This window comes from Thioclava pacifica DSM 10166 (assembly GCF_000714535.1).
Lineage (GTDB): Bacteria > Pseudomonadota > Alphaproteobacteria > Rhodobacterales > Rhodobacteraceae > Thioclava > Thioclava pacifica.
The window spans coordinates 1-112,206 of sequence record NZ_AUND01000023.1 but is presented as its reverse complement, the minus strand read 5'-3'; the positions used below and the strand labels follow the sequence as shown (position 1 = coordinate 112,206).

The window sequence follows — 112,206 nt, the reverse complement described above, 5'->3', positions numbered from 1 at the left end:
ATCCGAACGTGCTGGCCTTCGACACGTCCGGGCCGTGGATCGCTGCGGCCCTGCTGTGTGGCGGGGTTCTGCGCGGACAAAGCTTCGCCGAGACAACGCGTGGTCAGACCGAGGGGCTGATGCCCCAACTCGAGGCGCTGCTGGACGGGCATGGGCTGGGATTTCGCGACCTCGACCTGATCGGCGTCGGCATCGGTCCGGGCAATTTCACCGGCATTCGGATATCGGTCTCGGCGGCGCGCGGGCTTGCGCTGTCTCTGGGCGTGCCCGCGATCGGCGTCTCGATGTTCGAGGTGATGCGCGATCCGACCGGCCCCGGCGCTCATGCGCAGGAGCTGGTCAGCATCGAGGCGCCCCGCGGTCAGGCCTATGTGCAGCATTTCCGCTATGGCGTGCCGCAAGCCGCGCCTGAGCTGATCGACCCCGAGGCTCCGCCCGAAGCGCTTCGCCTGCCCGTGAACATGCGCGTCACCGGCTGGCAAGCTGAGGCGATCGCGCGCCCCTTTGGAGCCGAGGCGGAACCAAGGCTGATCGAGGATATCGCGCCCCGCATCGCCCGCTTGGCGCAGTGGCGACACGATACGCTACGCGAGGCTCCGGAGCGTCCCGCGCCACTTTACCTCCGGCCCGCCGATGCCGCGCCACCCTCCGACCCTCCGCCGAAGATCCTCGACTGATGCAGCGCGAAGCCCTTGCCGCCCTGCACCGGGCCTGTTTCACCACCCCCCGCCCATGGAGCGAGGAGGAATTCTCAGCCTTGCTCAAAAACCCGGGCGTTTTCCTCCTCGAGGAGACGCATGGCTTTCTGCTCGGACGGGTGATCGCGGGTGAGGCGGAACTTCTGACCCTGGCCGTGGCTCCCGGAGCCCGCCGCCACGGTGTCGGGCGCCGCCTCGTCGAAGGCTTTGCCGATGCCGCACGCGCGCGTGAGGCGGTCAGCGCCTTTCTCGAGGTCGCTGCGGACAACACTCCCGCGCGCGCACTTTACGCGGCGACCGGCTGGACGGAATCGGGGCGCCGCAAGGCCTATTACCGCACCCCAGACGGCAGCCGGATCGACGCGCTCGTTCTCAATCTGCCTCTTGATCAACACCCCGGCTGACCATTCAATCAAAATTTCGGGCGGACCCTGCGTCAAACCGATTTTGCCGCTTGACCCCCCCGGCAAGCTCTGCCCAAATCCGTAGGTCTGCGGGTGGCTTCACCCGCCAATAGGCTTATTCAAAAAGCCCCAATGACCGGGAGTGATCCATGACTTTCTTCAAACAGTTTCTCGGCGCAGCCGCTACGCTTGCACTGACCGCAGGCGCCGCGATGGCCGAACCGGCGCTGATCTACGACCTTGGCGGCAAGTTCGACAAGAGCTTCAACGAAGCCGCCTATAATGGCGCCAAGAAATGGGCCGAGGAGACGGGCGGTTCGTACAAGGAACTGGAAATGCAGTCGGAAGCCCAGCGCGAGCAGGCGCTGCGCAAGCTCGCCGAGTCGGGCGCAAACCCGATCGTCATGACCGGCTTCGCCTTTGGTGACACGCTCAACACCGTCGCCCCCGATTACCCCGACACCAAGTTCGCGATCATCGACATGGTCGTCGACCAGCCCAACGTCGAGTCGATCGTCTTCACGGAGGAGCAGGGCTCCTACCTCGTCGGCCTGATGGCTGGCATGGCCTCGAAGACCGGCACCGTTGGCTTCGTCGGCGGCATGGACATCCCGCTGATCCGCAAATTCGCCTGCGGCTACGTCCAGGGTGTCAAAGCAGCCAACCCCGACGCGAAAGTGATCCAGAACATGACCGGCACCACCCCGGCGGCCTGGAACGACCCGGTGAAGGGCGGCGAGATCGCCAAGGCCCAGATCAGCCAGGGCGCGGACGTGATCTATGCGGCCGCCGGCGGCACCGGCATCGGCGTTCTGCAAGCGGCGGCCGATGGCGGCATCCTGTCGATCGGCGTGGACAGCAACCAGAACTATCTGCACCCGGGTCAGGTTCTGACCTCGATGCTCAAGCGCGTCGACAACGCCGTCTATGACGCCTTCAAGGCGGGCGCCGATCTCAAGCCGGGCATCAAGGTCATGAGCCTTGCCGATGACGGTGTGGGCGTGGCGCTCGACGACAACAACAAAGCGCTGGTGACCCCGGAGATGCTGACGGCGGTCGACCAGGCCAAGGCCGACATCATCTCGGGCAAGGTCACGGTGCATGACTACATGTCGGACGACAGCTGCCCGGTGCAGTAATGGTCGGCGCACAGGCAAATGAGGCGGGGCGGCAGGCAACTGCCGCCCTTGCCACTCAGGCCCCCGCGATCGAGCTCAAGGGCATCTCGAAAGCCTTCGGCACGGTTCAGGCCAACAAGGACATTTCGATCCGGGTCATGCCCGGCACGATCCATGGCATCATCGGCGAGAACGGCGCGGGCAAATCCACCCTGATGTCGATCCTCTACGGCTTCTACAAGGCCGATGCGGGCGAGATCTGGATCAAGGGCCAACGCACCCAGATCCCCGATAGCCAGGCCGCGATCTCGGCCGGTATCGGCATGGTGTTCCAGCATTTCAAACTGGTGCAGAATTTCACCGTGCTGGAAAACATCATCCTTGGCGCCGAGGACGGAGCCCTCCTGCGCCCTTCGCTTGCCAAGGCCCGCAAGGAACTCAAGCGCCTCGCTGAGGAATATGAGCTCAATGTCGATCCCGACGAACTGATCGAAGAACTGTCGGTCGGCCACCAGCAGCGCGTGGAGATCCTCAAGGCGCTCTACCGTCAGGCCGACATCCTGATCCTCGACGAGCCTACGGGCGTGCTGACGCCCGCCGAGGCCGACCACCTGTTCCGGATCCTCGACAACCTCCGCAAGGAGGGCAAGACGATCATCCTGATCACCCACAAGCTGCGCGAGATCATGGAGATCACCGATACCGTCAGCGTAATGCGGCGTGGCCAGATGACGGCGACGGTCAAGACGGCCGAGACCTCCCCCGAACAGCTCGCCGAGCTGATGGTGGGCCGCAAGGTGCTGCTCAACGTCACCAAGGCGCCCGCGCAGCCCGGCAAGACCGTGCTGGAGGTTGAGAAGCTTCGCGTGGTCGACGAGGATGGCATCGAGCGCCTCAAGGGCATCGACCTGAACATCCGAGCCGGCGAGATCCTTGGCATCGCGGGCGTGGCGGGCAACGGCCAGTCGGAATTGCTCGAAGTGCTGGGCGGTTTCGCCAAGGCTACCGGCACGATCCGCGTCAACGGCGAAGAGATCGACCTCACCGGCAAGCATTCCGACGGCCAGTCGCGCCGCCGCCGGGGCATCTCGCATGTCCCCGAGGATCGCCATCACCTTGGCCTGATCCTCGATTTCGCCGCATGGGAAAACATGATCTTTGGCTATCACAACGATGCCGCCTATCAGAAGAATGCTTTCGTGATGGATAATGCCGGGATCGTGCAGCACACGCAGGAAGCGATGGAACGCTTCGACGTGCGCCCACCGATCCCGACCTTGCCTGCGAAAAGCTTCTCGGGCGGCAACCAGCAAAAGATCGTGCTGGCGCGCGAGATCGAACGGAACCCGACGCTTCTGCTCGTGGGCCAACCCACCCGTGGCGTCGATATCGGCGCAATCGAATTCATCCATAAACGCATCGTCGAGCTACGCGATCAGGGCGCGGCGATCCTGCTGGTCTCGGTCGAGCTCGACGAGATCCGCTCGCTCGCTGACCGGGTCGCGGTGATGTTCGACGGCCGGATCATGGGGCATGGCCCGGTCGAGAGCGCCACCCAGACCGGCATGGGCTGCCTGATGGCGGGCCTTGGCGGGGATGATGTGCGTGGAATGGACGGCTGGACGATCTCCGACGAAGCCGCACCGGAGGAGACCGCCTGATGGAAAAGACACCGAAATGGGTCGATGTGGCCCTGATCCCCGTCCTCAACCTCCTGATCGCCTTCGTCATTTCCGGCATCGTTGTCCTGCTGATCGGGGAAGATCCGATCAAGGCGATCAAGGTCATGGTCTCGGGCGCGCTCGGCTCGCCCTATGGCTGGGGCTACACGCTCTATTACGCTACCAATTTCATCTTCACCGGGCTCGCGGTCGCCGTCGCCTATCACGCCAGCCAATTCAATATCGGCGGCGAGGGACAGGCGACGCTGGGCGGGCTCGGCGTGGCGCTCGTGCTGCTGGCCTTCCCCTGGCCGCATTGGTCGATCGCACTGATCGCCGCGATGATCGGCGGGGCACTTTTCGGCGCCGCCTGGGCCGCGGTGCCCGCCTATCTGCAAGCCAAGCGCGGCAGCCATATCGTGATCACCACGATCATGTTCAACTTCATCGGCGCCTCGCTTCTCAATTACATGCTGGTCAACGTGTTGCGCCCGCGCGGCGCAATGGACCCGGCGACGGCCCGGTTTGCCAAGGAAACCTATCTACCGACCTTCCACGATCTGCCGCTGATCGGGCAGTTCTTCTCGAAATCGGTCCCTGCGAATGTCTCCTTCTTCATCGCGCTTCTGGCCTGCTGGCTGGTCTGGATCCTGATCTGGCGAACCAAGCTCGGCTTCGAGATCCGTGCCTTCGGACGCTCGGAAACGGCCGCGCGCTATGCCGGGATTTCGCCGGTGAAGGTGATCATGGTGGCGATGCTGATCTCGGGCGGGCTCGCGGGACTTATGGCGATCAACAACGTGATGGGTCAGGGCCACCGCCTCGTGCTGAACTCGGTCGAGGGGGCGGGCTTCATCGGCATCGCAGTCGCGCTGATGGGACGTAACCACCCGGTCGGCGTGTTCCTTGCGGCGATCCTCTTCGGCTTCCTTTACCAAGGCGGCGGCGAGCTGGCGCTGGAAACGACGATCCCGCGCGAGCTGATCACCGTGATCCAGGCGCTTGTGATCCTCTTCACCGGAGCGTTCGACAACATGCTCCGCGCGCCGATCGAGCATTTCTTCGTCGCCCGCGCCAACGCCCAGAAGGAGGCCTGAGATGGATTTCGCAACGATCATCGAAATTCTCGATAGCGCCGTACGCCTGGGCACGCCGCTGCTACTGGCCTGCCTGGCGGGCCTGTTCTCGGAACGCGCGGGCATCTTCGACATCGGGCTCGAGGGCAAGATGCTGATGGCAGCCTTCTTCTCCGGCGCCGTTGCGGCTGTCACGGGCAACGCATGGCTCGGGCTGCTTGCAGGTATCGGCGGCTCGATGAGCCTCGCGATGGTGCACGGGCTCGCCTCGATCACCTTCCGTGGGAATCAACTGATCTCGGGCGTGGCAGTGAACTTCCTCGCTTCGGGCTTCACGGTGCTGATCGCGCAAAGCTGGTTCCAGCAGGGCGGACGCACGCCGCAGCTTTCGGGCAATGGCCGGTTCGAGCCGATCACCCTGCCCGGCGCCGAGGCGGTGAAGGATGTGCCCGTGATCGGGCAGATCTATTCCAACCTGATCTCGGGCCATTCGATCCTCGTCTATGTCGCCTTTGCGATGGTGCCACTGACATGGTGGGTGCTGTTCCGCACGCGCTTCGGCCTGCGCCTGCGCGCGGTGGGCGAGAACCCGGAATCGGTCGACACCGCCGGGGTCTCGGTGATCCGCCTGCGCTACACCGCCGTTGCAATCACCGGCGCGCTCGCGGGGCTCGCGGGCACCTATCTCGCGACCGGCCTCGCGGCGGGCTTCGTGAAAGAGATGACGGCAGGGCGCGGTTATATCGCGCTGGCGGCGCTGATCTTCGCGAAATGGCGCCCGGTTCCGGCGCTCGGCGCGACGATGCTGTTTGGCCTGCTGGAGGCGATCTCGAACCGCTATCCGAATATCGATCTGGGCGTTGTGAACCTGCCGATCCAGTTCATGCAGGCGGTGCCCTATATTCTTACCGTGGTCATCCTTGCCGGGTTCATCGGCAAGGCGATCCCGCCGCGCGCCGGAGGACAGCCCTATGTCAAAGAGCGCTGAGCTTGCCGCCCTGATCCGCGAACGTGCGGGCAGCGAGGCCCCGCGTCTCGGTCTGATCCTTGGTTCCGGCCTCGGCCATCTGGCCGAGGAGGTCGAGGGCACAGCGATCCCCTACTCGGATCTGCCGGGCTTCCCGCATGCGGGGGTCTCGGGCCACAATCCGAAACTGGTGATCGGCACGCTTGAAGGCGTCCGTGTCGCGGTCTTCGGTGGCCGGGTCCATTACTACGAGCACGGCAACCCCGCCGAGATGCGCCTGCCGCTGGAGATCCTGAAGGAGTTGGGCTGCGAGAGCCTTCTGCTGACCAACGCGGCAGGTTCCCTGCGCGAGGACATCCAGCCGGGCGGGCTGATGATGCTGAACGACCATATCAACTTCTCGGGGAACAATCCGCTGATCGGCGAACCCTCGGACGCGCGCTTCGTGCCGCTGACCGAGGCACATGATCCGGAAATCCGCGCAGGCCTGAAAGCCGCGGCGCAAGCCGAGGGGATCGCGCTGCCCGAAGGCGTCTATTGCTGGTTCTCCGGCCCCTGCTTCGAGACCCCGGCCGAGATCCGCGCCGCGAAGATCTTCGGGGCCGACGCGGTGGGCATGTCGACCGTTCCGGAAGTGATCCTCGCTCGCTTTCTCGGGTTACGCGTGGCGGCGGTCTCGGTGATCACCAATATGGGGGCGGGCATGGCAGACGAGAACATCAGCCACGAGCAGACCAAAGCGATCGCCCCGATGGGCGCGGCCAAGCTCGAAAGGGTGCTCCGACGATATCTGCAACAGTTGTGACCTCGCGCGCATGCGCGGGGTTTGACTCCGAAGGCCCTTGCGGGCAAAGACGTTGCAACCTCCTCAGCCGGTGCGGCCCATGCAGATCTACCTGCCCATCGCCGAAGTCTCGGTCAACATGTTCACCCTGCTGGGGCTTGGCGGCATCGTCGGGCTGCTCTCGGGGCTCTTCGGCGTGGGCGGCGGCTTCCTGATCACACCCTTGCTGTTCTTCATCGGTATCCCGCCCTCGGTGGCGGTGGCGACCGGCGCGAACCAGGTGGTCGCGTCGTCGGTCTCGGGCGTGCTGGCGCAACTCAAGCGTAAGGCGGTCGATATCCCGATGGGGCTGGTGCTGCTGGTGGGCGGTATCCTTGGCTCGGCAGGCGGTATCTGGGTGTTCAACCTGCTCACCCAGCTTGGCCAGATCGACCTCGCGGTGCAGCTTTGCTACGTCGTTTTCCTTGGGCTTATTGGCCTGCTGATGCTGCAAGAGGCGGTGCGCACCCTGCAAAAGCAGAGAAGAGGCACCGGCGTGCGCAAGAAGCGCGTGCAGCACACCTGGGTCCACAAACTGCCGTTCAAGTTCAAGTTCCGCGCCTCGGGTCTTTATATCTCGGTGATCCCTCCGCTTCTGGTCGGCATCGCGGTTGGCGTGCTCGCCGCGATCATGGGTGTGGGCGGCGGCTTCATCATGGTTCCGGCCATGATCTACCTTCTGAACATGCCGACCAAGGTCGTGATCGGAACTTCGCTGTTCCAGATCCTCTTCGTGTCGGCCTTCACGACCTTGATGCATGCGATCACGAACCAGACGGTCGACGTGATGCTCGCGCTCCTGCTGATCGTCGGCGGGGTTGTCGGCGCGCAGATCGGCTCGCGACTCGGCGCCCGGCTCAAGGCCGAGCAGTTGCGCATCCTGCTGGCGCTTTTGGTGATCATCGTTGCGGCCAAGCTCGGGCTCGACCTGATCTTGCGCCCGCATGACCTGTTCTCGATTACGACGGGAGGGGAAGGATGATCCGCGCCACGCTCCTCTCGCTCGCACTTGCCCTGACGTCCCTGCCCGCCATGGCGCAGGAGGCGACGACGCCCGACGCCACAGCGACCAAAGCCCCGCCCGAGCAGATCGTAGCCGGGCTCAGCCGCGACAATATCGGCATCACCACCTCCTTTGACGGCTCACAGATTCTGATTTACGGCGCGGTCAAACGTGAAGCCCCCGAACCGACCGATGAGAAACTCGCGGTGATCGTGACCCTGGAAGGCCCGCTGGGCCCCGTGACGATCCGCAAGAAATCGCGCGAATTCGGCATCTGGGTGAATACGGCCTCGGTAGGCGTCGCTGCGGCGCCGAGTTATTACGCCGTCGCGACCTCCGGCCCGATCGAAGAGATTCTCGATCCGCGCGTCGACACCCAGCAACGCATTTCGATCCCGCTCGCGATGCGCGCCTTCTCCGGGCCGATCGAGGTGGAGGACAGCAAGCCCTTCACCGAAGCCCTGCTGCGCATCCGTGAACGTCAGGGGCTTTACGAGATGGAAACGGGCGGTGTTCATATCGTCGACAACACGCTCTTCCGCGCCGATTTCGAACTGCCCGCAAACCTCACCGAGGGCGATTACAAGACCCGCATCTTCCTGCTGCGCGACGGCAAACTGGTCGACCAGTACCAATCCGCAATCGAGGTGCGCAAGATCGGCCTGGAACGCTGGCTCTACACACTCGCGCATCAGAAAGCAGCGCTTTACGGGCTGCTGTCGCTCGCGCTCGCCGTGTTTGCCGGCTGGGCGGCCGCCGCGATCTTCCGCTTCGTGCGTTAACCGCGTCCGACGAAGGGCATCCCGCTCGCCATCACAGTCATGTTGAGCACATTGGCCTCGAGCGGCAGCGCGGCCATATGCAGGACCGAGCGCGCCACATCACCCACATCCATCGTCGGCTCGGCGGTCTTCGTCGCCGCCGCATCCATGTTTGCCAACAACCCCGTGCGCGCATTGCCGACATCGATCTGCCCGCAGGCGATATCGAATTCGCGCCCGTCGAGCGCGATCTGCTTCGTCATCCCGTTGATCGCATGTTTGGTGGTCGTATAGGCGAGCGATTTCGCGCGCGGCACCTGCCCCGAGATCGAGCCATTGTTGATGATCCGCCCCCCGCGCGGGCTCTGCCCCCGCATCTGCCCGAAAGCGGCGCGGGCACAGAGGAACATCCCCGTCAGGTTCACTGCGATACAGGCGTCCCAATCGGCCATCTGCACCTCGTCGGGCAGGGCAGCCGGCGGGAACATCCCGGCATTGTTGAAGAGCACGTCGATCCGCCCGAACCGCGCCACCACCTGCGCGAAGGCCCGGCCCACCGCCGCCTCGTCGCTCACATCACAGGCCACGGCCAGCCCATCGCCCTGCGCCGCAACCTCGGCGAGCTTGTCCTCAGACCGCGCCAGACAGGCCACTTGCCACCCACTGGCCAGGGCCTGCTCGGCCACGGCCCGCCCGATCCCGGCACTCGCCCCGGTCACCACCATCACGCCCATAGACTTCCTCCCTTCGATTTGGCCCCAAATATCCCCACCGGGGTCTGCCTCAGCTCACTCCTGCGGCTCGGCCTGCAATTCCAGCTTCCCGCCCCCACGCGGCAGATCGTCGATAGACAGGGGCACCGAAGGCCGCGCCAGCCGCGCCCGCACCACCCACAAAAGCCGATGCTGCGCCCGGGTGATGGCCACGTAAGCGAGCCGCTTCCACAGGGGAATGCCCGCCTCGACCCGCCCTGCCCTATAGGCCGCGTAAATATCCGGCGCGAAGACCTGCACATCCTCCCATTGAGACCCTTGCGCCTTGTGGATCGTCACCGCCGCGCCATGCAGGAAGGTCGCCCCCATCCGGGCAGCAAAGGGGATGAACGGCTCTTCCTCATCCGGCATCTCGATCTTCACGATCGAGGCCGCCGAGAGCCGCGGGTCCTCCGCCCCCATCACATGCAGCCGCGAGAAACCGGGCTTCTTGCCGGGGCCGAGATAGATCACCTGCGCGCCCTTGATCAGCCCGCGCGCCTCCAGGTCGATCCGTTTCTTGCGATGCTTCACCGGCAGTTCGATCCCGTCACAGATCAGCGGCTCGCCCGGCAGCATCATGTCGGCGGGTGCGGAATGGGCGGCCCGGAAGGCATGGATCAGCCGGATCCGCGTCGCGTTGCGCCAGACCAGCACCGGCGAGCGCGCCATCAGATCGCTCTCCACCCGCTCCGCCCAGACGACGCGGTCGTCCTTGGCCGCGGCCTTCTCGATCTCGCGCTCGAACTGCTCGAAGGTCAGGCTGTCGTCGCCCAGCATATGCGCAAGATCGAGGATCGGGTTGTCCTCGGCCTGCCGGTGGATGCGATGCAGGATATGTTTGCGGCTGTCGGGCAGCCGCTCGAAGACCATTTCGCCCGATTGGTTCACCGGGGCGAGCTGTGCCGGATCGCCAAATAGCACCAGCGTCGGGAAGATCTCACGCAGATCGTCGAATTGCCGCTCGTCGAGCATCGAGGCCTCGTCGACAAATCCGATATCGAGCGGGTCTTCGCGCCGCTTCCAGCCATTGATGAAATCCGAGCCCCGCAGCCCTGCCGAAGCCAGCGCCGCCGGGATCGACTTGTGCAGATCGTAGAAAGCCTTGGCCCGGTCGAGCGCCTCCTCGGTCAGGCCCATCTCGCTGAGAAGATCGGGCTTGGGGCGCTCTCCCTGCCCGGTCAGCCATTCCGCGAGCCGCTCGTATTCCGGGTCGTAAACGGGCGTGTACAGAATGCGGTGGATCGTCGTCGCCGGCACCCCGCGCGAACGCAACACGCTCGCCGCCTTGTTCGTTGGTGCGAGGATCGCGAGCGTGCGCCGCTCCTTGCGCCGCTTGCCCTCGAAATCACCCGAAACCAGATCGACGCCCGCCGCCTCGAGCGCCTTGTAAAGCTCGGCCAGCAACAGCGTCTTGCCCGAGCCCGCCTTGCCGATCACCGAGAGCACACGATTGCCGCCACCCTCGGGCCGCAAATTGCCTTCGAGAATATCGACCCCGGCCGCCTCCAAAGCGGCGGCGACGGCATCCCAGGCCTCGGCCTGGTCATCGGAAAACTGGATCGCGGGGGTGGTCATGGCGCGACCTTACCCGCGCGCTATGGCGGGCGGAAGGGCGAAAGGCCGAAGCATCGCGCGGCTTGCCGCTTCGGGAGCCTCCGGCGGGGATATTTGCAGCAGTTGGAAAACAAGGTCTGTTTCCAACTGCCCGAAATATCCCACGGGGGTCCGGGGGTGTGAAACCCCCGGCCGCGCTCAGGCCGCCTTTCCCGCCGGGGTCGCGAGTGCCACGATATCCATCATGATCCGGTTCAGCTCGAAATCCTTGGGCGTGTAGACGCGGGCCACGCCGAAGCCCAAGAGCTTCTTCGCGTCCTCGTCGGGGATGATCCCGCCCACGACGACCGGGACATGATCGAGGCTGGCCCCACGCATCCGCTCCATCAGCTCCTCGATCAGCGGGATGTGCGAGCCCGAAAGAATCGAGAGACCCACCACATGCGCCTCGTCCTCGATCGCTTTCGCGACGATCTGTTCGGGCGTCAGGCGGATACCATCATAGGTGATATCCATACCGCAATCGCGGGCGCGGAAGGCGATCTGTTCGGCCCCGTTCGAATGGCCGTCGAGGCCCGGCTTGCCGACGAGGAATTTCAGGCGGCGGCCGAGCTGGGTGCTGACCGCATCCACGGCTTCACGAATATCTTCGAGCCCCGCGGTCTGGTTCGAGGGCGAACGCGAGACGCCGGTCGGGCCGCGATATTCGCCGTGAACGGCGCGCATGACACCCGCCCATTCGCCGGTCGTCGCACCGGCTTTCGCAGCGGCGATCGAGGCCTCCATGATGTTCTTGCCCGCTTTCGCATCCGACTTGAGCTGCGAAAGCGCGGCCTGAACGGCGGCCTCGTCACGCTCGGCGCGCCAGGCGTTCAGGCGGTTGATCTGCTCCTGCTCCACCGCCGGATCGACGACCATGATGCCGCCATCGCCCGCGGTCAGCGGCGAGGGCTCGCCCTGCTGCCAGCGGTTCACGCCGACGACGATGGTTTCCTCGGCCTCGATGCGGTTGATCCGCGCGGCATTCGATTCCACCAGGCGCGATTTCATGTAGTCGATCGCGGCGATCGCCCCGCCCATCCCATCAAGCGTTTCCAGCTCGGCGCGCGCGCCGTCCTTCAGCGCCTCGACCTTCGCGGTCACGGCTGGGTTGCCATCGAAGAGATCGCCATATTCCAGAAGATCGGTCTCATAGGCCATGATCTGCTGCATCCGAAGCGACCATTGCTGATCCCAGGGGCGCGGCAGGCCGAGCGCCTCGTTCCAGGCGGGCAGCTGCACCGCACGGGCACGGGCGTTCTTCGACAGGGTCACCGCCAGCATCTCGATCAGGATGCGGTAGACGTTGTTTTCGGGCTGCTGCTCGGTCAGGCCGAGCGAATTCACCTGCACGCCATAGCGGAAGCGGCGGAATTTCTCGTCCTCGATGCCGTAGCGCTCACGGGTGATCTCGTCCCAGAGCTCGGTGAAGGCGCGCATCTTGCACATCTCGGTGACGAAGCGGATGCCCGCGTTCACGAAGAAGGAGATCCGCCCCACCATCGCCGGGAACTGATCGGCGGGCACCTTGCCCTTGAGATCGTCGAGCACCGCGATCGCGGTCGCCAGCGCGAAGGCCAGTTCCTGCTCGGGCGTCGCCCCCGCCTCTTGCAGGTGATAGGAACACACGTTCATCGGGTTCCATTTCGGCAGATGCTCACGCGTATAGGCCGCGACATCGGTGATCATCGCGAGCGAGGGCTTGGGCGGGCAGATATAGGTGCCGCGGCTGAGATACTCTTTCACCAGATCGTTCTGCACCGTGCCTTGCAGCTTGGAGATATCCGCGCCCTGTTCCTCGGCCACGGCGATATAAAGCGACAGCAGCCAGGGCGCGGTCGCGTTGATCGTCATCGAGGTGTTCATCTGCTCGAGCGGAATCTGATCGAACAGCGCGCGCATGTCGCCGAGATGGCAGACGGGCACGCCAACCTTGCCCACTTCGCCACGCGACAGGATGTGATCGCTGTCATAGCCGGTCTGGGTCGGCAGATCGAAGGCCACCGAAAGACCGGTCTGCCCTTTCGAGAGGTTGGTGCGATAGAGCTCGTTCGATTTCTTCGCCGTGGAATGGCCTGCATAGGTGCGGAAGAGCCAGGGCTTGTCCTTGGCGGGCATCGTGTCGGTCATGGCGGCCTCCATCGGCTTGCGAATCTCGTTTGCGCAATATTGTTGCGCGCTGACACGGTTTAAATTGAAGTTTGTGATCCTGTCAATTCGCTGCGATGCGGCAATTGGTCGGAAATTCCCTCCTGCCGCAGCGTTGCGATATACGGTAGAGCCTCGCTGTGGAACGGCGTCGGGATGACACCCTTGGGAGTGCGCGACATGATGTATGGTTTGAATTCTGGCGTGATCGCTGTTGTTTTGCTCATTTCCATGGTGCTTGCCATGATCTTGGGCCGTACGTGGAGCGGCGCGCGGCGCCACGCCCACAGTGACGAGAGCAAGGCTCAGACGCTGGCGGTGCAAGGCTCACTGCTCGCGATTCTCGGCCTGCTTCTGGGTTTCACATTCTCTCTGGCGCTTGGGCGGTTCGACGCACGCAGCCAGGCGGTCGTCGACGAGGCCAATGCGATTGGCACAGCATGGCTGCGGGTTCAGCTTCTGCCTGAAGACGTTCAGCCCGAGGCTCGCAATCTTCTTATCCAATATGCACGTCTGCGCGCGCAGGCGGGCGAGGTGCCAGCCTCGAACGTCAAACGCCGCGCCGGGCTGGTGACGCTGGCCGAGACGACCTTCGATCAGCTTTGGACGCTTTCGGCCAAAACGGCGCGTGATGCGGGCGGGCCGGTGGCGCTGTCCTTCACCTCCTCGCTCAACGACATGATTGACCAGCTCTCGGCGCGCGACGCCGCGATCGAGCGCCATGTGCCCGAGCCGGTTCTGTTTCTCCTCTATGGCACCTTCATCATTCTCGGGCTGGTTCTGGGCATCGGCTCGGGCGAAAGCGGGGTGAAGCCGGGCCTGCCGATCTACGCGATGCTGGTTCTGATCGTCGCGCTTGTCTTCATCATCATCGATCTGGACCGGCCGAGGCGTGGGATCATCGCGGTCGATCAAGCGCCGATTCGAAAGCTCGCCGACAGCATGGGCGAGCCCGGCTGAGGTACGCGTTGCGCCGCGGCGGAGCAGGAAATTACGCTGCGTCGCAGCGGCTGAGACCAATGCAACAGGCCGCAAGCCCAGATGAGCGGGTTAGATTGGGGCAGAGATCGCGGGAGAGCGGTTTGAAACTGCCGATCACCCCGCCCCGGAGATGGCTCTCTCCCGCCCTTAGAGACTTCGCGAGCAGACCGCGGGCGGTTCCAATCCTGCCGCGACACGGCGTTGGCGCATCGTCGTCGAGACGGCCGTGGACGTAACGAAACTTGGTCACCAGGCCGAAAAATCTGGATCTGGCAGGGAAAAGAAAGCGCGCCACCGCGCGAGCGCGCCCGTCTCCGAAGCCGCACGCCTGCCACGTCCACCGGCACTCCTTGTGCGACGCGAAGCCAAAGACGGTCGCGCTCTCGAAGCTCGCAAGGATATGAGAGGGACGCGCCCGCACCCCGAAATCGGCGGAGACATAATATTTCAAAATTAGACGTAACGCCTATTGCAAAGTTGCGCGGGCCTGCGTAACTCTCCTGTCCAACCCGCCCCGATTCTGCGGCGCGGCGAGATTTGAACAGGAGAGAGCCATGGCCCTTGATCAGGAAACCGGGATCGCGCCCTACGACGCGCCGGAGAAGGACCTTTACGAGATCGGCGAGATGCCGCCCCTCGGCTATGTCCCGAAGAAAATGTACGCTTGGGCGATCCGTCGCGAGCGCCACGGCGAACCCGAACAGTCGTTCCAGCAGGAAGTTGTCGACACCTGGGAGATCGACAGCCACGAAGTGCTCGTCCTCGTGATGGCCGCAGGCGTGAACTATAACGGCGTCTGGGCCGGTCTCGGCGTTCCGATCTCGCCCTTCGACGGCCACAAGCAGCCCTATCACATCGCCGGTTCGGATGCCGCGGGCATCGTGTGGAAGGTGGGCGACAAGGTTAAGCGCTGGAAAGTCGGCGACGAGGTGGTGATCCACTGCAACCAGGACGATGGCGACGACGAGGAGTGCAACGGCGGCGACCCGATGTTCTCGCCCAGCCAGCGCATCTGGGGCTATGAGACCCATGACGGCTCGTTCTCGCAATTCACCCGTGTGCAGGCGCAGCAGCTCATGCCGCGTCCCAAGCACCTGACCTGGGAAGAGAGCGCTTGCTACACGCTGACGCTGGCCACCGCCTACCGGATGCTGTTCGGCCACCACCCGCACGAGCTCAAGCCCGGCCAGAATGTGCTGGTCTGGGGTGCCTCGGGCGGCCTTGGCTCCTACGCAATCCAGCTGGCAAACACTGCCGGTGCCAACGCGATCGGCGTGATCTCGGACGAGAGCAAGCGTCAGTTCGTGATGGATCAGGGCGCCAAGGGCGTGATCAATCGCAAGGACTTCAAATGCTGGGGTCAGCTGCCGACCGTCAACACGCCCGAATATAACGCGTGGCTGAAAGAAGCGCGCAAGTTCGGCAAGGCGATCTGGGACATCACCGGCAAGGGCGTGAACGTGGACATGGTCTTCGAACACCCCGGCGAGGCGACTTTCCCGGTCTCGACCCTGATCGTGAAGAAGGGCGGGATCGTGGTGATCTGCGCAGGCACCTCGGGCTTCAACTGCACCTTCGACGTGCGCTACATGTGGATGCACCAGAAGCGCCTTCAGGGCTCGCACTTCGCGAACCTCAAGCAGGCGTCGTCGGCCAACAAGCTGATGATCGAGCGCCGTCTGGACCCCTGCATGTCCGAAGTCTTCCCGTGGGATCAGATCCCGCAGGCGCATACCAAGATGCTGCGCAACGAACACAAGCCCGGCAACATGGCCGTGCTGGTGCAGGCCCCGAAAACCGGGCTGCGCACCTTCGAGGACGCACTGGAGGCTGGCCCCAAGGCGTAATGATGCGCCTGGTCTTCAGAGTGAAACCCGCGCTCGGGAGGGCGCGGGTTCTTTCATTCTGAGCCCGCTTTCGCGTTCAGCCAGCCGTCCCGAGGAATTTCACGGGGCGGGGAAGCTCAGCGTCACGGACAGGCCGGGGTGATTGTCGCCAAGGTTCAGCTCAGTCTCGTGCAGCCCAGCCACCGCCTGTACCAGCGCCAGCCCCAGCCCGTTGCCCGGCGTGGTGCGGGACCGCTCCAGCCGATAGAGCCGCCGCAGCACCTTCGCGCGTTCCTGCTCGGGAATACCCGGCCCATGATCGCGCACGACGAGATTCACGCGCCCTGCACGCCGCGCCAACTCGACCCGGATCTGCGGCTCGGGCCCGGCATGGCGGATCGCGTTCTCGATCAGGTTCGACAGCATCTGGCCGAGCAGCCCACGGTCGCCTTGAACGGTGAAGTCTCCATCCGGGCGGGACAGGCTGAGCGTGCCGCCCGCCTCCTCCGCCGATGCCTCGTAAAGTTCCGTGATGTCGCTGGCCAACGCCCCCAGTTCGACAGAGGAAAACCGTGATTTCGGGCTGCCCCCCTCGATCTGCGCGATGCGCAGGAGCGAGTGAAAAACCGCGACCGCGCCCTCTGCTTCGATGCCCGCGCGCTCGGCCAGCTCGCGTGCCTCGCCCTCGGGCAAGCTGTCGCGCAGCTCCGACAGCAGGACCGATATCCGCTGCATCGGCGTTTTCAGATCGTGGGCGATATCAGCCGAGACCTGCCGCAGCGCCGCGACCGTCGCTTCCTGCGTCTCGGCCATGACGTTCAGCCGTGCACCGATCCGCGCGAGGTCATCCCCGCGCGCCGATTTCACCCCATCCTCGGGCACCCGTGCCTCAAGCCGCCCCTCGGTCAGCTGATCGAGCGTCTCTTCGATCGCGCTCACCCGTCTGCGCGCCCGCATCCCCGCCCAGGCGCCATAGGCGGCTGAGATGAGAAGCGAGGGAACAAACGAAAAGACGAGGATCGCGAGAAAAGTCGAGGTCAGTTCGGCAATCGGCGCGCGGCTTTCTCCGATCACAAGCAGACCACCCGCGAGCGGCATGGTCAGGGTGAAATAGCCATGTTTCGAGAGCGGCTCGAAATCGGGGTGGCGCGAGACAACCCATTGGTCGCCTTGGTGAACCACCCGAACATTGCCGACTTGCCGCCCGTCGGGCAGCACGAAGGCGATGGCGCGCTCGGACGGGTCGGAGGCGCGTGCCTCGGCCGAGACGATCACCGAGAGCGTCTCGGGATTGGCGGCAACCTGAAACACCGCCGTCTGCTGCTTCAGATCGGCCTGGATCGCATCCTCCGTCGAGGTGCGCAGCGCCACATAGGCAAAGCCCAGCGTGACCAGCAGGATCGCGAAGACGATCCCCATCAGTCCGAGCGCCTGCCGCAGCGGCGTCGAGGCGAGGATCGCCGCGCGGTTGAGCCGACCCGTCATCAGCCCTCAATCCGGTAGCCCGCGCCGCGCACGGTATGGATGAGGTCACGCTCGAACGGCTTGTCGATCTTGTTTCTGAGCCGCGAGATGTGGGTCTCGACGACATTGGTCTGCGGGTCGAAATTCAGATCCCACACCCCTTCAAGCAACATCGTGCGGGTCTGCACCCGACCCTTGCGGCGCAACAGAAACTCCAGCAACGCGAATTCGCGCGGCAGAAGGTCGATCTCCTGGCCCGCCCGCGTCACGCGCCGCGCGATCAGGTCCATCTTCAGATCGCCGGCCTCCAGTACCACCTGCTCGGCCTGTGCCTGCGGTCGTCGCGCCAGCGCCGCGAGCCTTGCCGAAAGCTCTCCGAAGGCAAACGGCTTCACGAGATAGTCGTCGCCACCCGCATTGAGCCCCTCGATCCGGTCATCCACGCCGCCGATTGCCGTGAGAAAGATCACCGGCGTCGCAACCTTTGCCGCGCGAACCGCACGCACGATCGACAGACCATCGAGCTCGGGCAGCATCCGGTCCACGATCATCACGTCATAGTCCCCCGCGAGCGCCTGGGTCAGCCCCTCGCGCCCATTGGCGAGGTGATCGACCGTGTGCCCTTCCTCGCGCAGCCCGCGCGTGACGTAATCGGCCGTCGTCACATCATCTTCGATCAGCAGGAGCTTCATCGCGTCTTCTTCCTCGTTGCCCGACATAAGTGGCTGCTGAAGGCGCACAAGTCACGCCCCGCTCGCCCAAAGGTGAAAAGGATTACACGGCTGCAATCTTCCCGCAGAGTCCCTGACAGGCTAGGCCCCAAGATGGGATGCATCCCTGTCATAAAGGAGAGAGAGATGCAGGACATTCGCAAAACCCGTCTGCTGCGCACCCTGGCGGTCACCGCCATGATCGGGGCGGGCTCGGTTGCGACGAGCGGTCTGGTGCTTGCGCCGAACATGGCTTCGGCCGAGACTTTCACCAACACTGTTGATCTGGTGAAGAAGGTGATGCCCGCCGTCGTCACCATCGAGATCAAGAAGCAGGCTGACGATCAGGAAATGGCCCAGATGGGCATGCCGCAGGACTTCCCCTTCGAGTTCTTCTCGCGCCGTTTCGGCATGCCGATGCCGAACGGCGGCCCGAACGGTCAGGGTCAGCAGATGCAACGACCCGAGATCACCGGGCTCGGCACCGGCTTCGTCATCGAGAAGGACGGCCATATCGTCACCAACGCCCATGTGGTCGATGGCGCCGAAAGCGTGAAGGTCACCTTCTCGGATGGCACCAGCATGGATGCGAAGGTGATCGGCGTGGACAAGGCCACCGACATCGCTCTGATCAAGGTCGATACCGACAAGGATCTGCAAACCGTGGGCTTTGGCGACTCGGACAAGGCCGAGGTCGGTGAGCCCGTGGTGGCGATCGGCAACCCGTTCGGTCTGGGCACGTCGGTGTCGACCGGGATTGTCTCGGCCAAGGGCCGCGACCTGCAATCGGGTCCGTTCGACAACTACATCCAGACCGACGCGGCGATCAACAAGGGCAACTCGGGCGGTCCGCTCTTCGACGCGGATGGCGAGGTGATCGGCATGAACACCGCGATCCTGTCGCCCACCGGCGGCTCGGTCGGGATCGGTTTCTCGGTACCCTCCGACACGATCAAATCGGTCGTGGCCGATCTTCAGGATGAAGGCACGGTCAAGCGCGGCTTCCTCGGTGTCTCGATCCAACCGGTGAGCGACGATATCGCTGCCGCGCTCGGCCTCGACAAACCCGAAGGCGTGCTGGTGGCCGATGTCTCCGACGACACCCCGGCCAAGAAAGCGGGCCTGAAGCGCGGTGACATCATCGTCGCCGTTGATGGCAAGCCGATGAAGGCGCCGCGCGACCTGACCCGCGCAATTGGCTCGGACGAACCGGGCACCGAAGTGAAACTCTCGTTGCTGCGCGCGAACAAGCCGCTCACGCTCTCCGTCACTCTCGATGAGCGGCCCACCGAGAAGACGCAAGGATAATCCCCCAGTCTATCGGTCTGAGGTCACGCCCGGAGCACTCGCTTCGGGCGTGATTTTTTTCCGGCTCAGTTCGCGGGCCTCAGTTCGCAGGCGCGGGTGCGGCGGTTTCGGGGGTGACCGTTGCGGGTGCGACAGGAGCATCGCCTCCCTGCTCAGGAAGCGCTTGCGCCCCCGCTACCTGGTAGAGCCTCCAGTCGCGCTGGCGGAAATGACGCTCGGCGATCTCGCCAAGACCAGACACTCCATCGAGCGCTTTCGGCGCGAGGACCAATCCACCCGGATGCGCGGCCATCCAGTTCTCAAGCGCGCCATCCCCGGTGAGCACCGTCACCGGCGTCTCGAGCCGCGCCACATAGGAGAACTGGCCTGCGTAATTGCCATCGGTCGTTGCCACGCCATGATCGGAATGCGAGGCGATCAACTCGGCGATCGGGCGCGTGTCATAGACCGACCACAGGATCTGCCAGAGCATCGCCTGGATCGCCACCAGCACCAGCGGCGCAACAAACGCCTCGGCGCGCCAGCCTTCACGGGCACGCATCGCAACGATTCCCGCGAGGGCGAGGATCACCAGCCCCACGATCAGGAAAAGCCACGAGCCAGAGCCATCGGGAAGTTCCGGGAAAGCACCGAAATGCACCGCGACAGCGCCGATCGCGACGAGGATGCCGGGCAGAAGCCAGAACAGCCGAAGCGCCCGCATCCGGCGCTCGGCCGTGGGCAGCATTCCCGACAGCAGCAGCGCCAGCGCCGGAAGTTCAGGCAAAAGGTAATGGGCCTGCTTGCCCGAGATCAGCGAAAAGGAGATCAGGGCCGTCACCGCCCAGATCGTCACGAGACGCGAGCCCGCATCGGCCCAAAGATGCGAGGGCTTGAGCGCCGCCAGCCCCGCGCGGCTCCAGCCCCAGGGCCAGAGATAGGCGGGCAGAAGCGCGATAAAGAACCAGATCGGACGACCATGGGCAAAGCTCTCGACCATGCGGCCCGCGCTTTGCTTCCACAGGATCTGCTCGCGATATTCCGCGCCGCCCAGTACCACCGCCGGGCCAAGCCAGAAAAGCACGAGTGCGAATCCGATGAGGAAAGCCACCCCGATCCGCCCATACCAACCCTTGAGCGCCGGACGCCCCTCTCCGTGCGCCCAAAGCGGCATCAGCAGTGCTGCGGGCATGACATGCACGAGGATTACCGGCCCCTTGGCCAGAACCCCGAGACCGAGCGCAATCCCGAGCCCGATCACCGGCCCGGCACGCAACCCGTCCTTGAGCCCCCAGATCGCGATCATTCCCATCAGCGTCGCCGCCGTCAGCATCGTGTCGAACATCGTCGTCGAGCCGAAGATCAGGAAAACCCCGGTCGTGGCGAGGATCAGCGCGGCCAGTCCCGCGCGCTCAGGCGCCTCGGGCCAGAGCTTGCGCGCGAGCACCGCCACCAGCCAGACAGACAACAAACCGAAGAAGGGCGCGACCAGCCGAGCGATCCATTCGCTTTGGCCGAACACACCCCAGACGAGGTTGATCAGCCAGAACAGCAGCGGCGGCTTGTCACTGTAGATCCCGCCATTGAGATGCGGAACAATCTTGGAGCCGCCCGTCCACATCTCCCAGGCGACGGTAAGATAACGCGTCTCGTCGATCGCCATCAGCGGGCGCATGATCATCAGCGCGGTCGCGGCAAGGGCGAAGGTAACGAGCGCGCAGATCAGTGGAACGCGCCAGGCGGAGGAGGTCATCGGTTCGGGCCTTTCTTTGCGGGCGCGCGCGGGCGCGTCAGCGCATGCAAGACGCGAAACCGGGCCGCTCTGTCAAGCCTAGGCTGCAACTCCTCCCGGTCACGAATGACGCGCGAGAAATTGAACCGGGATGGAACAAGGCTCTCTCGAGCGACGTTTAGAGGGCAGACTGACACTCAAGGGAGACGTGTTCCATGAAGAAGATCCTGCTTGTTCTGCCGCTCACGGCGAGCGTTGCCGCCTGCCAGATGACCCCCGAAAATCAGTCCGCCGTGACCGGCGGTGTGGCTGGCGCCGCAATCGGTGCCGCCGTCTCCGATGACGGCGATCGCCTCGAAGGTGCGGCACTCGGCGCAGCCGTGGGCACCGCGGCGGGCGCACTCATCGGTGCCGCCAACCAGCCGGGCCAGTGCCGCTATCGTGACGCCTATGGCCGCGAGTATATCGCGCCCTGCTAAGGCCCCGCGACAGATAACCCTCGAAAGCCGTTCGGGCCTCGTGCCCGGGCGGTTTTTCTTTGTCCCGAAGGCTGCCCGGGGCGGCACGGATTGTCGCATGCCATTGCCGCAAGGGGCTCTGTCCTCTATCTGGCCCCTCAAAGCCGGATAGGAAACGATGACAAGCGCGACCGAAGCCCCGAAGCCAAAGACCATCCTCAACCGCATCGCCGCCCCCGTTTCGGGCAAGCTGCGCGCCGCAGGCTGGATCGGGGTTGTCGCCGCGCTGATCTGGCCCGCGCAGGCAGCTCTGGTCGGTCTCGTTCTGGGCGACCTGGTGGCGCCAGGCGTGAGCCCGCCCCTCTCGCCACTCGCAGGGGCTGCCGGGTTCGTGGCGCTCGCGCTCGTTCGTGTCGTGCTCGACTGGATTTCGCAGAAACTCAGCGCCGATGCGGCAGAAATCGTGCTGCGCGAGGCACGCGGCAAGCTGATCACCCGCTCGCTGCGACAGGCCAGCGGCGCGGCAGCGCTGTCGCCCGCTGAACTTGCCTCGCTCGCCGCCGAGAAACTCGCGGCTCTCGGCCCCTGGGCCACGCGCTATCAGCCCGCATTCCTGCGCGCGAAATTCATTCCCCTCGCCTTCCTGATCCTCGCTGCCACGCAAAGCTGGGCGGCTGCCGGCATCCTGCTGATCGCGGGTCCGCTGATCCCGGTCTTCATGGCGCTGGTTGGAATGGCCGCGCAGGAAGCATCAGAAAAGCAGATGGTCGAGATCGGCTCGCTCAACAAATTGCTGATCGACCGCATCGCCGCGATCACCGATCTGCGGCTACTGGGCGCCGAGGCCCGCTCGCGCGCCGATCTGGAGACGAAATCCGACGACTTGCGCGTCCGCACGATGGCCGTGCTGCGCGTCGCCTTCCTGTCCTCCACCACGCTTGAGCTCTTCGCTGCAATCGGGGTGGCCCTCATGGCGGTCTATGTCGGTTTTTCTCTGATCGGCTGGATGAATTTCGGCACCTGGGGCACGAAGATGACGCCCGCCGAGGGGATCTTTCTGCTGATGATCGCGCCAGAGTTCTTCCAGCCCCTGCGCGATCTGGCCGCCGCCTGGCATGACCGCGCGGCAGCGCTGGCCGTGGCCTCGGAGCTCGACACGGCCGAGACCGAGATCGCGCAATCGGCGACGCTTCTGGGCAGCGGCGGCGAAGGGATCGCCCCGGCGCTCGGAACGCTCCGGTGGCAGGGGCTGCTTATCCCGCCCGGCCACGCCGCCGAACCGATCGCGCTGCCTGACGGGCAGGTCGAACCGGGCGAGGCGGTGGCGATCATTGGCCCCTCCGGCGCAGGTAAGACGACGCTTCTGACCGCGCTGGTCGGACTGATCCGCCCCGAAGCGGGCACGATCCGCCTGGGCGATCTGGAGCTGAGCGACGAGAGCGCCGATAACTGGCGCGCGGTCTTCGGCTGGATCCCGCAAAGTCCGCGCTTCGCCGATGCGAGCCTGCGCGAGCTGATCACGCTGGGCCGCCCGGGTGATCTCGATGCCGCGCTGGATGCGGCGCAAGCTGCCGAGGTGGTCGCGGGGCTTCCCGGCGGGCTTGAGGCTCGGCTGGGCGATATGGGCGGGGGCGTCTCGGGCGGCGAGGCGCGGCGCCTGCTTATCGCGCGTGCCCATTACGCAAGCCGTCCGATCGTGTTGGCCGATGAACCGACCGCGGATCTCGACCCCGAGACCGGCGCGAAGATCATCCAGGGTCTGCTGGCCCTGCGCGCCCGCGGCGCGACCGTGATCGTCGCGAGCCACGACCCGGCACTGATCGCCGCGATGGATCGCGCAATCGAGCTGGAGGGCGCGGCATGAAAACGCTTCTGACCCTGACCACCCGCCTGATCGCAGACCAGAAATGGTCTTTCCTGCGCGGCCTTGCGCTCTCGTTTCTCGTGCTCGCGATGGGCGCGGCGCTTCTCGGCCTGTCGGGCTGGTTCATCACGGCCGCCGCCGTTGCCGGCATCACCGGGCTCGGGCTCGATTTCGATTTCTTCCGGCCTTCGGCCGGGGTGCGTGGACTTGCCCTTGGCCGCGCCGTGGCACGCTACGGCGAGCGGCTGTTGACCCATGATGCCACGCTGCGCGCGCTGGCCGATCTGCGTATCGCCCTGATGGATGGGGTCGCGCGGCGACCGCATGAGGAACAGGCGCGGCTGCGCGGCGCGCAGGCGCTCAACCGATTGACCTCGGATGTGGACGCGCTCGACGGGCTGCTGCTGCGGTTGGTGCTGCCCTTCCTCGCGGCGGGTATGGTGCAGATCTCGGCGCTGCTGATGTTGTGGTGGCTTGAGGGTCTGCCGATCGGTCTCGCGGTCTTTCTGATCTACCTCGTCGGCGGTGGCTTCGGGCTGATCTGGGTCGCGCGCGCCGCGCGTCACGATGCCCGCGCCGCCGAAACCGCGCTCCAGAACATCCGTCGGCGTGCGCTGGAGACAATGCGCGCGCGCGCCGATCTGGCCGTCGCCGGCCAGCTTGAGACCGCCACGGCGCAGACGCTCGCGGAGGTCGAGGCCGATGCGCTCGCACGGCGCAATCTCGACGCGCTCGACCGGCGTGTCGCGGCAGTGATCTCGCTCACGACCGCGCTGGCGGGGGCCGCTGCACTGGCAATCGCGGGGCAGATGGCGATGGCCGGACAGATCACCCCTGCCCGCGCCGCAGTTGGCCTCTTCGTCGCGCTCGCTCTTGCCGAGTCGCTGATGCTGCTGCGCCGGGGCATGGCCGAAATCGGCCGGATGCAGGAGGCGGGCGCGCGCGTGCTGGCGCTGACCGACACGCCCGAGCGCGCCCAGCCCGAAAATCCGGCCACTACTCCCGATCTGAATGCACCTTTGCTGTCCGCCCGGACCCTCAGCTTCACGCGGCCCGAAGCCACCCGCCCCGTTTTCAGCAACCTCACCCTTGAGCTGCGCCCGGGCGAGACGGTCTTCCTGACCGGTCCGTCCGGCGCCGGCAAATCGACCGCTTTGGCCGTGCTCGCGGGGCTGATGGCGCCCGATGGCGGCGAGCTGATGCTTGCCGGTCAGCCGCTTGCGCGCTGGCCCGAAGCGAAGTTGCGCGAGATGCTGACGATGGTTCCGCAACGCAGCCAACTGATCGGCGGCACGATTGCCGAGAATCTCGCTCTGGCCCTGCCGATGGGTGAAGAACTTTCGGAGGCCGAGGCCTGGGCGGCGCTGCGTGCCGTCGCGCTCGACGAGGTAATCGAAGCGCGCGGCGGGCTCGGCGCGATGCTCGGCGAAGGCGGCACCGGTCTTTCGGGCGGCCAGTCGAAACGTCTCGCGCTGGCTCGCGCGGCGCTCAGAAAACCCAAAATCCTGCTCCTCGACGAGCCGACTGAGGGTCTCGATGCAGAGACCGCGCTGACCACTCTGACCGGTTTGCGCGCCCTTTTGCCTGAGTCGACCTTCCTCGTCGTGTCGCACAGAACGCCCGATCTGGCCCTCGCGACTCGCTCCATTCCCCTGGGTTAACGCAAAAGCTGCGACACTAAGCCACGGTGAACCTGAGACAAATCGTCCATCACGCCCGTTCACAGGGGCGTGCGACACATCGTCAATTTGATTTGGCTCAAGGTCAGGCGCAGACCCCCGCGCATAAGTTGCATCCGGGAAAAACATTTCCGGGAAACTCGGCTTTTCACAAAACCGAGAGCAAGTAGGGAAACTGGAGAACGAGATATGGATTTCGGGATCGTCGAGCTGTCACGGCTGCAATTCGCCATGACCGCGATGTATCACTTCCTCTTCGTGCCGCTGACGCTTGGTCTGTCGATCATCGTCGCGATCATGGAGACGGTCTACGTGATGACCAACCGCCCCATCTGGCGGCAAATGACCAAGTTCTGGGCCACCCTGTTCGGCATCAACTTCGTGCTGGGCGTGGCAACAGGCATCACCATGGAATTCCAGTTCGGCATGAACTGGAGCTACTACTCGCATTACGTGGGTGACATCTTCGGCGCACCGCTCGCCATCGAGGGCCTGATGGCCTTCTTCATGGAAGCGACCTTCGTCGGCCTGATGTTCTTCGGCTGGGAAAAGCTCTCGCCGGTCAAGCACCTCGTGGTGACCTGGCTGGTGGCGATCGGCTCGAACTTCTCGGCGCTCTGGATCCTCATCGCTAACGGTTGGATGCAGAACCCGGTCGGCTCCGAGTTCAACCCGCTCACGATGCGCATGGAAATGACCTCGTTCTTCGACGTGGTATTCAACCCGGTGGCACAGGCCAAGTTCGTGCACACGGTTTCGGCCGGCTACGTGACGGCTGCAGTGTTCGTGCTGGGCGTGTCGAGCTGGTACATGCTCAAGGGCCGTCATTTCGAACTCGCCCGCCGCTCGATCGCGGTGGCCGCGTCCTTCGGTCTGGCCTCGGCGCTCTCGGTTGTCATTCTCGGCGACGAGTCGGGCTACGAGACGACGCACAACCAGAAAATGAAGCTCGCCGCGATGGAAGCCATGTGGGACACCGAGCCCGCACCGGCCTCTTTCACCCTCTTCGGCATTCCCGATCAGGAAGCGCGCGAGACCAAGTACGCGATCCATATTCCGTGGGTCATGGGTCTCATCGGCACCCGTTCGCTGACCGATCAGATCGAGGGCATCAATGAACTCGTCAAAGGTTCGGAAGAGCGTATCCGCAACGGTATCGTCGCCTATGACGACCTGCTGAAGATCCGCGAAGCCAAGGGCGACGTGGCCCCCGAGGTCAAAGCGCAGTTCGAAGAAAACGTGGGCGATCTGGGCTATGCCTACCTGCTCAAGCGCTACGTGGACGACCCGCGCAACGCGACCGACGCGCAGATCAAGATGGCCGCGGATGACACCGTTCCGACCGTCTGGCCGATCTTCTGGTCGTTCCGCCTGATGGTGGCGCTCGGCTTCTCCTTCATCGCGCTGATGGTCTACTTCTTCGTCATCGCGAACTGGAAGGGCATGCAGTATCCGCGTTGGGCGCTGCGCATGGCCGTGATCGTCATCCCCGCTCCGTGGATTGCCGCGGAACTGGGCTGGTTCACCGCCGAATTCGGGCGTCAGCCCTGGACTGTGGACGGCGTGTTGCCGACGGCACTGTCGGTCAGCCACCTCTCGGTGGGCGACCTTCTGGTGACGCTCGCAGGCTTCGTGGCCTTCTACACCGTGCTCTTCATCATCGAGATGGGCCTGATGATCAAATACATCAAGAAAGGCCCCTATCAGGATGTTGAGGTCACCCAGGAATGGCAAACGCGCCATGAAAACCGTCTCGCGGGCCGCAAGAACGACCCCATCGTGACCATGCCTGCGGAGTAAGACACATGATCCTTTATGAACTCTTCAGCTTCGACTTCCTCCGCGTCGTGTGGTGGATCCTGCTCGGGGTGCTGCTGATCGGCTTCGCGCTGACCGACGGCTTCGATATGGGCGTGGGCGCATTGCTTCCCTTCGTCGGCAAGACCGACAGCGAGCGCCGCGTGGCGATCAACACGATCGGCCCGGTCTGGGAAGGCAACCAGGTCTGGTTCATCCTCGGCGGGGGCGCGATCTTCGCGGCCTGGCCGCCCCTCTACGCGGTGAGCTTCTCGGGGTTCTACCTCGCGATGTTCCTCGTGCTCGCGGCGCTGATCCTGCGTCCGGTCGGCTTCAAGTATCGCTCGAAGCGCGAGTCGGCTGCATGGCGCAACGGCTGGGACTGGGCGCTCTTCGTGGGCGGCGCGGTTCCGGCACTGGTCTTCGGCGTGGCCGTGGGCAACGTGCTGCAAGGCGTGCCGTTCGAGCTCAACGACATGCTGATGCCGCTCTACCCGGGCAACTTCATCATGAAGCTTCTCGGTCTGCTGAACCCCTACGCGCTGCTCGCGGGTGTGGTGTCGCTCTCGATGCTGCTGATGCACGGCGCGGCGTGGCTGACGCTGAAAACCGAAGGCCCGGTGCAGGAACGCGCCCGCGCCATCGGTTCGGTGGCCGGGATGGTGGCTTTCATCACCTATATCCTCGCCGGCATCTGGCTCGCCTTCGGTATCAAGGGCTACCAGATCACCTCGGTGGTGCCTGCGGACGGCCCCTCCAACCCGCTCTTCTCGACGGTCGAGCACAGCGGGAGCTGGATGCAAGCCTATGCCGACCGTCCCTGGATCGCGATTGCGCCGATCCTCGGTCTGGCCGGGATCGCGCTGGCAACGATGGGCCTGCGTGCAGGGCGTGAAGTCTCGACCCTGCTGTGGTCGAAACTGGGCATCTTCGGCGTGATCTCCTCGGTCGGCCTGACGATGTTCCCCTTCATCCTGCCGAGCTCGAAACAGCCCGACGCCTCGCTGACGGTCTGGGACAGCTCGTCCTCGCACCAGACGCTTTTCGTGATGCTCGTCTGCGCGCTGATCTTCATGCCGATCATCCTCGCCTATACCGCATGGGTCTATAAGGTCCTGTGGGGCAAGGTGACGGTCGAAGATGTCGAGCGCGACAGCCACTCGGTTTACTAAGGAGACGCTAGATATGTGGTATTTCGCATGGATCCTCGGGCTTCCGCTGGCCGCACTGGTCGCCGTCGCCAACGCGATGTGGCTCGAGATGCAGAACGACTGCAAGATCGCCGGTGAATGCAAGAAGGACTGATCCTTCCCGGTATGAAAACCTTGAAAGGCCGCCTCCGGGCGGCCTTTTTCATGCCTATGCGCGGGACCAAAGGCGACGCTGCGGCAATTTGCTCCCCCCGCTAGCGCAAACAGTCGAAAAGACGTGACGTTTCAGAGCCAAAACGGGGCGTTTTCCCCCTGTCCCTCCGGGTCTCGCTCTTGTAACAAAATTGCCGAAAGAATCCGTTCGCCGCAATTTGGCGGACCAGACAAGGGAGACACGCCATGAAGGTTCTCGTGCCTGTGAAGCGCGTGATCGACTATAACGTGAAAGCCCGCGTGAAAGCGGACGGTAGCGGTGTCGATCTCGCCAATGTCAAAATGTCGATGAACCCGTTCGACGAAATCGCTGTCGAAGAGGCGATTCGTCTGAAGGAAAAGGGTGCCGTCGAAGAGATCGTCGCGGTCTCCATCGGCGTCAAGCAGGCGCAGGAAACCCTGCGCACGGCGCTGGCGATGGGCGCGGATCGCGCAATCCTCGTCGTGGCCGCCGATGACGTGCACAACGACATCGAACCGCTGGCCGTGGCGAAGATCCTCGCCAAGATCGTCGAGGAAGAAGCACCCAAGATGGTGATCCTCGGCAAGCAGGCGATCGACAATGACATGAACGCGACCGGCCAGATGCTGGCAGCGCTTCTGGGCTGGGGTCAGGCGACCTTCGCCTCCGAAGTCGTCGTCGAGGGCGAGGCCGCGAAGGTCACCCGCGAAGTCGATGGCGGCCTTCAGACCATCGAGGTCAAGCTGCCCGCGATCGTCACGACCGACCTGCGTCTCAATGAGCCGCGCTACGCGTCGCTCCCGAACATCATGAAGGCGAAGAAGAAGCCGCTCGACGAGAAGACCGCCGCCGATTACGGCGTCGACGTCTCGCCGCGCCTCGAAGTGGTGAAAACCACCGAGCCCGAAGCACGTCAGGCCGGCGAGATGGTGCCGGATGTCGACACGCTCATTGCGAAACTCAAAGAGAAGGGGGTCGTGTGATGGCCGTTCTGCTGCTGGGTGAAGTGAATAATGGCGAACTGTCGGTCGATGCGACCGCCAAGGCCGTCACCGCCGCGAAATCGCTTGGCGATGTGACCGTGCTCTGCGCGGGCGCCTCGGCCGCCGCCGCCGGCGAAGCCGCCGCCAAGATCGACGGTGTCGCGAAAGTTCTCGTGGCCGAAGACGCGTCGCTGAGCCACCGTCTGGCGGAACCGACCGCCGCGCTGATCGTGTCGCTCGCGGGCGACTATTCGCATATCGTGGCCCCCGCCACGACCGACGCGAAGAACGTGATGCCCCGCGTCGCAGCTCTGCTCGACGTGATGGTGATCTCGGATGTCTCGGGCGTCGTCGATGCCGACACATTCGAGCGTCCGATCTATGCCGGCAACGCGATCCAGACCGTGAAGTCGAAGGATTCCAAGAAGGTCATCACCTTCCGCACCTCGACCTTCGACGCCGCTGGCGAAGGTGGCTCGGCTGCGGTCGAGACCGTGGGCGTCTCCGATGCGCCGTCGCTGTCGTCCTGGATCGAGGACAAGGTCGCCGAGAGCGATCGCCCTGAACTGACCTCGGCGAAGATCGTCGTTTCGGGCGGCCGTGGTGTCGGCTCGGAAGAGGACTTCAAGGTGATCGAAGCGCTCGCCGACAAGCTCGGGGCCGCCGTGGGCGCCTCGCGCGCCGCGGTCGACTCGGGTTTTGCACCGAACGACTGGCAGGTCGGTCAGACCGGCAAGGTCGTGGCTCCCGAGCTTTACATCGCTGCCGGCATCTCGGGCGCGATCCAGCACCTCGCGGGCATGAAGGACTCGAAGATCATCGTCGCGATCAACAAGGACAAAGAAGCGCCGATCTTCCAGGTCGCCGATTTCGGCCTCGTCGCGGATCTCTTCGACGCCGTGCCGGAGCTGACCTCGAAGCTCTGATCCGCGCCGGATCGACAGATAGGAAAGGGCCGGGATCAACCCGGCCCTTTTGCATTACAGGTAGCGCTTCACGACCGGCGCCAGCGCGTCGGCAATCTCGCGATGCACCATCGGCCCTGGAACCATCGCCGCCGCAGGCTCCTCCAGCGCCGAGAACTGCATCCCCGCCGTGCCCGCGCAGCGTGCCATCAAAGTCGGCTCCACCCGCAAGACCTCGCTGGCGTGGGGGCGCAGCTCATCCACCATCGCCTCGCTCACCAGAAGCGGCTCAGGCCCCAGAGGATCGGTAAGATCGGGCATGTGATAATCTCCCATCCAAAGCAGGATTTTCACCCCCTCGACCTTCGCGAGAAGCGCCTTCATCCGCTGCACCCAAGAGGTCTGCAATTCCAGTGCGAGAGCTTCGAATCTCTCAGGCGCACGCTCTTTCAACGCCCCAAGCATGTGCCGGGTGAAATTGAACTCCGTAAAATCGATCCCACGGAACATCACGCGCATCTGGTTCGAGGCACGCAGGAACCGGTCATTCCGGCGCGGATGCACCGCGTAGAACCGATTCGACATGTTCTGCGCGCCCAGAAGCTGGATCACGGTTAGCTTCGCCGCTTTCGAGGTCGTGGCCAGCTGCGGCTCCTGCAGAAATACGTCGATACCCGCGTTCAGAACACCGAAATTCACCACGGGCCGGCCCAGATGCGCCTCGAGCAGGGCCGGCCAGGGCTCCGCCACGAATTTTCCATAGGTCTCCGTCCCGCCCATCGCGGCGATGAACTCCCCCTCGAGCGCGCGCCGTGGCCCGCGAAAGAGAAGTTTCGATTTGCCATAGCGGCACGGAAAGTAATCAAGGGCGCCATCGCCCGGATATTCGAAAGCCATCAACCCACCTCAGTCCATTTCGACTCACCCGAGGCCAGATTGCGCCCAAACTCTTACCAAGCGCCTAAGCTTAAAATTCTCCCAATCGAGCGTTTCGCTTGCATGCCGGGGCACGCAGATTATGGTCAGGTCGGAACTCAGCGAGAGAGATGGATATGGCGATCGAAAAAGTGGGTATCGTGGGTGCAGGCCAGATGGGCAACGGGATCGCCCATGTTTTCGCCCTGGCGGGCTATGAGGTGCTGCTCAACGATATCAGCGAGGATGCGCTGACCAAGGCGGTCGCAGTCATCACCAAGAACCTCGATCGTCAGGTGTCGCGCGACAAGATCTCCGAAGAGGAAAAAAACGCTGCCATTGCGCGGATCTCAACGACGACGAAACTCACCGATCTCGGCCCCACCGATCTCGTGATCGAGGCCGCAACCGAGCGCGAAACCGTCAAACAGGCGATCTTCGAAGACCTGCTGCCGCATCTCAAACCGACGACGATCCTGACCTCGAATACCTCGTCAATCTCGATCACGCGACTGGCCTCGCGCACTGACCGGCCCGAGAAATTCATGGGTTTCCATTTCATGAACCCGGTACCGGTGATGCAACTGGTCGAGCTGATCCGCGGGATTGCGACGGATCAGGAAACCTACGAGACGCTGCTGGCGGTCGTCGAAAAGCTCGGCAAGACCGCGGCCTCCGCCGAGGATTTCCCCGCCTTCATCGTGAACCGCATCCTGATGCCGATGATCAACGAGGCGGTCTACACGCTCTATGAAGGCGTCGGAAATGTGCGCTCGATCGACGAGTCGATGAAGCTCGGCGCGAACCATCCGATGGGACCGCTGGAACTGGCCGATTTCATTGGTCTCGACACCTGCCTTGCGATCATGAACGTGCTCCATGACGGGTTGGCGGATACGAAATACCGCCCCTGCCCGCTTCTGACGAAATATGTCGAGGCTGGCTGGCTTGGTCGGAAAGCCGGGCGCGGCTTTTACGACTATCGAGGCGAGACCCCGGTTCCGACGCGCTGAGTCGGGCCGACAGACAAGGGGGCGCTGCCCCCTCTTTGCGTTCGCAAATTCACCCCCGAGATATTTCGGTCAAGAAGAAGAGGCGCCCTCCCCCTTCTTCTTGATAAAAATATCTCGGGGGAGTCTGCCGTCAGGCAGACGGGGGCAGAGCCCCCTTCCGCCGGCCCCTCAAAGCGCCAGCGTTTCCTCACGCAAATCAGCCAGAAACTTGCGCGGATTTTTCAGCGGCTCGGCGATTTCCTCAGCGGTCTTCGCCGGGCCGATCACCGGATGTTGCGGCTTGTAAAGGGCGCGCTTGATTTCATAGAGCAGCAAGCCCTGGCGCACTGTGGCCGAGAGTTTGTTCGCGATTTGATAGGCGCGGGAATTGCAGCCCGGGAAATGGATCGGCAGGACAGAAGCCCCCGAGCGCGCGAGCATCTTCGCAGTGAACGGGTTCCATTCCTGCTCGATCACAGGGCCCATGAGCGTCTCGGAATGGGCAACCTGGCCTGCAGGAAACAGCACCACGACACCGCCGCGCTTGAGCTGCGCCATGCAGGCTGCGCGCATCTTCAGGCTATCCTCGCGCGCGTTCTGCTCATGCGGGAAGGGCACGGGCAGCATGTATTTCTCGATCTCGGGAATGCCCGTCAGAAGCGAGCGGGTCAGGATCAGGTAGTCATCGCGTACCTGCCCGATCAGATAGGCCAGCACCATCCCGTCGACGAGCCCGTGCGGATGGTTCGCCACGACGACGAGCGGGCCCTCCTTGGGAATGCGGGCGATCTGTTCGGGCGGGGTGGTGACTTCGATCCCCATCACCTCGAGCGCCTGCGGCCAAAACTCCGCCCCCACGGGCGCACCGATTTTCTCGAATTTTCGGATCAGACGCAGCAGATGGGTTTTCGCAGTGAGCCATTCCAGCGTCTGGATGGTCCCCACCTTGATAGGGTTCGTGAAAGTGCCCGCATAGGACAAGCGACGCTTGTCATATGGCTTGGACAGGGCTTGGGCTTCAGCGATTTCGACCTGTTGATCCACGACCGGACCTCTTGGCTATGTGCGGGTCACATGCCTTCGCCGAACTTGTCCTCCACGAGCGCCTGAAGCGCATCGGCGAGCTTCTCGGCCTCGGCCCCGCTTGTCGTGACCTCAATAGTGGTTCCGCGCGAGGCTGCCAACATCAAAAGCCCCATGATGCTGTCGCCCGAGACCGACTGGCCATCCTTTGCCACCTCGGCCCGGGCGTCATGATCCTCGACCACCTCGACGAAGCGAGCGGATGCACGCGCGTGCAGCCCCTTCTCGTTCACGATCTCCAAATTGCGGATCACGGACATTTGGCAGCTCCTTCGCGGGCGTTGTAGCTGTTGATGTATTTACGGCCAGCGTCGAGCGCCGCCTCGACCGCTGCGTGCACGCCGAGGCTGCGCGATTTCGCGAGCTTGATCAGAAGCGGCAAATTCGCCCCGTAGATGATTTCTCGATCGCAGGCTTCGCAGGCCATGAGCGAGAGATTGGAGGGCGAGCCGCCGAACATGTCGGTGACGACGACGACCCCCTCTCCGCTATCGACCGCATCAGCCGCGGCGCGTATCTCGGCCTGTTTGCCGGCGCGGTCGTGATCGTCCTCGATGGTGATGGCGCGAATGCCGCTTTGGGGGCCGACGACATGCTCGACTGCCGCGAGATATTCTCGCGCAAGCCCCCCATGTGCCACGATCACGATCCCGATCACGCGCCCGTCCTCACACTCGTACCGGCGCCCTCGGGCGCACGACGTTCCAATTCCCTATGACGTTTAGACACTTGCCAACCCGCTTCCGCAAGCGCTTTGGAGATGCTTTCGGTCATCGCGACCGAGCGGTGTTGCCCCCCGGTACACCCGAAACCCACCGAGAGATGCGTCTTGCCCTCGGCCACATAGGCGGGAAGAAGAAAGAGCAGCAGATCGAGCACGCGCTGGTGGAACTCGCTATAGCGCGGATCGTTGGCGACATACGCGGCCACAGCCGCATCACGGCCGTCATGGGGGCGCAGCGCCGGCTCCCAGTGCGGATTGGCGAGAAAGCGGCAATCGAACATCAGATCGAGCCCGCGCGGCACGCCGCGCTTGTAGCTGAAGGAGTTGACCGAGACGGAGAGCTTCTCGATCTGGCCTGTGTCGAAAAACCGGCCGATCTCGGCGCGCAGATCATGCGGGCTCATCTCGGAGGTGTCGATGAGGACATCAGCGCGCAGCTTGATCGGGGCAAGGATGTCGAGTTCCTGCGCGATGCCTGCGCCGGGGTCGTCCTCGGGGGCCAGAGGGTGGCGGCGGCGGGTCTCGGAATAGCGCCGTTCCAATACCTCGGGACGCGCGTCGAGATAGACAAGTTCGAGGTTCAGCTCGGGCAGGCGGGTGAGCGCGTCGATCAGCTCGATCAGCGCCGCGGCTGAGAAATCACGCGCACGCACATCGACGCCGAGCGCCACAGGATGCGGGAGATGGCCCGCGAGCAAACGCGGAACGAGGCCGAGGGGGAGGTTGGTGATCGGCTCGTATCCCAGATCTTCGAGCGCGCCGATCGCGGTCGTGCGCCCGGCCCCCGAAGGTCCGGTTACCAGAACCACGCGCTGGCCCGACTGTGTCCATGCCGGATCGGATCGGGTCACGCCCATCGGCCTCCTTTGAGCCATTGCAGAATTGCCACATCAAAATGGTCATGTTGCACACGCAGCACAAGGGGAAGTTCCACCCCCAAGAGACTGTCTTTTCGACAGTTCGGCAGGCGCTCGGTCTCTTCGCGGTCGAGATCGACGCTCAGGATGATGCGGGCATGCGACAGCGCATCGGCATTCAGGATACCGACGCCGCGCGCTTCGATCCGACCCGCGATCGCGGCGGGGGAACGCGCGATCAATCGCTCGCCTTCGACGCTCAGATCAACTCGGTCATCGGCCACAAGCCTCGCGCCATAGGCCATCAGCCGCAGCGCAAGCAGGGATTTTCCTGTGCCAGATGCACCTTTGATCAAAACGCCGCGCTCTGAATCGAGCGCGACGACGCTGGCATGAAGATTGAGAGAGGCGGCACCGGGCCCGCCCATCGGATCAGACCGGCAAGCCGACGACGAAACGCGCGCCGAGCGGATCGGAGGTCAGGTCGGCATCCGTCGGGCGGATATTCTCGGCCCAGATCACACCACCATGCGCTTCGACAATCTGCTTCGAGATCGCGAGGCCGAGGCCGGAATGGTCGCCGAACTGGCCTTCGGGACGCTCCGAGTAGAAACGCTTGAAGACCTTGGTCAGCGCCTCCTCCGGAATGCCGGGACCGGTATCCTCGACCACGACCAGCACGCGATTGTCACGCTGACGGGCCCAGACGCGCACCGCGTCGCCCTCTTCGCAGAAGGAGGTGGCGTTGGTGATGAGGTTAACGAAGACCTGTGCGAGCCGCGCTTCGAGGCCCGAGATCATCACCGGCTGCTGCGGTAGATCGGTAATGAAATCGACGCCCTTCTCCCGCGCCTGCTGGCCAAGATATTCGCTGAGATTCGACACCATCTTGATCAGGTCGAACTGTTCTTCCTCTTCCTTCACCAGCTCGGAATCGAGCCGCGAGGCGTTGGAAATATCACTCACCAGACGATCGAGGCGGCGTACGTCATGGTCGATGACCTCAAGCAGACGTGTGCGCTGCTCTTCCTTCTTGACCATGTGCAGCGAGGCGACTGCCGAGCGCAGGCTCGCCAGCGGGTTCTTGATCTCATGGGCCACGTCGGCGGCGAATTGTTCATTCGCGTCAATGCGCTCGTAAAGCGCGCCCACCATGCCGCGCATCGCACCCGACAGCCGTCCGATCTCGTCGGGCCGTGCGGTCAGGTCTGGGATGCGCACGCGCGAAGGCGACATCTTGCGGGCATTCTTGCCGCGTCCGATCTCGGCCGCGGCAGCAAGGTCAGAGAGCGGGTTGGCGATGGTCGAGGCCAGCACAAGCGACAGGCCGATCGACACGATGATCGCGATCACGAACATCTGGAGGACCTGCTCACGCTCGACCCGGACCAGCGCGTCGATCTGGCCCGCCACCGAGGTCAGGCCCACGACTCCCACCACCCGGTCGCCCTGACGGATCGGAGTGGCGACGGCGAAGATCGTCGAGCCGGAATCGTTCTTCTTCGAGGCGATCTGCGTGCGACCTTCAAGCGCCGTCGGCACGAGCCCCCGCACCATTTCGAGCGCGCTGTCGCCACTGGTGCCACCGCCGCGCGAAATCAGTTGCGCCACGCCATCCCAGGCACGACCCAGCACATCGGTCAGGAAAGTCGAACGGTGATCGAGATCGAGCCCCTCGACTTTTTCGACAGGTGCGCGATCGCCACCTGTCGTGGTGCCGATCAGTGCCTGACCCGGATCGAAGAGAAACAGGTCGGCCCCGTCGGGCAGCTCGATCCCGCGGATCGTGGCGAGCGGGTCGATCCCGTCGCCCGCCGCAAGATTGACCGGGGCGCCCGCGGGGAGCTGCGCCTCGAACACGTCGGCGGCGAGCTGGGCCTCGTTCACGAGGCCGCTCTCTCGCTGAAGCACAAGGCTGTCGCGGAAAGGGTTGAGATAGAGAACCCCCGCCACCAGCACGATCATCGCCAACAGGTTGAAGGTGATGATCTTGCGCGCCAGCGGCGAGCGGTTGAGCGAGATGATCGTACGCCGGGCACGCCCCTTGCGCAGATCGTCGTCGACCACTCCCTCGGGCGCGACCCAGTCTTCGCCCAGGACAACATCCGTCTCGAGCGCCTTCCTGGGCGCTTTCCGGGGGCTCTTGCGCCCCACTCCGATCCTCCCGGCGATGCTCATGAGCTCAGGATCACTCTTCGTTGTAGCGATAACCGATGCCGTAGAGCGTCTCGATGGCCGAGAAATCGTCGTCCACCGAGCGCATCTTCTTGCGCAGGCGCTTGATGTGGCTGTCGATCGTGCGGTCGTCGACATAGACCTGATCGTCATAGGCCACGTCCATCAGCTGATCGCGCGATTTCACGAAACCGGGCCGCTGGGCGAGCGCCTGAAGCAGCAGGAACTCGGTCACGGTCAGCGTGACGTCCTTGCCCTTCCAGGTCACCGCGTGACGCAGCGGGTCCATCTCGAGCGAACCGCGCACCATGACTTTGGTGTCTTCGGTGGTCGCCACCTCGCCGGTCGAGATCGCCTCCTGACGGCGCAGCAGAGCGCGAATGCGTTCGACCAGAAGACGCTGGCTGAACGGCTTCTTGACGTAATCGTCTGCCCCCATGCGCAGGCCGAGAACCTCGTCGATCTCGTCATCCTTCGAGGTGAGGAAAATCACCGGAATGGCGGTTTTCTGGCGCAGCTTCTGAAGCAGCTCCATCCCGTCCATCCGCGGCATCTTGATATCGAGAACGGCCATGTCGGGCAGACGCTTGTTGAACGCGTCGAAGGCCGCCTGACCGTCATTATAGGTTTCGACATCATACCCTTCCGCCTCGAGAGTCATCGATACGGAGGTCAGAATATTGCGGTCGTCATCAACCAGCGCGATCCTCGACATGTCGGAAAATCCCTTTACTGCTCTTGTTTGTTATTGTCCGCCATATTCATCTTTCGGGACCGCCAAATCAACAAGAACGTGCGAATCACACTGTTTTCGCGAATCATCCAATGCGAAAATCCCGAAGGTTTGACTAATTTGCCTCACCTTTCCGCGACAATCCGCCTTGGTGGCGCTAAACGTGACGATGGTTGCGCTAACTGCGTCATTGCTTCCTGTTCCTTCGCAAAATTGTCATGCTATAGGGCGGCCATCCGGGTAACTTTGTTGCTCGGATCGGCGTTTCGAGGCCCCGAAGCGCCGGGAGGAACCCAGATAAAGCCGCGTGACGGCATCGGGAGCGAGAGATGAGCATCGGACGTGTGAACCCGGCGAAACGCCTCGAAGATCAAGGCATCACTGGTCTCGGCAACGTTTACTACAACCTGATCGAGCCGGCACTTATCGAGCACGCCCTGAAGCGTGGAGAAGGCGTGCTGGGCAAAGGCGGCGCCTTTTATTGCACCACCGGTCAGCACACTGGCCGCTCGCCGAAAGACAAATTCGTTGTTCGCACTCCTTCCGTCGAAAACACCATCTGGTGGGAAAACAACAAGCCGATGGCTGCTGACGCGTTCGACCGTCTGCATGCCGACATGCTCGCCCACATGCAGGGCAAGGACTATTTCGTCGAAGATCTCTACGGTGGCGCCGATCCCGAGCATCGCCTCGACGTGCGTCTGGTGGCCGAGCTTGCATGGCACGGGCTGTTCCTGCGCACCATGCTGCGCCGTCCCGAGCGCAGCGAGCTTGACACGTTCGAGCCGGAATGGACGATCATCAACTGCCCGTCCTTCAAGGCCGATCCCGAACGCCACGGCTGCCGGACCGAGACTGTGATCGCGCTCAACTTCGACAAGAAGCTGATCCTCATCGGCAACACGGCTTATGCGGGCGAGAACAAGAAGGGCGTGTTCACGCTGCTCAACTACCTCCTGCCCGGCAAGGACATCATGGCGATGCATTGCTCGGCCAACCACGCGATCGGCAACCCCGATGACAGCGCCGTTTTCTTCGGCCTGTCGGGCACCGGCAAGACCACCCTTTCGGCCGATCCCTCGCGCATCCTGATCGGCGATGACGAGCATGGCTGGTCGGAAAAGGGCATCTTCAACTTCGAGGGCGGCTGCTACGCCAAGACGATCAACCTCTCGAAAGAGGCCGAGCCGGAAATCTACGCGACCTGCTCGATGTTCGGCACCGTGGTCGAGAACATGGTCCACGATCCCGAGACGCTGGAGCTCGATTTCGAGGACAACTCGCTGACCGACAACATGCGTTGCGCCTATCCGCTGCATTACATCTCGAATGCCTCGGAAACCTCGCTCGGCGGGCACCCGAAGAACGTGATCATGCTGACCTGCGACGCTTATGGCGTGCTGCCGCCGATCGCGCGTCTGACCCCGGCTCAGGCAATGTATCACTTCCTCTCGGGCTTCACCTCGAAGACCCCGGGCACCGAGGTGGGCGTGACCGAGCCGCTTCCGACCTTCTCGACCTGCTTCGGCGCGCCCTTCATGCCGCGTCGCCCCGAGGTTTACGGCAAGCTGCTGCAAGAGAAGATCCACGAGCATGACGCCTCGTGCTGGCTGGTCAACACCGGCTGGACCGGCGGGGCCTTCGGCACCGGCTCGCGCATGCCGATCCGCGCCACCCGCGCGCTGCTGACCGCGGCGCTCGACGGCTCGCTGCATGACGTGGAATTCCGCAAGGACCCGAATTTCGGCTTCGACGTGCCGGTTTCGGTTCCCGGCGTGTCCGACGTGCTGCTCGACCCGCGCCGCACCTGGGCCGATGCCGCCGCCTATGACGCGCAGGCGGAAAAGCTGGTTCAGATGTTCGCCGACAATTTCGCGCAATACGTCCCCTATATCGACGACGAAGTGAAAGCCGTCGCGATCGGCTGACCCGGCGCGAAAACGAGATTGGAAGGGCCGGCCATCGCGCTGGCCCTTTTTTCATTCGAAACAGCCACTTCCCCAAACCCATGATCCGGCTACATGATGCGGGCCATGGAGCTTGCACTGATCCATATCCTCACGCTGTCGGGCGTGACCGCACTCATCGGGCTGTTCGGCCTGACGCTTTTGGTGGCGCGGCTGTCGCACCGCCTTCCACGCGGGCCGTTTCCCTTCAGCGAGGTTCGCGTGGCCCCGGAGACCGGGCGCATCGCGCGCGCCCTGAGCGCGCGGCTCACGCAAGCGGGCGAAAAGAATGCGATTCAGGTTCTTACCGATCCGGTGGATGCGTTGGCGGCGCGGCTCGAACTTGTCGCGGCGGCGGAGGTCTCGCTCGATCTGCAATATTACATCTGGCAAAACGATATCGCCGGGGCGCTGATGCTGGGCGCCCTGCGTGCCGCAGCGGCGCGCGGCGTAGAGGTACGGCTGCTGATCGACGACAACGGCACGGCAGGGATGGACCGCACGCTCGCGGCGCTCGACCAGCTCCCGAATGTCGAAGTGCGGCTTTTCAACCCTTTTCCGATCCGACGCGCACGTGTGCTTGGCTATCTGTCGGATTTTCGCCGCCTCAACAGGCGCATGCATAACAAGGCGATGATCGCCGACGGACGCATCGCGATCCTCGGCGGGCGCAATATCGGCGACGATTATTTCAACGATCTCTCCTCCTCCGGGCTCTATATGGACATGGATGTCACCGTCGCGGGCCCGGTGCTTCCGCAAGTGGGAAAGCAGTTCGATCTCTACTGGAACGCCCCGGCCGCGATCCCGGCCGAATTGATGCTGGGCCGCTGCGAAGAAGAGGAGGCCCGCGCCATCGTGAAGGCCGAGGAGTTGCGGCTGTCCGCCCCCGAGGCCAGCGCCTATGCCGAGGCCATCTCCAGCCGCGAGCGCGGCAATGAGATCCTGGACGAAGGGACGCAAATCGTCATCGCCGATGCGCAGCTGCTTTACGACCACCCCTCGAAGGTCCACGGGCTCCTGAAAGGTCGTAAGCTGCTCTGGGAATATCTCGTCCGAGCGCTCGGCTTGCCGACGCAGGAGCTTGTCCTGATCACGCCCTACCTCGTTCCGACGCGCGCCGGGGTTCGCTACCTGCGGCGGATCGCGAAAGCGGGCGCGAAGATCCGGGTGCTCACCAATTCCTATGCCGCGACGGATGTGCCGTTGGTGCATTCGGGCTATGCGCATCGCCGCAAGGGGCTGCTGCGCGCGGGGATCGAGCTTTATGAATACGCCCCCGATGCCGAGGCGCAGCGCCCCACGCGCCTGAGGCCGGGAGAGTTCGTGGGCTCGGATATTCGCGGCACCTCGCCATTTTCGCGCAACAAGCTGCATGCGAAGGTCTTCGCGGTGGATCGCGCCCGTGTCTTCATCGGTTCGTTCAACTTCGACCCGCGCTCGATGCGGCTCAATACCGAGCTGGGGCTGGTGCTCGCCGCCCCCGAGATCGCTGCGCAGATCTCCGATGCGTTCCACGAGTTCATACCGCAGCGCGCCTGGCGGCTGCGCCTGACACGCACGCAACAACTGCGCTGGTCGCGCCCCGGTCAGCCGGTGCTCAAACGCGAACCAGGCGTTCCGCTGACCCATCGCATCGTGCTCTGGATCGCACAGCGTCTTCCGATCGAGTGGATGCTGTAGATCTTATTTCTTGCGGGTGCGTTTGACCTTGCGCGCAATCGCCTTCTTCTTCGCCGCATCTCGCGCCGGCTTGCGCGGAGGGCGCGTACCCGGACGGCGCCCCTTGCGGCGCTTGCCGTTGCCCGAGGGCATCCCCTGCCCCTCGACCTCCAGCAGCTCCAGCATCAGCCCGCCGGTGATCGGAACGGCCTCAGCCAGACGCACCCGGACGCGCTGGCCGATGGTGATGGTCATGCCGGTCTCCGAGCCCACCAGCTCCTGTGCCTCACGGTCGAAATGGAAGAACTCGCGCCCGATCTCGCGGATCGGGATCAGTCCGTCCGCACCGGTCTCGTCGAGCCTCACGAAGGCGCCGAATTTCTGTACCCCCGAGATGCGCCCGGCGAATTCGCTGCCCACCCGATCCGACAGGTAGGCCGCCAGATAACGGTCCGTCGTGTCGCGCTCTGCGGCCATCGAACGGCGCTCGGTGTCGGAGATCTGCTGCGCGGTCTCCTCGAGATTGTCGATATCCCACTGGCTCAGCCCGTCCTTGCCCCAGCCATGGCCGAGGATCAACGCGCGGTGCACGATCAGGTCGGAATAGCGCCGGATCGGCGAGGTGAAATGCGCATAGGACCGCAGCGCGAGGCCGAAATGGCCGTAATTCGTCGGCGCGTAATAGGCCTGCGTCATCGAGCGCAGCGTGGTGATGTTGATCAGCTCGTCGAACTCGGACCCCTCGGACTGGCTGAGCAGGTTGTTGAGATGCGCGGTCTTGAGCACCTGTCCCTTGGCAAGGTTGAAGCCCGAGGCCTGCGCCACTTCTCGCAACGCCTCGATCTTTTCGAGACTGGGCTCCTCGTGGACGCGGTAAAGCAGCGGGCGGCGCAGCTTTTCGAGTTCCTCGGCGGCGGCGACATTGGCCAGCACCATGAATTCCTCGATCAGCTTGTGGGCGTCGAGCCGCGTCTTGAACCGGATCGACGCGACGTGACCATCATCTCCGATCACGATCTGCCGCTCGGGCAGGTCGAGCTCCAGCGGCTGACGCAGCGCGCGGGCACGTTTGAGCGCCTCATAGGCCTCGTAGATCGGGTCGATGATCTCCTCGACCATGCCTTCGGTCTTCTCGTCCGGGTTGCCGTCGCGGGCATCCTGAACCTGCGCATATTCGAGCGAGCCGACCGAACGGATCATGCCACGGGTGAAACGGTGGCTCAGCTTGCGGCCATGTTCGTCGATCTTCATCCGAACCGCGAGCACCGCACGATCGACATTTTCATGCAGCGAACACAGATCGCCCGACAGCCGATCGGGCAGCATCGGTACGACCCGGTCGGGGAAATAGGTGGAATTGCCCCGCTTGCGCGCCTCGCGATCAAGCGCAGACCCCGGCGTCACGTAATGCGCCACATCCGCGATCGCGACCCAGATCAGGAAGCCGTTCTCGTTCTTCGGATCGTCGTCGCGCTCGACGAGCACCGCATCGTCCCGGTCACGCGCGTCGGCGGGGTCGATGGTGACGAAAGGCAGCTTGCGCAGGTCTTCGCGATCCCCGAGGGGCGCGGGCTCGGCGGCGTCGGCCTCGGCCACGACCTCGTCGGGAAAATCATCGGGAATGCCGTGCTGGTGGATCGCGATGAGCGACACCGCCTTGGGCGCCGAGGGATCGCCCAGCACTTCGAGAACCCGCGCCCGCGGCAGTCCCATACGCCCACGCGGACCGGTCTGCTCGGCCTCGACCAGTTCGCCATCCTTGGCACCTTCGGTCACACCGGCGGGCACCTGCCACTCGCTCTCAGAACCTTTGTCGATCGGCATGATCCGCCCGCCCTCGGCGGTCTTGCGGAAGATGCCGACAATGCGGTGCGAGGCGGTGCCGATCTTGCGGATCAGCCGCGCCTCGTAGTCATAGCTTTCATCTTCGACCGGCGTGAGACGCCCGAGGATGCGGTCGCCCTGCGCCAGCGCCGGATCGCCCTCGCGGCGCACATAGAGCACGACCGGCGCTGCCCCCTCGCCCGTCCATTCCGCGGGCTCGGCCCATTGGTCGCCCTGACTGTCTTCGCGCAGCATCCGCAGCACGGTTACCGGCGGCAGCGTGTTCGGGTCGCGGAACTGGCGGCGGCGTTTCTCGATGAGCCCTTCGGCCTCCATCTCGCGCAGGATCCGCTTGAGTTCGATCTTCGCCTGCCCCTTCACACCGAAGGCCCGCGCGATGTCACGCTTGGCCGTCTGGTCGGGGTTGTCGTTGAGCCAGTCGAGGATCTGCTGGCGCGAGGGAATGGGGGCGGCTTTGTTCATGGCCCTGCCTAGCATGGGCTTTGCGGGCCGTCACGCGGGGAAATCGCAGCGACGATGCTGCCGACGGCGATCAGGATTCCGCTTGCGAGGGCCGCGGCGCGGGCCTAGCCTCCGCGCGAAACTGATGGAGGCCCTCATGGCAAAAATCGAAGCCCGTCTGGCAGAACTCGGAATCACCTTGCCCGAGGCGCCGATGCCCGCGGCAAATTACGTGCCCTTCGTGCGCACCGGAAACCAGCTTTTCGTGTCGGGCCAGATCTCGAACGGTCCCGAAGGGCTGATCCTCGGCAAGCTCGGCGAGAGCATGGACGTGGCCGAGGGCGCAATGGCCGCGCGGTTCTGCGGGCTCGCGCTGATCGCACAGGCGAAGGCGGCGCTCGGCGATCTCGACAAGATCAAGCGCGTGGTGAAACTCGTGGGCTTCGTCAATTCGACCGTCGATTTCACCGACCAGCCCAAGGTGGTCAACGGCTGCTCGGACCTGATGGTCGAGGTCTTCGGCGAGGCTGGACGTCACGCCCGCTCCGCGGTTTCCGCCGCCTCCCTGCCGCTTGGCGTCTCGGTCGAGATCGAGGCGATTTTCGAGGTCGAGTGATGTCGCTGCATCCCGATTTCCTGCGGCTCCCGATCGCGCATCGGGCGCTGCATGACCTTGCGCTCGGTCGGCCCGAGAACAGCCGCGCCGCGATCCGGGCCGCGATGGCTGCGGGATACGGAATCGAGATCGATCTTCAGATCTCATCGGACGGCGTGCCAATGGTCTTTCACGACTACAAGCTGGACCGTCTTACCGGTGAGACTGGCCTCGTGCGCGAGCGCAGCGCCGCTGAGTTGGGCGCCATCCAGCTCAAGGGGGGCGACGAGGGCATTCCGACCCTGGCCGAAGTGCTGAAGATTGTCGGCGGCCAGGTGCCGATGCTGATCGAGCTGAAGGATCAAGACGGCGCGCTCGGTCTCAATGTCGGCCCGCTCGAGGAAGCGACCGCCCATTTGCTGCGCGACTACAAAGGGCCAGTCGCGGTGATGTCCTTCAACCCCCATGCGGTCGATGCTTTCGCGCGGCTTGCACCGGGCGTGCCGGTCGGGCTGACCACCTCGGCCTATGAGCAGAACGATTGGGCCTTTCTGCCGGTCGCGCGCGGTGACGAACTGCGACCGATCCCCGATTTCGAGCGCATCGGTGCGGCCTTCATCTCGCATGAGGCGAAAGACCTGACAGCGGCGCGCGTGGCCGAGTTGAAAGGCTTGGGCGTCCCGGTTCTATGCTGGACGATCCGCTCGGTTGATGAGGAGGCGCTGGCGCGGCAGGTGGCCGATAACGTGACCTTCGAGGGCTATCTTTCGGCGCTCCCCGCTTGACCGAGGGGCCGAAGAGCCCAGATTCAGCGCAAAGGCCTCGCAACCTCCCCCGGGGGACCATGGATCAAAGCGTTGAAATCACGCTTCATTCGGATATTTCCGAAATAGATGAAAGCGATTGGAACGCCTGTGCCTGCCCCGAAACCGGGGATGGGCAGCGGGCTTTCGATCCTTTCACCACCCATCGGTTTCTTGCCGCGCTCGAGGCCTCGGGCTCCGTCGGTCCGGGCACGGGCTGGGATGCGCGCCATGTCGTCGCACGGATGGGCGGGCAAGTGATTGCCGTTGCCCCGCTCTATGTCAAATCCCACAGCCAGGGCGAATATGTCTTCGATCATGGGTGGGCCGATGCCTATGAGCGCGCAGGCGGGCGTTATTATCCGAAGCTGCAATGCGCTGTTCCCTTCACCCCTGTCGCGGGGCGGCGGCTTCTGACGCTGCCGGGTCTGGAAGAGGCGGGCAGGCGCGCGCTGCTGGCGGGGATGGCGCAGATCGCCGAGGGTGCGGGGGTTTCCTCCATTCACATCACCTTCTGCACCGAGGACGAGGCGGAGCTGGCAGAGGATGCGGGCTGGCTGCACCGGATCGGTCAGCAATTCCACTGGATCAATCGCGATTACGCCAGTTTCGACGACTTCCTCGGCGAGCTCAGCTCCCGCAAGCGCAAGGCCCTGCGCAAGGAACGTCAGCGTGCACAGGCCTTCGGCGGCGAGATCGTGCAACTTACTGGCGACGACATCCGCCCCGAGCATTGGGACGCGTTCTGGTCCTTCTATCAGGACACCGGCAGCCGGAAATGGGGCCGGCCCTACCTGACGCGCGATTTCTTCGACCGCTTGCACGAGATGCGCGAGGATGTACTGCTTGTGCTCGCGATGAACGGACCGCGCCCAATCGCAGGGGCGCTGAACCTGATCGGGCGCGAGGCGCTGTTCGGCCGCTATTGGGGCTGTATCGAGGATCAACCCTTCCTGCATTTCGAACTTTGCTACCATCAGGCCGTCGATTTCGCGATCGCGCACGGCCTGTCCCGCGTCGAGGCGGGTGCACAGGGCGAACACAAGCTTGCGCGTGGTTATCTGCCCGTCCCCACCCATTCCGCACATTGGATCGCCCATCCCGGCCTGCGCCGTGCCGTCGCGGATTATCTTGAGGCTGAACGCGCCGCCGTTGATGAGGATATCGAGATCCTCACCGAGATGGGCCCTTTCCGGGCCCCGAAGGAACCCGAACGCTGAGCCGGCGTTTGTCAGAAGACATATGACAGGAGAGACGAATGAATCTTGAGGACCTGACCCAAGTCAGCAGCTGGCTGACACAGGATCGGATCGACGCCGCGATCATGGTCGCGGTGAACGTGGTGGCAGCGCTGGTGATCTTGCTGGTCGCGATGGCGATCTCGGCCTGGGCGAAGCGGCGGATCGTGGCGCTCTCGAACCGCTATGCACGGCTCGACGACACGCTCTTCGGCTTCCTCGGGAACATGGTCAAATACCTGATCCTCGCGATCGGGGTGATCTTCATCCTCAACCGTTTCGGCATCCAGACCACTTCGCTGGCAGCGCTCGTCGGTGCTGCCGGTCTGGCCATCGGTCTCGCGCTGCAAGGCACGCTGTCGAACCTCGCCGCGGGCGTGATGATCATTCTCTTCCGCCCGTTCCGGCAGGGCGATTTCATCGCGGCCGGATCCGAGAGTGGCACGGTGACCGAGATCCAGCTCTTCTACACCGTGCTCAAGACCTATGACGGCATCCAGATCATCGTGCCCAATGGCGATATCTGGTCGAAGTCGATCATCAACTACTCGGCCAATCCGACCCGAATGATGGATCTGACGATCGGGGTTGCCTATGACGCCGATCTGAAGAAAACGCAGGAGGTACTGGAGCGCATCTCGCTCTCGGATGAGCGCGCGCTGAATGACCCCGCACCGACGATCCGGGTGAAGGCCCTGGGCGACAGCTCGGTCGATTTCACCTTCCGCGTCTGGGCCAATGCGTCGGATTTCTGGGCCTTGCAGGCGGATTACACCCGGAAGATCAAGGAAGAGTTCGACGCGAACGGCATCGGCATCCCCTTCCCCACTCGCACGCTCGAAGTGGTCCAGGTGCCCAAGATCGAGACCAAGGCAGCGACGGCGGAGAGCGGCGCGGCTTGAACTGGCCGCGCTTCGCTGCGAGGCTGCGCAAAGCATGAGCCGAAGAGGAGCTGGCGATGACGTCGAAACTCGATACGGACGAACGCAAGGCGCTGCTGAGCGGGTTGGAAGATACCGGCTGGCGCGCGGCGGAGGGTCAGGACGCGCTGATCAAGCGCCTCCTGTTCAAAAATTTCTCCGCCGCATGGGGCTTCATGAGCCAGGCCGCGCTGAGCGCCGAGAAGATGGATCACCATCCCGATTGGCGCAATGTCTACAACAAGGTCGAGATCACGCTGACGACGCATGATTGCGGCGGAGTAAGCGTGCTCGATATCGAACTCGCAGGCGCACTCGATGCTCTGGCCGATGGCGTCGCCGAGGTTGATCGCGATATCGGCCGCCCGCTCATGCGGCTTGTCGAGACCCCCGAGGATGAAGACTGAACGCAAAACGCCCGGCGCATCGTCCGGGCGTTTTCGTTATCGCGAAGCCGTGGCTCAGATCTCGGCCAGCAGACCTTCGCCTGCCGAGGCCTCGCAAGTGCCGGGGCTTTCCTCGACATGCAGGATCTTCACCACACCATTCTCGACAAGCATCGCGTAGCGGCGCGAGCGGTTGATGAGCCCCACGGCAGGTGCGGTGAAATCCATACCGATCGCCTGCGTGAAGGCGCCCTCCGCGTCGGCCAGCATCGTGATGCCCGCTTCGGTCGCGCCGGTCATCTCGCCCCAGACCTTCATCACGAAGGGATCGTTCACCGAAATGCAGATGATCTCGTCAACGCCTTTCTCGGTGAACTGGTCCTTGGTGCGCATGAAGCTCGGCACATGAGCCGTCGAGCAGGTTCCGCTGAACGCGGCCGGAACCGCGAAGATCACGACCGTGCGGTCCTTCATCTTCTCGCCGAGGCTCACGGGTTGCGGCCCCTCTGCACCCATCACGAGGAAAGTCGCGCCGGGAAGAGTGTCGCCAGTCGTTATGGTCATGGAAGGCTCCGATGTTGTCGCGTTGCGTTTGTTCCGCGCAACGATATAGGGTCGGGCGCGAAACGGGCCAGTGGAGAATGAGATGAGCGGGATCGTGATCGTCGGAGCGGGTCAGGCGGCAGCCTCGATGGCCGCGAAACTGCGTGCCTTGGGCCATGAGGGGCCGATCACCGTGATCGGTTCAGAGCCGCTCCCGCCCTATCAGCGCCCACCGCTCTCGAAGGCCTATCTGCTGGGCGATATGGGCGTCGAGCGGCTGACGCTGCGTGCTCCGGACTGGTGGGCAGAGAATAACATCGCCTTGCAACTCGGCACCTGCGCCACCGCGATCGACACCGATGCGCAGCGCGTGACTCTCTCGAGTGGCGAGACCCTCGACTATACCGAACTTGCGCTCTGCACCGGCGCCACACCGCGCCGTCTGCCCGCCGCGATCGGCGGCGATCTGGGCAATGTCTTCACCGTGCGCAACCTCGCTGATGTCGATGCGATGCAACCGATGTTTCATGCCGGCAAGCGGCTGGTCGTCGTGGGCGGCGGCTATATCGGGCTGGAGGCTGCCGCGGTGGCGCGCAAACTCGGCCTCGAAGTCACGCTTGTCGAGGCCGCCCCGCGGATCCTCGGTCGCGTCGCCTGCGCACAGACCGCCGATGCGATCCGCACCCTGCACCAAGAGCACGACGTCGAAATCCTCGAAGGCATCGGGCTTGCGAAGCTCACCGGCGAGACCGATGTCACAGGCGTGGAACTGGCCGATGGCCGTACCCTCCCCGCCGATTTCGTGATCGTCGGCATCGGCGTCACCCCCGATGACGAGATCGCCCGCGCGGCCGGTATCCAGTGCGAGAACGGCATCGCCGTGGACCTGCGCGGACAAACCTCGATCGCCCATGTCTGGGCGGCAGGGGATTGCGCCTCTTTCCCCGGAGCGGAGGGACGAGTGCGTCTCGAATCCGTGGGCAACGCGATCGACATGGGCGAGCTGGTCGCCGCGAACATGCTCGGCGCTGGCAAGGATTACGTGCCAAAACCGTGGTTCTGGTCGGACCAGTTCGACGCCAAGCTCCAGATCGCCGGGCTCAACACCGGCTACGACCGGGTCATCACCCGCCACGATGATGGCGCGAGCTTCTGGTATTTCCGCGGCGGTCGCCTGATCGCCGTCGACGCGATCAACGATGCGCGCGCCTATATGGTCGGCAAGCGCCTGATCGAAGCCGCGAAACCCGTTACCCCCGAGCAAGTCGAGACGACGGCCGAATTGAAGGCGCTGATGAAATGAGGATCATCGGAGGCGAACGACGCGGGTTGAAACTGGCTGATGTTGGAGAAGGCGATGCGGCGGCGCATCTGCGCCCGACCACGGATCGCGTGCGCGAGAGCATCTTCAATCTTCTGATCAATGGCAGCCATGGCAATCCCGTGCCCGGTGCGCGCGTGCTCGACCTCTTCGCAGGTACCGGCGCACTTGGTCTTGAGGCGCTCTCCCGCGGGGCGTCCCGCGTGGCCTTTGTCGATGATGGCACCGCAGCCCGCGCGCTGCTGCGCCGCAATATCGAGGCGATGCGCGCGATGGGCGTGACCGATGTCTGGCGCCGGGACGCGACCAATATGGGTCCCAATCGCGGCCCCGGTTACGACCTGATCTTTCTCGATCCGCCCTATGGGATGGGGCTGGGCGAACGCGCCGTTGCCTCCTGCCTCGAAGGCGGCTGGTTCGCCCCGGGCGCGACCATCGTCTGGGAGGAAAACACCCCGCCGATCCTCGCCCAACCCCTGCTTCAACTCGACCAGCGGCGCTACGGCGACACGCTTGTCACCCTCGCCCGGATGCCCGAATGATCCCGCAAGCCATTCTCTTCGATTGCGATGGCGTGCTCGTCGACAGCGAACCCGCGACCTTCCTCCTGATCCAGGAAGAGTTCGCCCGCCATGGGGTCGAAAAATCGATCTCCGAGCTGAAAGAAGCCTTCATCGGCTCGACCATCGAACATGTCGCAAGCTGGGGCCGCGCGCACGGTGCAGACCTGCCTGAAACCTGGGTCGATACCTATTACGAGGCACTTTATGCAAGACTGCGGGCAGGTACCGACCTGATGCCCGGCATCCCGGAATTGCTGGCCCGCCTCGATGCGGAAGGGATCCCCTTCGCGGTCGGCTCGAACGGGCGACAGGCGAAAATGGAGGCGACTCTCGGCCAGCATCCCGCGATCCGCGCCCGGCTCGACGGGCTGCTGTTCTCGGGACAGGACCTGAACATGCCCAAGCCGAAACCCGATCTCTACCTGCATGCCGCATCCGCGCTCGGCGCCGATCCGCGCGCCTGCGTGGTGATCGAGGACAGCCCGACCGGCGCGCGCGCCGCGAAAGCCGCCGGGATGCGCTGCCTGGGCTATGCTCCGCAAGGTGCAAACCCACGCCTCGAGGCAGAAGGGGCAGAACTTTTCACTGATATGGCCGAGGTGCCTCGCCTGATCGGGCTCGAAAGCTGATCCCTTCTTCTTGACGGAAATATCTCGGGGGTGAGGCGCAATCGCGCCGAGGGGGCAGCGCCCCCTCTTCCTTGAAGACTTCAGCGATGCGGGCAGCGCACCCTTCCAAGTCTAGAGATCGCTCAGAGATGGGCGAGGTAATTCGTCACCGCCGCGCGCACGGTTGTCTGGCCGTCATTGCGGGCTTTCTGGATGATCTGGCGCAGCTCGGTAAGATCCGCGCGACGGATCAGATGTTTCACCGGGCCGATCGAAGCGGGGCGCATCGAGAGTGTCCGGATCCCGAGCGCGGCCAGCGTCAGCGCTTCGATCGGACGGCCCGCATCCTCGCCGCAGAAGCTCAGCGGCGTCCCCGAGACGGCGCAGCGCGCGATGATCCGCTCGAGGAAATTCAGGAAAGACCCATCCAGCGTGTCATAACGACGGCGCACGCGCTCGTTCTCGCGGTCGGCGGCGAAGAAGAACTGCTTGAGGTCATTGCCACCGATCGAGATGAAATCGCACTCGCGATAGAAGCTGTCCGGGGCGAAACCGAGCGAGGGGGTCTCGAGCATCGCGCCGACGCGCAGATCCTCGGGGACGGGGCGGCCAAGCTGTGCTTCGCGATCGCGCACGCGCAACAGCATGTCGCGCGCGGTGGTGAATTCCTCGGGAAGCGCAATGAAGGGGAACATGATCGACATCGGCCGTCCATTGCCCGCACGCAGCAGCGCCTGAAGCTGCATCCGCAGCACGCCGGGCTTGTCGAGACCCACTCGCAGCGCGCGCCAGCCCATTGCGGGGTTCGGCTCGTCCTGCGGCTTCATGTAAGGCACGACCTTGTCCGAGCCGATATCGAGCGTGCGGAAATGCACTCTCTTGCCGTCGGCCGCATCCATCACGCGACGATAGAGCTGGGCGAGCTCGTCGCGGCGCGGCACGCGGGTACGGGTCAGGAATTGCAATTCGGTACGGAAGAGGCCGACGCCATCGGCGCCCGAGCCTTTCAGCGAGGGCAGGTCGGCCATGAGGCCGGCATTCATCATCAGCGAGATCGTGGTGCCGTTTCGGTCCTGCGCGGGCAGGTCGCGCAAGGAGGCATAGCGCTTCTGCGCCTCGGCCTGCATCGCGATCTTGTCGCGGAAGGCATGGGCCACGCTTTCTTCGGGGCGCAGATGCACCACGCCCTGATCGCCATCGACGAGGATCGGATCGCCATTGAGCGCCTCGGCGGTGATCCGACCGGCATGGATCACCAGCGGGATCGAGAGCGCGCGGGCCACGATCGCGGCATGAGAGCCGACGGACCCTTCCTCCAGCACGATCCCCTTGAGCTTGCGATCGTAATCAAGCAGCTCCGCCGGGCCGATATTGCGCGCGATCAGAACCGGGTTCTCGGGCAGTTCCGCACCGGTATCGGTGCCTTGCCCCGTGAGTTGGCGCAGCAGCCGGTTCGACAGGTCGTCGAGATCGTTCAGGCGCTCGCGCAGATAAGGATCGGGGGCTTTCGCCATCCGGTCGCGCGCGGCGTTCTGCTCTTTCTCGACCGCAGCCTCGGCCGAGAGACCCGCCGCGATATCCTCGAGCATCCGCCGCTTCCAGCCTTTGGACGCGGCGAGCATCTTGAAGGTTTCGAGCACCTGGCGCTGATCCTTGTCGATCAGCGTCGGGCTTTTGAGCATGGTGTCGATCTTGGCACGCAGCTCCTTGATCGCGGCTTCGAGGCGTGCGGCCTCGGCGTCGGGATCTTCGCCCACCGGGTTCGTCACCACCACGCGCGGCTCATGCAGCCAGACCCGGCCCTCGGCGGCGCCTTCCTGCCCGGTCGCGCCACGGAACATCACCGGGAAGCGGTGGGTCGCGCCAATCTCGGAGTTTTCACCACCGACGAAGGCACCGAGCTCGGTCATCTCGGCCAGCACCATCGCCACAACTTCGAGCCCGTAAAGCTCGTCATCCGAGAAGGAGCGTTTCTCTTTCGATTGCACGACGAGCACGCCGAGCTTCTCGCCCACGCGCTGGATCGGCACGCCGACGAAGCTCGAATAAATCTCTTCACCCGTTTCCGGCATGTAGCGGAAACCGGGCTCGGAGGGGGCATCAGCGGAGTTGATCGGCCGGCCCGACCGCGCCACGCGGCCCACCAGACCCTCGCCCAGCCTCATCCGCGTGTGGTGAACGGCTTCCGGCTTGAGACCCTCGGTGGCGCAGAGCTCCAGCGTCTCGGGATCGCGGAACAGGTAGATCGAGCACACCTGCGTCCCCATCGAATCCGCGATGATCTGGGTGATGTGGTTCAGACGGTCCTGACCGCTCCCCTCGGTGGCCAGCGTGTCGCGCAGCCGCCGAAGCAGTGTGCGACTGTCACTTTCGCTCAGTTCCACCATCTGTAAAGTCTGCCCCCGTTTGATGAAGGCCGCCGGTCAGTCAGGCCTTGTCGAGCTCGAAGGCATCATGCAGGGCCTGAACCGCCAGTTCCAGATATTTGCGGTCCACCAGCACCGAAATCTTGATTTCGGAGGTCGCGATGACCTTGATGTTGACGTTTTCAGCAGCCAGCGCCTCGAACATCTTCGCTGCGACGCCTGCGTGGCTGCGCATCCCGATGCCGACAACGGAGATTTTGGCGACCTCGGTGTCGATGATCAGGTCGTCATACTTGATCAGACCAGCGGCCATCGCGTCTTCCATCGCCTTGCGGGCGCGCGCGACCTGGTTGGTCGGGCAGGAGAAGGTCATATCGGTCACGGCGCCGGTATGGGCGTCGTCATAGTCCTTCTCGGAGATGTTCTGGACGATCATGTCCACGTTGATCCCGGCTTCGGCCAGCGGTCCGAAGATTGCCGAGGCGATGCCGGGGCGGTCCTCGATGGTGAAGAGCGTGATCTTGGCTTCATCGCGCGAGTAGGCGACGCCGGAGACGACTTTCGATTCCATGATTTCATCCTCACCGCAAACGAGGGTTCCAGAGTTTTCATCGGTCTCCTCGAAGGAGGAGAGCACGCGCAGGCGGACATTGTAGCGCATCGCGAGCTCGACCGAGCGGGTTTGCAGCACCTTCGCGCCGAGCGAAGCAAGCTCGAGCATCTCCTCGAAGGCGATCTTGTCGAGCTTGCGCGCCTTGGGCGAGATGCGCGGGTCGGTGGTATAGATGCCATCGACATCGGTGTAGATATCGCAGCGCTCCGCCTCGAAGGCGGCCGCGAAGGCCACCGCCGTCGTGTCAGACCCGCCGCGGCCCAGCGTGGTGATCCGGCCCTCGGCCGACAGACCCTGGAAGCCCGCAACGACCGCCACGCGGAAACCTTCGGCGAACTTGGCGTCAATATTGGCGCGCGGGATCGACATGAAGCGCGCGGCGCCATGTGCCGAGGTGGTATTGATCGGAACCTGCCAGCCTTGCCAGCTGCGCGCCGAGACACCCATCTCCTGAAGGCGCAGAGACATCAGGCCCGCCGTGACATTCTCGCCCGAGGCAACGACCGCATCATATTCACGCGCGTCATAGAGCGGCGAGGTCGTCTCGACCCAGTTCACCAGCTCATTGGTCTTGCCCGACATCGCCGAGACGATGACGATCACGTCATAGCCGCGCTCAACTTCGCGCTTAACCTTTTCAGCGGCGTTGGCAATCCGGTCGAGATCAGCGACCGAAGTGCCGCCGAATTTCATCACCAGAATTGGCATGGAAACCCCCTTGGGCAGAGTCGCGCCCCTGCTAGCCCAAGCCGTTGACGCGCGCAAGAGATTTGCTTGGCGTCGGGGAAAGGGTGCGGCGGATCAGAGGAGAGAGGGGGCGGGGCTGCTGGAGGGCTCATGGCGCCCGGTCCGGCCCGTCAGTTCATCTGCGCGAGGTGGCCCCGCGCAGATGAAGCTTTGGATGGGCGCTCGAGATTATTGCAGTTGCAAGTCATAGATATTGTTAGACGTCGTCGGCTTGACCTTGTCGAACTTGAAGCTCGTCACGCCGAGATAGCCGCTCAAGCCGCTGCCCGAGAAGCCGTAATTACCGCCGGCCTCGAAGTGGTTCATCAGCCCGCCGAACTGGCCGATCATCTCACCGCTGCCGAAGTCGTAACCCAGCCCCAGTTCGCCCATGCCATAGGTCGTCCCCTTGAAGCCCGTCACGAAGACGCTGGGCGTGCCGCCCTGCTTGAACAGGTCGAGATCGAGAAAGACCCGCGCGCCCTTCACGTCATCATCCGAGTTGATATCAGTGTAGATCGCGCCGACGCGGGTCGACAGCCCGCCGCCCTGCTTGCCGAAGGTCCAGTTGAGACCGGCAAAGAGGTGTGTCTTGCTCTCGGAGCCCTTGGTCGGCGGCGCAAAATAACCCGCATGCGCGGCCGAGGCAAAGGTGGTCAGGGCGATGATTGCTGCGCTTGCAAGGCGTTTCATCCGGATCTCCGTCATTCTGGGTGGAAATTTCTTCAGTTTCGCGGCAAGCATTCACCAGATCGTGAGTTCACGCAAGGAAACCCCAGTGTTTCCAAGGGTAAGGTTCTCCGCAGTCTGGCGGAAATACCACAGGAAAGGCCGGGAATTCATGGCTCGGACCACAGGTGATCCAACGCGACGTGCGGCATTGCTGGCGATGGCAGCGACGGCAGCCTCCGGGCTCGCGCCAAGGCTGCTTTGCGCGCAAAATCTCGAGGCTGGCACGATCGCGCCCGCGACGCTCGACGCCTATCTCGACATTCTGCTGCCCGGCTCCGAGGGCACGCCCTCGGCCAGCGCACTCGGCGTTGGGGCGGAGCTGCGCGCGGAAATCGAGCCGGGCAGCCTCAGTGAACGGCTGATCGCGGCGGGAACCATGTTTCTCGACAGCGTCGGCCCCGCGCGCTTCGCGGACCTGCCGCCAGCCGCCCGCGACGAGATCGTCGATTGGCTCGCGCAGGCCGATTACAACGAAATCCCGGGGCGATTTTACCACGTGACACGGCTCCTTGCGGTGGGCTTTTACTACATCCATCCCGAGGCGCTTTCGGACCTGCCGCTTGAACCCGCGCCGCAACCGGTTGGCTATCCGCCACCATGGGGGGACGCATGAGCCCGCCTGATGTCGTGATCATTGGTTCAGGCGCAGGCGGGGCCGCGTCCGCTTGGGCGCTGACCAAGCGGGGGCTTTCGGTTCTTCTGCTCGAGGCCGGTCCCGCCTTCGATCCGTCCCGCGATTACCCGCTCACCAATGCGGATTGGGAACGCCATATCTTCCCGTCTCCACCCGGAAGTCGAGGGGAGATCCTTTATGGCGATCTCGGGCAGCTCGACCCATCCGACAGCGACTTGCAAAGCCATGACGCCGTCACTCCGCGCCAGCCCCCGCCCGGTTTTCGCGAGACGGGGGAGATCGGCTATTCACATGTGATGGGGGTTGGCGGCAGTACGCTGCATTTCGTAGGCGAGGCGCACCGTCTCCATCCCGCGAGCTTCCATCTCGCGCGCGACCACGGGATCGGTGCGGATTGGCCGCTCTCTTATGACGATCTCGCACCCTTTTACGCTCAGGCAGAGGCGATGATGGGCGTGGCCGGGCCCGCACGCCCCTCGGCCAGTGATGCCCGTCCACGCTCCGCGCCGCCGCCCCTGCCGGCCCATCCGCTCAGCCCGCCTGCGCGGCGTCTGGTCCAGGCGGGAGCCAAGGCAGGTCTGCCCTTCGAACCCAATATGCGCGCGGCCAATAGCGTGCCCTATGACGACCGGCCCTCCTGCAATTATTGCGGCCAGTGCAGCCGGGGCTGTCCACTGGGCGACAAGGGCTCGGCCGATGTGACCTATCTGCGCCATGCGCAGGCGAGCGGGCGGTTGACGTTGATCGCGAACGCTCCGGTCACTCGAATTGAGCTCGGCCCGAATGGACAGGCAGCGGCGGTTCATTATGTCCATGCAGGGAAGGCCGTCCGGCAGGAAACCCCGATCCTGATCCTGGCTGGCGGTGCCGTGCAGACGCCGCGCTTGCTGCTCGCGAGCGCGCAGCCGGACGCGCCCGAAGGCGTCGCCAATGGCTCGGGGCAGGTCGGGCGCAACTTCATGGAAACGTTGAGCTGGTCGAGCACGGCATTCGTGCCGGGACTGAAGAACAGCCATATGGGCCTGCCTGCCGATGCGATCAGCTGGGCGCAATCCGCGCCCGACGGCGTGCCGGGGGCGGTTGGTGGATGCCGCTATACTTCGGCGGTGCGTGAATTGGGGCTGAACGGGCCGATTGGCTATGCGCAACGCCTCGTGCGTGGTCATGGCGCGGCATTCCACCAAGCGATGCGCACTCAGTTTGGCTCGGCGCTCACAGTCGCGGCGTTGGGTGCCGTGATCCCCGATGAGCGCAGCCGCGTGACGCTTTCGGCTGAGCAACACGACGCCAACGGCGTGCCGCTGCCGGTGATCAGCTCGGTTCTCACCGCAAACAGCCTCGCCCTGCTTCGAAAGATGGCTGAAGGTTGCCGCAGCCTGTTGCGAGCAACCGGAGCCGAGGCGATCCTTGAAGAGCGGGGGAGCTGGGACAGTTTCTCCGCAACCCATGTCTTCGGCACAGCACGCATGGGAACGGAGAGCGCAAGCTCGGTGACCGATGCCTTCGGGCGCAGCCACGATCACGCGAACCTCTGGATTTCCGATGCGAGCCTGTTCCCGTCTTCGGGCGGCGGTGAGGCGCCCTCGCTCACCATCGGCGCGCTGGCGCTACGGCAGGCCGAAAAGATCGCGCGCTGAGACGGGCTCAGTTCGTCTTGCGGCGTGTCAGGAACGGGAGCGGCAGGACGGGCAAACCCTCTTCGAGCATCTCGCGTGCCTCTTCGAGCTTCGCCTCGCCGTGGATCGCGCGGGCTTCCGTCTCACCGGAATGCATCGCGCGGGCCTCACTGGCGAAGTTCATGCCGACGTAATCCGAGTTTTCCTCGATATGGCGTCGCATCGCGGCAAGGGCCTGTTCGGCCTGCGATTGCGGCTCCGAAAGCGGGCGCTCCGGCTTCACCTCGGGGGCGTCGGCTTTCTTGCGCCCTGGCGTCACCGAGGGCGCCATCAGCGATTTCTCGACCGTGCGCGAGCCGCAGATCGCGCATTCCAGCTGACCGGCCGCTTTCAGCGCCTCGAACCCGTCGGCCGAGGGGAACCAGCTTTCAAAGCGGTGCTCGCGATCGCATTGCAGCGTGTAGCGGATCATCTGCGCATCATCTCCAGAATGTCTCAGCAGATAAGCGTTTTGGCCTGCAATGCAAGCGTTTCGCGCAGCTCAGAGCCGGTCGAGCACGGCCTGCGACAGCGCTTCTATATCGGCGGGCGGGCCAAGCGCTGCGCGCGCCGTACGGGCCAGTTCGGCCTGCTCGGTCGCGCCGAGCGTCGCGAATTGCTCCGTGAGTTCAGCGGCATCCTTGGTAAGCCGCGCGCCGCCTTGGTCGTCGAGCGCACCATAGGCCTCGCGGAAGTTCGCGACATGCGGCCCGTGCAGGATCGCGCAATCGAAACTTGCAGGCTCGTAAGGCGTATGCCCGCCTTTCTCGACCAGCGACCCACCGACGAAACAGATCCCGGCGCTTTCATACCAGCGCCCCATCTCGCCCATCGTATCGGCAAGATAGACCTCCGCTTCGGGCGGCTCATCCTTCGATCGGGCGGTATGGGCAAGCCCCACCTTCGCGATCAGCGCCGCGATTTCCGGCGCGCGACGCGGATGGCGCGGGGCGAGGATCAGGCGCAGGCCGGGGCGGCGCGCGCGGGCGTCGGCAAAGGCGCGCAGCACCAGCGCCTCCTCGCCCTCATGCGTCGAGGCGGCCAGCACCGTCTCGCTACGCGCCCAATCGAGCGGCGCGCCACGCTCCAGCGTGATCGCGGTTTTCAGGTTCGCCTGCGGCAAGAGCCGCTCGGGCGGAAGCCCCAGCTTCACGAACCGGCTTTCCGATCCCGGATCCTGCGCCGAAAGCGCCCCGATCTGCGCGACCATCTTCTGCCCGAGCCCGGTCTTGCCCCAGCGCGCGGCGGAGCGCTCCGAAATCCGCGCCCCGATCACGAGGATCGGCAAGCCTGCCCGCGCCACCAGCGCCATACGGTTCGGCCAAAGTTCATTCTCGATCACGATCAGCGCACGCGGGCCATGCCGACGCAGGAACCGCCCCAGCACCGCGCGATGATCCAGAGGCGCCATGCGGATCGCGATGCGCGGATCGGCCCAGCCCTCCCCCATCGCGCGCGCCGTCGCGGTGTTCACCGTCACCAGCAATCGCAACGTCGGATCACGCGTCAACATCGCCTCGATCAGCGGGCGCGCCGAGGTCAGCTCGCCATTCGAAGCCGCATGCAACCAGACCCGCCCCGGCGAGGCTTCGCCCCCGCCAAGCCGTTCACTCGCCGCCCGCGCGCTTTCTTTGCCCCGCAGCACGCGCCAGCCCAGCCGGACCAGAACCGGCAGGGTCGCGAAGCTGACGAGAAGGCGATAGGCGAACAAGGGCGCGGCTCCGAGAGGTTTGCGCCATAGAACGGATCACCCCCCTGACAGGCAAGCCCTTCCTTGCGTTTTCGCAAAGCGATTTTGCGCGCACAGGCCTTGCCGCAGCGTCGCTGGCTTGCGACAACGAGGATGGAGGCGCATCGCGGGAGGGGATTATGGACCAATACGATTATATCGTCGTGGGCGCTGGCAGCGCGGGCTGCGTGCTCGCCAACCGGCTCTCGGAGGACCCTAAGAACAAGGTGCTGCTGCTCGAGGCCGGCGGGCGCGACAATTATCACTGGGTGCATATCCCGGTGGGGTATCTCTACTGCATCGGCAATCCGCGCACCGACTGGGGCTACAAGACCGCCGCCGACAAGGGGTTGAACGGGCGCCAGCTGCTCTATCCGCGCGGGCGTATCCTCGGCGGCTGCTCCTCGATCAACGGCATGATCTACATGCGCGGTCAGGCGCGCGATTACGATATGTGGGCGCAGGCTGGCAATCCGGGCTGGGGCTGGGACGACGTGCTGCCGCTGTTCAAGAAGCAGGAAGATTTCTATCGCGGCGAAAGCGATCTGCATGGCGCGGGCGGCGAGCTGCGCGTGGAAGAGGCGCGGGTGCGTTGGGAGCTGCTCGATTCCTTTCTGGAGGCCGCCGAGCAGGCGGGCTTCCCGCGCACCGACGATTTCAACACCGGCACGAACGAGGGCGGCGGTTATTTCCACGTCACCCAGAAGGCGGGCTGGCGCTGGAACGCGGTGAAAGCCTTCCTGAAACCCGCGATGAACCGCCCCAATCTGCGCATCGAGACCCATGCCCAGGTCGAGAAGCTGCTGATCGAAGAAGGCCGCGTCACCGGCATCCGCTATAACCGCAACGGTCAGAGCCATGACGTGAAGGCAGGCGAGACGGTTCTGTCGGCGGGCGCGATCGGCTCGGTCCAGATCCTCGAACTGTCGGGGATCGGACGCGGCGATGTGCTCTCGCAACATGGCATCACCCCGGTCGCCGAGGTGAATGGCGTGGGCGAAAACCTGCAAGACCACCTGCAATTGCGCCTCATCTACAAGGTGCAGGGCGTGAAAAGCCTCAACACCATGTCGTCGACGCTCTGGGGCAAGGCGAAGATCGGGATGGAATATGCGCTGTTCCGCTCCGGCCCGATGTCGATGTCGCCCTCTCAGGCCGGGGTCTTCACCCGGAGCTTCCCCGAAAAGGAAACGCCCGATCTGGAATATCACGTCCAGCCCGTGAGCCTCGACAAGTTCGGCGACCCGGTCCACCCGTTCCCGGGCATGACGGCCTCCGTGTGCAACCTGCGCCCCGAAAGCCGCGGCCATGTGCATATCACCTCGCCCGATTTCCGCGCCCACCCCGAGATTTCGCCGAACTACCTCTCGACCGAGGGCGACAAGCGCGTCGCGGCCGAGGCGATCCGTCAGGTCCGCCGCGTGGCGCAACAGCCCGCTTTCGCGAAATACCATCCCGAGGAGTACAAGCCCGGCCCGGACTACCAGTCCGAAGAGGATCTTGTGAAGGCGGCGGGCGATATCGGCACCACGATCTTCCACCCCGTCGGCACCTGCCGGATGGGTGCGGACGACGCGGCCGTGGTCGATCCGCGCCTGCGCCTCAGGGCGCTGAAAGGGCTGCGCATTGCGGATGCCTCGATCATGCCGACGATCACCTCGGGCAACACCAACGCGCCGACGATGATGATCGCCGAAAAGGCCGCGCAGATGATCCTCGAGGACGCCAGGGGCTGAGGGGACTCCGGTCAATCCGAAGAAACCGGCCTTCCCCACTCCAACTGCGCCAAATATCCCGGGGGTGAGCCCGTCAGGGCGAGGGGGCAGCGCCCCCTGATCTGCGCTTGCCGCGCTTGCACCTCACGCCTATAAGGGCGGCATGTTCTGGCTGGCCAAATATTCCCGAATTACTTGCCCGGCGCTCTGACGCGTCAGGGTAGCCGGGATAGTGAGCCCAAGCCTTCGGCGCGCCCGACCGCGCGCCACCCCTTCCCCAAGGACGACACATCCATGAGTTCCGACCAGACCAACGAGACGACCGCCCCCGATTATCGCGGCACCGTCTTCCTGCCGAAAACCGATTTCCCGATGCGCGCGGGCCTGCCGATGCGCGAGCCCGACTGGCTGGCGCGCTGGGAAAAGATCGGCGTCTATGATCGCCTGCGCGAGAAGGCCGCGAAGGAAACGCGCCCGAGCTTCGTGCTGCATGACGGCCCTCCCTACGCGAACGGCCACCTGCATATCGGCCACGCGCTCAACAAGATCCTGAAGGATTTCATCACCCGCTCGCAGCAGATGATGGGCCGCGATGCGCGCTACGTGCCGGGCTGGGACTGCCACGGGCTGCCGATCGAGTGGAAGATCGAGGAACAGTATCGCGCCAAGGGTCTCGACAAGGACGAGGTCGACGTGGTGGCCTTCCGCCGCGAATGCCGCGCCTTTGCCGAAAGCTGGGTCGACATCCAGCGCGAGGAGTTCAAGCGCCTGGGCGTCTATGGCAACTGGGCCGATCCTTACCTCACGATGAACTACCATGCCGAGGCGGTGATCGCCGACGAGTTCATGAAGTTCCTGATGAACGGCACGCTCTATCAGGGCTCGAAGCCCGTGATGTGGTCGCCGGTCGAGAAGACCGCGCTGGCCGAGGCCGAGGTCGAGTATCACGACCACACCAGCCACACGATCTGGGTGCGGTTCAAACCGAAAGTGGGCCTTGAGGGTGCCTCGGTCGTGATCTGGACCACGACCCCCTGGACGATCCCGCAGAACCGCGCGGTCGCGTTCAATCCGGGCATCGCCTACGGGCTCTATCGCGTCGATACGCTGGGCGAGAAATCGACCGCCACCGAGGGTGAGATGCTCCTGCTGGCCGATGCGCTGGCGCAATCTGTGATGGATCAGGCGAAGGTCGAGAGCTTCTCCCGCGTTCGCGATGTAGAGTCCACCGAATTCGAGGGCGTGATCCTGTCGCACCCTTATGCCGGGGTCGAGGGCGCGCAGGGCGAGTGGGATTACGACGTGCCGCTCCTGCCGGGCGATCACGTCACCGACGAGGCGGGGACGGGCTTCGTGCATACCGCGCCCTCGCATGGTGACGACGACTACCAGATGGGTCTGAAATTCGGCTTGCCGATGACCTATAATGTCGAGCCCGATGGCAGCTACCGCAAGGATCTGCCGCTCTTTGGTGGCGAGGCGATCATCGAGGCCGACGGCAAGGACGGCCCGGCCAGTGTCTCCAACATCAAGCAACTGGCCTGGGCCGGGGCGCTGCTGGCCAAGGGCAAGATCAAGCACTCCTACCCGCATAGCTGGCGCTCGAAAGCGCCGCTGATCTATCGCAACACGCCGCAATGGTTTGCCGCGATCGACCACACGCTGAACGACGGCATGGGCGAGTATGGCGACACGATCCGCAAGCGCGCGCTGACCTCGATCGAGGAGCTGGTGACGTTCACCCCCGAAAAGGGCAAGAACCGCCTGCACTCGATGATCGAGAACCGCCCGGACTGGGTGCTGTCGCGCCAGCGCGCCTGGGGCGTGCCGCTGACCTGCTTCGTCAAGAAAGGCGCGAAGCCCACCGACGAGGGCTTCCTGCTGCGCAATGCCGAGGCCAATGCCCGCATCAAGGCCGCTTTCGAGACCGAAGGCGCGGATGTCTGGTATCAGGACGGGTTCAAGGCGAAGGTTCTGGACGGGCTCGTGAATCCCGACGATTACGAGCAGGTCTTCGACGTGCTCGACGTGTGGTTCGATTCCGGGTCCACCCACGCTTTCGTGCTGCGCGACCGCGCCGACGGGACCGAGGACGGCATCGCCGATGTCTACCTTGAGGGCACCGACCAGCACCGCGGCTGGTTCCATTCCTCGCTGCTGCAGGCCTGCACCACGAAGGGCCGCGCGCCCTATCGCAACGTGGTGACGCACGGGTTCACGCTCGACGAGAAGGGCATGAAGATGTCCAAATCGCTCGGCAACACGATCGTGCCCGAAGAGGTCATCAAGCAGTATGGCGCGGATATCCTGCGCCTCTGGGTCGCGCAGACCGACTTCACCGAAGATCAGCGCATCGGCCCCGAGATCCTGAAAGGGGTCGCGGACAGCTATCGCCGTCTGCGCAACACGCTGCGCTTCATGCTGGGCAATCTCGACGGCTTCACCGAGGCCGAGCGGGTCGATCCCACCGAGATGCCCGAGCTGGAGCGCTGGGTGCTGCATCGTCTGGCGCAGCTCGATGTGGAGGTCCGCAAGGGCTATGACGCGTTCGACTTCCAGGGCGTGTTCCAGCAGCTCTTCAACTTCTGCACGGTGGACCTGTCGGCCTTCTATTTCGACATCCGCAAGGACGCGCTCTATTGCGATGCCGAGGATAGCGACCGCCGCCGCGCCGCGCGCACGGTGCTGGACCTGCTGTTCCACCGCCTGACGACCTGGCTCGCACCGATCCTCGTCTTCACGATGGAGGATGTGTGGCTGTCGCGCTTCCCGGGCGATGACGCCTCGGTCCATCTGCAGGACATCCCCGAGACGCCCGCCTCCTGGGCCGATGACGCCCTCGCCGCGAAATGGGACGGCATCCGCCGCGCCCGCCGCGTTGTGACGGCGGCGCTGGAAGTGCAGCGCACGGCCAAGGTGATCGGGGCTTCGCTCGAGGCCGCCCCGGTGGTGCATGTCGAGGATGCAGATGTGCTGGGCGCGCTGAAATCGGTACCCTTCGAGGATCTCTGCATCACCTCGGATATCGCGCTGACCGCCGATCCGGCCCCGCAGGAAGCCTTCCGCCTGCCGGAGGTTGCGGGCATCGCGGTCGTCTTCGAGAAGGCCGAGGGCGAGAAATGCGAGCGCTGCTGGAAGATCCTGCCCGATGTCGGCAGCCACGCCCATCCGGGTACCTGCAAGCGCTGCGACGCGGCACTCGACTGAGCCGCACCAGATGAGATTGGGAAGGGCGTCCGAAAGGGCGCCCTTTTCCATTTCGGGGTCCGGTTCGGGGATCGCCAATCGAAGATTGACCGGATCGGATACCCGCCCTTATCCTTTCTTCAAGAAAACCGCGCGATCCTCAGCCGCGATCGCATCTTATTTGTGCCAGTTTTCGAGGTCATTTTATCTCCATGACACAGAGTAACGATTTCTCCACACCCGCCATCGGCCCCCTCGTTCGCACCTGGGGGTTCTGGGCACTCCTGACCGGGGCCGTGGCGCTGGTTCTGGTCTTTCTGCAAATCTCCGGCGTCCTGAACGGGCCGCAGCCATCGGCCGCCAGCCAGGTCGGCGAGATCGCCGGAGAGATCAAACGCTCCGCCTGGCGCTCTTTCTTCGGTCTCGCCCCGAAACCGGCGGAACCGCAGCCCGTGCCGATCTCGCGCTACCTCGGCTTCGTCGGGCCCGTCCTCGGGATCATCGCGATCGTGCTGTCGGTGATCGCGGGCGCGCTGCGCGAGAACTGGCGCCTGCCGGCCTATGCGGCGAGCCTCGGCTTCATCGCCGTGTTCTTCCAGTTTTTCTGGTGGGTCGCGCTGCTGATCGCGGGCGTCGTGCTGCTCGTCACGATCATCGCGAATATTGGCGAGATCTTCAGCTTCTGACGCAAAAGGCGCGGACCGCTCTCGCAGCCCGCGCCTTCCAGAACTTTCCAACCGATCTCAGATCAGGCCGGCATGCGCCATCGCGGCGTCGATCGCGGCCTTGGTCTCCGGCAGCAGCTCGGTCAGCGGCAGGCGCACCTCGGCCGAGCACAGGCCCAGCTTCGACATCGCGTATTTCGCCCCGGCCACGCCCGGCTCTAGGAAGATCGCCATGTGCAGCGGCATCAGCTTGTCCTGATAGCTCAGCGCCTTGGCGTAATCGCCCGCCAGCGTCGCCTCCTGGAACTCGGCACAAAGCTTCGGCGCCACGTTCGCGGTGACCGAGATGCAGCCGACGCCGCCATGCGCGTTGAAGCCGAGCGCGGTCGCATCCTCGCCCGAGAGCTGGATGAAATCGGCACCGCAGGTCATGCGCTGCATCGAGACGCGCTCGAGCTTGCCGGTCGCGTCCTTCACGCCGATGATGCGCGGCAGCTTCGCCAACTCGCCCATCGTCTCGGGGACCATGTCGATCACCGAGCGGCCGGGGATGTTGTAGATCACGATCGGCAGTTCGCAGGCATCATGCAGCGCGCGGTAATGCGCGATCATGCCGCGCTGGGTCGGCTTGTTGTAGTAAGGCGTAACCACGAGTGCTGCATCGGCGCCGGTCTTCGCGGCATGCTGGATCAGCTCGACGCCCTCGGCGGTCGAGTTCGAGCCCGCGCCCGCGATGATCGGGATACGGCCCTTCGCGGCCTTCACGACCTCGGTGATCACGGTCATGTGCTCGTCATGGCTGACGGTCGGGCTCTCGCCGGTGGTGCCGACCGGCACGAGGCCGTGGCTGCCTTGCTCGATATGCCACTCGACGAGTTTCTTGAGCGTGTCCAGATCCAGCGCGCCGTCCTTGAACGGCGTGATGAGTGCGGGAAGAGACCCTTTGAACATGACACGCTCCTTGGTTTGTTGAGGTCGGGACGTTGAGTCGTCCCGGCGGAAATCGGCCGGGTTATAGGCGGAACCGCGACGCTTGCCAACTTGTGAATCATCCCCATCTGTGAGAGGCCCGTAACAAAGGGGAAAACCCCGCAAGGACGAGCAGAGATGATGATACGACGCCAGTTCCTCGCGGCGCTCGCCGCCACAGGGTTTGCCCTTTCCCCTGCTGCCTTGCGCGCAGCAACCGGTGCGCTGGCCGAGGCGCTCGCAGCGGCGAAATCCGGCAACTGGGACGAGGCGGAAAATCTCGCGCGCCGCGCAGGCCCGTTGGGTTTCGATATTCTCGAATGGCAGCGGCTGCGCGCGGGTGAGGGCGACTTTGCCGATTACCGCGATTTTGCCACCCGGCGCAGCAATTGGCCCGGCATGGCCTATCTGCGCGAGAAGGGTGAGGCGGTGCTCGACGGCATCCCGCCGCAGCAGGTGATCGCCTACTTCAAGCTCGGGCCACCGCAAACCGGTACCGGCGCGCTTGCCCTGATCGCAGCGCATCTGGCGCTCGGGCAGAAAGCCGAGGCCGCGCAGGTGGCCGAGACGGCCTGGCGCGAGCTGCCACTGAGCGATACCGAACAAACGCAGTTTCTCGTCGACTATCCAGCGTTGGTCACCCCCCATCACGGCGGGCGGATGCAGGCGATGCTCGATCGCGGTCGCCTCGACGACGCGCGGCGGATGCTGTCACTTGTCACTCCGGGCACCGAGGCCGTTGCGCGCGCCCGGATCGCCTTGCAGGCGCGGCAGGGCGGGGTCGACGACCTGATCGCGAAAGTGCCCGAGTACATGGTCACGCGCTCGGCGGGACTCGCCCGTGACCGCGCGTGGTGGCGTTGGCGCGAGGGGCTGGAGGATGGCGCGGCCGAACTGATCCTCGAGCGTTCGGGAAGTGCCGCCGATCTCGAAGATCCGGCGCTCTGGGCCGATCTACGCGCTGCTCAGGCACGCTGGGATCTGCGCAACGGCAATGTAGAACGCGCCTATAAACTCGCGGTCTCGCACCATCTCGAACCCGGCGGTGCGGATTACGCCGATCTGGAATGGGTCGCGGGGTTCGCAGCCCTCAAACTCGGCGACGCGGCCACAGCGCAAACCCATTTCCACAATCTCGAAAGGGCGGTGGATGGCCCGATCTCCTCGGCCCGCGCCTTCTACTGGCAGGGTCGTGCCCTGGAGCTTATGGGCAAGACCGATGAGGCCAAGGCCGCCTGGGCAAACGGGGCGATCCTGCAAGACGCCTATTACGGCCTCTTGTCGGCAGAGCGCCTCGGCAAACCGCTGCCGCCCGACTTCGCGAAAGGGCCGGAGTTGCCAAACTGGAACGAATACAAGTTCCGGCATTCTTCGGTCTTTCAGGCCGCCCAACTGCTTTATGAAGCGGACGAGAAAGATCTCGCCGCCCGTTTCGTGCTGCATCTCGAGGAAAGCCTAGGGCCGGGCAATTTCGGGGCGCTCGCGAAATATGCGCTGGAACAGAATGACGACTATCTTGCCCTGATCATCGGCAAGCGCGCGGCGCTCAAGGGCGAGATCATCGCGCAGGCGCTCTGGCCGATTCCGGGGCTGACGAGCCATGAGCTTGGCGTTCCCGAGGAGCTGGTTCTGGCCGTCGCGCGGCGCGAAAGCCAGTTCGCGATCGGCGTCGGCAGCCATGTCGGCGCGCAAGGTCTGATGCAGCTGATGCCCGGCACGGCCAAGATGATGGCGACGAAAACCGGCCTGCCCTACGACTATGACCGACTGACAACGGATGCGACCTATAACCTCAAACTCGGCGGGGCCTATCTGGCAGAACTGCGCGAGGAGTTCGGGCCCTCGGTGGTGCTGGTCGCGACGGGCTACAATGCCGGGCCGGGCCGTCCGCGCCGCTGGATCGACGACCTGGGCGATCCACGCATCGGCACGGTGGACGTGGTCGACTGGGTCGAGATGATCCCCTTCACCGAGACCCGCAACTACGCGATGCGGGTGGCCGAAGCGATCCCGCCCTATCGCGCGCGGCTGGGCAAGCCGGAGGTGAAATTCACCGATCTCCTGCGCGGGTTGGCGGGCTGAGCTAGCCCGCCCCTCCCAATTTCGGCGCAGGCTTGGGGTCGGCCAGCGGCGTATCCGAGAAGCGGATCGGGGTGCGGATGCCGGGGATGCCCTCGGCCTCGATCCGCATGCCGCGGGCCTGGACCTGCGGATCGGCGAAGACCTGATCGACGGAGTTGATGGGGCCTGCGGGAACGGTCGCTTTCTCCAGCGCGGCGAGCAGATCGGCGCGGGGCCATTGGGCGAGCGCGGGCAACAGATCGGCGCGCAGAGCCTCGCGATGGGCGACGCGGGCCTCGTTGGTGGCGAAATCGGGATTAGCGGCGAGATCGAGGCCCAGCACCGCGCAGAGCCGCTGGAACTGACCGTCATTGCCGACCGCGAGGATCAGATCGCCATCCTTGGCGCTGACCACCTCGTAGGGCGCGATATTCGGGTGCGCATTGCCGAGGCGGCGCGGGGCGTTGCCGGTCGCGAGATAGTTCATCCCCTGATTGGCGAGCACGCCCACGGCGCAGTCAAGCAGCGCCATATCGACGAGTTGTCCCCGCCCGGTGCGCGCCCGCGCCGCCAGCGCCGCCTGAATCCCGATCACCGCATAGAGGCCGGTGAAGAGATCGGCAAAGGCCACGCCCACCTTTTGCGGCTGACCTTGCGGGTCGCCGGTCAGGTCCATCCAGCCCGCCATCCCCTGAATAAGAAAGTCATAGCCCGCGCGCGGCGCGTAAGGCCCGTCCTGCCCGAAGCCGGTGATCGAGCAATAGACGAGGCGGGGATTGAGGGCCGACAGGCTCTCGTAATCGAGGCCGTATTTCTTGAGGCCGCCGAGCTTGAAATTCTCGATCACCACATCGGCGTTCTTGACCAGATCGCGCACGATCTGCTGGCCTTCCTCGGTGCGGAAGTCGGCAATGACCGAGCGCTTGCCGCGATTGGTGGCGTGGAAATAGGCGGCCGAGCGGCCCTCGGGCCCGTCGCCCTCGCGGGCGATGAAGGGCGGGCCCCAGCGGCGGGTATCATCGCCTTCGGGGGCCTCGACCTTGATCACCTCGGCGCCGAGATCCGCGAGCACCTGACCGGCCCAGGGGCCGGCCAGAATCCGCGCCAGCTCGACGACTTTCACACCTTCCAGCGGGGCCATCAGAAGAAGGCCTGCAGGCCCGTTTGCGCGCGGCCGAGGATCAGCGCGTGGACGTCATGGGTGCCTTCGTAGGTGTTCACCGTCTCGAGGTTGACCATGTGGCGGATCACCTGGAACTCGCCCGAGATGCCGTTGCCGCCATGCATGTCACGGGCCAGACGCGCGATATCCAGCGCCTTGCCGCAATTGTTGCGCTTGATGAGCGAGATCATCTCGGGGGCCGCATCGGCCTCGTCCATCAGACGGCCGACTTGCAGCGCCGCTTGCAGGCCCAGCGTGATCTCGGTCTGCATATCGGCGAGCTTTTTCTGGAACAGCTGGGTCTGCGCGAGAGGCTTGTCGAACTGCTTGCGGTCGAGCCCGTATTGCCGCGCGGCATGCCAGCAGAACTCGGCAGAGCCCAGCACGCCCCAGGCGATGCCGTAGCGGGCGCGGTTGAGGCAGCCGAACGGACCTTTGAGGCCTTCGACATGCGGCAGCAGCGCCTCTTCGCCAACCTCGACGCCCTCCATCACGATCTCGCCGGTGATCGAAGCACGCAGGGAGAGCTTGTTGCCGATCTTCGGCGCGCTCAGCCCCTTCATGCCCTTCTCCAGCACGAAGCCGCGGATCTTGCCGCCATGGGCTTCGGATTTCGCCCAGACCACGAAGACATCCGCGATCGGCGAGTTGGTGATCCACATCTTCGAGCCGATGAGGCGATAGCCGGTTGCGGTCTTCTCGGCGCGGGTTTTCATGCCCGCCGGGTCCGAGCCCGCATCGGGTTCGGTCAGGCCGAAACAGCCGATCCACTCGCCGGTCGACAGCTTGGGCAGGTATTTCCGGCGCTGCTCTTCCGAGCCATACGCGTAGATCGGATACATCACGAGGCTCGATTGCACCGACATCATCGAGCGATAGCCGCTATCGACGCGCTCGATCTCGCGCGCGATCAGACCGTAGGACACGTAGCCCGCGCCGAGCCCACCATATTCCTCGGGGATCGTTGCACCCAGAAGGCCCATCTCGCCCATCTCGCGGAAGATCGCGGGGTCGGTGCTTTCCTCGGCATAGGCGTCGATCACGCGCGGCTGGAGCTTGTCCTGCGCATAGGCACGGGCCGCATCGCGCAGCATCCGCTCGTCTTCGCTCAGCTGGGTTTCAAGGCGCAGCGCGTCATCCCAGGTGAACTTGCCCAGATCGGGGGCGTCCTTGGCTTTGATGGTCGGGCGGTCGGTCATGGCGATCCTCGGGCGTTGAAACTCTTTCGCCGGACTCTAGGGATCGGTGCGCGCGGCGCAAACGATTAAATTTGCGATAGTGATGAGTTTTGCGCATGATCTACCCCGAGACCCGACGGACAGTCCCGGACCATGCGCAAGAGCTACACCCCCACGATCAACGAGCTGCAGGCCTTTGCCGCCTGCGCGCGCTTTGGCACGACGACGCGGGCGGCGGCGGAGTTGAACCTGACGCAATCGGCGGTGTCGCGTTCGCTCGGGACGCTCGAGGAACGGCTGGGCGTGGCGCTGTTCGACCGGGTGCGCAAGCGGCTCGTGCTTTCGCCTGCAGGTCAGGTTTTCCTGGCGCAGGCGGAGGATATTCTGGGCCGGATCGACACGGCGGCGATGGGGGCGATGGCCTTTGGTGGCGCACAGGCGGTGCTGCGCATGGCGGTACTGCCGAGCTTTGCGCGCAGCTGGCTGATCCCGCGTCTGGCTGGCTTCGAGGCGGCACAGCCGCAGGTGAGCCTCGATCTGAGCGCGCGGCTGCTGCCCGTCGATTTCGAGCGGGACCCGTTCGACCTCGCGATCATGCGCTCAAGGCATGAACAGATCGGCGCGGAGATCGAAAGCCTCGTCGCCGAAGAGCTGATCGTGGTGGCCGCGCCGCAGCTGATGGCGGGGCGGGCGGTGCTGGATGACGAGGCCGTTCTGGACCTGCCCTTGTTGCAGCAATCGACACGGCCGACGCTCTGGCTCGACTGGTTTCGCGAGAGCGGGCGGGACGCGCGGCGCATCCTGCGCGGGGCGCGCTTCGATCATTTCGACATGATCCTCGATGCGGCGAGCGCAGGGATGGGGCTGGGGCTAGTGCCCGCGATCATCGCGCAAGGGGCGCTGGCCTCGGGGCGGCTGGTGCAGGCGAGCCCGCGCCGCTTCGCGACCGGCGAGAGCTACGCGCTGATCCTGCCCGAGCGTGCGCGGGAGGCGCCGCATGTGAGCGCCTTCCGCGACTGGCTGCGCGCCGAGATCGGCGCCTAGTCGAAGATGATGACCTGCCGGATCGCCTCGCCCGCGGCGAGCCGCTCGAAGCCTTCGTTGATCTCTTCGAGCTTGAGGCGATGGGTCATCAGCTCCGGGATCGGAAGCTGGCCCTGCACCATCATCTGCGCGAAACGCGGGATGTCGCGGACCGGCACGCAAGAGCCCATATAGGAGCCTTTCAACGCGTGCTCGTTCGCGGTGAGCGATACGGCGGGGATCTTGAATTCCGCCTGCGGGTTGGGCAGGCCCGCCGTGACGGTCGTGCCGCCGCGCCGGGTGATCGCATAGGCGAATTGCAGCGCCGGGACCGCGCCGGCGAGTTCGACGGCCAGATCGACGCCACCGCCGGTGAGGTCGCGCAGCTTTTGCACCGCGCCTTCCTCGGTCGGGTCGATGACATGGGTCGCGCCGAGCTTGAGGGCGAGGTCGCGCTTGTCCTTGGCCAGATCGACGGCGACGATGGTGCGCGCGCCCGCCGCGATGGCGCCCAAGAGCCCGGCGAGCCCGACGCCGCCCAGCCCCACGACGGCGCAGCTTTGCCCCGTCTTCAGCCCGCCCGAGTTCAGCACCGCCCCGACGCCAGTCAGCACCGCGCAGCCCAGAAGTGCCGCCTGATCGAGCGGGATCGACTTGTCGATCTTCACGCAGGAGGCTTCGGACACCACGGCGTAATCGGAGAAGGCCGAGACGCCGATATGGTGGTTCACGTGCTCACCGCCGACCGAGATGCGTTTCGATCCGGTGATCAGCGCGCCTTTGCCGGCCGCGACGGCGGCGGGCTCGCACAGCGCGGGGCGGCCTTCGGCGCAGGGCACGCAATGACCGCAGGAGGGTGCGAAAACCAGCACGACGTGATCGCCGGGGGAAAAACGGGTGACATGGGGGCCGACCGCCTCGACCACGCCAGCCGCCTCATGGCCCAGCGCCACGGGCATGTCGCGCGGGCGGTCGCCGTTGATGACCGAAAGGTCCGAGTGGCACAGGCCCGCCGCGGCCATCTTGATGAGCAGCTCGCCCGGTCCGGGATCGTCCAGCTCGGCCTCCACGATCTCCAGCGGCTTGCTGTCGGAATAGGGGCGTGCCTTGCCCATTTCGCGCAAGAGTGCGATCCGCGTTTTCATCTGTTGCTCCTCCCCAAGCGATTTGGGGCAGCTTGGGAAAGATCGCGGGAAGTGTCCATGCCCCCTTTCGGAGAGGGTCAGGCGATCACGGTAAAGGGATCGGCGAGCGGGTATTCCTCGAGGTTCGCGGTGTTCCCGATGCGGTCGATGACGGCGAAGAGGCCGGGGGCCGCCAGCGGCGTCAGAACCCCGTGCCATGTGCCGCGATGCAGGTTGATTGCCTGCGCCCCGTTGGTGAGGAACGCGCGGGGCTGCCCCGGTTGCCCGCGATCATCGGGGGCGACGATGACGAGGAAGGGGTCAGCGCTCATCGGGATGAAGGCCTGGCTTCCCTCGGGGTGGCGTTCGAGAAGGTCGCAAAGATAGGGCAGAGACCGGGGCTCAGCCTTGAAGATCGAGATCCCGGCACGACCGCCTGTCTCGGGTCCGAAATCGAGACGCGCGCGATCGTGGTAACGCCCGCAGAGCCCGGCATTGATGATCTTGTCCGGGCCGCCGGTGGCGTCGAGAACATCGCCGAAGGGAGCGAAACCTTCGGGGGTGAGCGGGTCTGCTTTGATCTGCATCGCAGGCCTCCGGTGGGAGGGGGCGAAGGGGGCTCTGCCCCCTCGGGCTTGCGCCCTCACCCCCGAGCTATTTTCGTCAAGAAGAAGCCTCAGCCCGGGAAGGGTGAGCCGAGCTTCGGGTGGCGGTTCACGTCCTTGTAGAGCAGGTAGCGGAACGGGCGGCGGCCTGCGGCGTAGCAGGCTTGCGGGCAGAACGCGCGCAGCCACATGAAATCGCCCTCCTCGACCTCGATCCAGTCCTGGTTGAGCAGGTAGACGCCGCGGCCCTGCAGCACGTAGATGCCGTGCTCCATCACGTGGGTTTCCGCGAAGGGGATGGTGCCGCCGGGCATGAAGGTGACGATATTCACATGCATGTCGTGGCGCAGGTCGTTCGGATCGACGAAGCGCGAGGTCGACCAGTAGCCGGAGGTATTGGGCATTTCCTGCGGCGGTTTCTCATGATCGGCGGTGACGAAGCTGTCGGGCGCGTCGATACCCGGCACGCGTTCATAGCGCTTTCGCACCCAGATGAAGGTCGCGGGCGTGTCATGGTCATTGGCGACCGACCATTTCGCGCCGGGCGCGAGATAGGCGTATCCGCCCGGTTCCAGTTCGTTACCGATGCCGTTGATCACGAGGCGCATCCCACCTGCAAGCAGCAAGATCACACCCTCGCCTTCCGGATCGGGTTCGGGAGTGTCCGAGCCGCCGCCCGGGGCCACTTCGACGATCAGTTCGGCAAAGGTCTCGGCGAAGCCCGAGAGCGGGCGGGCGAGCACCCAGGCGCGGGTTCGCTCCCAGCCGGGCAGCAACGAGATGGTGATGTCGGAGAGCACCCCGCGCGGGATCACCGCGTAGGAGGAGTTGAACTGGGCGCGCTCGCGGGCGCGCTGGTTCTGGTCGGGCAGGCCCCCGGTGGGAGCGAAGTAAGTATATTCCATCAAAGGTCCATGGCGTTCAGGCGATGCCACGCGATCCGCTCGACCTGACGACAGGCCTCGGCGAATTCCGTGTCGCGATCGTGATCGAGTCGGCGACGGAAGGCGTGGAGGATTGATGCCTTCGTATTGTCTTTTACCGCAATGATGAAGGGGAAACCGAATTTTTCCGTATAGTCCTTGTTGAGGGCCTCGAAGGTGGTCCGCTCGTCATCGGTCAGCGCATCGAGACCGGCGCTTGCTTGTTCGGAGGTACTTTCGGCGGTGAGGCGTTTGGCTTGCGCGAGTTTGCCCGCGAGATCGGGGTGGGCGGTCAGCACGCCGAGACGCTCGGAGTCGGAGGCGGAACGGAAGATGCGGGCAAGCGCCGAGGCCGTGCCCTCGACCGAGTCATGTGCGGGCCCGAGTTCCAGATCGTAGGCGCGCTGCGCGATCCAGGGCGAGTGCTCGTAGATGCTGCCGAAAGCTTCGACGAAGCGGGCGCGGGCCATCTGGCTCGGACGTTCGCGGCGGGTATGGGGGTGGGTCGCGGCCCAATGCGCGGCGATCTCGCCACGGGTCGCGAACCAGACACCTTCATGCGAGAGCGCATAGTCGAGGAAGCGCTTCAGCCCCGCCACTTTGCCGGGGCGCCCGATCAGGCGATTGTGGAGCCCGACCGAGAACATCTTGGGCGCGCCTTCCAGCCCCTCGGCATAGAGCGTATCGAAGCTGTCCTTGAGATAGGTGAAGAACTGCTCGCCCTCGATATAGCCCGGCGCCGTCGCAAAGCGCATATCATTGGCCTCGAGCGTGTAGGGGATCACGAGCTGGTCACGCGCGCCAACCTCAAGCCAATAGGGCAGGTCGTCGTCATAGGTATCGGAGATCCAGTCGAACCCGCCCTCTTCGGCGGTCAGGCGCACGGTGTTGACCGAGCAGCGCCCCGTATACCAGCCGCGCGGGCGCTCGCCCACGACCTCGGTATGCAGGCGGATGGCCTCGGCGATCTGCCGACGCTCCTCTTCCTCAGCCATATCCTTGTGCTCGACCCATTTCAGGCCGTGCGAGGCGATCTCCCAACCCGCCTCTTTCATCGCGGCGACCTGTTCGGGAGCACGGGCGAGCGCAGTGGCGACCCCATAGATCGTCAGCGGCACGTTCAACCCGGTGAAGAGGCGGTGAAGTCGCCAGAATCCGGCGCGCGCGCCATATTCGTAGATCGACTCCATGTTCCAGTGCCGCTGGCCGGGCCATTGCGCAGCGCCCGCAATATCCGACAGGAAGGCTTCAGAGGCCGCATCGCCATGCAGGATGCAGTTTTCCCCGCCCTCTTCGAAATTGAGCACCATCGAGATCGCCACGCGCGCACCGCCGGGCCATTGCGGGTCTGGGGTGGTGCGGCCATAGCCGCGCAGGTCGCGGGGGTAGCGGGTCATCGGGAGGCTCCATTTCTGTCGGACCTCGACAGGAAAGAGCAAAACGAGAGGAAGGGAAAGAGGGTCTGACCTATTCCATCCCGCTCAAACCGCTGCGATCGTCGCCTGAACCGCTTTTTTCCACGCGGCATAGCGCGCTTCGCGGCGCTCCTCAGTCATTTGCGCTATGAAATTGCGGTCGAGCGCCCAGGATTTCGCGAATTCCTCCGGTTCGGGGTAAAGCCCCGCCTTGTAGCCCGCGAGCCATGCCGCGCCGAGAGCCGTCGTCTCCAGCACTTTCGGACGATCCACCGGCGCGCCAAGGATGTCCGAGAGGAACTGCATCGCCCAGTCCGACGCGGTCATGCCGCCATCGACGCGGAGCGTGGGGCGCGCATCGTCGGACCAGTCGGCTTGCATCGCCTCCAGCAGGTCGCGGGTCTGGAAACCGACCGATTCCAGCGCGGCACGGGCAAACTCGGCGGGGCCGGAATTGCGGGTCAGGCCAAAGACCGCGCCACGGCAATCAGGGTTCCAATAGGGCGCGCCAAGACCGGTGAAGGCTGGAACGATGATCACTTCCTGCTCGGGGTCGGCGGCGTCGGCGAGGCTTTGCGTCTGATCGGCGGCCTCGATGATCTTCAGCCCGTCGCGCAGCCATTGCACCACCGCGCCCGCGATGAAGATCGAGCCTTCAAGCGCATAGGTCACCTTGCCGTCGAGCTGATAGGCGATGGTGGTCAGCAGGCGATTTTCGGAACGCACCATCTGATCGCCTGTGTTCAGCAGCGCGAAGCAGCCCGTGCCATAGGTGGATTTGAGCATACCGGGCTTGAAGCAAGCCTGCCCCACCGTCGCGGCCTGCTGATCGCCCGCGACACCGAGGATCGGGATTTCCGTGCCGAAGTGATCGGGTTGCGTCACGCCGAACTCGGCGGCGCAATCCTTGACCTCGGGCAGCATCCCCATCGGCACGCCCAGCTTCTCCGCAATCGTCGTGGACCAGCGCCCCTTGGCGATGTCGTAAAGCATCGTGCGCGCGGCGTTGGTCGCGTCGGTCACATGGGCCTTGCCACCGGTCAGCTTCCAGATGAGCCAGCTGTCGATGGTGCCGAAGGCGAGCTTGCCCGCCTCGGCCTTCTCGCGCGCGCCTTCGACGTTCTCCAGAAGCCAGCGGAGTTTGGTCGCGGAGAAATACGGATCGACCAGAAGGCCGGTGCGGGCGGTCACCGTTTCCTCGAACCCATCCTCGCGCAGCTGGCGGCAATACTCGGCGGTGCGGCGGTCCTGCCAGACGATCGCTTTATGGATCGGCTCGCCCGTTTCGCGGTCCCAGACGAGGGTGGTCTCGCGCTGGTTGGTGATGCCGATGCCGGCGATATCGGACGCCGCGATCCCGGCCTTCTCGATCGCCTTGCGGGAGGTCGCCAGCACGCTTTCCCAGATCTCGGTCGCGTCATGTTCGACCCAGCCGGAATGCGGGAAGTGCTGGGTGAACTCCTGCTGCGCGCTGGCCATGGGGCGCAGATCGCCATCGAAGATGATCGCGCGCGAGGACGTGGTGCCCTGGTCGATTGCCAGAATATAGGTCATGTGCTCCTCCCGTTTGGCGCGTCAGCCTGCGTGCTCCTCCAGCCACGCGGCGACAGAGTTGACCTGATCGGCATCGAGCCGCAAGCCCAGCTTGGTGCGTCGCCAGATCACGTCCTCGACCTTGCGCGCCCATTCCTTGTCCACGAGCCAGCGCAGCTCGGCCTCGGTCAGGGTCGCGCCGAAATCGCGGCCCAGATCGTCGGGGGTCTTGGCCGTACCGAAGATATCCCAGGCCTCGGTGCCGTAATGGCGGATCATCCGCTCGGCCCATTTGAAGTTCACGAAAGGATAGTCCTGCGAGAGCTTTGCGATCTTCGCGCCGACCTCTTCGGGGGTGAAATCCCCACCCGGAAGATGCGCGCCCTTGGTCCACGGCCCGCCCATGCCGGGCAGATGCGGACGGAGCTTGGCCAGCGCATCCTCGGCCAGACGGCGATAGGTCGTGATCTTGCCGCCGAAGACATGCAGCGCGGCGGGCTGACCCGCGGGCGCATCGAGCGAAAGCACATATTCACGGGTCGCCGCCGTGGCCGAACTGGCCCCGTCCTCATAGAGCGGGCGCACGCCGGAATAGGTCCAGACCACATCGTCGGGCGTGACCTCTTGCTTGAAATATTGCGAGGCGAAATCGCACAGGTAATCGCGCTCGTCCTCGGTACATTCTGCCGTCAGAGGCGAGCCCTCATGCGCGGCCTCGGTGGTACCGATCAGGGTGAAATCCTGCTCGTAGGGGATCGCGAAGATGATCCGCCCATCCGAGCCTTGGAAGAAATAGCACTTGTCGTGATCGTAGAGCTTGCGGGTCACGATGTGGCTGCCGCGCACGAGGCGGACATGCTCGCGGCTGGCGCTGCCCATCGTGCCTTTCAGGATCTGCTCGACCCAGGGGCCGCCCGCGTTGACTACCGCGCGGGCAAGATGTTCCTCGCGCCCGTTCGGACCTTCGGTGGTGATCACCCAATGGCCGCCGTCGCGATGTGCCTCGATCACCTTCGTTTGCACGCGGATGTCAGCCCCGCGCGCCTCGGCGTCGCGGGCATTGAGCACGACCAACCGCGCATCCTGCACCCAGCCATCCGAATATTCGAACGCATGAACGAACTTGTCCCTGAGCGGCGCGCCCTCGGGGCTACCCCGCAGGTCGAGCCGTTTCGTGCCCGGCAGCAGTCTCTGCCCGCCCAGATGATCATAGAGGAACAGCCCCGAGCGAATCATCCAGGACGGGCGCTTGCCCTTCATCCAGGGCATCACGGCGGACAGCATCTTCGAGACCGGTGTATCGCTCTCGAAGCGCATATCGGCGCTGTAAGGCAACACGAAACGCATCGGCCAGGAGATATGCGGCATCGCGCGGATCAGCACTTCGCGTTCGCTGAGCGCCTCGCGCACCAGCTTGATCTCGAGATATTCGAGATAGCGCAGCCCGCCATGGAACAGCTTGGTAGAGGCCGAAGAAGTCGCCTGCGCCAGATCACCCATCTCGGCCAACCGCACCCGCAACCCGCGCCCGGCTGCGTCGCGTGCGATGCCGCAGCCGTTCACCCCCCCGCCGATCACGAAGAGGTCCACCGCGTCCGTTCTTGCCGTCATTTTTTCGTCTCCTGCATCCCCAAGCGCGGGCATGCGACTCGTTCGCCAATGTTCGCTTTTATAAATATAGAAAATTTTCGCGCATTTTCGAGCGAATTTCGCGCAACAGTTCGATGACAGCCCAACGACAGAAAACGGCCACCGAAGTTTCGGCAGCCGTTCGTCTCGATGCTGATGTCGGGGAGGTCGCGCGTCAGGCGCGCGAGGCCTTCATCATCCAGATTTCCTTTTCGTGCCATTCCAGCCGGTCGGTGAGCATGCCCGCCGAGACCTCGTCGCCCACCTCCTGCGCGGTGGCGATCGCTTCGCGCAACTGCTCAGCCAACTCGCCATGCGCCGCGATCAGCGCCTCAACCATCGCTTCGGCCGATTGCGCACCCGCGGGCGTGTCGCCAGCCAGCGCCATCAACTGCGAGAGCGTCCCCGGCGCGTAAGCCCCGAGGCAGCGGATCCGTTCTGCGATCTCGTCGAGCGCTTCCCAGAGGTTCTGGTATTGCTCTTCGAAGAGTGCGTGGAGCTGACGAAACTGCGGCCCCTCGACATTCCAGTGATAGCCGTGGGTCTGGACATAAAGGCCGAAGGTCTGGCCCAGAATAGTGGTCAGGCTGTCGATATTGGCTTGCTGGCTCATGGCGTGCTCCTCCTTGGGCGGAAATGAACCCCGGCGGCGTGCCGCCGGGGTATCGGGATCAGATCTGACGGGTCGAGAAATACCAGTCGACCGTGTTGAAGCCTTCACCGGCACGGGCCTGCGCGGCTTCCGGCGTGGCGGGCGTCGGGACGATAACTTCGTCGCCTGGCTTCCAGTTCTCGGGCATCGCACATTTGTGCTCTTCCGCGGTCTGGAGCGCGACCAGGAGACGGTAGATCTCGTCGATCGAACGGCCCGCAACCATCGGGTAGTAGATCATGGCGCGCAGCACACCGTTGGGATCGATGATGAAAGTCGCGCGCACCGCCGAGGTATCGGACGCCCCAGGCTGGATCATGCCGTAGGCCTGCGCAACGGTCATCGAGAGGTCCGCGATGATCGGGAATTTGATCTCGGTGCCGAACTTCTCCTTGATGTTGAGCATCCAGGCGATGTGCGAGTAGTGGCTGTCGATCGAGAGGCCCAGCAGCTCGGTGTTACGCGCCTCGAACTCATCCTGCTTCTTCGCGAAGGCGATGAATTCGGTGGTGCAGACCGGCGTGAAATCGGCCGGGTGGGAGAACAGGATCAGCCACTTGCCCTTGTAATCTTCGAGGGTCTTCTGGCCGTGGGTGGTGGGTGCGTTGAAGGCCGGGGCGGGGGCGTTCAGCTGCGGCATCTGCGGTTGGGTCACTTCGGTCATTTTCATCTCCATCTGTCTTGCGCGTTTCGTGTTCGCTGTTTCGATGAGAGAGATTTAGGGGATGGCCTCTGATAGTTGAAATTGATTATAATGATCTCTGTTATAGAGGTTTTCGATAATGACTCCGCTCCTCACCCTGCGCCAGCTGCGCTTTCTCACCGCGATCGCGGACGAGCTGAATTTTTCTCGCGCGGCGGAAAGTTGCTTCGTCACCCAGCCCACCTTGTCGGCGGGGCTGAAGGAACTCGAGGACAGGCTTGGCGTGCAACTGGCCGAGCGCACCAAGCGATCGGTCATCCTCACGCCGATCGGGGCGGAAATCGCCGAGCGGGCGCGCGCGGTGCTGCTTGCGGCGCGTGAGATCGAAGACCTCGCGGCGGTCCAGCGCGCGCCTGAAGGCGGCGATCTGCGGCTCGGCGCAATCCCGACGATCGGGCCCTACCTGATCCCCCGCGCCTTGCCCGAGATCCGCCAGAGATTCCCCGAGCTGCGGCTCCTCCTGCGCGAGGAGATGACCGAGAACCTGCTCGACGGGCTTCAAACCGGGCGTCTCGATCTGATCCTCTTCGCCAAACCCTTCGACATCCCCGGCATCGAGGTGCTGGAGCTATTCGACGACGGCTATCACCTCGCCGCCCCACCCGGCAGCTTTGGGCCGTCCCCGGTGAGCGGCGATCAGCTCGACGGGGCACGACTTATGCTGCTGGAGAAGGGGCACTGCCTGCAACGCCATGCGCTTTCGGCCTTTCCTGATCGCGATATCGAGCAGGATGACAGCTTCTCGGCAACTTCGCTGCCCACCCTGATCTCGATGGTGAGTGAGGGGCTGGGGATCACGCTGCTGCCCAATCTCGCGCTTGATGCGGGCGTCATCGGCGGTCAGGAGATCGCCATCGCTCCCCTGCCCGATGCCTGTCCGCGCCGCGTCGTGCTCGGTTGGCGCGGAACCTCGGCCAAGGCGCCGCTCTTTCGCAAACTGGGCGAGTTGCTGAGCAGGACCCGCGCCGAGATGTGATCAGAGAATAACCTTCGGTTCGGGACGGCCCGCGACCGGAGATCGGGCCGCATAGACGACCCCCTGTGCCTCGTCCGGCGCAGCGATATGTTCGCGCGCCGTGGTGACGAAGAGCGTGCGATAATCCGTCCCGCCGAAGGCTGGACAGGAGCTGTGCAGACCGCCCACCGAAATCGCGCAATCGAAGCGCCCATCGGGGAGGTAACGCGCCACACGGCCAGCACCCCATTGCGCCGACCAAAGGGCGCCGTCGGCATCGGTCACCGCGCCATCGGGGTTCAGCCCCTCGGTCCGCAGATCGACAAAAACTTCGGGCTTCGCATCTGGCCAGCCCTGGGCATCGAGACTTACCGTCATGATCTGTTGCATTGGCGTATCCGCGAAATAGGCGCGCCGCCCGTCAGGCGCGAAACAGATCGCGTTGGGGATAGTAAGGCCGGAGAACACAAGCTCGACCGCGCCGCGATAATAGCGATAGATCCGCCCCTCCCCCGGCTCCGCCCCCTTGCCCATCACAGAGGCCCAGAACCCTCCCATCGGATCGGCGCGCCCGTCATTGCCGCGCCGACCGTGATCGGCCGCCTCAAGCGCCGCGACAGGTTCCTGGGCGCCGGTCGCGATTTCGAAACGCCGCAACCCGGTTTCAGTCAGAAGAAGAAGCGTCTCCGAATCGATCCAGCCTGCCGCCGACGCGATTTGCCCGATTTCCCACTCTTGCGCGCCTGATCCGTCGCGGCTCAACAGGCGCCCGGCGAGAACGTCAAACCAGAAAAGCGCATCTCTGACGGGGTGCCAGAGCGGTCCTTCTCCAAGAAAACACAAACGCTTATCGTAAATTTGCGACGCCATGCCCCACTCAACTTCCCTCGGGTCAGCCCATGGCAAAACGCCTCATGCGGCCCGAAAACGCTGCGCTTGTACCAGCGGTCATGGCATTCTGCCCTGACGCAAGTCACGATCCTGTGCATCTTGGGGGAATGGGGATGAAAGTCGACGACATGCCGGCGCTGTGCATCGGCCTGCCTTCCGGTGTGCGTGCCGAGATCCTTCCCTTCGGCGCAACGCTGCACAGCTTGCAGGTGCCGGACCGCTCGGGTGTGCTGGGCAATGTGCTTGTCGGTCTGCCCGATCCAAATGCCTACAAGCGACAGCGCAGCTTTCGCGGCGCGACGATCGGGCGGTTTGCGAACCGGATCGCCGGTGCCGGATTCACGCTCAATGGGGAGCGGCATACGCTGAGCGCGAATGAGCCCCCCAATTGCCTACATGGCGGCACGGACGGGTTCGATCGGCGCAAGTGGGAAGTCGTCGCGCATTGGATGAGCGCGCTGACCCTGCGGCTCGAGAGCCCCGACGGGGATCAGGGATTTCCCGGCGCGCTCAGCGTGGAGGCCGATTTTGTTCTGACCCCACCCGCAACGCTGAGCATCACCTACCGCGCAACAGTGTCCCGCGCCTGCCCCGTTTCGCTCACCTCGCACGGGTTCTTCAACCTCTCCGACGGCGGCCCGATTGACGACTACATGCTGCAAATTTCTGCGCAGCATTTCTTGCCGGTCGATACCGCATTACTCCCCGCAGGCGCCCCGCAATCCGTCTCGGGGACAGAGTTCGACTTCCGCGAGGCGAAGGTTTTGCTGCGCAGAAAAAGTTCTGGTTACGATCATTGCTTCTGCCTCGAGCCCACCGAAGAGTTGCGCGAAATTGCCACGCTTTACGATCCGAAATCGGGCCGCGAGCTGCGGCTCTCGAGCGATCAAACAGGCTTGCAACTCTACACCGATAAACGCGCTGACGCCGCACCTGCGGTTTGCCTGGAACCGCAAGCCTGGCCCGACGCGCCGAACCGGCCGGATTTCCCAGACGCGGTTCTGCGGCCCGGTGAGACCTATCTCAACCGCATCGAATTTGCTTTCTCGACACGAGACAATTGATATCCTAATTTTCGGAAATTTCGCGAAACAGAAAAATTATTGCTGCGCAGAATTTCTGTTTTGCGCCCCCAGAACACCCGCCGCTGACAGTGCCTCGATCTCTGCCTCGGACAGTCCCGCGTCGCGCAGCACGTCCTGCGTATGTGCCCCAAGTTCCGGCGCGGGCAATCGCACTTCGCAGGCGGTCTGGTCGAGCTTGACCGGGAAACCCAGCATCCGCACCGTGCCATGGCCGGGATGCTCGACATCAATCGCCATTTCCTGTGCCCTGATCTGTGGATCGTCAAACACCTCGCGCAGATCCTGCACCCGGCCACAGGGCACGCCCGCCGCATTGAGCCGCACGATCCAGCCATCCTGCGTGTCAGCGGAGAGCTTCTCGTTCAGCAACGCGCGCAGTTCGTCACGGCGCTCGAAGCGTTTGGGATTCGTGTCGTAGCGCGGATCGCTGAGGAGCGTCCCAAGGCCCAGCGCGTCGAGCAGCCGCTGCAGGATCGTATCGTTCGAAGGCGCAATCGCGATCTTGCCATCGGCGGCATCAAAGAGACTGTAAGGCGCGACCAGCGGGTGATCGTTGCCCATCCTCTCGGGCAGCTTTCCGGCGGCGAAATATTCCGAGGCGATATAGGCCATGGTAGAGAGCGCCCCGTTCACCATCGAGGTCTCAACCGCCTGCCCGGTGCCATTGATATCGCGTCCGCGCAGCGCCGAGACGATCCCGAAGGCGGTATACAGCCCGGCGAGCAAATCGGTGATCGGCTGCGCCATGCGCATCGGCTCTCCGCCAGGCGGGCCGTTGGTGCTCATCAGCCCGCTCATCGCTTGCGCAATGAAGTCGAAGGCGGGACGATCCACATAAGGTCCCGTGCTGCCGAACCCGTTGATCGAACCCACCACGAGCCGTGGATTGATCTCTGCCAGCGTGTCCTTGTCGAAACCCATCTTCGCCAGCACGCCGGGGCGAAAGTTTTCCACCAGTACATCCGCGCCTTCGATCAACCGACGCAACACGGCACGGCCTTCCGGGTGATAAAGATCGAGCGTCACGGATTTCTTGTTGCGGTTGAAGCTCGCGAAATACCAAGACAGCCCGTCGCGGATCGTGCCCTGCTGGCGTACCGGATCACCATCGGGGGTTTCGACCTTGATCACCTCGGCCCCCATATCGCCCAGCATCATCGAGCAGAACGGGCCAGAGAGGACGCGCGTCAGATCGATCACGCGGATACCGTCAAGCGGGGGGCGCAACGTCATCAGGCAGCACTCCCGCTCGAAGACCGAACGGCATCGCGCGGCTTGAGCGCAAGGCGCGGCCCCGCATGCATCACCTGCCCCGGCAGAGGATACCCGAGAAGGTCCTCCATCCGGCGCGCAACCTCGGCGACCTTCTCGCCGTCGACACCGCTTTGCACCCCGCATTCGTCGAGCAGATAGATCAGATCTTCAGTGCAGATATTGCCCGTCGCTCCCGGTGCGAAGGGGCAACCGCCCAACCCACCGACGCTCGATTCGTAGCGCGTGGTCCCTTCGAGCAACCCGGCGTAGACACAGGCGAGACCCACGCCGCGCGTATTGTGGAAATGCAACGTCACGTCGCTGCCCGGCACCTCAGCCGCCAGCGTTCGGCAGCGCGATTGCACCAGCGGCGGCGTCGCCATGCCGGTCGTGTCACCCAGCGTGATGCGCCGGATCCCCATATCCGCATAGGCCTTCGCCAGATCAGCGACCGCGCTGTCGGGAACGTTGCCCTCGAAGGGACACCCGAAGGCGGTGGCGATCGCGCCCTTCACCTCGATCCCGGCGGCCTCTGCGATCCGCACGATCTCGCGGAAGCCCTCCAGCGAGCGTTCGCGTGAGCAATTCACATTCGCCTGGTTGTGGCTCTCAGAGGCAGACATGAACACGACCATCGCGTCGACCCCGGCCTCGACAGCGCGTTCCGCGCCCTTGGCATTGGGCACGAGCGCGGTCAGCTCGGCCCCGAAGGAACGGTCGATTCCCGCGAGCACCTCGGCGGCGTCGCGCATCTGCGGCACCGCGCGCGGCGCGACGAAGGAGGTCACCTCGAACTGCCGCAGCCCCGCGGCAAGAAGTCCATTGACCATCTCGATCTTCGCCTCGGTCGGCACCCATTGCGCGATGCTTTGCAGCCCGTCACGGGGACCGACTTCGGTGATCGTCACAGCCTCGGGAAACCCCTTGATCAATGCTGACATGCGCGGCCCCTTTCGAAAGCGATTGATATGGTCGACCATCTTGGTATACCTAATCGGGATTGCAGGGGTCAATGCATGGCAGCGCTACAGAAAATCGCGAAGGAATCCGGGGGGAACCGCACCGATGAGGTGCTCGGGAGGATTCGCGCGGACATCCTGTCGTTGACGCTGGCTCCTGGCGAGCCGGTCACCGAGCGCTTTCTCGAATCGCATTACGACGTGTCGCGCACGCCGATCCGGCAGGCGCTTGCGACGCTGGCCAATGAAGGGCTCGTAGAGCGTGACAGCCGCAGCTGGATCGTCGCGCCCTTCAACATGCCGCTGCTGCGCGAAGTCTTCGAATTCCGCGAGGAGATCGAGGCGGTGGTGGTGCGGCTGGTCTGCGAGCGCGCGAGCGCCGAAGAACTGAACGCATTGCAAGCGACCGTCGATCGCGGACTGGAGCCGATGACGCCCGAGAGCTGGCTCGGCGCGGGGCTCGATATCCATGTCGAGCTGGCGGCGCTGACCCGCAACCGTTTCCTCACCGAAGCGGTGCGTGATTGTGTGGCCCGCGCAGCCCGGGCGCGCTGGCTTCTGGCGAGCAATGCCGAGGATCGCAAGGTTGCCCATCACGAACACAGCGAGATCATCGCATTGATCCGCAAGGGCGACGCAGCAAAGGCCGAGGCCGCGCTGCGGGCTCACACACGCGCCGTACGCGACCAGATCATCCGCGCGATTGAGGACGCGCGTCGAATCCTCGGGGCGAGGAGTTTTGTCGACACGCCCCCATGAGGTCAGCCGCCCCCCTTCGCGGCGGGCGGACAAGATGCCGGATCAACCGGCAAACCGAGACAAGCAAGGGAGGAGACTATGCTTGATTTCACGAAGATCCTCGGTGCGGGGCTGTTGGCCTGTGCGCTGGGTGCCACCAGCGCAAGCGCGGCCGAATGCATCGCGCCGGCGGATCCGGGCGGCGGATGGGACTTCACCTGCCGCACCGTGGGCCAGCTGCTCTACGATCAGAAGATCGTCGACGCCCCCGTTCAAGTGACCAATATGCCCGGCGGCGTGGGCGCCGTGGCCTTCGCCAATGTCGCGGCGAAGCGCGCGGATGATCCCGAACTGCTGGTTGCGACCTCGACCGTCGGCGTGACCCAGATCGCGCAGGGCAAATATCCGGCCGGCATCGATACGATGCGGTGGCTGGGCATGCTCGGCTCGGATGTGGGCGTGATCGTGGTCGATTCGAAATCCGACATGAAGACGCTCGACGACCTGCTCGCCAAGCTCAAGGCCGACCCTGGCTCTGTGCCGGTCGCGGGCTCGTCGGGTGTGGGCGGCTGGGATCACATCCGCATGCTGATGGTGGCCGATAAGGCCGGCATGAGCGCCGATGACTACAAGTCGATCCGCTGGGTTCAGTTCGACGGCGGCAGCCCGGCCGTGACGCAGATGATGGGCGGCCAGGTCGGCGCCGTCTCGACCGACCTCGGCGAGATCGCGGGCTTTGTCGAATCCGGCGATATCCGCATCCTCGCGGCGCTCTCGGATGACCGCATCCCGGCCTTCCCCGACGCACCCACCGCCAAGGAGCAAGGCATCGACGTGACCGGCTACAACTGGCGTGGGTTCTATACCGGCGGCAAGGTCTCGGACGATGTCTATAACGGCTGGGTCGAGAAACTGCACACGCTCTACGACACGGATGCGTGGAAGAAAGAAGCGACCGCGAAAGGCCTCGTTCCGATCTGGCGCGGCGGCCCCGAGTTCGAGACCTATGTGAGCGAACAGGTCGATGCGATGGCGCGGATTTCGAAAGAGATCGGCGTGATCCAATGATGAACCGGCTTCTCGGCATGGCGTTTCTCGCCATGTCGATCCTCTACGGTCTAGCCGCGCGGGATTACAAGGCGAGCTTCGGCGACCCCTTGGGCCCCGCGGCCTTTCCGATGATCATCGCCATCCCGGCGGCGCTTCTGAGCCTCGCGATGGTCCTGCGTCCCGATCCCGACCCGCAATGGGAGCGTGGCGCGCCGATGCTCAAGCAGGGCGCGGCGCTTGCGATCCTGCTGGGATATGTCGCGCTGCTCGAACCGCTGGGCTTTCCGCTCTCGACGATGCTCGGCACAGCGCTGCTGGCGCGGCTCGTGGGGACGCGCTGGAGTTATGCCGCAATCGCCGGAATCTCGATCAGCCTGCTTCTCTTTTTCCTTTTCGACAGGGTGTTGGGCCTTCCGCTGCCCGCCTTCCCCGATTTCATGAGCTGAACCGTCATGGACATTCTTGCCGCCCTCGCTGCGGGCTTCGCCGTCGCGCTCACGCCGCTCAACCTCACGCTGGCGGCGATCGGCAGCTTTCTCGGCACGCTGATCGGTGCGCTGCCCGGACTCGGCCCGGTCAATGGCGTGGCGATCCTGATCCCGCTCGCTTTTGCGCTGAAACTCGAGCCCAGCTCGGCGCTGATCATGCTGACCTGCATCTATTACGGCGCGATGTATGGCGGGCGGATCTCGTCGATCATGCTCAACATTCCCGGCGACGAACCGGCGATCATGACCACGCTCGACGGCTATCCGATGGCGCGCGCGGGCAAGGCGGCGCAGGCGCTCGGGATCTCGGCAATGGCCTCCTTCATCGGCGCGACGCTCGCGACAGTTGGGTTGACGCTGTTTGCACCGCTGCTGGCGAAGGCCGCCATCCATTTCGGGCCGAGCGATTATTTCGCCCTCTACGTGATGGCCTTCGCGACCGTGGGTGGCGTGGTCGGCGTAAATCCGGTGAAGACGCTCTTCGCGGCCTTTCTCGGGCTGATGCTCGCGACCGTCGGGCTTGATCCTGGAACGGGCACGGCACGCTATACCTTCGGCTCGTTCCACCTCTATGACGGGTTCGATCCGATCGTCGCCATTGTCGGTCTTTTCGCGATTTCCGAAGTGCTGGTCTATTTCGAGACGCTGCACAAATCCTCGGACGGGATGGTGAAGATGGGCCGCGCGATCCCGCGTCTGCGCGAGGTTCTGCAAGGCTTGACCGCCGCCTTCCGGGGCTCGGCGATCGGCTTTGTCTGCGGCATCCTTCCGGGGGCGGGTGCTTCGCTGGGTGCCTTCGTTTCCTACACAGCGGAAAAGCAACTCTCGAACAAAGATGGCACCTTCGGCAAAGGCGATCCGCGCGGGATCGCCGCCCCCGAAGCGGGCAATAACGCGGCTGCGGGCGGCGCCTTGATCCCGATGCTCACGCTTGGCGTGCCGGGATCGGGTACGACCGCCGTGATGCTGGCGCTGCTGATCTCGCTCAACATCCAGCCGGGGCCGCTTCTGTTCACCCGCGAGCCCGACCTCGTCTGGGGTCTGATCGCGGCGCTGTATCTGGCCAACCTCGTATTGCTGATCCTGAATATCCCGATGGTCGGCCTTTTCACGCGGCTGCTGAGTCTGCCGCAATGGCTGCTGATGCCCTTCGTGGTGATGGTCAGCTTCATCGGCATTTATTCGATCAGCCATTCGGTCTTCGACATGTTCGTGATGGTCGGGTTTGGCGTGCTTGGCTACGTGCTGCGCAAGTTCGATTTTCCTATCGTGCCGGTGGTGCTGGGCCTGCTGCTGGGCGCGGATATGGAGAACAACCTGCGCCGGGCGCTCTCGATCTCCGGTGGGGATTTCTCGATCCTCGTCAACAGCCCGATCGCGCTGGGGATCTATGCGCTCACACTGGCCATGCTGGCGCTTGCGTTCTACATGGCCCGCAAGGCCAAGCACGGCCCTGACGTGTCCGACTGATCCATCCCGGAGGAGCCCATGCCGCAGATCACCCTCAACCGCCGCTCGCTGGGCAAAGGCCCAGAGGTCTCCGAACTGTGCCTCGGTGCGATGATGTTCGGTGCGCAAACCGAGCCCGCGATGGCAGAGGACATGATCGCGCGCTTTGCCGAGGCCGGGGGCAGCTTCATCGACACCGCCGATGCCTATGCCGATGGGCGCAGCGAAGAGATCGTCGGGCGCGCCATCGCGGCGCGGCGCGACGACTGGTTCCTCGCGACCAAGGTGGGCAACAAGCTGGCCGGACAGCCCGATAGCGGTGGGCTGTCGGGGCGCTGGATCACCGAGGGTCTCAAGCGCAGCCTCGAGCGGCTCGGCACCGGGTCGATCGACCTCTACTACCTGCATCGCGACGACGAGGCCACGCCATTGGAGGAGGTCATCGAGGCGCTGGGGCAGGCGCTCGAAGAGGGCAAGATCCACAACTGGGGCTTCTCCAACTTCCGCGCCTGGAAGATTGCCGAAATGGTCCGCATTGCCGACAAACTGGGCGTGGCGCGCCCGCTCGCGGCGCAGCCCTATTATCATGCGCTCTATCGCCTGGCCGAGATCGACTACCTGCCCGCCTGCGGGCATTTCGGCATCGGTGTCGTGCCCTATTCGCCGCTCGCGCGCGGTGTGCTGACCGGCAAATATGTCGGCGGAATTCCCGAGGGCTCGCGCGCGGCGCGCGGTGATCAGCGCATCACCGAGACCGAGTTCCGCCCCGATCTCCTCGCCGCCGCCGAGCGCGTCGACACCCATGCCCGCGCGAGCGGTCGCCGCACCGCCGATCTCGCGGTGCGGTGGGTACTGGAGAACCGGATCGTGTCGAGCGTGCTGATCGGGCCGAAAAATCCCGAGCAGCTCGAAGGCTATCTGAGCGGACCGGGCACCGACTACACCGCCGAGGACGAAGCCTTCATCGAAAGCGTGGTACCTGTGGGCGCCGTGGTGGGCAATTATGCCGACCCGGCTTATCCCTTCCGCGGGCGCGTCACGCCGCTGCGCGACGCCTGAGCACGCTCAGTCGCGCGGGGCCGCCGCGCGACGCAGGCGATCGTTGATCGCGCGCCCCAGCCCGGTTTCGGGGATCGGCGCGAAGGCCAGCGTTCCCGCCTCACGCCGTCGCGCCAGCGCGTCACCCTCGCGCAGCATCGCGAAAAGATTGGCCGCGGCCTCGGTCAGCTCGCCCTTGGGCGAGAGGTTCAGATCGGCGCCCGCGCAATCCGCACCAAAGCCGATCCAGATCTCGTCCGGGCGAGGCTGCATCGCCTCCAGCCGCACCGCCGCCCCCGGCGCATAATGGGATTTCAGCTGCCCCGGCGCGTTGGGCTTCGACGCATCGCCGCCGATCGGCAATGGCGCGCCCAGAACCATTTCCAGCTCCTCCGCCGCAATCCCGCCGGGACGCAACAGCGCGGGCGGATCGAGCGAGAGGATCGTCGATTCCACCCCCACCTCGCAGGCCCCGCCATCGAGAACTGCCGCGATCTTGCCTGACAGCCCATCGAGCACATGCTGCGCCGTGGTCGGACTGATCTTGCCCGAGGGGTTTGCCGAAGGGGCTGCGATCGGCCCTCCGAACGCCTCGAGCAGCGCGCGCGCCACGGGGTGCGCAGGCAGTCGGATCGCCACTGTATCAAGACCGGCCGTCACCAGATCCGAGAGCCCCGAATCCGCGCGCAGCGGCAGCACAATCGTCAGCGGTCCCGGCCAGAACCGCGCCGCGATCTGGCGCGCGGCATCCGAGACCACCGCGATTTCCTCGACCGCTTCCAGCGAGGCCATATGCACGATCAGCGGATTAAAGCGCGGGCGGCCCTTCGCGGCGAAAATCTCCGCCACGGCTCGATCGTTGCGCGCATCTCCCGCGAGCCCGTAAACGGTCTCCGTCGGCATTGCGACAAGCGCGCCTTCGCGCAGCAGCTCCGCCGCCTTGGCGAAGCCCGTCGTGTCGGGGGCAAGCAGAAGGGTTTCGGTGCTCATGCAGTCGTCACGCAGCGTTGGAGTTGAAGGGGGCTGCCCTTGCGGTAGGGTGAGTTCAACCAGACAGGACATAGACGCGTCGGCTGCAATTGCCAAGCCGCCCGGAGGAGACCCATGAGCTACCGTTCCCCCGTTAACGACATCCGTTTCATTCTCGATCATGTCGTCCCGCTTGCCCCCGTGGCCGAGACCGAAATGTTCGCAGAGGCCACCCCCGACATGGTCGAGGCGATCCTGACCGAAGGCGGCAGGCTCTGTGACGAGGTGATCGCACCGACGAACCGTGATGGCGATCTGACGCCAACGAAGCTCGAAAATGGCGTTGTGCGCTCGGCACCGGGCTTCAAGGAGGCGCTTCAGGCTCTGGCCGAGGGCGGCTGGGTCGGCATCGCGGCCGATCCCGAATATGGCGGGATGGGCCTGCCTCAGGCGATCAACGTGGGCTTCAACGACATGCTCTCGGGGGCAAACTTGTCGCTCCAGCTCAACCCGCTGCTGACGCAAGGCCAGATCGAAGCGCTGGAGCATCACGCGTCCGACGAGCTGAAGGCGCTCTACCTTCCGAAGCTCATCTCGGGCGAGTGGTCGGGCACGATGAACCTGACCGAACCGCAGGCGGGCTCGGACGTGGGCGCGTTGCGCACCAAGGCCGAACCCAACGGCGATGGCACCTATGCGATCACCGGGCAGAAGATCTTCATCACCTGGGGCGACTCGGATGTGGTGAGCAATGTCTGCCATTTGGTGCTCGCCCGCCTGCCCGATGCGGCGCCAGGCACGAAGGGGATCAGCCTGTTCATGGTGCCGAAATTCATCCCTGACGAAAACGGCAATCCGGGCGTTGCGAACTCGCTCAAGGTCGTGTCGCTCGAACATAAGCTGGGCATCCACGGCTCGCCCACCTGCGTGATGAGCTATGAGGGCGCGACCGGCTGGATGGTCGGAGGCGAGCACAAGGGCATGGCTGCGATGTTCACGATGATGAACAACGCACGCCTGAACGTCGGCGCGCAAGGCATCGGCGTGGCCGAGGCCGCCTATCAGAAGGCGCTCGAATACGCCAAGGACCGCGTGCAGTTCACTCCGATCGTCGAACACGCCGACGTGCGCCGGATGCTGGCCGAGATGAAGGCCGAGATCTTCGCCGCGCGCGCGATCGCGCTGGCCTGCGGCGTGGCCATCGACATGGGCCGCGCGACGGGCAAGGAAAGCTGGCAGGCGCGCGCTGCCCTGCTGACCCCGATCGCGAAAGCCTATGGCACCGATATGGGCATCCGCGTGACCAATACCGGCGTGCAGGTCCATGGCGGCATGGGCTATATCGAGGAAACCGGCGCGGCCCAGTTTGCCCGCGACGTTCGCATCACCGCGATCTACGAGGGCACGAATGGCATCCAGGCGATGGATCTCGTCGGCCGCAAGATGATGGATGACGGCGCCGCGGCCTGTCGGCTTCTGCAGGAGGTCGAGGACGAAGCTCAGGCGGCCCGCAGCGAATTCCCGGTTCTGGCCGAGGATGTCTGGCAGGCGGCCGAGGCGATGCGCGAGCATACCGAATGGATGATCGGGCAGGGCATGCAGGACCGCTTCGCGGGTGCCGTGCCCTATCTCGATGCCTTTGCCCGGGTACTGGGTGGCTACTACCACCTGCGCGCCGCGATGGCCGAGGGCCGCAATTCCGCGCGTGGCCATCTCGCCGCCGTTTACATCCGCCGCCTCATGCCGATCTACGCAGCCTCGCTCGCCGAGGCGAAGGAAGGGGCTGAGGGGCTCTACGCGCTGTCGGTCGAAGACCTCGAGGCATGAGGGGCGAGAGCGCCGGCATTCGATACCCCTGGGCGGAACCGCCTCGGAGCGGCGAGGCGATCGAGGTGGCGCCGAGCGTGCTGTGGTTGCGCCTGCCGCTGCCGATGGCGCTCGATCACGTCAATTGTTTCGCGCTCGACGAGGGCGATGGCTGGACGCTGGTCGATCCCGGTATCGACACGCGCAAATGCCGCGCCGCGCTGCAGGCCGCGATGGAGGGGCCGCTTGCGGGCAAGCCCGTCACGCGCGTGCTGGTCACGCATTACCATCCCGATCATATCGGCCTTGCAGGCTGGCTTCAGGCGCAGGGCGCGGAGCTTATCACCACCCGCACCTCTTGGCTCTTCGCGCGGATGCTGCAGCTCGACCCGCAGGACCGGCCCGTGGCCGAAACGCTCGCCTATTACCGGCGCGCGGGGATGGACCCCGCCATTTTGGAAAAGCGCGCAGAGGAGCGCCCCTTCAACTTCGCCGATTGCGTGCATCCGCTGCCGCTCGGTTTCACCCGGATCAGCGAGGGCGACGAGATCACGCTGGGCGGGCGGCGCTGGGTCGTGCGGATGGGCGACGGGCACGCGCCCGAACATGCGACGCTCTGGAGCCTCGACGACGATCTCGTACTGGGCGGCGATCAGCTTCTGCCCTCGATCTCGGCCAATCTGGGCGTCTATGCGACCGAGCCCGAGGCCGATCCGCTGGCCGACTGGCTGACCTCCTGCGCGCGGTTCGTGGAAGTGGCGGAGGATCGTCACCTTGTCCTGCCCGGGCACAAGCTGCCTTTCACCGGACTGCCGCTGCGCCTGCGCCAGATGGTCGAGAACCACGAGGGCGCGTTGAAGCGTCTGCGCAAGCATCTGGACACGCCACGCACCGCAGGCGAATGCTTCCCGCCGCTTTTCAAGCGCCAGATCGACGAGGGCACTTACGGGCTCGCGCTGGTCGAGGCGATGGCGCATCTCAATCATCTTTGGCACAAGGGGGAGGTCAGCCGCACTCTGCGCGAGGACGGCGCCTGGATCTGGAGCCTGAGATGACCGAGATACGCACCACCGCCGAAGCGCAGGAAGAAGCCGCCCTGCCGCGGGCCAAGGTGGTGCATACCGCGAGCGACGCGCCCCAGACGGCGGAGGTCAAGCCACTTCCGCCCGAACTCACCCGCGAGCCGCCCGAGGACAAGAGCCCCGCGCAATGGGCCTATGAGCGTGTGCTGCTCTACATCCAGAACTTCGAAGAACAACTGAAGGAAGACGAGGAGGTCGTGCTCGGCCTGACCGGCGGCGAGGCCGGGGTGCTCCAGATCGAGGGGATCGGCTTTTTCGATCCCGACATCCTGACCTTCTACGGCACCGACGAATACGGCGCGCGGACGCAACTCATCCAGCATGTGAACCAGCTCAACGTGATGCTGATCGCCCAGCCCAAGCTGCCCGAGGACGAGGCGCCGCGCCGGATCGGCTTTCGGCTGGCCCGCGCGCTCGAAGAGGACTCCAAAGCGCAGAAGACTCCACCGAAACAGGAGGCGTGACAGGCGCGCAAGGCTCGGCTAGGTTTTGCTCTGGGAGAATGGCGCAATAGGGAGTACGCGCAATGGCCGACTACAAGCCGGGCAATATGGATATCCGTGTCCAGGAAAGAACATTCGCAGGATTTGTGCGCTTCGTCACAGTCTCGGTTGTTGTGATCATCTGCTTTCTGGTGTTTCTCGCTCTTGTGAACGGCTGACGCGACCGGCGCAGCTGAAAGAGACACGCTCAGAACGGGAGATCGGGCAGATGATGCGCCTGCTTCTCGTCTGCCTGATGCTGCCGCTTCTGCTGGCCGGCTGTGGTGCAGACAATATTTACGCCTCGGATGCCGAGGTGGCCAAGTATCGCTACGTCTCCGAAGAGCCGCCTTCGTTGACGCTCTACACGGTGATCAGCACCAACACGGGTGCGGGCGGACATTCGGCGTTGATGATCAACGGGCGCGAGCGGATCATCTTCGATCCGGCCGGCACCTGGAATCACCCCTGGGCGCCCGAGCGCAACGATGTGCATTTCGGCATCACCGAGAAGATGCGGAAATTCTATGTCGATTATCATGCTCGCGAGAGCTGGTATGTGCGCGCGCAGACGATGCCACTGACAATGGCTCAGGCCGATCAGTTGATGGCACGGGTCGAGCGTAACGGCTCGGTCAACAAAATGATGTGCGCGGATTCGGTCTCGAGCGCGCTGCGCGACATGCCGTGGCTGCACGACAAGATCCCCTTCACCTTCTCGCCGATCAAGCTGTCGAAGGCCTTCGGGGAGTTGCCTGGGGTGGTGACAAAGGATCACTACGACAACGACCCGGATGACAATTCCGGCGTGCTCTTGATCCAGCAAGAGCCCTATCGCCACGGCGAGACGGCGTTCAACCAGTGACCTGATCCTTAGCGGGTCCGCAATTGCCGGCGCGACAAGGCGCGAGCGAGGGCGGGCCCGGCTATCAAAACGAGCAGGAAACGCGCGATCTGCATCGCCATGACGAAGGGCACATCGACCTGCGTGCCCGCCGCGATGATCGCCACCGAATCCGCCCCACCGGGGCTGGTGGCGAGATAGGCAGTCACGGGATCGATCCCTGCGAAATGGACCAGCGCCATAGCGAAACCTGCGCAAATCGCAATCAACGCCAGGATCGAGCCCAGAATGCGCGGCAGCAGGCGCGCGGCGTGGCGCAGCACCTCACGGGTAAAGCGCATCCCGATCCCCCAGCCGACGATCGCATAGCTGAGTGCGAGCACCGTCTGCGGCAGAGTGATCTCGATCAGCCCCAGCGCGCTGAAAAGCAGGCCACTCGCCATCGGGAAGAGAAGCCCGCCACCGGGGATCCTCAGCTTCAATCCGAGAAAGGCCGTGCCGATCCCCAGCACGAGGCTCTTGGCGATCTCCAGCATCGCGCCCGCCTCGGGTTGGGGGCGCATCGCCGCGACGCTGCCGGGCTCGACCACGCCGAAGAGCCCCACAACGGCAGTTGCAGCGATCGCGCAGCACGCGACACGGGTATATTGCATCACCGCGACCAACCGCATATCGGCGCCGAAATCATCTGACATCAGCGTCATTACCGTTGCGGCGCCCGGCGAGGAGCCCCAGATCGCGGTCGTCCCGGGCAAGCCGCCAGAGCGCGCCATGGCCCAGCCCAGCGCCGAGGCACCGAGCACCGTCGAGAGCGTTCCCGCGAGGAAGATCGGCCAGTCGCGAGCAATCTCGGGCAGTATGCTTGCGGGGAGTTTCGAGGCGATCATCACGCCAACCACACCCTGCGCAGCCACGAAGGCCGCGCGCGGCAGTTTCACCGCACCGCCGCTTGAGGCAAGCGCGATGGCCACCGCCATCGGGCCAAGCAGGAAGGCGGCCGAAAGATGCACTGCGGCCAGAAACGCGGCCAGCAGGCCCGATCCGACCAGCAACACAGCCCAACGCAAACCGTGCGGCCAGCGCGCAGGATCGAAAGCTCGGGATCTGGTTGTGGGCATGATGGCTCGCACAGGCGGATTTCCTGTGTCGTCCCCACCAGATCGCGCCTGCTCCGTCAAGCTTCCACATCGCGCAGGTGCCTGTGCAAGGGCACCCCACCTACTCCGGCACTCGCAAACGCGCGAGGGAGCTGTGCGAGACCACTGCCTCTTCTTGCGGCAATGTGCCCTGTAACCCCGGGGAGAACAGACGTTTTCTTGTCGCAGGGCCGTGAATTGATTTGAACTATCCGGTAAAATCGCCACTTTGGGCTCAGTCCCGCCGTCACGAGCGGGCACGTTACATGGGAGGAACGGATGTTTCACAACATCAAGCTCGGCGCGCTGGTCGCCGGGGCCATTGCGCTTAGTGCACCTGTCGCTCACGCTGAGAATTTCATCAACATCCTGACCGGGGGTACCTCGGGCGTCTATTATCCGCTCGGCGTCGCGATCTCCGAGGTCTATGGCCAGAACATGGAAGGCGCCCGCGTTCAGGTGCAGTCGACCAAGGCGTCGGTCGAGAACCTCAACCTGCTTCAGCAGGGCCGCGGCGAGCTGGCCTTCGCGCTCGGGGATTCGGTGAAGGATGCCTGGGAAGGCAACCCCGAGGCGGGTTTCAAGGCACCGCTGGGCAAGCTGCGTGCGATCGCGGCGATCTATCCGAACTTCATCCAGATCGCAGCGCTGAAAGATGCCGAGGCGACCACGATCACCGATCTCAAGGGCAAGAGCCTCTCGGTCGGCGCGGCGAAATCGGGTACCGAGCTGAACGCGCGCAAGATCTTCGACGCTGCGGGCATGAGCTACGACGACATGGGCAAGATCGAATACCTGCCCTTCTCGGAATCTGTCGAACTGATGAAGAACCGCCAGCTCGACGCAACCTTCCAGTCCTCGGGGCTTGGCAATGCCGCGCTGAAGGATCTCTCGACCACGCAGGCCGTCACCTTCGTCGCGATCCCCGCCGATATCGCCGAGAAGCTGGGCGCGCCCTACAAGGCTGGCGTGATCCCCGCGGGCACCTACCCGAACCAGGATGCTGATGTGCCGACGGTAGCGATCACCAACATCCTCGTCACCCGCGAGGGCGTCTCGGATGAGGAAGCCTACCAGATGACGAAGCTGATCTTCGAACATCTCGACACGCTCAAGGCCGCGCATTCGGCGGCTGGCGGCATCTCGCTCGAAGATGCGGTGAAGGGTCTGCCGATCCCGCTGCATCCGGGCGCCGAACGCTACTATAAGGAAATGGGCGTTCTGCAATAATCCCGCGTAAAGACGGGGTCGGGGCGACGCGCAATGTCGGGTCGCCCCTTGATATTTCAGGGAGGAAACGATGACCGATACGAGCAAGGAAGCCGAGGTCGATGCCATCATGCACGACCCGCTGGCCGATGGGTTTCCGCATAGCCGCGAAGGGCGCGTGCTGTTCTGGCTCGCTGTGGCCTTCTCGGTCTGGCAGATCGCCTTCGCCGCCCATGTGATCAGCCCTTCGAGCCAGATCGCGCGCGCGGTCCATGTGGGCTTCCTGCTGGCTCTCGGTTTTCCGCTTCTCTCCATCGCGAAAGGCTTCGGCCCGCTCGGTCGGAGTTTGGCCTATCTGCTTGCCGCGGGCGGCGTGGCCGTCGCGGCATATCAGTGGATCGAATACACCCCGCTTCTGCTGCGCGCGGGCGATCCCAACACGCTCGATCTGGTGATGGGCGTGTTGCTTCTGATCACCGTCTTCACTGCTGCCTGGATGCTGATGGGCCCGGCTTTGCCGATCATCGCGGGTACCTTCTTCCTTTATGCCATGTTCGGCCAACACCTGCCCTCGCCGCTCAACCATCGCGGCTATGCCTTCGAGCAGGTGATCGAGCAGATGAGCTATGGCACCGAAGGGATCTACGGCATCCCGACCTATGTCTCGGCGACCTATATCTTCCTCTTCATCCTGTTCGGCGCCTTTCTCGAGAAGGCCGGGATGATCAAGCTCTTCACCGATGTCTCGCTGGGCCTTGTCGGCCACAAGATGGGCGGCGCGGCGAAGGTCTCGGTGCTCTCCTCGGGTCTGATGGGTACGATTTCGGGCTCGGGCGTGGCCAATGTCGTCACCACCGGGCAGTTCACGATCCCGCTGATGAAGAGCTTCGGCTACCGCTCCGCTTTCGCGGGCGGGGTCGAGGCCACTGCCTCGATGGGCGGTCAGATCATGCCGCCGGTGATGGGGGCGGTCGCCTTCATCATGGCCGAAACACTCGGCGTCGATTACGTCGAGGTCGTGAAAGCCGCGCTGATCCCGGCGATCCTCTATTTCGCGGGCGCCTTCTGGATGGTCCATCTCGAGGCAGGCAAGCGCAACCTGCGCGGCCTTGCCAAATCCGAGCTGCCCTCGCCGCGCAAGGCACTCAAGGAAGGCTGGTATCTGCTGCTGCCGCTGGCGGTGCTCGTGTTCCTTTTGTTCTCGGGCTACACGCCGCTTTTCGCCGGAACGGTCGGCCTTTCGCTGACGGGCCTGCTGATCCTCGGCGGTTCGGTTGCGCTGGGGCTGCCCAACACCGTGATCCGGTCGATATTCTGGATCATCCTCGCGCTGGTCGCCGCGGCGTTCTTCGAGGTCGGAATCTGGGCCGTACTCGCCGCACTCGCGGTGCTGGTCGCGATCAACGCATTCAACAAGGGCGGGCGCGAGACGCTGGCGATCTGCCGTGACAGCCTTGCCGATGGTGCTCGCACCGCACTGCCCGTGGGTATCGCCTGCGCGCTGGTCGGCGTGATCATCGGCGTGATGACCCTGACCGGGGCGGCCACCACTTTCGGCCAGTTCATCGTGGGCGTCGGCAAGTCGAGCCTGTTCCTCTCGCTGATCCTGACGATGATCACCTGTATCGTGCTCGGCATGGGGATCCCGACGATCCCGAACTACATCATCACCTCCTCTATCGCGGGCCCGGCGCTGCTCGACCTCGGCGTGCCGCTGATCGTGAGCCATATGTTCGTCTTCTACTTCGGCATCCTCGCCGATCTGACGCCACCCGTCGCGCTCGCCTGTTTCGCCGCCGCCCCGATTGCCAAGGAAAGCGGCCTGAGGATCAGCTTCGAAGCGATCAAGGTCGCAGCGGCCGGTTTCGTGGTGCCGTTCATGGCGGTCTACACGCCCGCACTGATGTTGCAGGATGGCGGACCGCTGGCGGCCTCGATCGGCTACTGGCCGGCGGTGGCCTATGTGGTGATCAAGGCGCTGCTCGCGCTTTCGCTCTGGGGCGTGGCGGTGATTGGCTGGCTCGGGCGCCCGCTGGCGCTTTGGGAACGTGCGCTTGGCATGATCGCGGGCTTCACCCTGATCGCGGCGCTGCCGCTGACAGATGAGATCGGTTTCGCGCTGGTCGCGCTCTTCGCCGTCACGCTCTGGCTGCGGCGCGAGAAGGCGGCGGCGTGAGCGCGAGCTGCCTCATGGTCGGCGCGGCGATGATCGCGCTGGCCCCGAGCGGCCAGTTCTCCCTCGAATGGACCCATTCCGTCGAGAAGGAGGGCTGGCGCGAGCATTGGCAGGTCACGGACCACGGCACGCTGCGACTGGTTGGTGCGGCGGTGAAGGGGTCGGGCGCGGGAATGGAACCCGGCCCGGGCGGCCATTTCGAGAATGGATGGTGGGTCTGGAAAGCCGACGGTCCCGAGGTGCCCGAGCTGGAACTCGCGGCCTCCGGTGCGACCGTTTCGGGCTGGACGCTTTGCGCAAAAGACTGCCAGACGCTCGGCGTGACGCCCGAGGCGCCGATCCGCATCGCGCCCTGCCCCACGACCGGGAACTGACGGGTCTTAGAAACTCGGCGGGGTCGCGGCGCTAACGATCACGCAGCGCGTTTGCGCCACGTTGCGGAAACGATGCGGCAGGCGGCTATCGAAGAGATAGGCGTCGCCGGCGCGCAAGAGTTCGGTCGTCTCGCCCACGGTCAGCAGCATCTCCCCCTCGATGACGAACCCGCCCTCCTCGCCTTCGTGGCTATAGGCTTCCTCGCCGGTATCCGCGCCGGGCTCGTAGGTCTCATAGAGCAGCAGCAGGTTCGTCTGTCCCTGCTTCCCCCAGCGCTTGAGCGACAGCGCCTTGAGCGCCTCCGCCCCCGCCGAGCGGTAAATCCGGCCCGGGTTGATCTCGGTCAGCTCGCCATGGCGAAACACGAACTTGCCCGGCTCCGCGGGCGCACCGCTGTCGAAGAACTCCGCCAGCGTCATGCCGAGAATCTCGAGGATCTTGCGCAGCGAGGTAATCGAGGGCGAGGTCTTGTTACGCTCGATCAGCGACACCAGACCGTTCGTCACACCCGCCCGCTGCGCCAATTCACGCTGCGACAGACCGCTTTCCTCACGGATCGTCTTCAATCGGTTGCCGACATCGAAATCGCTCAAATCACAATCCTTTCGCAGCCTTGTTCTACGGGCGGCCGCAGGGGCTGACAGACACACTAGACTGTTTAACGCCGTTTAACAAACTAAACGTTGCGAGGTTACATATTAAACGCTAGCGTGCGGCGCATATCCTGATTCTCCGCCAACATGCGAGGCCCGCCATGACCACCAATACCGAGCTTGAAACCCGCCGCGCCGCGGCCCTGGCCCGTGGGGTCGGCGTGCAAACCCAGAATTTCGCGGTCTCGGCCGAGAACGCGACGGTCACCGATGCCGACGGCAAGGAACTGATCGACTTCGCCGCCGGGATCGCGGTGGTGAACACCGGTCACCGCCACCCGAAGGTCATCGAGGCGGTCAAGGCGCAGCTCGACGCCTTCACCCATACCTGCCATCAGGTCATGCCCTATGAGCCCTATGTGCGCCTCGCCGAGCGTCTCAATGAGAAGACCCCGGGCGACTTCGCGAAGAAGTCGATCTTCGTGACCACCGGCGCCGAGTCGGTCGAGAACGCGATCAAGATCGCCCGCGCCTATACCGGCCGCAACGCGGTCATCGCCTTCGGTGGCGCCTTCCACGGCCGGACCTTCATGACGATGACGCTCACCGGCAAGGTCGCGCCCTACAAGGCGGGCTTCGGCCAGATGATGCCCGACATCTACCACGTCCCCTTCCCGAACGCGCTGCATGGCGTGTCGACCGATGACAGCTTCGCCGCGATGGAGAGCCTGTTCAAAACCGATCTCGACCCCTCGCGCCTCGCCGCGGTGATCTTCGAGCCGGTGCAGGGCGAAGGCGGCTTCAACCCGGCCCCGCATGATTTCGTCAAGCGCCTGCGCGCCTTCTGTGACGAGCATGGCATCGTGATGATCGCCGATGAGGTGCAGACCGGCTTCGCCCGCACCGGCACCCTCTTCGCTATGGACGCTTACGGCGTGGCGGCGGACATCACCACGATGGCGAAAGGTCTGGGTGGCGGCCTGCCGATCGCAGCCGTGACCGGCAAGGCCGAAGTCATGGACGCGGCCAACCCGGGCGGTCTGGGCGGCACCTATGGCGGCAACCCGCTGGGCGTCGCGGCCGGTAACGCAGTGCTCGACGTGATCGAGGAAGAAGACCTCTGTTCGCGCGCCAACGAGCTCGGCTCGCGCCTCAAGCAGCGTCTGGAAGCGATCCGCGCCACCATGCCCGAGATCGCCGAAATCCGTGGACCCGGCTTCATGGTCGCGATCGAGCTGATGTCGGACGGCAAGCCTGACGCAGCCCTGACCCAGCGTATCCGTGTCGAGGCGCTCAACCGTGGCCTGCTGCTCCTGACCTGCGGCGTCTATGGCAACGTGATCCGCTTCCTCGCGCCGATCACCATCCCTGACGAGCAGATGGCCAAGGCGCTCGACATCCTCGAAGAGGCGATGGCTGCGGCGAAGGAGGCCTGAGCATGCTGAAGCTGAACGACCCCAGCCTTCTGGAAACCCGCGCCTATGTGAACGGCGAGTGGATCGAGACCGGCAAGACCTTTGATGTCAACGATCCGGCCACCGGGGAACTGGTGGCCAAGGTCACCGATCTCGGCGTGGCCGAGACCCGCGCCGCGATCGAGGCTGCCTATGCGGCGAAACCTGCCTGGGCCGCGCTGACCGGCAAGGAGCGCGCGGGCTATCTGCGCAAATGGTTCGACCTGATGATGGCGAACCAGGACGACCTCGGCGCGATCCTGACCGCCGAGATGGGCAAGCCGCTGACCGAGGCCAAGGGCGAGATCGCCTATGGCGCGTCCTTCATCGAGTGGTTCGCCGAGGAAGCCAAGCGCGTCTATGGCGACGTGATCCCCGGCCACCAGCGCGACAAGCGCATCATCGTGCTCAAACAGCCGGTGGGCGTCGTGGGCTCGATCACGCCGTGGAACTTCCCCAATGCGATGATCGCGCGCAAGGTCGCCCCGGCGCTGGCCGTGGGCTGCACTTTCGTCGGGCGTCCGTCGGAATTCACGCCCCTTTCGGCGCTCGCGATGGCGGTGCTGGCCGAACGCGCGGGCATCCCGGCAGGCGTGGTGAACATCATTCCCGGCCTCGATGCGGCGGGCATGGGCGAGGAGCTTTGCGCCAACCCCAAGGTCGCGAAGATCACCTTCACCGGCTCCACCCGCGTCGGCAAACTGCTGATGAAGCAGGGCTCCGAGACGGTGAAGAAGATCAGCCTGGAACTCGGCGGCAACGCGCCCTTCATCGTCTTTGACGATGCCGATCTCGACGCCGCCGTCGAAGGCGCGCTGATCGCGAAGTTCCGCAATAACGGGCAGACCTGCGTCTGTGCGAACCGGATCTATGTGCAGGCGGGCGTCTATGACGCGTTTGCGGAGAAGCTCGCGGCGAAGCTCGGCACGCTGAAACTCGGCAACGGGTTCGACGAGGGCGTGACCACCGGCCCGCTGATCAACGCCGCAGCTTTGGCCAAGGTCGAGGATCACATCGCGGACGCCACCGAAAAGGGCGCCGAGATCGCGACCGGCGGGCATCGCTCGAACCTTGGGCGGACCTTCTTCGAACCGACGATCCTGACAGGCGTCACGCAGGCGATGAAGGTCGCGCGCGAAGAGACTTTCGGGCCGCTCGCGCCGCTGGTGAAGTTCGAGCACGAGGCCGATGCGGTCGCGATGGCGAATGATACCGAGTTCGGTCTGGCGGGGTATTTCTACTCGCGCGATCTCGCCCGCGTCTGGCGCGTGGCCGAGGCGATGGAAACCGGCATCGTCGGCGTGAACACCGGCATCATCTCGACCGAGGTGGCGCCGTTCGGCGGCATCAAGCAATCGGGGCTGGGCCGCGAGGGCTCGAAATACGGCGCCGACGATTTCCTCGAGATCAAATACATGTGCCTCGGCGGGATCGAATGATCGCTCCGCTGGATTGAACGATCAGGAAGGGCTGGCAAGTGCCGGCCCTTTTCGTTTGGAAAACCGGTTCGGATCCGTGCCCTTTATCCGCGCGCAATCGTCAGGGTCACCCGCAACCCACGCGCGCCTTGCGCGAAACTCAGGTTGCCGCCATGTCCTTCGGCCACGGTGGCGGCAATGGTCAGGCCCAACCCATGACCCGAGACCTGAGCCTCTTGCGGGCCGCGTTCGAACGGCGCGGTGAGCGCGGCCATCACGTCGGGACGGGTCTCGCCGCCCTCGTCCTCCACCACGATCTGCGCGCGCTGTGCATCGGCCTCCAGGCTCACATGTGCGCGCCGTCCGTATTTCAGCGCATTGTCGATCAGGTTCGAGATCGCGCGCTGCAAGGCTATCGGGCGCGCAGTCACGAGGATCTGTCGCTCGGACAGCTCGCCATGGCCCACCCGCGAGGAAAAGAGCGAGCGCGCGCCTTCCGTGCGCACCGGCTCGATCGGGCAAAGCTCGACCGGCTGGCCCGCGTCGCGATAGTCGTCGACCAAGGCCTCGACCAGCGCGCTCAGGCTTAGCTGGCGGGGCGTCTCGACGTTCAGCTCGGAGCGGGTATAGGCAAGCACCCCGTCGATCATCTCGGTCATGCGCTCGATATCGGCGGCAAAACGGTTGCGCAGCGCCTCGTCCTCGATCAGCGCCGCGCGCAAGCGCAGGCGCGTCGCGGGCGAGCCGAGATCGTGACTGACCCCGGATAGCACCATCAGACGTTTCGAGAGTCGCTGGCGCTCGCGGTCGAGATGCAGGTTCACTGCTTCGACGATGGCGGCAAGCTCGGCCGGACCCTCGCGTTCGTAAGCATCGGGCCCGCCGCGCAACTGGCGATCATGCAATTGGCTCGCGAAATCGCTGAAGCGATGCGCGATACGACTGGCGCCCACCAACAGCGCCAGCAGGGCAAACCCGCCCAGCGCCATCGCCGCAATTCGCCGGTCGGGCGGCGCGGCCTGACAGGACCAGAGCGCCGAGCCGTTAAGCCGATACCACGTCCCGCCGGAGCTGCGCAGCACCACCAGCGGATCGCCGCAATAGGTCGAGAGGAGCCGCACGATCTGGCCCAGCATCTCCTGTGCGGCCATGTCCGGCCGGGTGGTCAACCGCCCCACCGGATAGCTCAAATCAGAGGAGATCGCCTCGACCACGAGCTGCGGCATGTTCGTGCCGCTCGGATGCAGACCCGCGACCGGAATATGGGTCAGCAATGCGGGCCGCGGCGCGTCGGACAGCGAGATGAACTGCGCTTTCTCGGCCAGATCGGCATCCGGTTTTGTCAGGGGGTAGGCTTGCAGATCTTTCGGCATCCCCGCGCCGGTCTCGATCGCGGCGAACAAAAGCTGACCGTCGCGATCTGCGCGCAGCAGATGCTCGCGCCAGGCATTCTGGCTGCCGAACCAGAGCCAGGCCGCGGCCACGCCGGCCAGAAAAGCCGCCCCGATCCAGAAGGCCGCCATCGCACGCAGGCTGGGATGGGGCAGCGCCCTCATGTCTCCTCGCGCGTCACGTCGCAGGCAAAGACATATCCTGTGCCGCGCTCGGTGCGTAGCATCTGCGGCGCTTTCGGGTTGCGTTCGATCTTCGAGCGCAGCCGCCCCACCAGTACGTCGATCGCCCGCCCACCGGCATCGGTCTCGGGGTGGTCGCTCAGCGCGGCGGCGATCTCTTCGCGGGTGAGCGGGATATGCGGATTGGCCAGCAGCACCTTCAGAAGCGCGGTCTCCCGGCTCGAGAGCATCACCTGATAGCCGTCGGGCGCGATCACCTCGTCGCGCTTGCCGTCATAACGCCAGCCGCCGAAACGCCAGACGCTCGTTGCGCGGCGATAGCTCAGCGAAGGCGAGCGGCGAACCCGGCGCAACACTGCCTTGACCCGCGCGATCAGCAATTCGGGATTGAAGGGTTTGGCGATGTAGTCATCGGCGCCGACCTCGTAGCCTGCCATGCGCTGATGATCGGCAGAGAGCGCCGAGACGAGGATGATCGGCACGTCTTCCTCCGAGCGCAGCCGCGCGCAGATCTCGATCCCGTTCTCATCGGCGAGCATCACGTCGAGCAGGATCAGATCGACGCGGTTCTCCGCCAGATGAGCGTTGATCTCGGCCTCGCTCGTGGCGGGATGCGCGATGAACCCGTGGCGCTGGAAATAGGTCACCATCATCATGCGCATCTCGGAATCGTCATCGACGATCAGGAGCCGGGGAATAGTCATTCCTGTCCCTTCCTTGCGCGCGACCCAGTTTGGCGCGGCCGAAAAACCCGGAATTGGTAACAGCTTGTAACAAACCCGACAAGAATCTCATGCCGCAGCGCAGAGACCGGGCGGTAACGGGATTGCGACCGAAAAATCGTTTTGCAGAATGTCCACGTTACCGCGCCTCTGGAGGGGGGCGCAGACATCGGGAGGAAAATCGATGACCAAGATGACTGCATTTGCAGCCCTGTCCGCATTTGCCCTGACCGCAGGCAGCGCGTTCGCCGAACCGAAGGCGGAGGTGCTGCACTGGTGGACCTCGGGCGGTGAAGCGAAGGCCGTGGCCGTGCTCCAGCAGGAATTCGCCCAGCGCGGCGGCACCTGGACCGACATGCCGGTCGCCGGGGGCGGCGGCGACGCCGCGATGAGCGCCCTGCGCGCCCGCGTTCTGTCGGGCAACGCCCCGACCGCGGTTCAGCTCAAGGGCCCCGCGATTCAGGAATGGTATGAAGAAGGCGTTCTCGCCGACATCTCGGATGTCGCCGAGGAGCAGCATTGGGCCGATGTTCTGCCCGCGCGCATCGCCGATCACATGAAATGCGACGGCCATTGGTGTGCGGCGCCCGTCAACGTGCACCGCGTAAACTGGGTCTGGGCGAACAAGGCTATCCTCGACGCCAATGGCATCGAGATGCCGAAGACCTGGGACGAGTTCAACGCCGCGGCCGAGAAGCTGAAAGCCGCCGGCATCACGCCGCTCGCGCACGGCGGTCAGGCCTGGCAGGACGCGACCGTGTTCGAGACCGTCGTGCTCGGCCTCGGCGGGCCGGAATTCTACCACAAGGCGCTGGTCGAGCTCGATCAGGACGCGCTGAAATCGGACACGATGAAAGCGGTCTTCGACGAGATGCGCACGCTGCGCGGCTATGTCGATGACAACTTCTCGGGCCGTGACTGGAACCTCGCGACCGCGATGGTGATGAATGGCGAGGCCGCCTTCCAGATCATGGGCGACTGGGCGAAGGGCGAATTCCTCGCCGCAGGCAAAACCCCGGGCACCGATTTCGTCTGCGCGCCGACCCCGGGCGATGCGGGCTTCCTCTATAACGTGGACAGCTTCGCGATGTTCAAGGTCGATGGCGCCGGCAAGCAGGAAGGCCAGAAGATCCTGGCCGAGCTGATCGTCGGTCCCTCCTTCCAGGAGACCTTCAACCTGAACAAGGGCTCGATCCCGGTGCGTACCGACGTGTCGCTCGACAAGTTCGACGATTGCGCGAAGATGTCGGCTGCCGACATGAAGGCCGATGGCGAGAATGGCTCTCTGATGCCGTCTTACGCCCATGGCATGGCGCTGCGTGGCGCTCAGGCCGGTGCGATCACCGATGTCGTAACCGCGCATTTCAACTCGGACATGTCGTCGGAGGAAGCTGTCCAGCAGCTGGCCACCGCCGTCGCCAACTCGATGTAATCGCCTGATTACACCCTTCCGCCCGGTCTCTGCACCCGCAGGGCCGGGCGGACCCCATCTAGGACAAATCCCATGACCGACTGGCTTTCCCGCCATGTCCCAAAGATCGTATTGGCGCCGACCTTCGTGGCCGTGCTGCTCTTCGTCTACGGTTTCATCGCCTGGACGGCCTGGGTCTCGCTGACGCGTTCCAAGCTGATGCCGCGCTATGAAATCGACGGGCTGATCCAATATGAGCGGCTGTTCGCCAGCCCCCGCTGGGACACGGCACTTACCAACCTCTTCATCTTCGGCGCGCTCTTCATCGGCATCTCGATGATCCTCGGGCTGATGCTGGCGATCTTCCTCGATCAGAAGATCCGCATCGAGGGTGCGCTGCGCACGATCTATCTCTACCCGATGGCGCTCTCGATGATCGTCACCGGCACCGCCTGGAAGTGGATCCTGAACCCCGGACTCGGCATCCAGGCGATGGTGCAGGGCTGGGGCTTCGAGAACTTCACCTTCGACTGGCTGATCAATCCCGAGATGGCGCTCTATGCGATCGTTATGGCGGCGGTCTGGCAAGCCTCGGGCTTCGTGATGGCGCTGTTTCTCGCTGGACTGCGCTCGGTCGATGGCGAGATCATCAAGGCCGCGCAAGTGGACGGCATCCCGACCTGGCGCGTCTATACCGCGATCATCATACCCTCGATGGCACCGATCTTCCTGTCGGCCTTCATCGTGCTCGCCCATCTCGCGATCAAGAGCTTCGACCTCGTTATCGCGCTGACCGGCGGTGGCCCCGGCTACGCGACCGACCTGCCCGCGACCTACATGTATGCGATGGCGTTCTCGCGCGGGGATCTCGGCCAGGCGGCCTCCTCGGCGATGATCATGATGCTCGTCGTCTTCACGATCGTGGTTCCCTATCTCTATTCCGAATTGAGGGCGAAGAATGACTGACGCGACCCTGACCCAAACCGGGCGAGAGCCACGGTCGGCCGGCGCGCTGATCGGCCGCCGCCTGCTACGCTGGGGGCTCTATGCGCTGCTGTGCCTCTTCGCGCTCTATTACCTGCTGCCGCTGTTCGTGATGCTGACCACCTCGCTCAAATCGCTCGAGGAGATCCGCACCGGGAGCCTCGTCGCGCTTCCACGCGAGGTGACCTTCGACGCCTGGGGCAAGGCCTGGAGCGGCGCCTGCACCGGTATCCAGTGCGAGGGGCTGCGTCCCTTCTTCTGGAACTCGGTGATGATGGCGGTGCCGGGCGTGCTTCTCTCGACGCTGATCGGCGCCCTGAACGGCTACATCTTCGCGCAATGGCGGTTCCGCGGCGCGAACCTGTTCTTTGCCTTCCTTCTCTTTGGCTGCTTCATCCCCTTCCAGGTGGTGCTGCTGCCGATGGCGCGAATGCTGGGAATCTTCGGACTTGCGGGGACCATCCCGGGACTGATCTTCGTGCACACGATCTACGGTCTCGGCTTCACCACGCTGTTCTTCCGCAACTACTATGTGACGATCCCGCATGAGCTGGTGCGCGCAGCCAAGATCGACGGGGCGGGCTTCTTCCGCATCTTCTGGTCGATCTTCCTGCCGCTCTCGCTGCCGATCGCGGTGGTCACGATCATCTGGCAATTCACCCAGATCTGGAACGACTTCCTCTTCGGTGTCTCGTTCAGCTCGGCCGGATCGCAACCGATCACCGTCGCGCTCAACAACATCGTCAACTCGACCACCGGCGTGAAGGAATACAACGTCGACATGGCCGCCGCGATCATCGCGGGCCTGCCGACGCTCTTCGTCTACATCGTCGCCGGGAAATACTTCATCCGCGGGCTGACCGCCGGTTCCGTGAAAGGCTGATCTCATGGCACCCATTCTCGACATCAAGCATCTCTACAAGAACTACGGTTCGACCGAGATCCTGAAGGACATCAACGTCACCATTGAAAAGGGCGATTTCCTCGTTCTGGTCGGCCCTTCGGGCTGCGGGAAATCGACCCTGCTGAACTGCATCGCGGGGCTTGAGGAAATCACCTCGGGCAGCATCGAGATCGACGGGCGTGACATGACCCATGTCAGCCCCAAGGATCGCGACATCGCGATGGTGTTTCAGTCCTACGCGCTCTACCCGACGATGTCGGTGGCGAAGAACATCACCTTCGGGATGAAGGTGCGCGGCATTTCGCAAGAAGAGCAGGATCGCAAGTTGGCTGCTGTCGCCAAGCAGTTGCAAATCGAGCAGCTCCTCAAGCGTCGTCCCGGCCAACTCTCGGGCGGGCAGCGCCAGCGGGTTGCGATGGGCCGTGCGCTGGTCCGCGATCCGGCGCTGTTCCTGTTCGATGAACCGCTCTCGAACCTCGACGCCAAACTGCGCGTCGAGATGCGCTCCGAGATCAAGAAGCTCCATCATCGGCTTGGCGCCTCTATGGTTTATGTGACGCATGACCAGATCGAGGCGATGACGCTGGCAACGAAGATCGTGGTGATGAAAGGGGGCGTGATCCAGCAGATCGGCACGCCGTCGGAAATCTACAATCACCCCGCGAATACCTTCGTCGCGGATTTCATGGGCAGCCCGCCGATGAACCTGATCCCGGCGCGCGCGCATAGCGAAGGCAACGGCACCAAGCTCGAGATCGACCGCGAGGGGCTCGAGCCGATCTTCCTCGATGTGCCGCGCAAGGATCTCCCGGGCGACGTGGTGGTAGGTGTGCGTCCCGAGGATCTCGCCGAAGCTGGCTATCGGTCGGGCGACACCGTTCAGCGCGCCGCGATCCGGGTGGACATGGTCGAGCCTGCGGGCGCGGATACCTTCGTGACGACCCATATGGGCGGCAAGATGATCACCGCGCGGCTACACGCCGAGACCGTCGCCCATCCGGGCGAGATGCTCGATCTCGAGTTCGATCTCGAGAAGGTCACCTTCTTCGAGCCGACCTCCGGTCAACGCATCTGAACGCACTCGAGACGTGAGACGGCCGGACCCGCGAGGGCCCGGCCGTTTTTCTGTGTCCGGCTCCAGGAGGCGCCTGCCCCGCTCAGAGTTTCGCCGTGGTCACGTACCGCAATGCCCGCGCGACCTGTTCGGGGGTACGGGCCACCGCGCTGGCTGCCGCGTCCACCTCCTTGAGCGCGTGGTCATGCTCGGGCGGCTGCAATACGATGATCGACTTGCCCAATGCCGCTGCATATCCCGCATCAAACGCCGCGTTCCATTGCTTGTATTTCTCGCCGAAGCAAACGACGAGCACGTCGCAGCGCTCGATCCCGGTACGAATGCGGATCGCGTTGAGCGAGGCCCCCTTGCGGTCGTGCCAGAACTTGTCTTCCTCGGCGCCGAAAATCTCGACCCCGCAATCATCCGAGGCCGCATGATCGGTGACCGGACCGGACCAGTCGATCTCAAGCCCCTCGCATGCCGCGATCACGGCATCGCGCCAGTCGGTGTGAATCTCGCCTGCCAAGTAAACGCTCAGTCTCATCTCAACTCCCTCTTTTCGGCCGGCTCAGGGTCGGGCAGCGCGCAAATGGCGCAACGGCCAGTCATATCGAGGCCGGAGTCTCGACCATGCAGCGGGGCTTGGCAAGTTGCGCCCGAGATATCCGGCGGTAGCGCCGTCGCGCGTCCCGCCACAGGCTTCACGCATTCAGCCAGCCCGCGAGCCGGTCGGGATCGGGCACCCCCCCCGCATGCACAAGCTTGCCGTCGACAGAAATTCCCGGCGTCGACATCACGCCTGCAAGCGCGATCGCTTTCGGATCGGAAACCTTTTCGACCTCGACCTCGATACCCAGCGTCGCGGCCGCCTGCTTCACCATCTCGGCGGTCGTTTCGCAACGCTTGCAGCCCGGACCATAGACTTTGACGGTTTTCATGTCGCGTTCCTTTCAGAAGAGAAGGTTGAACAAGTAGCCCACAGCGAGAATGCCGCTCGCGACCACGCCGATAAATACGGCGATCAGGCGCAGCGTCAGAACCTGCTTGAGGATGATCATCTCGGGGAGACTGAGTGCGATGACGCTCATCATGAAGGCAAGCACCGTTCCGAGTGCCGCGCCCTTGCCAAGAAGCGCCTCGACGATCGGGATGACGCCCGCCGCATTGGTGTACATCGGGATCCCCATAAGCACCGCGGCCGGAACAGACCACCAGGCATCAGCCCCCATGATCCGCACCATCAGGTCTTCAGGAACGTAACCATGGATCAAGGCGCCCATCGCGATCCCAAGAACGATCCAGATCCAGACCTTTGCGAAGATTTCGCGCACGGCCTGAATGCCGAGCCGATAGCGGTCGACCATGCTCAGACGATCTTCCTCAAGCCCCTCGGGAACCTGTGCACCGGAATGAATGTCGCGCACCCAGTCCTGCAGCCAGCCCTCGAGCCGCAACTTCCCGATCACGAAACCTGCCGAGATCGCGATGCCGAGCCCGAAGACCAGGTAAGTCATCGCCACCTGCCAGCCCACCAATCCGAAGAGAAGCACCAGCGCCACCTCGTTCACCATCGGCGCGGCGATCAGGAAGGAGAACGTTACCCCGAGAGGGACGCCCGCGGAGATGAACCCGATAAACAGGGGGACAGCCGAGCAGGAACAGAACGGCGTCAGAACACCGAGACCCGCCGACAGGATGTTGCCCACCCCCTCGCGCTTGCCAGAGAGCAGGGCGCGGGTCTTCTCGGGGGAGAAGAAACTGCGTACCACGCCCATCGCGAAAACGATGAGCGTCAGCAACATCATGACCTTCGGCACATCATAGAGAAAGAAGGCGATCGCCTCGCCCGCATGGCTGTGGCGGTCGACCGGCACGAGAGAGGTGAGCCAATCCGAGATCTTGATGAGCTGATGATAGAGCCACCACCACGACGCGACGAACCCGGCAACGCCAACATGCCAAAGCCAATCCCGACGCAGAGGAGCTTGCGGATGCCCCGTCATTTCCGTGCTCATGCTGCACTCCTGTCGTTAGCGGAGCCAACCCGGACGATCGCCTCCAGAACCAGCGCGATTTCCGCAGGCATCGTCGGATTGAGACGATAACGCACCCATTGCCGGTCACGTCGGTCGATGACCAGACCAGCGTCCTTGAGGACGCGCATATGACGCGACATCCGACTCTGCGTAGCGCCGATCCGTTCCATCAGTTCGCAAACGCAATGCTCATTCCCATCGCGGAGCAACCGCATCGCCTCGAGACGAGTCGGCTCGGCCAGAGCGGAGAGAACAGACAACAACATGCGACGCCACTTTGGTTCTTGCGCTTCCAATATGCGCATAGGCGCATATTCATTGCCAATCCGCTTTGATCCGCATCAAAGGGCTGATGAAACTGCTGAAAAAAATGCCCTTTGCGATCGCGGCTTACAGCATCGGTTCCTGAGAAAATTCAGCGAGAAACAGCGGAACACATGTCGGCGCGCGCGTGTCTCGCCCAGATGTGCAAGGTCGCTGGAACGCCATTTGCGTCGGTCGGCCTAAAGCTTGCGTGAATTGGGTAAAAACTGACAGCTTCGGGCTACGCTTCAAAGCGATTTCGGGGCCTCGTGGTGTGGTGACCATGTGCCCTCATAACGCTTCGGCCCTGCACCCACGTCGTCATCCGGAACGCATAACGCCCCGCTTTTAGCGAGGCGACTTGTTTGTGGGTATTTTTTGTATTTTGGTTGCGGGA

General features: G+C 64.3%; 104 protein-coding genes (1 of these 104 only partly in view). 59 read left to right on the top strand and 45 right to left on the bottom strand.

All coding sequences use genetic code 11. The features are described from left to right. The 9 genes from tsaB to TP2_RS09775 all read left to right on the top strand — a co-directional run. Positions 1 to 677 carry the 3' portion of a tRNA (adenosine(37)-N6)-threonylcarbamoyltransferase complex dimerization subunit type 1 TsaB gene (tsaB, locus tag TP2_RS09815; RefSeq protein ID WP_084714148.1) on the top strand. It extends 22 nt beyond the left edge of the window, so only the last 677 of its 699 coding nucleotides appear in the window; the start codon falls outside the window, past its left edge; it ends in the stop codon at positions 675 to 677. Further along, the gene (locus TP2_RS09810; RefSeq protein ID WP_038076742.1) at positions 677 to 1,102 is read left to right on the top strand and encodes a GNAT family N-acetyltransferase; all 426 of its coding nucleotides are present in this window, start codon (positions 677 to 679) and stop codon (positions 1,100 to 1,102) included. The genes tsaB and TP2_RS09810 overlap by 1 nt, the downstream gene beginning before the upstream one ends. Positions 1,103 to 1,251: 149 nt before the next feature. Continuing rightward, entirely contained in the window at positions 1,252 to 2,241 is a 990-nt protein-coding gene (locus TP2_RS09805) for a BMP family lipoprotein (protein ID WP_038076741.1), read from the top strand. Further along, positions 2,241 to 3,881, top strand: coding sequence for an ABC transporter ATP-binding protein (locus TP2_RS09800; RefSeq protein WP_051692446.1), 1,641 nt, complete (start codon positions 2,241 to 2,243; stop codon positions 3,879 to 3,881). Before TP2_RS09805 ends, TP2_RS09800 begins: the two co-directional genes overlap by 1 nt. After that, entirely contained in the window at positions 3,881 to 4,978 is a 1,098-nt protein-coding gene (locus TP2_RS09795; protein ID WP_038076740.1) for an ABC transporter permease, read from the top strand. Before TP2_RS09800 ends, TP2_RS09795 begins: the two co-directional genes overlap by 1 nt. A gap of 1 nt (position 4,979) precedes the next feature. Further along, on the top strand, positions 4,980 to 5,945 hold the full coding sequence (locus tag TP2_RS09790; RefSeq protein ID WP_038076735.1) for an ABC transporter permease: 966 nt from the start codon (positions 4,980 to 4,982) through the stop codon (positions 5,943 to 5,945). Further along, positions 5,929 to 6,729: a purine-nucleoside phosphorylase gene (locus tag TP2_RS09785; RefSeq protein ID WP_038076733.1), complete on the top strand. Its 801-nt coding sequence runs from the start codon at positions 5,929 to 5,931 to the stop codon at positions 6,727 to 6,729. Before TP2_RS09790 ends, TP2_RS09785 begins: the two co-directional genes overlap by 17 nt. A gap of 79 nt (positions 6,730 to 6,808) precedes the next feature. After that, the gene (locus tag TP2_RS09780) at positions 6,809 to 7,729 is read left to right on the top strand and encodes a sulfite exporter TauE/SafE family protein (RefSeq protein WP_038076727.1); all 921 of its coding nucleotides are present in this window, start codon (positions 6,809 to 6,811) and stop codon (positions 7,727 to 7,729) included. After that, on the top strand, positions 7,726 to 8,532 hold the full coding sequence (locus TP2_RS09775; protein WP_038076726.1) for a TIGR02186 family protein: 807 nt from the start codon (positions 7,726 to 7,728) through the stop codon (positions 8,530 to 8,532). The genes TP2_RS09780 and TP2_RS09775 overlap by 4 nt, the downstream gene beginning before the upstream one ends. Here the strand turns inward: TP2_RS09775 and TP2_RS09770 are convergent. The 4 genes from TP2_RS09770 to TP2_RS18640 all read right to left on the bottom strand — a co-directional run bounded on the left by TP2_RS09770 (position 8,529) and on the right by TP2_RS18640 (position 13,252). Next, positions 8,529 to 9,245, bottom strand: a complete 717-nt coding sequence (locus tag TP2_RS09770; protein WP_038076725.1) for an SDR family oxidoreductase — start codon at positions 9,243 to 9,245, stop codon at positions 8,529 to 8,531. The two genes, TP2_RS09775 and TP2_RS09770, sit on opposite strands and share 4 nt — an antisense overlap. Before the next feature lie 54 nt (positions 9,246 to 9,299). Next, entirely contained in the window at positions 9,300 to 10,841 is a 1,542-nt protein-coding gene (locus tag TP2_RS09765) for an ATP-dependent DNA helicase (RefSeq protein ID WP_038076721.1), read from the bottom strand. Positions 10,842 to 11,018: 177 nt separating this feature from the next. Further along, on the bottom strand, positions 11,019 to 13,001 hold the full coding sequence (locus TP2_RS09760) for a protein meaA (protein ID WP_084714145.1): 1,983 nt from the start codon (positions 12,999 to 13,001) through the stop codon (positions 11,019 to 11,021). 47 nt (positions 13,002 to 13,048) lie between these two features. Further along, positions 13,049 to 13,252 carry a hypothetical protein gene (locus tag TP2_RS18640; protein WP_169739523.1) on the bottom strand — a complete coding sequence of 68 codons (204 nt, stop codon included), beginning with the start codon at positions 13,250 to 13,252 and terminating at the stop codon, positions 13,049 to 13,051. Here TP2_RS18640 and TP2_RS09755 point away from each other — a divergent pair. Both TP2_RS09755 and ccrA read left to right on the top strand, forming a co-directional pair. Continuing rightward, positions 13,251 to 13,967, top strand: coding sequence for a bestrophin-like domain (locus tag TP2_RS09755; RefSeq protein WP_169739522.1), 717 nt, complete (start codon positions 13,251 to 13,253; stop codon positions 13,965 to 13,967). The two genes, TP2_RS18640 and TP2_RS09755, sit on opposite strands and share 2 nt — an antisense overlap. 575 nt (positions 13,968 to 14,542) lie before the next feature. Next, complete coding sequence (gene ccrA, locus TP2_RS09750; RefSeq protein WP_038076717.1) at positions 14,543 to 15,835, top strand: crotonyl-CoA carboxylase/reductase; 1,293 nt, start codon at positions 14,543 to 14,545, stop codon at positions 15,833 to 15,835. A gap of 99 nt (positions 15,836 to 15,934) precedes the next feature. Here ccrA and TP2_RS09745 read toward each other — a convergent pair whose 3' ends face one another. Continuing rightward, positions 15,935 to 17,299, bottom strand: coding sequence for a sensor histidine kinase (locus TP2_RS09745; RefSeq protein ID WP_038076714.1), 1,365 nt, complete (start codon positions 17,297 to 17,299; stop codon positions 15,935 to 15,937). Beyond that, on the bottom strand, positions 17,299 to 17,970 hold the full coding sequence (locus TP2_RS09740) for a winged helix-turn-helix domain-containing protein (protein WP_038077615.1): 672 nt from the start codon (positions 17,968 to 17,970) through the stop codon (positions 17,299 to 17,301). Before TP2_RS09740 ends, TP2_RS09745 begins: the two co-directional genes overlap by 1 nt. A 165-nt stretch (positions 17,971 to 18,135) precedes the next feature. On the opposite strand from TP2_RS09740, the gene TP2_RS09735 reads away from it, so the two are divergent. Next, positions 18,136 to 19,296: a Do family serine endopeptidase gene (locus tag TP2_RS09735; RefSeq protein WP_038076711.1), complete on the top strand. Its 1,161-nt coding sequence runs from the start codon at positions 18,136 to 18,138 to the stop codon at positions 19,294 to 19,296. A 79-nt stretch (positions 19,297 to 19,375) separates the two neighbouring features. Here the strand turns inward: TP2_RS09735 and TP2_RS18000 are convergent, their stop codons facing one another. Then, positions 19,376 to 21,028, bottom strand: coding sequence for an ArnT family glycosyltransferase (locus TP2_RS18000; RefSeq protein ID WP_051692444.1), 1,653 nt, complete (start codon positions 21,026 to 21,028; stop codon positions 19,376 to 19,378). A 194-nt stretch (positions 21,029 to 21,222) separates the two neighbouring features. Between TP2_RS18000 and TP2_RS09725 the strand changes: the two genes are divergently transcribed. The 8 genes from TP2_RS09725 to TP2_RS09695 all read left to right on the top strand — a co-directional run bounded on the left by TP2_RS09725 (position 21,223) and on the right by TP2_RS09695 (position 30,040). Beyond that, positions 21,223 to 21,486: a YMGG-like glycine zipper-containing protein gene (locus TP2_RS09725; RefSeq protein ID WP_038076708.1), complete on the top strand. Its 264-nt coding sequence runs from the start codon at positions 21,223 to 21,225 to the stop codon at positions 21,484 to 21,486. 157 nt (positions 21,487 to 21,643) lie between these two features. After that, the gene (cydD, locus tag TP2_RS09720; protein WP_084714142.1) at positions 21,644 to 23,329 is read left to right on the top strand and encodes a thiol reductant ABC exporter subunit CydD; all 1,686 of its coding nucleotides are present in this window, start codon (positions 21,644 to 21,646) and stop codon (positions 23,327 to 23,329) included. Beyond that, positions 23,326 to 24,990 (top strand): thiol reductant ABC exporter subunit CydC, encoded by a 1,665-nt coding sequence (gene cydC, locus TP2_RS09715; RefSeq protein ID WP_038076706.1) that lies wholly within the window; start codon positions 23,326 to 23,328, stop codon positions 24,988 to 24,990. Before cydD ends, cydC begins: the two co-directional genes overlap by 4 nt. A 207-nt stretch (positions 24,991 to 25,197) precedes the next feature. Beyond that, positions 25,198 to 26,808 (top strand): cytochrome ubiquinol oxidase subunit I, encoded by a 1,611-nt coding sequence (locus TP2_RS09710; protein WP_038076703.1) that lies wholly within the window; start codon positions 25,198 to 25,200, stop codon positions 26,806 to 26,808. A gap of 5 nt (positions 26,809 to 26,813) precedes the next feature. Continuing rightward, complete coding sequence (gene cydB / locus TP2_RS09705) at positions 26,814 to 27,977, top strand: cytochrome d ubiquinol oxidase subunit II (RefSeq protein WP_038076700.1); 1,164 nt, start codon at positions 26,814 to 26,816, stop codon at positions 27,975 to 27,977. Positions 27,978 to 27,990: 13 nt separating this feature from the next. Next, positions 27,991 to 28,110: a cytochrome bd-I oxidase subunit CydX gene (gene cydX, locus TP2_RS17995; RefSeq protein WP_051692443.1), complete on the top strand. Its 120-nt coding sequence runs from the start codon at positions 27,991 to 27,993 to the stop codon at positions 28,108 to 28,110. 245 nt (positions 28,111 to 28,355) lie between these two features. After that, positions 28,356 to 29,114 (top strand): electron transfer flavoprotein subunit beta/FixA family protein, encoded by a 759-nt coding sequence (locus TP2_RS09700; RefSeq protein ID WP_038076695.1) that lies wholly within the window; start codon positions 28,356 to 28,358, stop codon positions 29,112 to 29,114. Then, the gene (locus TP2_RS09695) at positions 29,114 to 30,040 is read left to right on the top strand and encodes an electron transfer flavoprotein subunit alpha/FixB family protein (RefSeq protein ID WP_038076694.1); all 927 of its coding nucleotides are present in this window, start codon (positions 29,114 to 29,116) and stop codon (positions 30,038 to 30,040) included. Before TP2_RS09700 ends, TP2_RS09695 begins: the two co-directional genes overlap by 1 nt. Positions 30,041 to 30,094: 54 nt before the next feature. Here TP2_RS09695 and TP2_RS09690 read toward each other — a convergent pair whose 3' ends face one another. Then, complete coding sequence (locus TP2_RS09690; RefSeq protein ID WP_038076693.1) at positions 30,095 to 30,916, bottom strand: DUF6473 family protein; 822 nt, start codon at positions 30,914 to 30,916, stop codon at positions 30,095 to 30,097. 155 nt (positions 30,917 to 31,071) lie between these two features. Here TP2_RS09690 and TP2_RS09685 point away from each other — a divergent pair, with 155 nt between their 5' ends. Next, positions 31,072 to 31,947 (top strand): 3-hydroxybutyryl-CoA dehydrogenase, encoded by an 876-nt coding sequence (locus tag TP2_RS09685; protein ID WP_038076691.1) that lies wholly within the window; start codon positions 31,072 to 31,074, stop codon positions 31,945 to 31,947. A 168-nt stretch (positions 31,948 to 32,115) separates the two neighbouring features. On the opposite strand, the gene TP2_RS09680 is transcribed toward TP2_RS09685, so the two are convergent. The 7 genes from TP2_RS09680 to TP2_RS09650 are packed head-to-tail and all read right to left on the bottom strand — an operon-like array spanning position 32,116 to position 37,480. Next, positions 32,116 to 32,970 (bottom strand): lysophospholipid acyltransferase family protein, encoded by an 855-nt coding sequence (locus TP2_RS09680; RefSeq protein ID WP_051692441.1) that lies wholly within the window; start codon positions 32,968 to 32,970, stop codon positions 32,116 to 32,118. 26 nt (positions 32,971 to 32,996) lie between these two features. After that, on the bottom strand, positions 32,997 to 33,269 hold the full coding sequence (locus TP2_RS09675; protein ID WP_038076689.1) for an HPr family phosphocarrier protein: 273 nt from the start codon (positions 33,267 to 33,269) through the stop codon (positions 32,997 to 32,999). Next, positions 33,260 to 33,667 (bottom strand): PTS sugar transporter subunit IIA, encoded by a 408-nt coding sequence (locus TP2_RS09670; RefSeq protein WP_038076687.1) that lies wholly within the window; start codon positions 33,665 to 33,667, stop codon positions 33,260 to 33,262. The genes TP2_RS09675 and TP2_RS09670 overlap by 10 nt, the downstream gene beginning before the upstream one ends. Then, positions 33,664 to 34,590 carry an RNase adapter RapZ gene (rapZ, locus tag TP2_RS09665; RefSeq protein WP_051692439.1) on the bottom strand — a complete coding sequence of 309 codons (927 nt, stop codon included), beginning with the start codon at positions 34,588 to 34,590 and terminating at the stop codon, positions 33,664 to 33,666. Before rapZ ends, TP2_RS09670 begins: the two co-directional genes overlap by 4 nt. Further along, complete coding sequence (locus TP2_RS09660) at positions 34,581 to 35,018, bottom strand: HPr kinase/phosphorylase (RefSeq protein ID WP_038076685.1); 438 nt, start codon at positions 35,016 to 35,018, stop codon at positions 34,581 to 34,583. Before TP2_RS09660 ends, rapZ begins: the two co-directional genes overlap by 10 nt. A gap of 4 nt (positions 35,019 to 35,022) precedes the next feature. Next, on the bottom strand, positions 35,023 to 36,768 hold the full coding sequence (locus tag TP2_RS09655) for a sensor histidine kinase (protein WP_038076684.1): 1,746 nt from the start codon (positions 36,766 to 36,768) through the stop codon (positions 35,023 to 35,025). 10 nt (positions 36,769 to 36,778) lie between these two features. Next, a complete protein-coding gene (locus TP2_RS09650; protein ID WP_038076683.1) occupies positions 36,779 to 37,480 on the bottom strand; it encodes a response regulator transcription factor in 702 nt (233 codons plus the stop codon). A gap of 347 nt (positions 37,481 to 37,827) precedes the next feature. Between TP2_RS09650 and TP2_RS09645 the strand changes: the two genes are divergently transcribed. Continuing rightward, the gene (locus tag TP2_RS09645) at positions 37,828 to 39,426 is read left to right on the top strand and encodes a phosphoenolpyruvate carboxykinase (protein WP_038076677.1); all 1,599 of its coding nucleotides are present in this window, start codon (positions 37,828 to 37,830) and stop codon (positions 39,424 to 39,426) included. 105 nt (positions 39,427 to 39,531) lie between these two features. After that, positions 39,532 to 41,127, top strand: coding sequence for a phospholipase D family protein (locus tag TP2_RS09640; RefSeq protein ID WP_051692435.1), 1,596 nt, complete (start codon positions 39,532 to 39,534; stop codon positions 41,125 to 41,127). Between the two features lie 3 nt (positions 41,128 to 41,130). Here the strand turns inward: TP2_RS09640 and rnr are convergent, their stop codons facing one another. Beyond that, positions 41,131 to 43,413 carry a ribonuclease R gene (gene rnr / locus TP2_RS09635; RefSeq protein ID WP_038076674.1) on the bottom strand — a complete coding sequence of 761 codons (2,283 nt, stop codon included), beginning with the start codon at positions 43,411 to 43,413 and terminating at the stop codon, positions 41,131 to 41,133. Positions 43,414 to 43,549: 136 nt separating this feature from the next. Between rnr and TP2_RS09630 the strand changes: the two genes are divergently transcribed. From TP2_RS09630 to TP2_RS09610, 5 genes are read left to right on the top strand one after another with little or no spacing between them, the layout of a single operon-like run. Beyond that, entirely contained in the window at positions 43,550 to 44,008 is a 459-nt protein-coding gene (locus TP2_RS09630; protein WP_038077603.1) for a RidA family protein, read from the top strand. Beyond that, the gene (locus TP2_RS09625; RefSeq protein ID WP_038076672.1) at positions 44,008 to 44,772 is read left to right on the top strand and encodes a glycerophosphodiester phosphodiesterase family protein; all 765 of its coding nucleotides are present in this window, start codon (positions 44,008 to 44,010) and stop codon (positions 44,770 to 44,772) included. Before TP2_RS09630 ends, TP2_RS09625 begins: the two co-directional genes overlap by 1 nt. A gap of 59 nt (positions 44,773 to 44,831) precedes the next feature. Continuing rightward, positions 44,832 to 46,010, top strand: a complete 1,179-nt coding sequence (locus tag TP2_RS09620; protein ID WP_038076670.1) for a GNAT family N-acetyltransferase — start codon at positions 44,832 to 44,834, stop codon at positions 46,008 to 46,010. 38 nt (positions 46,011 to 46,048) lie between these two features. Beyond that, on the top strand, positions 46,049 to 46,930 hold the full coding sequence (locus TP2_RS09615; RefSeq protein ID WP_051692433.1) for a mechanosensitive ion channel family protein: 882 nt from the start codon (positions 46,049 to 46,051) through the stop codon (positions 46,928 to 46,930). Positions 46,931 to 46,986: 56 nt separating this feature from the next. Continuing rightward, the gene (locus TP2_RS09610; protein WP_084714133.1) at positions 46,987 to 47,355 is read left to right on the top strand and encodes a 4a-hydroxytetrahydrobiopterin dehydratase; all 369 of its coding nucleotides are present in this window, start codon (positions 46,987 to 46,989) and stop codon (positions 47,353 to 47,355) included. Between the two features lie 54 nt (positions 47,356 to 47,409). Here TP2_RS09610 and TP2_RS09605 read toward each other — a convergent pair whose 3' ends face one another. After that, positions 47,410 to 47,898, bottom strand: coding sequence for a peroxiredoxin (locus TP2_RS09605; protein WP_038076668.1), 489 nt, complete (start codon positions 47,896 to 47,898; stop codon positions 47,410 to 47,412). 82 nt (positions 47,899 to 47,980) lie between these two features. On the opposite strand from TP2_RS09605, the gene TP2_RS09600 reads away from it, so the two are divergent. The 3 genes from TP2_RS09600 to TP2_RS09590 are packed head-to-tail and all read left to right on the top strand — an operon-like array spanning position 47,981 to position 50,390. Next, positions 47,981 to 49,180: an NAD(P)/FAD-dependent oxidoreductase gene (locus tag TP2_RS09600; protein WP_038076665.1), complete on the top strand. Its 1,200-nt coding sequence runs from the start codon at positions 47,981 to 47,983 to the stop codon at positions 49,178 to 49,180. Then, the gene (gene rsmD, locus TP2_RS09595; protein WP_038076663.1) at positions 49,177 to 49,740 is read left to right on the top strand and encodes a 16S rRNA (guanine(966)-N(2))-methyltransferase RsmD; all 564 of its coding nucleotides are present in this window, start codon (positions 49,177 to 49,179) and stop codon (positions 49,738 to 49,740) included. Before TP2_RS09600 ends, rsmD begins: the two co-directional genes overlap by 4 nt. Continuing rightward, entirely contained in the window at positions 49,737 to 50,390 is a 654-nt protein-coding gene (locus TP2_RS09590) for an HAD family hydrolase (protein WP_038076655.1), read from the top strand. The genes rsmD and TP2_RS09590 overlap by 4 nt, the downstream gene beginning before the upstream one ends. A 122-nt stretch (positions 50,391 to 50,512) precedes the next feature. On the opposite strand, the gene ptsP is transcribed toward TP2_RS09590, so the two are convergent. From ptsP to TP2_RS09575, 3 genes are all read right to left on the bottom strand, one after another. Then, entirely contained in the window at positions 50,513 to 52,756 is a 2,244-nt protein-coding gene (gene ptsP, locus TP2_RS09585) for a phosphoenolpyruvate--protein phosphotransferase (protein WP_038076651.1), read from the bottom strand. Between the two features lie 40 nt (positions 52,757 to 52,796). After that, positions 52,797 to 54,056 (bottom strand): aspartate kinase, encoded by a 1,260-nt coding sequence (locus tag TP2_RS09580; protein ID WP_038076649.1) that lies wholly within the window; start codon positions 54,054 to 54,056, stop codon positions 52,797 to 52,799. A gap of 207 nt (positions 54,057 to 54,263) precedes the next feature. Further along, entirely contained in the window at positions 54,264 to 54,767 is a 504-nt protein-coding gene (locus TP2_RS09575) for a hypothetical protein (protein ID WP_157617094.1), read from the bottom strand. Positions 54,768 to 54,915: 148 nt separating this feature from the next. Between TP2_RS09575 and TP2_RS09570 the strand changes: the two genes are divergently transcribed. Both TP2_RS09570 and TP2_RS09565 read left to right on the top strand, forming a co-directional pair. Continuing rightward, positions 54,916 to 55,419 carry a gluconate 2-dehydrogenase subunit 3 family protein gene (locus tag TP2_RS09570; RefSeq protein ID WP_157617093.1) on the top strand — a complete coding sequence of 168 codons (504 nt, stop codon included), beginning with the start codon at positions 54,916 to 54,918 and terminating at the stop codon, positions 55,417 to 55,419. Beyond that, on the top strand, positions 55,416 to 57,077 hold the full coding sequence (locus TP2_RS09565; RefSeq protein ID WP_038076646.1) for an FAD-dependent oxidoreductase: 1,662 nt from the start codon (positions 55,416 to 55,418) through the stop codon (positions 57,075 to 57,077). Before TP2_RS09570 ends, TP2_RS09565 begins: the two co-directional genes overlap by 4 nt. Positions 57,078 to 57,084: 7 nt before the next feature. On the opposite strand, the gene TP2_RS09560 is transcribed toward TP2_RS09565, so the two are convergent. Together TP2_RS09560 and TP2_RS09555 are read right to left on the bottom strand one after the other, a co-directional pair. Then, positions 57,085 to 57,528 (bottom strand): DUF1178 family protein, encoded by a 444-nt coding sequence (locus tag TP2_RS09560; RefSeq protein ID WP_038076645.1) that lies wholly within the window; start codon positions 57,526 to 57,528, stop codon positions 57,085 to 57,087. Positions 57,529 to 57,597: 69 nt separating this feature from the next. After that, positions 57,598 to 58,806: a 3-deoxy-D-manno-octulosonic acid transferase gene (locus TP2_RS09555; protein WP_038076644.1), complete on the bottom strand. Its 1,209-nt coding sequence runs from the start codon at positions 58,804 to 58,806 to the stop codon at positions 57,598 to 57,600. A gap of 158 nt (positions 58,807 to 58,964) precedes the next feature. On the opposite strand from TP2_RS09555, the gene TP2_RS09550 reads away from it, so the two are divergent. The 3 genes from TP2_RS09550 (at position 58,965) to TP2_RS09540 (ending at position 64,411) form a co-directional block, all read left to right on the top strand. Beyond that, positions 58,965 to 60,560 carry a GMC family oxidoreductase gene (locus TP2_RS09550; RefSeq protein WP_038076642.1) on the top strand — a complete coding sequence of 532 codons (1,596 nt, stop codon included), beginning with the start codon at positions 58,965 to 58,967 and terminating at the stop codon, positions 60,558 to 60,560. A 273-nt stretch (positions 60,561 to 60,833) separates the two neighbouring features. Continuing rightward, on the top strand, positions 60,834 to 63,746 hold the full coding sequence (gene ileS, locus TP2_RS09545; protein ID WP_038076640.1) for an isoleucine--tRNA ligase: 2,913 nt from the start codon (positions 60,834 to 60,836) through the stop codon (positions 63,744 to 63,746). A gap of 191 nt (positions 63,747 to 63,937) precedes the next feature. Next, complete coding sequence (locus TP2_RS09540; protein WP_038076638.1) at positions 63,938 to 64,411, top strand: hypothetical protein; 474 nt, start codon at positions 63,938 to 63,940, stop codon at positions 64,409 to 64,411. 57 nt (positions 64,412 to 64,468) lie between these two features. On the opposite strand, the gene dapA is transcribed toward TP2_RS09540, so the two are convergent. Further along, positions 64,469 to 65,341, bottom strand: a complete 873-nt coding sequence (gene dapA / locus TP2_RS09535; protein WP_038076636.1) for a 4-hydroxy-tetrahydrodipicolinate synthase — start codon at positions 65,339 to 65,341, stop codon at positions 64,469 to 64,471. Positions 65,342 to 65,497: 156 nt separating this feature from the next. On the opposite strand from dapA, the gene TP2_RS09530 reads away from it, so the two are divergent. Next, entirely contained in the window at positions 65,498 to 67,441 is a 1,944-nt protein-coding gene (locus TP2_RS09530; protein WP_038076633.1) for a lytic transglycosylase domain-containing protein, read from the top strand. A gap of 1 nt (position 67,442) precedes the next feature. Here TP2_RS09530 and TP2_RS09525 read toward each other — a convergent pair whose 3' ends face one another. Beyond that, the gene (locus TP2_RS09525; protein WP_038076630.1) at positions 67,443 to 68,561 is read right to left on the bottom strand and encodes a CaiB/BaiF CoA transferase family protein; all 1,119 of its coding nucleotides are present in this window, start codon (positions 68,559 to 68,561) and stop codon (positions 67,443 to 67,445) included. Further along, positions 68,561 to 69,781: an acyl-CoA dehydrogenase gene (locus TP2_RS09520; RefSeq protein ID WP_038076627.1), complete on the bottom strand. Its 1,221-nt coding sequence runs from the start codon at positions 69,779 to 69,781 to the stop codon at positions 68,561 to 68,563. Before TP2_RS09520 ends, TP2_RS09525 begins: the two co-directional genes overlap by 1 nt. A 132-nt stretch (positions 69,782 to 69,913) precedes the next feature. On the opposite strand from TP2_RS09520, the gene TP2_RS09515 reads away from it, so the two are divergent. Next, positions 69,914 to 70,804: a LysR substrate-binding domain-containing protein gene (locus tag TP2_RS09515; RefSeq protein WP_038076622.1), complete on the top strand. Its 891-nt coding sequence runs from the start codon at positions 69,914 to 69,916 to the stop codon at positions 70,802 to 70,804. On the opposite strand, the gene TP2_RS09510 is transcribed toward TP2_RS09515, so the two are convergent. From TP2_RS09510 to TP2_RS09475, 8 genes are all read right to left on the bottom strand, one after another. Then, a complete protein-coding gene (locus tag TP2_RS09510) occupies positions 70,801 to 71,928 on the bottom strand; it encodes a zinc-dependent alcohol dehydrogenase family protein (RefSeq protein WP_038076617.1) in 1,128 nt (375 codons plus the stop codon). The two genes, TP2_RS09515 and TP2_RS09510, sit on opposite strands and share 4 nt — an antisense overlap. A gap of 77 nt (positions 71,929 to 72,005) precedes the next feature. Then, positions 72,006 to 72,494, bottom strand: a complete 489-nt coding sequence (locus tag TP2_RS09505; RefSeq protein WP_038076615.1) for an ureidoglycolate lyase — start codon at positions 72,492 to 72,494, stop codon at positions 72,006 to 72,008. Between the two features lie 89 nt (positions 72,495 to 72,583). Then, positions 72,584 to 73,417 carry a bifunctional allantoicase/(S)-ureidoglycine aminohydrolase gene (locus TP2_RS09500; protein ID WP_038076613.1) on the bottom strand — a complete coding sequence of 278 codons (834 nt, stop codon included), beginning with the start codon at positions 73,415 to 73,417 and terminating at the stop codon, positions 72,584 to 72,586. After that, positions 73,417 to 74,832: an allantoinase PuuE gene (gene puuE / locus TP2_RS09495; RefSeq protein ID WP_038076611.1), complete on the bottom strand. Its 1,416-nt coding sequence runs from the start codon at positions 74,830 to 74,832 to the stop codon at positions 73,417 to 73,419. Before puuE ends, TP2_RS09500 begins: the two co-directional genes overlap by 1 nt. An 84-nt stretch (positions 74,833 to 74,916) precedes the next feature. Beyond that, positions 74,917 to 76,404, bottom strand: a complete 1,488-nt coding sequence (gene glpK, locus TP2_RS09490; RefSeq protein WP_038076607.1) for a glycerol kinase GlpK — start codon at positions 76,402 to 76,404, stop codon at positions 74,917 to 74,919. Positions 76,405 to 76,425: 21 nt separating this feature from the next. Further along, complete coding sequence (gene glpD / locus TP2_RS09485; protein WP_038076604.1) at positions 76,426 to 77,994, bottom strand: glycerol-3-phosphate dehydrogenase; 1,569 nt, start codon at positions 77,992 to 77,994, stop codon at positions 76,426 to 76,428. A gap of 193 nt (positions 77,995 to 78,187) precedes the next feature. After that, positions 78,188 to 78,625, bottom strand: coding sequence for a Dps family protein (locus tag TP2_RS09480; protein ID WP_038076601.1), 438 nt, complete (start codon positions 78,623 to 78,625; stop codon positions 78,188 to 78,190). A 58-nt stretch (positions 78,626 to 78,683) separates the two neighbouring features. Continuing rightward, positions 78,684 to 79,328, bottom strand: a complete 645-nt coding sequence (locus tag TP2_RS09475; protein ID WP_038077595.1) for a peroxiredoxin — start codon at positions 79,326 to 79,328, stop codon at positions 78,684 to 78,686. A gap of 118 nt (positions 79,329 to 79,446) precedes the next feature. Here TP2_RS09475 and TP2_RS09470 point away from each other — a divergent pair, with 118 nt between their 5' ends. Beyond that, positions 79,447 to 80,343, top strand: a complete 897-nt coding sequence (locus TP2_RS09470) for a hydrogen peroxide-inducible genes activator (protein WP_038076597.1) — start codon at positions 79,447 to 79,449, stop codon at positions 80,341 to 80,343. On the opposite strand, the gene TP2_RS09465 is transcribed toward TP2_RS09470, so the two are convergent. Then, positions 80,344 to 81,192 (bottom strand): SMP-30/gluconolactonase/LRE family protein, encoded by an 849-nt coding sequence (locus TP2_RS09465; protein ID WP_038076595.1) that lies wholly within the window; start codon positions 81,190 to 81,192, stop codon positions 80,344 to 80,346. Between the two features lie 134 nt (positions 81,193 to 81,326). Between TP2_RS09465 and TP2_RS09460 the strand changes: the two genes are divergently transcribed. Further along, on the top strand, positions 81,327 to 82,277 hold the full coding sequence (locus TP2_RS09460) for an aldose epimerase family protein (RefSeq protein ID WP_051692431.1): 951 nt from the start codon (positions 81,327 to 81,329) through the stop codon (positions 82,275 to 82,277). 36 nt (positions 82,278 to 82,313) lie between these two features. Here the strand turns inward: TP2_RS09460 and TP2_RS09455 are convergent, their stop codons facing one another. Both TP2_RS09455 and TP2_RS09450 read right to left on the bottom strand, forming a co-directional pair. Continuing rightward, positions 82,314 to 83,531: a CaiB/BaiF CoA transferase family protein gene (locus tag TP2_RS09455; RefSeq protein WP_038076593.1), complete on the bottom strand. Its 1,218-nt coding sequence runs from the start codon at positions 83,529 to 83,531 to the stop codon at positions 82,314 to 82,316. Then, complete coding sequence (locus TP2_RS09450) at positions 83,531 to 84,493, bottom strand: hydroxymethylglutaryl-CoA lyase (RefSeq protein WP_038076591.1); 963 nt, start codon at positions 84,491 to 84,493, stop codon at positions 83,531 to 83,533. The genes TP2_RS09455 and TP2_RS09450 overlap by 1 nt, the downstream gene beginning before the upstream one ends. Before the next feature lie 75 nt (positions 84,494 to 84,568). Here TP2_RS09450 and TP2_RS09445 point away from each other — a divergent pair, with 75 nt between their 5' ends. The 5 genes from TP2_RS09445 to TP2_RS09425 all read left to right on the top strand — a co-directional run bounded on the left by TP2_RS09445 (position 84,569) and on the right by TP2_RS09425 (position 89,295). Continuing rightward, positions 84,569 to 85,270, top strand: coding sequence for a GntR family transcriptional regulator (locus tag TP2_RS09445; RefSeq protein WP_051692429.1), 702 nt, complete (start codon positions 84,569 to 84,571; stop codon positions 85,268 to 85,270). 78 nt (positions 85,271 to 85,348) lie between these two features. After that, positions 85,349 to 86,317, top strand: a complete 969-nt coding sequence (locus TP2_RS09440) for a Bug family tripartite tricarboxylate transporter substrate binding protein (RefSeq protein WP_038076590.1) — start codon at positions 85,349 to 85,351, stop codon at positions 86,315 to 86,317. Beyond that, on the top strand, positions 86,317 to 86,745 hold the full coding sequence (locus TP2_RS09435) for a tripartite tricarboxylate transporter TctB family protein (RefSeq protein WP_240473741.1): 429 nt from the start codon (positions 86,317 to 86,319) through the stop codon (positions 86,743 to 86,745). The genes TP2_RS09440 and TP2_RS09435 overlap by 1 nt, the downstream gene beginning before the upstream one ends. Before the next feature lie 6 nt (positions 86,746 to 86,751). Further along, positions 86,752 to 88,257, top strand: coding sequence for a tripartite tricarboxylate transporter permease (locus TP2_RS09430; protein WP_038076585.1), 1,506 nt, complete (start codon positions 86,752 to 86,754; stop codon positions 88,255 to 88,257). Between the two features lie 18 nt (positions 88,258 to 88,275). Further along, positions 88,276 to 89,295, top strand: coding sequence for an aldo/keto reductase (locus TP2_RS09425; protein WP_038076583.1), 1,020 nt, complete (start codon positions 88,276 to 88,278; stop codon positions 89,293 to 89,295). Between the two features lie 6 nt (positions 89,296 to 89,301). Here TP2_RS09425 and TP2_RS09420 read toward each other — a convergent pair whose 3' ends face one another. Next, positions 89,302 to 90,264, bottom strand: coding sequence for an L-threonylcarbamoyladenylate synthase (locus tag TP2_RS09420; protein WP_038076577.1), 963 nt, complete (start codon positions 90,262 to 90,264; stop codon positions 89,302 to 89,304). A gap of 114 nt (positions 90,265 to 90,378) precedes the next feature. Here TP2_RS09420 and TP2_RS09415 point away from each other — a divergent pair, with 114 nt between their 5' ends. The 5 genes from TP2_RS09415 to TP2_RS09395 all read left to right on the top strand — a co-directional run bounded on the left by TP2_RS09415 (position 90,379) and on the right by TP2_RS09395 (position 94,478). After that, complete coding sequence (locus tag TP2_RS09415; protein WP_038076576.1) at positions 90,379 to 92,070, top strand: acyl-CoA dehydrogenase; 1,692 nt, start codon at positions 90,379 to 90,381, stop codon at positions 92,068 to 92,070. Beyond that, on the top strand, positions 92,067 to 93,104 hold the full coding sequence (locus TP2_RS09410) for an MBL fold metallo-hydrolase (protein ID WP_038076575.1): 1,038 nt from the start codon (positions 92,067 to 92,069) through the stop codon (positions 93,102 to 93,104). The genes TP2_RS09415 and TP2_RS09410 overlap by 4 nt, the downstream gene beginning before the upstream one ends. After that, a complete protein-coding gene (locus TP2_RS09405; RefSeq protein ID WP_051692427.1) occupies positions 93,101 to 93,595 on the top strand; it encodes a DUF6173 family protein in 495 nt (164 codons plus the stop codon). The genes TP2_RS09410 and TP2_RS09405 overlap by 4 nt, the downstream gene beginning before the upstream one ends. Before the next feature lie 62 nt (positions 93,596 to 93,657). Continuing rightward, complete coding sequence (locus TP2_RS09400; RefSeq protein WP_038076574.1) at positions 93,658 to 93,792, top strand: aa3-type cytochrome c oxidase subunit IV; 135 nt, start codon at positions 93,658 to 93,660, stop codon at positions 93,790 to 93,792. A gap of 50 nt (positions 93,793 to 93,842) precedes the next feature. After that, a complete protein-coding gene (locus tag TP2_RS09395) occupies positions 93,843 to 94,478 on the top strand; it encodes a hypothetical protein (protein ID WP_240473740.1) in 636 nt (211 codons plus the stop codon). Positions 94,479 to 94,486: 8 nt separating this feature from the next. On the opposite strand, the gene TP2_RS09390 is transcribed toward TP2_RS09395, so the two are convergent. Further along, positions 94,487 to 95,575 carry an AbrB family transcriptional regulator gene (locus TP2_RS09390; RefSeq protein WP_051692426.1) on the bottom strand — a complete coding sequence of 363 codons (1,089 nt, stop codon included), beginning with the start codon at positions 95,573 to 95,575 and terminating at the stop codon, positions 94,487 to 94,489. A gap of 297 nt (positions 95,576 to 95,872) precedes the next feature. On the opposite strand from TP2_RS09390, the gene TP2_RS09385 reads away from it, so the two are divergent. The 3 genes from TP2_RS09385 (at position 95,873) to TP2_RS09375 (ending at position 99,352) form a co-directional block, all read left to right on the top strand. After that, on the top strand, positions 95,873 to 96,823 hold the full coding sequence (locus TP2_RS09385; protein ID WP_038076573.1) for a TAXI family TRAP transporter solute-binding subunit: 951 nt from the start codon (positions 95,873 to 95,875) through the stop codon (positions 96,821 to 96,823). A gap of 70 nt (positions 96,824 to 96,893) precedes the next feature. Continuing rightward, positions 96,894 to 98,978, top strand: a complete 2,085-nt coding sequence (locus TP2_RS09380) for a TRAP transporter permease (protein ID WP_038076565.1) — start codon at positions 96,894 to 96,896, stop codon at positions 98,976 to 98,978. Further along, positions 98,975 to 99,352, top strand: coding sequence for a DUF1850 domain-containing protein (locus TP2_RS09375; protein ID WP_038076562.1), 378 nt, complete (start codon positions 98,975 to 98,977; stop codon positions 99,350 to 99,352). The genes TP2_RS09380 and TP2_RS09375 overlap by 4 nt, the downstream gene beginning before the upstream one ends. A gap of 6 nt (positions 99,353 to 99,358) precedes the next feature. On the opposite strand, the gene TP2_RS09370 is transcribed toward TP2_RS09375, so the two are convergent. Further along, on the bottom strand, positions 99,359 to 99,946 hold the full coding sequence (locus TP2_RS09370) for a cupin domain-containing protein (RefSeq protein WP_038076559.1): 588 nt from the start codon (positions 99,944 to 99,946) through the stop codon (positions 99,359 to 99,361). A 161-nt stretch (positions 99,947 to 100,107) separates the two neighbouring features. Here TP2_RS09370 and TP2_RS09365 point away from each other — a divergent pair, with 161 nt between their 5' ends. Beyond that, positions 100,108 to 101,382 (top strand): 4-aminobutyrate--2-oxoglutarate transaminase, encoded by a 1,275-nt coding sequence (locus TP2_RS09365; RefSeq protein ID WP_038076556.1) that lies wholly within the window; start codon positions 100,108 to 100,110, stop codon positions 101,380 to 101,382. Between the two features lie 2 nt (positions 101,383 to 101,384). Beyond that, positions 101,385 to 102,839, top strand: a complete 1,455-nt coding sequence (locus TP2_RS09360; protein WP_038076553.1) for an NAD-dependent succinate-semialdehyde dehydrogenase — start codon at positions 101,385 to 101,387, stop codon at positions 102,837 to 102,839. 83 nt (positions 102,840 to 102,922) lie between these two features. Here the strand turns inward: TP2_RS09360 and TP2_RS09355 are convergent, their stop codons facing one another. Together TP2_RS09355 and TP2_RS09350 are read right to left on the bottom strand one after the other, a co-directional pair. Next, positions 102,923 to 104,374: a sensor histidine kinase gene (locus TP2_RS09355; RefSeq protein ID WP_051692422.1), complete on the bottom strand. Its 1,452-nt coding sequence runs from the start codon at positions 104,372 to 104,374 to the stop codon at positions 102,923 to 102,925. Continuing rightward, positions 104,371 to 105,096, bottom strand: a complete 726-nt coding sequence (locus TP2_RS09350; protein ID WP_038076550.1) for a response regulator transcription factor — start codon at positions 105,094 to 105,096, stop codon at positions 104,371 to 104,373. The genes TP2_RS09355 and TP2_RS09350 overlap by 4 nt, the downstream gene beginning before the upstream one ends. A 202-nt stretch (positions 105,097 to 105,298) precedes the next feature. Here TP2_RS09350 and TP2_RS09345 point away from each other — a divergent pair, with 202 nt between their 5' ends. From TP2_RS09345 to TP2_RS09330, 4 genes are all read left to right on the top strand, one after another. Continuing rightward, positions 105,299 to 106,546, top strand: coding sequence for an ABC transporter substrate-binding protein (locus TP2_RS09345; protein ID WP_084714127.1), 1,248 nt, complete (start codon positions 105,299 to 105,301; stop codon positions 106,544 to 106,546). Positions 106,547 to 106,618: 72 nt separating this feature from the next. Further along, on the top strand, positions 106,619 to 107,491 hold the full coding sequence (locus tag TP2_RS09340; RefSeq protein WP_038076549.1) for a carbohydrate ABC transporter permease: 873 nt from the start codon (positions 106,619 to 106,621) through the stop codon (positions 107,489 to 107,491). After that, on the top strand, positions 107,484 to 108,392 hold the full coding sequence (locus TP2_RS09335; protein ID WP_038076548.1) for a carbohydrate ABC transporter permease: 909 nt from the start codon (positions 107,484 to 107,486) through the stop codon (positions 108,390 to 108,392). Before TP2_RS09340 ends, TP2_RS09335 begins: the two co-directional genes overlap by 8 nt. A 4-nt stretch (positions 108,393 to 108,396) precedes the next feature. Beyond that, the gene (locus TP2_RS09330) at positions 108,397 to 109,488 is read left to right on the top strand and encodes an ABC transporter ATP-binding protein (RefSeq protein ID WP_038076546.1); all 1,092 of its coding nucleotides are present in this window, start codon (positions 108,397 to 108,399) and stop codon (positions 109,486 to 109,488) included. 82 nt (positions 109,489 to 109,570) lie between these two features. On the opposite strand, the gene TP2_RS09325 is transcribed toward TP2_RS09330, so the two are convergent. The 4 genes from TP2_RS09325 to TP2_RS09310 form a co-directional block, all read right to left on the bottom strand. Next, positions 109,571 to 110,014 (bottom strand): YtoQ family protein, encoded by a 444-nt coding sequence (locus TP2_RS09325; protein WP_038076545.1) that lies wholly within the window; start codon positions 110,012 to 110,014, stop codon positions 109,571 to 109,573. A 157-nt stretch (positions 110,015 to 110,171) separates the two neighbouring features. Continuing rightward, positions 110,172 to 110,408: a thioredoxin family protein gene (locus TP2_RS09320; RefSeq protein WP_038076544.1), complete on the bottom strand. Its 237-nt coding sequence runs from the start codon at positions 110,406 to 110,408 to the stop codon at positions 110,172 to 110,174. Positions 110,409 to 110,420: 12 nt separating this feature from the next. After that, positions 110,421 to 111,485, bottom strand: coding sequence for a permease (locus TP2_RS09315; protein ID WP_038076540.1), 1,065 nt, complete (start codon positions 111,483 to 111,485; stop codon positions 110,421 to 110,423). Then, positions 111,482 to 111,772, bottom strand: coding sequence for an ArsR/SmtB family transcription factor (locus TP2_RS09310; RefSeq protein WP_038076534.1), 291 nt, complete (start codon positions 111,770 to 111,772; stop codon positions 111,482 to 111,484). Before TP2_RS09310 ends, TP2_RS09315 begins: the two co-directional genes overlap by 4 nt. Positions 111,773 to 112,206 lie beyond the last annotated feature (434 nt).

Excerpts from the sequence above, each read along its gene's own strand:
- TP2_RS09810 (WP_038076742.1), top strand. The coding sequence starts at position 677 with ATGCAGCGCGAAGCCCTTGCCGCCCTGCACCGGGCCTGTTTCACCACC.
- TP2_RS09805 (WP_038076741.1), top strand. The coding sequence starts at position 1,252 with ATGACTTTCTTCAAACAGTTTCTCGGCGCAGCCGCTACGCTTGCACTG.
- TP2_RS09800 (WP_051692446.1), top strand. The coding sequence starts at position 2,241 with ATGGTCGGCGCACAGGCAAATGAGGCGGGGCGGCAGGCAACTGCCGCC.
- TP2_RS09795 (WP_038076740.1), top strand. The coding sequence starts at position 3,881 with ATGGAAAAGACACCGAAATGGGTCGATGTGGCCCTGATCCCCGTCCTC.
- TP2_RS09790 (WP_038076735.1), top strand. The coding sequence starts at position 4,980 with ATGGATTTCGCAACGATCATCGAAATTCTCGATAGCGCCGTACGCCTG.
- TP2_RS09785 (WP_038076733.1), top strand. The coding sequence starts at position 5,929 with ATGTCAAAGAGCGCTGAGCTTGCCGCCCTGATCCGCGAACGTGCGGGC.
- TP2_RS09780 (WP_038076727.1), top strand. The coding sequence starts at position 6,809 with ATGCAGATCTACCTGCCCATCGCCGAAGTCTCGGTCAACATGTTCACC.
- TP2_RS09775 (WP_038076726.1), top strand. The coding sequence starts at position 7,726 with ATGATCCGCGCCACGCTCCTCTCGCTCGCACTTGCCCTGACGTCCCTG.
- TP2_RS09770 (WP_038076725.1), bottom strand. The coding sequence starts at position 9,245 with ATGGGCGTGATGGTGGTGACCGGGGCGAGTGCCGGGATCGGGCGGGCC.
- TP2_RS09765 (WP_038076721.1), bottom strand. The coding sequence starts at position 10,841 with ATGACCACCCCCGCGATCCAGTTTTCCGATGACCAGGCCGAGGCCTGG.
- TP2_RS09760 (WP_084714145.1), bottom strand. The coding sequence starts at position 13,001 with ATGGAGGCCGCCATGACCGACACGATGCCCGCCAAGGACAAGCCCTGG.
- TP2_RS09755 (WP_169739522.1), top strand. The coding sequence starts at position 13,251 with ATGATCTTGGGCCGTACGTGGAGCGGCGCGCGGCGCCACGCCCACAGT.
- TP2_RS18640 (WP_169739523.1), bottom strand. The coding sequence starts at position 13,252 with ATGGCAAGCACCATGGAAATGAGCAAAACAACAGCGATCACGCCAGAA.
- ccrA (WP_038076717.1), top strand. The coding sequence starts at position 14,543 with ATGGCCCTTGATCAGGAAACCGGGATCGCGCCCTACGACGCGCCGGAG.
- TP2_RS09745 (WP_038076714.1), bottom strand. The coding sequence starts at position 17,299 with ATGACGGGTCGGCTCAACCGCGCGGCGATCCTCGCCTCGACGCCGCTG.
- TP2_RS09740 (WP_038077615.1), bottom strand. The coding sequence starts at position 17,970 with ATGAAGCTCCTGCTGATCGAAGATGATGTGACGACGGCCGATTACGTC.
- TP2_RS09735 (WP_038076711.1), top strand. The coding sequence starts at position 18,136 with ATGCAGGACATTCGCAAAACCCGTCTGCTGCGCACCCTGGCGGTCACC.
- TP2_RS18000 (WP_051692444.1), bottom strand. The coding sequence starts at position 21,028 with ATGACCTCCTCCGCCTGGCGCGTTCCACTGATCTGCGCGCTCGTTACC.
- TP2_RS09725 (WP_038076708.1), top strand. The coding sequence starts at position 21,223 with ATGAAGAAGATCCTGCTTGTTCTGCCGCTCACGGCGAGCGTTGCCGCC.
- cydD (WP_084714142.1), top strand. The coding sequence starts at position 21,644 with ATGACAAGCGCGACCGAAGCCCCGAAGCCAAAGACCATCCTCAACCGC.
- cydC (WP_038076706.1), top strand. The coding sequence starts at position 23,326 with ATGAAAACGCTTCTGACCCTGACCACCCGCCTGATCGCAGACCAGAAA.
- TP2_RS09710 (WP_038076703.1), top strand. The coding sequence starts at position 25,198 with ATGGATTTCGGGATCGTCGAGCTGTCACGGCTGCAATTCGCCATGACC.
- cydB (WP_038076700.1), top strand. The coding sequence starts at position 26,814 with ATGATCCTTTATGAACTCTTCAGCTTCGACTTCCTCCGCGTCGTGTGG.
- cydX (WP_051692443.1), top strand. The coding sequence starts at position 27,991 with ATGTGGTATTTCGCATGGATCCTCGGGCTTCCGCTGGCCGCACTGGTC.
- TP2_RS09700 (WP_038076695.1), top strand. The coding sequence starts at position 28,356 with ATGAAGGTTCTCGTGCCTGTGAAGCGCGTGATCGACTATAACGTGAAA.
- TP2_RS09695 (WP_038076694.1), top strand. The coding sequence starts at position 29,114 with ATGGCCGTTCTGCTGCTGGGTGAAGTGAATAATGGCGAACTGTCGGTC.
- TP2_RS09690 (WP_038076693.1), bottom strand. The coding sequence starts at position 30,916 with ATGGCTTTCGAATATCCGGGCGATGGCGCCCTTGATTACTTTCCGTGC.
- TP2_RS09685 (WP_038076691.1), top strand. The coding sequence starts at position 31,072 with ATGGCGATCGAAAAAGTGGGTATCGTGGGTGCAGGCCAGATGGGCAAC.
- TP2_RS09675 (WP_038076689.1), bottom strand. The coding sequence starts at position 33,269 with ATGTCCGTGATCCGCAATTTGGAGATCGTGAACGAGAAGGGGCTGCAC.
- rapZ (WP_051692439.1), bottom strand. The coding sequence starts at position 34,590 with ATGGGCGTGACCCGATCCGATCCGGCATGGACACAGTCGGGCCAGCGC.
- TP2_RS09660 (WP_038076685.1), bottom strand. The coding sequence starts at position 35,018 with ATGGGCGGGCCCGGTGCCGCCTCTCTCAATCTTCATGCCAGCGTCGTC.
- TP2_RS09655 (WP_038076684.1), bottom strand. The coding sequence starts at position 36,768 with ATGAGCATCGCCGGGAGGATCGGAGTGGGGCGCAAGAGCCCCCGGAAA.
- TP2_RS09650 (WP_038076683.1), bottom strand. The coding sequence starts at position 37,480 with ATGTCGAGGATCGCGCTGGTTGATGACGACCGCAATATTCTGACCTCC.
- TP2_RS09645 (WP_038076677.1), top strand. The coding sequence starts at position 37,828 with ATGAGCATCGGACGTGTGAACCCGGCGAAACGCCTCGAAGATCAAGGC.
- TP2_RS09640 (WP_051692435.1), top strand. The coding sequence starts at position 39,532 with ATGGAGCTTGCACTGATCCATATCCTCACGCTGTCGGGCGTGACCGCA.
- rnr (WP_038076674.1), bottom strand. The coding sequence starts at position 43,413 with ATGAACAAAGCCGCCCCCATTCCCTCGCGCCAGCAGATCCTCGACTGG.
- TP2_RS09630 (WP_038077603.1), top strand. The coding sequence starts at position 43,550 with ATGGCAAAAATCGAAGCCCGTCTGGCAGAACTCGGAATCACCTTGCCC.
- TP2_RS09625 (WP_038076672.1), top strand. The coding sequence starts at position 44,008 with ATGTCGCTGCATCCCGATTTCCTGCGGCTCCCGATCGCGCATCGGGCG.
- TP2_RS09620 (WP_038076670.1), top strand. The coding sequence starts at position 44,832 with ATGGATCAAAGCGTTGAAATCACGCTTCATTCGGATATTTCCGAAATA.
- TP2_RS09615 (WP_051692433.1), top strand. The coding sequence starts at position 46,049 with ATGAATCTTGAGGACCTGACCCAAGTCAGCAGCTGGCTGACACAGGAT.
- TP2_RS09610 (WP_084714133.1), top strand. The coding sequence starts at position 46,987 with ATGACGTCGAAACTCGATACGGACGAACGCAAGGCGCTGCTGAGCGGG.
- TP2_RS09605 (WP_038076668.1), bottom strand. The coding sequence starts at position 47,898 with ATGACCATAACGACTGGCGACACTCTTCCCGGCGCGACTTTCCTCGTG.
- TP2_RS09600 (WP_038076665.1), top strand. The coding sequence starts at position 47,981 with ATGAGCGGGATCGTGATCGTCGGAGCGGGTCAGGCGGCAGCCTCGATG.
- rsmD (WP_038076663.1), top strand. The coding sequence starts at position 49,177 with ATGAGGATCATCGGAGGCGAACGACGCGGGTTGAAACTGGCTGATGTT.
- TP2_RS09590 (WP_038076655.1), top strand. The coding sequence starts at position 49,737 with ATGATCCCGCAAGCCATTCTCTTCGATTGCGATGGCGTGCTCGTCGAC.
- ptsP (WP_038076651.1), bottom strand. The coding sequence starts at position 52,756 with ATGGTGGAACTGAGCGAAAGTGACAGTCGCACACTGCTTCGGCGGCTG.
- TP2_RS09580 (WP_038076649.1), bottom strand. The coding sequence starts at position 54,056 with ATGCCAATTCTGGTGATGAAATTCGGCGGCACTTCGGTCGCTGATCTC.
- TP2_RS09575 (WP_157617094.1), bottom strand. The coding sequence starts at position 54,767 with ATGAAACGCCTTGCAAGCGCAGCAATCATCGCCCTGACCACCTTTGCC.
- TP2_RS09570 (WP_157617093.1), top strand. The coding sequence starts at position 54,916 with ATGGCTCGGACCACAGGTGATCCAACGCGACGTGCGGCATTGCTGGCG.
- TP2_RS09565 (WP_038076646.1), top strand. The coding sequence starts at position 55,416 with ATGAGCCCGCCTGATGTCGTGATCATTGGTTCAGGCGCAGGCGGGGCC.
- TP2_RS09560 (WP_038076645.1), bottom strand. The coding sequence starts at position 57,528 with ATGATCCGCTACACGCTGCAATGCGATCGCGAGCACCGCTTTGAAAGC.
- TP2_RS09550 (WP_038076642.1), top strand. The coding sequence starts at position 58,965 with ATGGACCAATACGATTATATCGTCGTGGGCGCTGGCAGCGCGGGCTGC.
- ileS (WP_038076640.1), top strand. The coding sequence starts at position 60,834 with ATGAGTTCCGACCAGACCAACGAGACGACCGCCCCCGATTATCGCGGC.
- TP2_RS09540 (WP_038076638.1), top strand. The coding sequence starts at position 63,938 with ATGACACAGAGTAACGATTTCTCCACACCCGCCATCGGCCCCCTCGTT.
- dapA (WP_038076636.1), bottom strand. The coding sequence starts at position 65,341 with ATGTTCAAAGGGTCTCTTCCCGCACTCATCACGCCGTTCAAGGACGGC.
- TP2_RS09530 (WP_038076633.1), top strand. The coding sequence starts at position 65,498 with ATGATGATACGACGCCAGTTCCTCGCGGCGCTCGCCGCCACAGGGTTT.
- TP2_RS09525 (WP_038076630.1), bottom strand. The coding sequence starts at position 68,561 with ATGGCCCCGCTGGAAGGTGTGAAAGTCGTCGAGCTGGCGCGGATTCTG.
- TP2_RS09520 (WP_038076627.1), bottom strand. The coding sequence starts at position 69,781 with ATGACCGACCGCCCGACCATCAAAGCCAAGGACGCCCCCGATCTGGGC.
- TP2_RS09515 (WP_038076622.1), top strand. The coding sequence starts at position 69,914 with ATGCGCAAGAGCTACACCCCCACGATCAACGAGCTGCAGGCCTTTGCC.
- TP2_RS09510 (WP_038076617.1), bottom strand. The coding sequence starts at position 71,928 with ATGAAAACGCGGATCGCACTCTTGCGCGAAATGGGCAAGGCACGCCCC.
- TP2_RS09505 (WP_038076615.1), bottom strand. The coding sequence starts at position 72,494 with ATGCAGATCAAAGCAGACCCGCTCACCCCCGAAGGTTTCGCTCCCTTC.
- TP2_RS09500 (WP_038076613.1), bottom strand. The coding sequence starts at position 73,417 with ATGGAATATACTTACTTCGCTCCCACCGGGGGCCTGCCCGACCAGAAC.
- puuE (WP_038076611.1), bottom strand. The coding sequence starts at position 74,832 with ATGACCCGCTACCCCCGCGACCTGCGCGGCTATGGCCGCACCACCCCA.
- glpK (WP_038076607.1), bottom strand. The coding sequence starts at position 76,404 with ATGACCTATATTCTGGCAATCGACCAGGGCACCACGTCCTCGCGCGCG.
- glpD (WP_038076604.1), bottom strand. The coding sequence starts at position 77,994 with ATGACGGCAAGAACGGACGCGGTGGACCTCTTCGTGATCGGCGGGGGG.
- TP2_RS09480 (WP_038076601.1), bottom strand. The coding sequence starts at position 78,625 with ATGAGCCAGCAAGCCAATATCGACAGCCTGACCACTATTCTGGGCCAG.
- TP2_RS09475 (WP_038077595.1), bottom strand. The coding sequence starts at position 79,328 with ATGACCGAAGTGACCCAACCGCAGATGCCGCAGCTGAACGCCCCCGCC.
- TP2_RS09470 (WP_038076597.1), top strand. The coding sequence starts at position 79,447 with ATGACTCCGCTCCTCACCCTGCGCCAGCTGCGCTTTCTCACCGCGATC.
- TP2_RS09465 (WP_038076595.1), bottom strand. The coding sequence starts at position 81,192 with ATGGCGTCGCAAATTTACGATAAGCGTTTGTGTTTTCTTGGAGAAGGA.
- TP2_RS09460 (WP_051692431.1), top strand. The coding sequence starts at position 81,327 with ATGAAAGTCGACGACATGCCGGCGCTGTGCATCGGCCTGCCTTCCGGT.
- TP2_RS09455 (WP_038076593.1), bottom strand. The coding sequence starts at position 83,531 with ATGACGTTGCGCCCCCCGCTTGACGGTATCCGCGTGATCGATCTGACG.
- TP2_RS09450 (WP_038076591.1), bottom strand. The coding sequence starts at position 84,493 with ATGTCAGCATTGATCAAGGGGTTTCCCGAGGCTGTGACGATCACCGAA.
- TP2_RS09445 (WP_051692429.1), top strand. The coding sequence starts at position 84,569 with ATGGCAGCGCTACAGAAAATCGCGAAGGAATCCGGGGGGAACCGCACC.
- TP2_RS09440 (WP_038076590.1), top strand. The coding sequence starts at position 85,349 with ATGCTTGATTTCACGAAGATCCTCGGTGCGGGGCTGTTGGCCTGTGCG.
- TP2_RS09435 (WP_240473741.1), top strand. The coding sequence starts at position 86,317 with ATGAACCGGCTTCTCGGCATGGCGTTTCTCGCCATGTCGATCCTCTAC.
- TP2_RS09430 (WP_038076585.1), top strand. The coding sequence starts at position 86,752 with ATGGACATTCTTGCCGCCCTCGCTGCGGGCTTCGCCGTCGCGCTCACG.
- TP2_RS09425 (WP_038076583.1), top strand. The coding sequence starts at position 88,276 with ATGCCGCAGATCACCCTCAACCGCCGCTCGCTGGGCAAAGGCCCAGAG.
- TP2_RS09420 (WP_038076577.1), bottom strand. The coding sequence starts at position 90,264 with ATGAGCACCGAAACCCTTCTGCTTGCCCCCGACACGACGGGCTTCGCC.
- TP2_RS09415 (WP_038076576.1), top strand. The coding sequence starts at position 90,379 with ATGAGCTACCGTTCCCCCGTTAACGACATCCGTTTCATTCTCGATCAT.
- TP2_RS09410 (WP_038076575.1), top strand. The coding sequence starts at position 92,067 with ATGAGGGGCGAGAGCGCCGGCATTCGATACCCCTGGGCGGAACCGCCT.
- TP2_RS09405 (WP_051692427.1), top strand. The coding sequence starts at position 93,101 with ATGACCGAGATACGCACCACCGCCGAAGCGCAGGAAGAAGCCGCCCTG.
- TP2_RS09400 (WP_038076574.1), top strand. The coding sequence starts at position 93,658 with ATGGCCGACTACAAGCCGGGCAATATGGATATCCGTGTCCAGGAAAGA.
- TP2_RS09395 (WP_240473740.1), top strand. The coding sequence starts at position 93,843 with ATGATGCGCCTGCTTCTCGTCTGCCTGATGCTGCCGCTTCTGCTGGCC.
- TP2_RS09390 (WP_051692426.1), bottom strand. The coding sequence starts at position 95,575 with ATGCCCACAACCAGATCCCGAGCTTTCGATCCTGCGCGCTGGCCGCAC.
- TP2_RS09385 (WP_038076573.1), top strand. The coding sequence starts at position 95,873 with ATGTTTCACAACATCAAGCTCGGCGCGCTGGTCGCCGGGGCCATTGCG.
- TP2_RS09380 (WP_038076565.1), top strand. The coding sequence starts at position 96,894 with ATGACCGATACGAGCAAGGAAGCCGAGGTCGATGCCATCATGCACGAC.
- TP2_RS09365 (WP_038076556.1), top strand. The coding sequence starts at position 100,108 with ATGACCACCAATACCGAGCTTGAAACCCGCCGCGCCGCGGCCCTGGCC.
- TP2_RS09360 (WP_038076553.1), top strand. The coding sequence starts at position 101,385 with ATGCTGAAGCTGAACGACCCCAGCCTTCTGGAAACCCGCGCCTATGTG.
- TP2_RS09355 (WP_051692422.1), bottom strand. The coding sequence starts at position 104,374 with ATGAGGGCGCTGCCCCATCCCAGCCTGCGTGCGATGGCGGCCTTCTGG.
- TP2_RS09350 (WP_038076550.1), bottom strand. The coding sequence starts at position 105,096 with ATGACTATTCCCCGGCTCCTGATCGTCGATGACGATTCCGAGATGCGC.
- TP2_RS09345 (WP_084714127.1), top strand. The coding sequence starts at position 105,299 with ATGACCAAGATGACTGCATTTGCAGCCCTGTCCGCATTTGCCCTGACC.
- TP2_RS09340 (WP_038076549.1), top strand. The coding sequence starts at position 106,619 with ATGACCGACTGGCTTTCCCGCCATGTCCCAAAGATCGTATTGGCGCCG.
- TP2_RS09335 (WP_038076548.1), top strand. The coding sequence starts at position 107,484 with ATGACTGACGCGACCCTGACCCAAACCGGGCGAGAGCCACGGTCGGCC.
- TP2_RS09330 (WP_038076546.1), top strand. The coding sequence starts at position 108,397 with ATGGCACCCATTCTCGACATCAAGCATCTCTACAAGAACTACGGTTCG.
- TP2_RS09325 (WP_038076545.1), bottom strand. The coding sequence starts at position 110,014 with ATGAGACTGAGCGTTTACTTGGCAGGCGAGATTCACACCGACTGGCGC.
- TP2_RS09320 (WP_038076544.1), bottom strand. The coding sequence starts at position 110,408 with ATGAAAACCGTCAAAGTCTATGGTCCGGGCTGCAAGCGTTGCGAAACG.
- TP2_RS09315 (WP_038076540.1), bottom strand. The coding sequence starts at position 111,485 with ATGAGCACGGAAATGACGGGGCATCCGCAAGCTCCTCTGCGTCGGGAT.
- TP2_RS09310 (WP_038076534.1), bottom strand. The coding sequence starts at position 111,772 with ATGTTGTTGTCTGTTCTCTCCGCTCTGGCCGAGCCGACTCGTCTCGAG.